Source organism: Lysobacter sp. K5869 (assembly GCF_018847975.1).
In the GTDB taxonomy this organism is placed as follows: Bacteria; Pseudomonadota; Gammaproteobacteria; order Xanthomonadales; family Xanthomonadaceae; genus Lysobacter.
In genome coordinates, this window is record NZ_CP072597.1 from 2,325,158 (window position 1) to 2,440,500 (window position 115,343).

84 protein-coding genes and 1 tRNA gene (2 of these 85 running past the window's edge) are annotated in these 115,343 nt (G+C 69.0%); 61 read left to right on the forward strand and 24 right to left on the reverse strand.

From position 1 onward, the window contains the following. The 12 genes from ruvB to J5226_RS10060 form a co-directional block, all read left to right on the forward strand. A protein-coding gene (gene ruvB, locus J5226_RS10005; RefSeq protein ID WP_215839765.1) for a Holliday junction branch migration DNA helicase RuvB crosses the window boundary here: on the forward strand, positions 1-291 show its final stretch. Its footprint begins 750 nt before the window's first position; the window shows 291 of its 1,041 coding nt (coding positions 751-1,041); its start codon lies beyond the left edge, outside the window; the stop codon is at positions 289-291. 49 nt (positions 292-340) lie between these two features. After that, entirely contained in the window at positions 341-808 is a 468-nt protein-coding gene (gene ybgC / locus J5226_RS10010) for a tol-pal system-associated acyl-CoA thioesterase (protein WP_215839766.1), read from the forward strand. Between the two features lie 175 nt (positions 809-983). Then, a complete protein-coding gene (gene tolQ, locus J5226_RS10015) occupies positions 984-1,766 on the forward strand; it encodes a protein TolQ (protein WP_215839767.1) in 783 nt (260 codons plus the stop codon). Positions 1,767-1,862: 96 nt separating this feature from the next. After that, positions 1,863-2,309, forward strand: a complete 447-nt coding sequence (tolR, locus tag J5226_RS10020; RefSeq protein ID WP_215839768.1) for a protein TolR — start codon at positions 1,863-1,865, stop codon at positions 2,307-2,309. Next, complete coding sequence (locus J5226_RS10025; protein ID WP_215839769.1) at positions 2,306-3,262, forward strand: cell envelope integrity protein TolA; 957 nt, start codon at positions 2,306-2,308, stop codon at positions 3,260-3,262. The genes tolR and J5226_RS10025 overlap by 4 nt, the downstream gene beginning before the upstream one ends. Beyond that, positions 3,262-3,723: a TonB C-terminal domain-containing protein gene (locus J5226_RS10030; RefSeq protein WP_215839770.1), complete on the forward strand. Its 462-nt coding sequence runs from the start codon at positions 3,262-3,264 to the stop codon at positions 3,721-3,723. The genes J5226_RS10025 and J5226_RS10030 overlap by 1 nt, the downstream gene beginning before the upstream one ends. A 238-nt stretch (positions 3,724-3,961) precedes the next feature. Then, positions 3,962-5,281 carry a Tol-Pal system beta propeller repeat protein TolB gene (gene tolB / locus J5226_RS10035; protein ID WP_215839771.1) on the forward strand — a complete coding sequence of 440 codons (1,320 nt, stop codon included), beginning with the start codon at positions 3,962-3,964 and terminating at the stop codon, positions 5,279-5,281. A gap of 113 nt (positions 5,282-5,394) precedes the next feature. Then, on the forward strand, positions 5,395-5,919 hold the full coding sequence (gene pal / locus J5226_RS10040; RefSeq protein ID WP_215839772.1) for a peptidoglycan-associated lipoprotein Pal: 525 nt from the start codon (positions 5,395-5,397) through the stop codon (positions 5,917-5,919). A 46-nt stretch (positions 5,920-5,965) separates the two neighbouring features. Further along, positions 5,966-6,796, forward strand: a complete 831-nt coding sequence (gene ybgF, locus J5226_RS10045; RefSeq protein WP_215839773.1) for a tol-pal system protein YbgF — start codon at positions 5,966-5,968, stop codon at positions 6,794-6,796. Positions 6,797-6,804: 8 nt separating this feature from the next. Continuing rightward, positions 6,805-7,482, forward strand: coding sequence for a 7-carboxy-7-deazaguanine synthase QueE (queE, locus tag J5226_RS10050; protein WP_215839774.1), 678 nt, complete (start codon positions 6,805-6,807; stop codon positions 7,480-7,482). Positions 7,483-7,655: 173 nt separating this feature from the next. Then, a complete protein-coding gene (gene queC, locus J5226_RS10055; RefSeq protein WP_215839775.1) occupies positions 7,656-8,354 on the forward strand; it encodes a 7-cyano-7-deazaguanine synthase QueC in 699 nt (232 codons plus the stop codon). A 79-nt stretch (positions 8,355-8,433) separates the two neighbouring features. Further along, a tRNA-Lys gene (locus tag J5226_RS10060) sits at positions 8,434-8,509 on the forward strand. A 632-nt stretch (positions 8,510-9,141) separates the two neighbouring features. Here J5226_RS10060 and J5226_RS10065 read toward each other — a convergent pair. Beyond that, the gene (locus J5226_RS10065) at positions 9,142-10,944 is read right to left on the reverse strand and encodes a DUF4209 domain-containing protein (RefSeq protein ID WP_215839776.1); all 1,803 of its coding nucleotides are present in this window, start codon (positions 10,942-10,944) and stop codon (positions 9,142-9,144) included. A 412-nt stretch (positions 10,945-11,356) separates the two neighbouring features. On the opposite strand from J5226_RS10065, the gene J5226_RS10070 reads away from it, so the two are divergent. Together J5226_RS10070 and J5226_RS10075 are read left to right on the forward strand one after the other, a co-directional pair. Next, positions 11,357-12,046: a hypothetical protein gene (locus tag J5226_RS10070; RefSeq protein WP_215839777.1), complete on the forward strand. Its 690-nt coding sequence runs from the start codon at positions 11,357-11,359 to the stop codon at positions 12,044-12,046. Positions 12,047-12,707: 661 nt separating this feature from the next. Then, entirely contained in the window at positions 12,708-13,106 is a 399-nt protein-coding gene (locus J5226_RS10075; RefSeq protein WP_215839778.1) for a hypothetical protein, read from the forward strand. Here J5226_RS10075 and J5226_RS10080 read toward each other — a convergent pair. From J5226_RS10080 to J5226_RS10095, 4 genes are all read right to left on the reverse strand, one after another. Beyond that, positions 13,068-13,277 (reverse strand): hypothetical protein, encoded by a 210-nt coding sequence (locus tag J5226_RS10080; RefSeq protein ID WP_215839779.1) that lies wholly within the window; start codon positions 13,275-13,277, stop codon positions 13,068-13,070. The two genes, J5226_RS10075 and J5226_RS10080, sit on opposite strands and share 39 nt — an antisense overlap. A 37-nt stretch (positions 13,278-13,314) precedes the next feature. Further along, complete coding sequence (locus J5226_RS10085) at positions 13,315-17,328, reverse strand: ATP-binding protein (RefSeq protein ID WP_215839780.1); 4,014 nt, start codon at positions 17,326-17,328, stop codon at positions 13,315-13,317. 325 nt (positions 17,329-17,653) lie between these two features. Further along, a complete protein-coding gene (locus tag J5226_RS10090; RefSeq protein WP_215839781.1) occupies positions 17,654-20,233 on the reverse strand; it encodes a hypothetical protein in 2,580 nt (859 codons plus the stop codon). Then, on the reverse strand, positions 20,230-20,586 hold the full coding sequence (locus J5226_RS10095) for a hypothetical protein (RefSeq protein ID WP_215839782.1): 357 nt from the start codon (positions 20,584-20,586) through the stop codon (positions 20,230-20,232). Before J5226_RS10095 ends, J5226_RS10090 begins: the two co-directional genes overlap by 4 nt. Before the next feature lie 964 nt (positions 20,587-21,550). On the opposite strand from J5226_RS10095, the gene J5226_RS10100 reads away from it, so the two are divergent. Further along, entirely contained in the window at positions 21,551-22,537 is a 987-nt protein-coding gene (locus J5226_RS10100; protein WP_215839783.1) for a hypothetical protein, read from the forward strand. Between the two features lie 336 nt (positions 22,538-22,873). Here the strand turns inward: J5226_RS10100 and J5226_RS10105 are convergent, their stop codons facing one another. After that, the gene (locus J5226_RS10105; protein WP_215839784.1) at positions 22,874-23,755 is read right to left on the reverse strand and encodes an alpha/beta hydrolase; all 882 of its coding nucleotides are present in this window, start codon (positions 23,753-23,755) and stop codon (positions 22,874-22,876) included. A 703-nt stretch (positions 23,756-24,458) separates the two neighbouring features. Next, positions 24,459-26,687: a DUF4082 domain-containing protein gene (locus J5226_RS10110; RefSeq protein ID WP_215839785.1), complete on the reverse strand. Its 2,229-nt coding sequence runs from the start codon at positions 26,685-26,687 to the stop codon at positions 24,459-24,461. 551 nt (positions 26,688-27,238) lie between these two features. Here J5226_RS10110 and J5226_RS10115 point away from each other — a divergent pair. Then, positions 27,239-27,724 (forward strand): hypothetical protein, encoded by a 486-nt coding sequence (locus J5226_RS10115; RefSeq protein WP_215839786.1) that lies wholly within the window; start codon positions 27,239-27,241, stop codon positions 27,722-27,724. Positions 27,725-27,853: 129 nt separating this feature from the next. On the opposite strand, the gene J5226_RS10120 is transcribed toward J5226_RS10115, so the two are convergent. Further along, a complete protein-coding gene (locus J5226_RS10120) occupies positions 27,854-28,573 on the reverse strand; it encodes a hypothetical protein (RefSeq protein WP_215839787.1) in 720 nt (239 codons plus the stop codon). 1,334 nt (positions 28,574-29,907) lie between these two features. Between J5226_RS10120 and J5226_RS10125 the strand changes: the two genes are divergently transcribed. From J5226_RS10125 to J5226_RS10155, 7 genes are all read left to right on the forward strand, one after another. Then, on the forward strand, positions 29,908-34,686 hold the full coding sequence (locus J5226_RS10125) for an Ig-like domain-containing protein (RefSeq protein ID WP_215839788.1): 4,779 nt from the start codon (positions 29,908-29,910) through the stop codon (positions 34,684-34,686). Continuing rightward, positions 34,686-38,303, forward strand: a complete 3,618-nt coding sequence (locus tag J5226_RS10130; RefSeq protein ID WP_215839789.1) for a hypothetical protein — start codon at positions 34,686-34,688, stop codon at positions 38,301-38,303. Before J5226_RS10125 ends, J5226_RS10130 begins: the two co-directional genes overlap by 1 nt. Positions 38,304-38,320: 17 nt before the next feature. Further along, positions 38,321-40,336, forward strand: coding sequence for a CshA/CshB family fibrillar adhesin-related protein (locus J5226_RS10135; RefSeq protein ID WP_215839790.1), 2,016 nt, complete (start codon positions 38,321-38,323; stop codon positions 40,334-40,336). A gap of 218 nt (positions 40,337-40,554) precedes the next feature. Continuing rightward, positions 40,555-40,914: a hypothetical protein gene (locus J5226_RS10140; protein ID WP_215839791.1), complete on the forward strand. Its 360-nt coding sequence runs from the start codon at positions 40,555-40,557 to the stop codon at positions 40,912-40,914. A 91-nt stretch (positions 40,915-41,005) separates the two neighbouring features. Then, complete coding sequence (locus J5226_RS10145; protein WP_215839792.1) at positions 41,006-41,281, forward strand: hypothetical protein; 276 nt, start codon at positions 41,006-41,008, stop codon at positions 41,279-41,281. Between the two features lie 330 nt (positions 41,282-41,611). Next, positions 41,612-43,807 carry a reprolysin-like metallopeptidase gene (locus tag J5226_RS10150; protein WP_215839793.1) on the forward strand — a complete coding sequence of 732 codons (2,196 nt, stop codon included), beginning with the start codon at positions 41,612-41,614 and terminating at the stop codon, positions 43,805-43,807. A gap of 361 nt (positions 43,808-44,168) precedes the next feature. Beyond that, on the forward strand, positions 44,169-44,756 hold the full coding sequence (locus J5226_RS10155; protein ID WP_215839794.1) for a DUF4189 domain-containing protein: 588 nt from the start codon (positions 44,169-44,171) through the stop codon (positions 44,754-44,756). Positions 44,757-44,919: 163 nt separating this feature from the next. Here the strand turns inward: J5226_RS10155 and J5226_RS10160 are convergent, their stop codons facing one another. From J5226_RS10160 to J5226_RS10180, 5 genes are all read right to left on the reverse strand, one after another. Beyond that, the gene (locus J5226_RS10160; RefSeq protein WP_215839795.1) at positions 44,920-45,255 is read right to left on the reverse strand and encodes a hypothetical protein; all 336 of its coding nucleotides are present in this window, start codon (positions 45,253-45,255) and stop codon (positions 44,920-44,922) included. 529 nt (positions 45,256-45,784) lie between these two features. Then, on the reverse strand, positions 45,785-46,090 hold the full coding sequence (locus J5226_RS10165) for a hypothetical protein (RefSeq protein WP_215839796.1): 306 nt from the start codon (positions 46,088-46,090) through the stop codon (positions 45,785-45,787). A gap of 502 nt (positions 46,091-46,592) precedes the next feature. Next, positions 46,593-47,723, reverse strand: a complete 1,131-nt coding sequence (locus J5226_RS10170) for an ABC transporter substrate-binding protein (protein WP_215839797.1) — start codon at positions 47,721-47,723, stop codon at positions 46,593-46,595. Beyond that, positions 47,720-49,243 carry a sensor histidine kinase gene (locus tag J5226_RS10175; RefSeq protein ID WP_215839798.1) on the reverse strand — a complete coding sequence of 508 codons (1,524 nt, stop codon included), beginning with the start codon at positions 49,241-49,243 and terminating at the stop codon, positions 47,720-47,722. The genes J5226_RS10170 and J5226_RS10175 overlap by 4 nt, the downstream gene beginning before the upstream one ends. After that, positions 49,236-49,970: a response regulator transcription factor gene (locus tag J5226_RS10180; protein ID WP_215839799.1), complete on the reverse strand. Its 735-nt coding sequence runs from the start codon at positions 49,968-49,970 to the stop codon at positions 49,236-49,238. Before J5226_RS10180 ends, J5226_RS10175 begins: the two co-directional genes overlap by 8 nt. 495 nt (positions 49,971-50,465) lie before the next feature. On the opposite strand from J5226_RS10180, the gene J5226_RS10185 reads away from it, so the two are divergent. The 6 genes from J5226_RS10185 (at position 50,466) to J5226_RS10210 (ending at position 57,520) form a co-directional block, all read left to right on the forward strand. Then, entirely contained in the window at positions 50,466-51,437 is a 972-nt protein-coding gene (locus J5226_RS10185) for a glycoside hydrolase family 6 protein (RefSeq protein ID WP_215839800.1), read from the forward strand. Positions 51,438-51,694: 257 nt separating this feature from the next. Further along, positions 51,695-51,859: a hypothetical protein gene (locus J5226_RS10190; RefSeq protein ID WP_215839801.1), complete on the forward strand. Its 165-nt coding sequence runs from the start codon at positions 51,695-51,697 to the stop codon at positions 51,857-51,859. Between the two features lie 197 nt (positions 51,860-52,056). Further along, complete coding sequence (locus J5226_RS10195; protein ID WP_215839802.1) at positions 52,057-52,575, forward strand: M23 family metallopeptidase; 519 nt, start codon at positions 52,057-52,059, stop codon at positions 52,573-52,575. A 70-nt stretch (positions 52,576-52,645) separates the two neighbouring features. Beyond that, positions 52,646-53,506, forward strand: coding sequence for a PhzF family phenazine biosynthesis protein (locus J5226_RS10200; protein ID WP_215839803.1), 861 nt, complete (start codon positions 52,646-52,648; stop codon positions 53,504-53,506). Positions 53,507-54,064: 558 nt separating this feature from the next. Then, the gene (locus tag J5226_RS10205; protein WP_215839804.1) at positions 54,065-55,564 is read left to right on the forward strand and encodes a collagen-like triple helix repeat-containing protein; all 1,500 of its coding nucleotides are present in this window, start codon (positions 54,065-54,067) and stop codon (positions 55,562-55,564) included. 291 nt (positions 55,565-55,855) lie between these two features. After that, positions 55,856-57,520, forward strand: coding sequence for a POTRA domain-containing protein (locus J5226_RS10210; RefSeq protein WP_215839805.1), 1,665 nt, complete (start codon positions 55,856-55,858; stop codon positions 57,518-57,520). A 256-nt stretch (positions 57,521-57,776) separates the two neighbouring features. On the opposite strand, the gene recQ is transcribed toward J5226_RS10210, so the two are convergent. Together recQ and J5226_RS10220 are read right to left on the reverse strand one after the other, a co-directional pair. Beyond that, positions 57,777-59,600 carry a DNA helicase RecQ gene (gene recQ / locus J5226_RS10215; RefSeq protein WP_215839806.1) on the reverse strand — a complete coding sequence of 608 codons (1,824 nt, stop codon included), beginning with the start codon at positions 59,598-59,600 and terminating at the stop codon, positions 57,777-57,779. A 235-nt stretch (positions 59,601-59,835) separates the two neighbouring features. Beyond that, positions 59,836-60,396 (reverse strand): Dps family protein, encoded by a 561-nt coding sequence (locus J5226_RS10220; RefSeq protein ID WP_215839807.1) that lies wholly within the window; start codon positions 60,394-60,396, stop codon positions 59,836-59,838. Positions 60,397-60,532: 136 nt separating this feature from the next. Between J5226_RS10220 and hrpA the strand changes: the two genes are divergently transcribed. Beyond that, a complete protein-coding gene (gene hrpA, locus J5226_RS10225; RefSeq protein ID WP_215839808.1) occupies positions 60,533-64,597 on the forward strand; it encodes an ATP-dependent RNA helicase HrpA in 4,065 nt (1,354 codons plus the stop codon). A 119-nt stretch (positions 64,598-64,716) separates the two neighbouring features. Here the strand turns inward: hrpA and J5226_RS10230 are convergent, their stop codons facing one another. Beyond that, complete coding sequence (locus J5226_RS10230; protein WP_215839809.1) at positions 64,717-65,199, reverse strand: hypothetical protein; 483 nt, start codon at positions 65,197-65,199, stop codon at positions 64,717-64,719. Between the two features lie 135 nt (positions 65,200-65,334). Further along, positions 65,335-65,853 carry a hypothetical protein gene (locus J5226_RS10235; protein WP_215839810.1) on the reverse strand — a complete coding sequence of 173 codons (519 nt, stop codon included), beginning with the start codon at positions 65,851-65,853 and terminating at the stop codon, positions 65,335-65,337. Positions 65,854-65,936: 83 nt separating this feature from the next. On the opposite strand from J5226_RS10235, the gene J5226_RS10240 reads away from it, so the two are divergent. The 9 genes from J5226_RS10240 to J5226_RS10280 all read left to right on the forward strand — a co-directional run bounded on the left by J5226_RS10240 (position 65,937) and on the right by J5226_RS10280 (position 78,975). After that, positions 65,937-68,111 (forward strand): bifunctional (p)ppGpp synthetase/guanosine-3',5'-bis(diphosphate) 3'-pyrophosphohydrolase, encoded by a 2,175-nt coding sequence (locus J5226_RS10240; protein ID WP_255323048.1) that lies wholly within the window; start codon positions 65,937-65,939, stop codon positions 68,109-68,111. A gap of 142 nt (positions 68,112-68,253) precedes the next feature. After that, entirely contained in the window at positions 68,254-69,879 is a 1,626-nt protein-coding gene (locus tag J5226_RS10245) for a hypothetical protein (protein WP_215839812.1), read from the forward strand. A gap of 237 nt (positions 69,880-70,116) precedes the next feature. Further along, the gene (locus J5226_RS10250) at positions 70,117-71,049 is read left to right on the forward strand and encodes a glycosyltransferase family 2 protein (RefSeq protein ID WP_215839813.1); all 933 of its coding nucleotides are present in this window, start codon (positions 70,117-70,119) and stop codon (positions 71,047-71,049) included. Between the two features lie 300 nt (positions 71,050-71,349). Beyond that, complete coding sequence (gene mrcB / locus J5226_RS10255) at positions 71,350-73,740, forward strand: penicillin-binding protein 1B (RefSeq protein WP_255323103.1); 2,391 nt, start codon at positions 71,350-71,352, stop codon at positions 73,738-73,740. Between the two features lie 3 nt (positions 73,741-73,743). Further along, complete coding sequence (locus J5226_RS10260) at positions 73,744-74,376, forward strand: hypothetical protein (protein WP_215839815.1); 633 nt, start codon at positions 73,744-73,746, stop codon at positions 74,374-74,376. Between the two features lie 7 nt (positions 74,377-74,383). Beyond that, complete coding sequence (locus J5226_RS10265) at positions 74,384-76,513, forward strand: ATP-dependent DNA helicase (RefSeq protein ID WP_215839816.1); 2,130 nt, start codon at positions 74,384-74,386, stop codon at positions 76,511-76,513. Between the two features lie 27 nt (positions 76,514-76,540). Further along, a complete protein-coding gene (locus J5226_RS10270; RefSeq protein WP_215839817.1) occupies positions 76,541-76,948 on the forward strand; it encodes a VOC family protein in 408 nt (135 codons plus the stop codon). Between the two features lie 118 nt (positions 76,949-77,066). Beyond that, positions 77,067-77,801 (forward strand): tRNA (adenosine(37)-N6)-threonylcarbamoyltransferase complex dimerization subunit type 1 TsaB, encoded by a 735-nt coding sequence (tsaB, locus tag J5226_RS10275; protein ID WP_215839818.1) that lies wholly within the window; start codon positions 77,067-77,069, stop codon positions 77,799-77,801. A gap of 25 nt (positions 77,802-77,826) precedes the next feature. After that, a complete protein-coding gene (locus J5226_RS10280; RefSeq protein ID WP_215839819.1) occupies positions 77,827-78,975 on the forward strand; it encodes a hypothetical protein in 1,149 nt (382 codons plus the stop codon). Positions 78,976-79,050: 75 nt separating this feature from the next. Here the strand turns inward: J5226_RS10280 and J5226_RS10285 are convergent, their stop codons facing one another. Together J5226_RS10285 and gshB are read right to left on the reverse strand one after the other, a co-directional pair. Next, positions 79,051-79,935: an energy transducer TonB gene (locus J5226_RS10285; protein ID WP_215839820.1), complete on the reverse strand. Its 885-nt coding sequence runs from the start codon at positions 79,933-79,935 to the stop codon at positions 79,051-79,053. Then, entirely contained in the window at positions 79,932-80,894 is a 963-nt protein-coding gene (gene gshB, locus J5226_RS10290; protein WP_215839821.1) for a glutathione synthase, read from the reverse strand. Before gshB ends, J5226_RS10285 begins: the two co-directional genes overlap by 4 nt. Positions 80,895-81,227: 333 nt before the next feature. Between gshB and pilG the strand changes: the two genes are divergently transcribed. The 14 genes from pilG to J5226_RS10370 all read left to right on the forward strand — a co-directional run bounded on the left by pilG (position 81,228) and on the right by J5226_RS10370 (position 106,258). Beyond that, positions 81,228-81,626, forward strand: a complete 399-nt coding sequence (gene pilG / locus J5226_RS10295; RefSeq protein ID WP_031372856.1) for a twitching motility response regulator PilG — start codon at positions 81,228-81,230, stop codon at positions 81,624-81,626. Positions 81,627-81,643: 17 nt separating this feature from the next. Beyond that, positions 81,644-82,009, forward strand: coding sequence for a response regulator (locus J5226_RS10300; RefSeq protein WP_215839822.1), 366 nt, complete (start codon positions 81,644-81,646; stop codon positions 82,007-82,009). A gap of 10 nt (positions 82,010-82,019) precedes the next feature. After that, positions 82,020-82,559, forward strand: a complete 540-nt coding sequence (locus J5226_RS10305; RefSeq protein WP_215840379.1) for a chemotaxis protein CheW — start codon at positions 82,020-82,022, stop codon at positions 82,557-82,559. A gap of 55 nt (positions 82,560-82,614) precedes the next feature. After that, complete coding sequence (locus J5226_RS10310) at positions 82,615-84,633, forward strand: methyl-accepting chemotaxis protein (RefSeq protein WP_215839823.1); 2,019 nt, start codon at positions 82,615-82,617, stop codon at positions 84,631-84,633. A 175-nt stretch (positions 84,634-84,808) separates the two neighbouring features. Further along, the gene (locus J5226_RS25405) at positions 84,809-91,684 is read left to right on the forward strand and encodes an Hpt domain-containing protein (RefSeq protein ID WP_255323049.1); all 6,876 of its coding nucleotides are present in this window, start codon (positions 84,809-84,811) and stop codon (positions 91,682-91,684) included. Next, on the forward strand, positions 91,677-93,851 hold the full coding sequence (locus tag J5226_RS10330; RefSeq protein ID WP_215839824.1) for a chemotaxis protein CheB: 2,175 nt from the start codon (positions 91,677-91,679) through the stop codon (positions 93,849-93,851). Before J5226_RS25405 ends, J5226_RS10330 begins: the two co-directional genes overlap by 8 nt. A 207-nt stretch (positions 93,852-94,058) precedes the next feature. Further along, complete coding sequence (locus tag J5226_RS10335; protein WP_215839825.1) at positions 94,059-94,652, forward strand: chemotaxis protein CheW; 594 nt, start codon at positions 94,059-94,061, stop codon at positions 94,650-94,652. Between the two features lie 80 nt (positions 94,653-94,732). Then, positions 94,733-95,776, forward strand: coding sequence for a DUF5009 domain-containing protein (locus J5226_RS10340; protein ID WP_255323105.1), 1,044 nt, complete (start codon positions 94,733-94,735; stop codon positions 95,774-95,776). Between the two features lie 702 nt (positions 95,777-96,478). Continuing rightward, positions 96,479-97,618, forward strand: a complete 1,140-nt coding sequence (locus J5226_RS10345; protein ID WP_255323050.1) for a porin — start codon at positions 96,479-96,481, stop codon at positions 97,616-97,618. A 68-nt stretch (positions 97,619-97,686) separates the two neighbouring features. Continuing rightward, positions 97,687-99,834, forward strand: a complete 2,148-nt coding sequence (locus tag J5226_RS10350) for an ATP-binding protein (protein WP_215839826.1) — start codon at positions 97,687-97,689, stop codon at positions 99,832-99,834. 20 nt (positions 99,835-99,854) lie between these two features. Further along, positions 99,855-100,223: a response regulator gene (locus J5226_RS10355; RefSeq protein WP_215839827.1), complete on the forward strand. Its 369-nt coding sequence runs from the start codon at positions 99,855-99,857 to the stop codon at positions 100,221-100,223. Then, positions 100,220-100,681 carry a chemotaxis protein CheX gene (locus J5226_RS10360; RefSeq protein WP_215839828.1) on the forward strand — a complete coding sequence of 154 codons (462 nt, stop codon included), beginning with the start codon at positions 100,220-100,222 and terminating at the stop codon, positions 100,679-100,681. The genes J5226_RS10355 and J5226_RS10360 overlap by 4 nt, the downstream gene beginning before the upstream one ends. Before the next feature lie 155 nt (positions 100,682-100,836). Continuing rightward, positions 100,837-103,770, forward strand: coding sequence for a hypothetical protein (locus J5226_RS10365; protein ID WP_215839829.1), 2,934 nt, complete (start codon positions 100,837-100,839; stop codon positions 103,768-103,770). A gap of 493 nt (positions 103,771-104,263) precedes the next feature. Then, positions 104,264-106,258 carry an ATP-binding protein gene (locus tag J5226_RS10370; protein ID WP_215839830.1) on the forward strand — a complete coding sequence of 665 codons (1,995 nt, stop codon included), beginning with the start codon at positions 104,264-104,266 and terminating at the stop codon, positions 106,256-106,258. A 58-nt stretch (positions 106,259-106,316) separates the two neighbouring features. On the opposite strand, the gene J5226_RS10375 is transcribed toward J5226_RS10370, so the two are convergent. After that, positions 106,317-107,057 (reverse strand): 16S rRNA (uracil(1498)-N(3))-methyltransferase, encoded by a 741-nt coding sequence (locus J5226_RS10375; protein WP_215839831.1) that lies wholly within the window; start codon positions 107,055-107,057, stop codon positions 106,317-106,319. After that, the gene (gene bioA, locus J5226_RS10380; protein ID WP_215840383.1) at positions 107,054-108,448 is read right to left on the reverse strand and encodes an adenosylmethionine--8-amino-7-oxononanoate transaminase; all 1,395 of its coding nucleotides are present in this window, start codon (positions 108,446-108,448) and stop codon (positions 107,054-107,056) included. Before bioA ends, J5226_RS10375 begins: the two co-directional genes overlap by 4 nt. Positions 108,449-108,549: 101 nt before the next feature. Here bioA and nudE point away from each other — a divergent pair, with 101 nt between their 5' ends. The 7 genes from nudE (at position 108,550) to J5226_RS10415 (ending at position 112,826) form a co-directional block, all read left to right on the forward strand. Then, positions 108,550-109,167 (forward strand): ADP compounds hydrolase NudE, encoded by a 618-nt coding sequence (gene nudE / locus J5226_RS10385; RefSeq protein ID WP_215839832.1) that lies wholly within the window; start codon positions 108,550-108,552, stop codon positions 109,165-109,167. Between the two features lie 38 nt (positions 109,168-109,205). Further along, positions 109,206-110,003 carry a 3'(2'),5'-bisphosphate nucleotidase CysQ gene (cysQ, locus tag J5226_RS10390; RefSeq protein WP_255323106.1) on the forward strand — a complete coding sequence of 266 codons (798 nt, stop codon included), beginning with the start codon at positions 109,206-109,208 and terminating at the stop codon, positions 110,001-110,003. Continuing rightward, on the forward strand, positions 109,996-110,838 hold the full coding sequence (gene mazG / locus J5226_RS10395; RefSeq protein ID WP_215839834.1) for a nucleoside triphosphate pyrophosphohydrolase: 843 nt from the start codon (positions 109,996-109,998) through the stop codon (positions 110,836-110,838). Before cysQ ends, mazG begins: the two co-directional genes overlap by 8 nt. 206 nt (positions 110,839-111,044) lie before the next feature. Further along, positions 111,045-111,371, forward strand: coding sequence for a YnfA family protein (locus tag J5226_RS10400; RefSeq protein ID WP_215839835.1), 327 nt, complete (start codon positions 111,045-111,047; stop codon positions 111,369-111,371). A gap of 118 nt (positions 111,372-111,489) precedes the next feature. Beyond that, positions 111,490-111,849, forward strand: a complete 360-nt coding sequence (locus J5226_RS10405) for a hypothetical protein (protein ID WP_215839836.1) — start codon at positions 111,490-111,492, stop codon at positions 111,847-111,849. Positions 111,850-111,895: 46 nt separating this feature from the next. Beyond that, positions 111,896-112,201 carry a DUF962 domain-containing protein gene (locus tag J5226_RS10410; RefSeq protein WP_215839837.1) on the forward strand — a complete coding sequence of 102 codons (306 nt, stop codon included), beginning with the start codon at positions 111,896-111,898 and terminating at the stop codon, positions 112,199-112,201. Positions 112,202-112,253: 52 nt separating this feature from the next. Continuing rightward, on the forward strand, positions 112,254-112,826 hold the full coding sequence (locus J5226_RS10415; RefSeq protein WP_215839838.1) for a hypothetical protein: 573 nt from the start codon (positions 112,254-112,256) through the stop codon (positions 112,824-112,826). 51 nt (positions 112,827-112,877) lie between these two features. On the opposite strand, the gene J5226_RS10420 is transcribed toward J5226_RS10415, so the two are convergent. The 3 genes from J5226_RS10420 to J5226_RS10430 are packed head-to-tail and all read right to left on the reverse strand — an operon-like array spanning position 112,878 to position 114,560. Continuing rightward, positions 112,878-113,543, reverse strand: coding sequence for a hypothetical protein (locus J5226_RS10420; RefSeq protein ID WP_215839839.1), 666 nt, complete (start codon positions 113,541-113,543; stop codon positions 112,878-112,880). After that, complete coding sequence (locus J5226_RS10425; RefSeq protein ID WP_215839840.1) at positions 113,525-114,187, reverse strand: hypothetical protein; 663 nt, start codon at positions 114,185-114,187, stop codon at positions 113,525-113,527. Before J5226_RS10425 ends, J5226_RS10420 begins: the two co-directional genes overlap by 19 nt. A 31-nt stretch (positions 114,188-114,218) precedes the next feature. Continuing rightward, entirely contained in the window at positions 114,219-114,560 is a 342-nt protein-coding gene (locus tag J5226_RS10430) for a DMT family protein (RefSeq protein WP_215839841.1), read from the reverse strand. A gap of 108 nt (positions 114,561-114,668) precedes the next feature. Here J5226_RS10430 and J5226_RS10435 point away from each other — a divergent pair, with 108 nt between their 5' ends. Next, a protein-coding gene (locus J5226_RS10435; protein ID WP_057948657.1) for a response regulator transcription factor crosses the window boundary here: on the forward strand, positions 114,669-115,343 show its 5' portion. The gene runs 36 nt beyond the window's last position; the window shows 675 of its 711 coding nt (coding positions 1-675); its start codon is at positions 114,669-114,671; its stop codon lies off the right edge, out of view.

Sequence of the window (115,343 nt, forward strand, 5' to 3'; positions counted from 1 at the left end):
GCGATGCTCAAGGTCGATCCGGAAGGCTTCGACGACCTCGACCGGCGTTTGCTCAAGACCATCATCGAGTCCTTCGACGGCGGCCCGGTCGGCGTGGAGTCGCTGGCCGCCGCGCTGAGCGAGGAGCGCGGCACGCTCGAGGACGTGATCGAGCCGTTCCTGATCCAGCAGGGCTATCTGATCCGCACCGCGCGCGGCCGCATGGCGACCTCGCGCGCTTACCGCCATTTCGGCCTGGACCCGCGCCAGCGGCCGGGCGAGGGCGCCGGCGAACCGGGAGCGTTGTTCTGATGCCCGTCGCTTCGACGCCGGCCTGCGCCGGCCCGCACGGAGACCGCGCATGAGCGCTCCATCGACCGATTCCGCCGCGAGTTCCGCCGTTGTTCCCGGCTTATTCAGTTGGCCGACACGCGTCTATTGGGAAGATACCGACGCCGGCGGGCTGGTGTACCACGCCCAATATCTGGCCTTCATGGAGCGCGCGCGCAGCGAATGGGTGCGCGCCCTGGGCTACGGCCAGGACGGCCTGCGGCTCGAGCACGGGCTGTTGTTCGTGGTCGCCGGCATGCAGATCGGCTTCCTCAAGCCCGGACGGCTGGACGACGAACTGCGGGTCACCGTGGAATTGGTGCGCTGCCGCCGCGCCAGCCTGATCTTCGTCCAGCGCGTGATGCGCGGCGAAGAGCGGCTGATCGACGCCGAAGTGAAGATCGCCTCGGTCGACGCGCAGCAGCTGCGTCCGTGCCCGATCCCGCCGGCCTTGTATGCGCAGTTGCTGGCGCAGCAAGCGCCGGAGCCGGCCGGCTGAGCCGCGCGCGACGCCGCCCCGCGGGCGCGTTGCGGACGGCTTCACGGACCCGGTAGTAAAACCCGCGCCAAACCCGAGCTTCAGACTACAACCCCACGACATCCTGCGGTCCGTTGACTCCCGACGCGCCGCACGCCCCACACAAGCCCGCGCACCGGGCGACGGAGAACCGAGCATGACGTCATCGCTGATCGCGCAACTGGCCACCACCGTGCAGGCCCTGCCGGAGGAAGCCACCCAAGCGGTGACCCAGGCCGCCGCAGCCGCCGGCCACGCCTCGACGGAGTTCAGCCTGCTGGATCTGGTGATCAAGGCCAGCCTGCCGGTGCAGTTCATCATGCTGCTGCTGGTGATCGCCTCGCTGACCTCCTGGTACATCATCTTCCGCAAGTGGAAAGTGATCCGCCGCGCCAAGGCCGAGGCCGATCATTTCGAGGAACGCTTCTGGTCGGGCGCGGAACTGTCCAAGCTCTACGCCGGCACCACCGAGCGCGCGCGCAACATCGGCGGCCTGGAAGCGATCTTCGAGGCCGGTTTCCGCGAGTTCAACCGCGTGCGCCAGCGCCGCGGCGTCGATGCCCGCGCCCAGATCGAAGGCGCCCAGCGCGCGATGCGCGCGACCGGTTCGCGCGAAATCGACGGTCTGGAGCACAACCTCGAACTGCTCGCCAACATCGGCTCGACCTCGCCCTACATCGGCCTGGTCGGCACCGTGTTCGGCATCATGGTGACCATGCATTCGCTGGTGTCCGCGTCCAAGCAGGTCGGCATCGCCGACGTCGCGCCGGGCATTTCCGAAGCGCTGCTGGCGACCGCGATGGGCCTGTTCGTGGCGATTCCGGCGGTGTGGGCCTACAACCGCTTCGCCACCGGCGTGGAGCGGCTGGCGGTGCGCTACGACGCGTTCTCCGAGGAGTTCTCCTCGATCCTGCAGCGGCAGGCGCACCTGGACGAGTGATGCGGCGCAGCCCCACCGCACCGCACGGCCGGCGCCCGCGTTCGACGCGGCGCCCGCTCAACGCCTGAAACAGGCGCGTCATACGAGGATTCCGCCATGTCCGGCACCGCCATCCGCCGCCCGCGCAAGCGCAAGCTCAAGGCCGACATCAACGTCGTGCCTTACATCGACGTCATGTTGGTGCTGTTGATCATTTTCATGGTCACTGCGCCGTTGTTGACCTTGGGCGTCGATGTCGATCTGCCCAAATCCAACGCCAAGTCCACCCAGGCCAAGAGCGATCCGGTCGTGGTCCAGGTCGACGAGCGCGGCAATTTCTTCCTCACGCTCAAGGCCGGCGACAAGGAAGCGGTGACCGCGCAGGATCTGGCGAGCAAGATCGGCGCCATCGTCAAGCAGAACGACAAAGAGAAGCTGCAGGTCTACATCGCCGGCGACGGCCGCGCCAATTACCAGCCGGTGATGGACGCGATGAACATTCTGCAGAAAGCCGGCGTCGAGAAGGTCAGCCTGATCAGCCAGCCCGAGAAGGGTAAGCAATGACGGAGACCCGCGCCGACAAGGTGCAGGCGCTGATCCTGGTCGTGCTGCTGCACGGCCTGCTGATCGCGGCGCTGATCGTCAGCGCGCTGCTCAACTGGAACAGCGCGGCGGTGTCGGCCGCCGGTTCGCCGGTGGCGACCGAATTGGCCGAGATGAGCGATCTGTCGGCGGCGATGCAGCGCACCCTGCGCAGCAAGGTCGAGCCGATCAAGCAGCCGCAGCCCGAGCCGGTGCCCGAGGATTCCGAACCGCTGCCGCAGCCCATCGCCGAACCCAAGCCGCAGGACGCGGTCTCGCCGCAGCAGCAATCGCCGCAGGATTTCGTCCCGGTGCCCGACACCACCAGCCAGGAGCAGGTGGTGGATACGCCGACGCCGAATCCGGCCGAGGAAAAGATGGTGCAGGAGGCCAAGGCGCGCCAGGAGCAGGTCGATCTGACCGAGCAGAAGCGTCAAGAAGAGGCGCAGCAGAAGCAGCGTCTGGCCGAGCAGCAGGACGCCGAACGCCAGAAGAAGCTCGAGGACATCCGCCGCGAGCGCGCGCGCTTGCAGCGCGAGCAGAACCTGGCCGAGCAGAAGCTGCAGCAGCTCGCCGACCGCCGCGCCACCCAGGCCAGCCAGACCGCCGCGACCAGCGCGCCGGCGCCGGCCGGCAATCAAGGCGCCGATACCGGCTTGCTGGCGCGCTATCAGGCGGCGCTGCAGTCGGCGATCAAGGCCAAGTGGACGCGCCCGGATTCGGTGCCGCTCGGCGCGGCCTGCAAGCTCAACATCCGCCAGTTGCCGGGCGGGCAGGTGATCGCGGTCGAAGTGATCGAGCCCTGCGCTTACGACGAAGCCGGCCGGCGCTCGGTCGAGGCCGCCGTGCTCAAGGCCCAGCCCTTGCCGTACGCTGGGTTCGAGAGCGTGTTCCAGCGCACCCTCAACCTCAATTTCCGCGCCGAGGACCGCTGATGCGCCGCCCGTTCCGCCGCCTCCCGCTCGCCGGCCTCGCCTTGGCCGCGGCCCTGGCCGCCGCGCCCGCCGGCGCGGCCAACACCGAAATCGGCCGCGCCTGCGACAGCCCCGAGCATTGCCTGCCGCAGAACCAGCTGCGTTATTACGAGCTGCTGCGCCAAGCCATCGGCCAACACTGGACCCCGCCGTCCAGCGCCGCCGCCGACAGCGTCTGCACGCTCGAACTCAACCAGAGCCCCGGCGGCGCGGTGACCTCGGTGCGCGCGATCGAGCCCTGCGGCCTCGACGCCGCCGGCCGCGACACCTTGCTGGCCGCGGTCCGCGCCGCCAGCCCGCTGCCGTACCAGGGCTACCAACAAGTGTTCAAACCGCGGCTGCGGCTGGCCGTGCACGTGCCTGAACCGGACGAGCGCGAAGGCCGGGTCAAGCGCTGGTGGCGGCAGGTGCGCGAGCGCTGAGCCCCGCGCGCCTTGCCGGCTCGGGCGGTCCGCCCGGCGGCCGGGCCGCCTGCCCGAGCAGGGCGAAGGCTGCCCGATAGCGTCGTTCGCGGCGCTTTTTGCGCGCCGTTGCCCACCGCACGGGCGCCGATAACACTTCGATACGCAAATTGACGCCGGGTTTTGAGCCCACGTTCACCCAGCAGCGTTAACAATGCCGAACCTGAACAAACCCCCGTTGGATCTTCACGGAGTGCCGATGAAACGACCCTTGCGCTGGCTGGCCACGCTGCTCGCCGTTCTGCTCCCCCTCGCCGCATCGGCCCAGCAGAAGGGGTTGGAGATCGACATCGTCGGCGGCCTGGCCTCGGCCACCCCCATCGCCACCGTGCCCATGCCCTACCAGGGCGGCGGCGCGGCCCCGCCGACCGACATCGCCGAAGTGGTCCGCAACGACCTCAACCGTTCCGGCCAGTTCCGCGGCCTGCCGGTCGAGCAGATGACCGCCAAGCCGAGCCGCGGCAGCGAAATCAGCTTCCCCGACTGGCGCGCGCTCAACCAGGACTACATCGTGGTCGGCCGCGTCCTCGACGCCGGCGCCGGCAGCTACCGGGTCGAGTACGAGCTGTACGACGTGGGCAAGCAGCAGCGCCTGCTCGGCTTCGCCCTGACCGCGCGCGCCAACGCCATGCGCGACGTCGCCCATCAGATCGCCGACGCGGTGTACGAGAAGATCACCGGCGTGCGCGGCGCGTTCTTCACCCGCATCGCCTACGTCACCGCCACCGGCACCGGCCGCGGCAGCAACTACGCGCTGATGGTGGCCGACTCCGACGGCTACAACCCGCAGACCGTGGTGCGCTCGCCCGAGCCGCTGCTGTCGCCGTCGTGGAGCCCGGACGGCAACCGTCTGGCCTATGTGAGCTTCGAGGGCGGCAATTCTTCGATCTACATCCAGAACATCGGCACCGGCAGCCGCGAACTGGTCGCCAAGTTCCGCGGCATCAACGGCGCCCCCGCGTTCTCGCCCGACGGCCGCCGCCTCGCCCTGACCCTGTCGCGCAGCGGCAACCCCGAGATCTACGTGATGGACCTGGGCAGCAAGGCGCTGACCCAGCTGACCAACCATTTCGGCATCGACACCGAGCCGACCTGGTCGGCCGACGGCTCCAAGATCTATTTCACCTCCGACCGCGGCGGCAAGCCGCAGATCTACTCGGTCGCGGCCAGCGGCGGCAGCGCCACCCGGGTGACCTTCCAGGGCAGCTACAACGCCAGCGCCAGCGTGTCCTTCGACGGCAAGAAGATCGCCACCGCCCAGGGCGCCGGCAACACCTACCGGATCGCGGTGATGGATTCCAGCACCGGCGGCGCCCTGTGGAGCACCCTGTCGCCGGGCTCGCTGGACGAATCGCCGAGCTTTGCCCCGAACGCCTCCATGATCATTTATGCTGCGCGCGAAGGACGCCGTGGCGTGCTCTATGCCGTTTCCGCCGATGCCCGGGTGCGCCAGCGCCTGGTGCTCGCCGACGGCGACGTGCGCGAACCGGCCTGGGGGCCCTACCGCCTGCCGCGCTGATGCGCCGGGCAGCCCCCGAGCGCCGGCTTTAGCCGAAAACAGCGCCAGAACAACGCCTGCGACACTCCCCGAACGACTCCTGCCCCACGTTACAAACTGACGAGGAATACCCCATGAACAACGCTGCCCGCATCTTGCTCGTCGCCGTGCTCTGCACCGCGGCCGTCGCCTGCTCGAAGAAGGTCAAGGAAAAGCCGGTCGATCAAGGCACCGGCCCGACCACCACCACCCAGCCGGGCGGCGACACCGGCCCGGTCGCCTCGGGCGCCTACGGCCCGAACGACCTGGACACCGACGCCTGCCTGCGCCAGCGCGTGGTCTACTTCGACCTCGACCAGGATTCGCTGAAGCCGGAATTCCAGGCCATCGTCGGCTGCCACGCCAAGTACCTGCGCGACCGTCCGTCCTCGCGCATGACCCTGGAAGGCAACGCCGACGAGCGCGGCAGCCGCGAGTACAACCTGGGTCTGGGCGAGCGCCGCGGCAATGCCGTGTCGTCGGCCATCCAGGCCAACGGCGGTTCGGGCAGCCAGATCACCGTCGTGTCCTACGGCGAAGAGCGTCCGGTCTGCACCGACTCGAACGAAGATTGCTGGGCCAAGAACCGCCGCGTCGAGATCGTCTACACCGCCAAGTAATCGCGGCCAGACTTTCCCGAGCAACCCAGACGAAGGCTGATCAGCGATGCGGAAGTTCGCAGAGCGTAAGTTCGCACTAGCCTTGGCAGTCGTGGCGGCCCTCGCGGCCGCCACGCCCGCTTTCGCTCAGCGCGCGAGCCTGGCCGACCGGGTCGCGACGCTGGAGCAGCGCGCGTCCGACAACCAGGCCAACATGGACCTGCTCAACCAGGTCAACCAGCTCAAGTCGGAAATGCAGGCCCTGCGCGCGCAGGTCGAGGAATTGCAGCAGCAGAACCGCCAGCTGCAGGAATCGAGCAAGGCCCAGTACCTGGATACCGACAACCGTCTCAACCGGCTCGAAAGCGGCGCGCCCGCCGCCGCCGCGCCGGGGCCGCAAGCGGCCGCCAAGCCTTCGCCGCCGCCCGCGGCGGCGAAGCCCGCGGCGACGGTGAAGGACACCCCGCCCAGCGTGCACGGCGACCCGGGCCTGCTGGCCCAGAGCGGCGACGAACGCGCGGCGTACGACGCCGCCTTCAACGAGCTCAAGGCCGGCCAGTACGTCGAGTCGGCGCGCCTGTTCCAGGATTTCCTGGCCGCGCACCCGAACGGCACCTACACGCCCAACGCGCTGTATTGGCTGGGCGAGAGCTATTACGTCACCCAGAACTATCAGCTCGCGCAGGAGCAGTTCCAGAGCCTGCTCGACCGCTACCCGACCCACGACAAGGCCGCCGGGGCCCTGCTCAAGGTCGGTCTGGCCCAGTTCGGGCTGAAACAGGTCGACGCCGCCGAGCGCACGCTCGCCGACGTGGCCAACCGGTATCCCGGTACCGACGCCGCGCGCACGGCCGCCGATCGCCTCAACGCGATCCAGCTGAGCCGGCTGCGCAACTGAGTCCCGTCATGAACGCCGTTGTCTCCGAGACGGCCGCAGCGCCGTCCGAGCGCCTGCGGCTGACCGAAATCTTCCTGTCGCTGCAGGGCGAATCCGACAGCATCGGCTGGCCCACGGTGTTCGTGCGCCTGACCGGCTGCCCGCTGCGCTGCCAGTACTGCGACACCGCCTACGCCTTCCACGGCGGCGAGTGGTGGACGTTCGAGTCGATCCTGGCCGAGGTCGCCCAATACGGCGCCCGCCACGTCTGCGTGACCGGCGGCGAGCCGCTGGCGCAGAAGCGCTGCATCGAATTGCTCAAGCGCCTGTGCGACGCCGGCTACGAGGTCTCGCTGGAGACCTCCGGCGCGATCGACATCGGCCCGGTCGATCCGCGCGTGTCGCGCGTGCTCGACATCAAGACCCCCGATTCGCAGGAAGCGCACCGCAACCTGTGGAGCAACCTGCCGCTGCTCACCGCGCGCGACCAGATCAAGTTCGTGATCTGCAGCCGCGAGGACTACGAGTGGTCCAAGGCGATCGTCGCCGAGCATGGGCTGAGCGCGATCTGCGCGGTGATGTTCTCGCCGAGCTTCCATCAGGTGCGGCCGCGCGATCTGGCCGATTGGATCGTCGCCGATCGCTTGCCGGTGCGGTTCCAGCTGCAACTGCACAAGATCCTCTGGGACGACGAGCCCGGCCGTTGAGCCGCCGCGCGCGATGGCCGTAGGGCCGCGCGCGCATCGCGTCCCGCGCGAACGCCGGCGATGCCGCGCCGCTCCCCGCACTCGCCGCCCCGCGTCCGCCCGCGGACCGACGGCCAAACCCCGCAAGCCCGCCTGCGGTAGCCTTGCCCGATCATCAAAGTCGAAGAATCGCCATGAAGAAAGCCGTCGTCCTCGTTTCCGGAGGCATGGACTCCGCCGTCGTCGTCGCCATCGCGCGCGAGCAAGGCTTCCTCGTGCACGCGCTGAGCGTGCGCTACGGCCAGCGCCACACCTCCGAACTCGACGCCGCCGCGCGCATCGCCGAATCGATGGGCGCGGCCGCGCACAAGACCGTCAGCGTCGACCTGCGCAGCATCGGCGGCTCGGCACTGACCGACGAGAGCATCCAGGTGCCGCTCGACGACGACGGCCACGCCATCGGCCAGGACGCGGCCAAGGACGCGATCCCGGTCACCTACGTGCCGGCGCGCAACACCATCATGCTGTCGATCGCGCTGGGCTGGGCCGAAGTGCTGGGCGCCAACGACATCTTCTGCGGCGTCAACGCGGTGGACTACTCCGGCTATCCCGACTGCCGCCCCGAATTCGTCGAGGCCTTCGAGCGGCTGGCCAACCTCGCCACCAAGGCCGGCGTCGAGGGCGCGGGCCTGCGCGTGCGGGCGCCGCTGCAGTTCCTGAGCAAGGCCGACATCGTCCGCGAAGGCGTGCGCCTGGGCGTGGACTTCGCCCAGACCGTGTCCTGCTACAAGGCCGACGACGCCGGCCGCGCCTGCGGCCACTGCGACGCCTGCCGCCTGCGCGCCGAGGGCTTCCACGCCGCCGGCGTGCCCGATCCCACCCGCTACGTCTGAACGCGCGCGGGGCGGGGGCCTGACGGCCGGCCCCCTCCTGGGCTAGAATGCCCGGCTCCGGCGCGTCCGGACACGTTTTGGGTCGTTAGCTCAGTCGGTAGAGCATCGGACTTTTAATCCGCTGGTCGATGGTTCGAATCCATCACGACCCACCAGTCTCTTGCGGGCGAACCGCGTCTCTCCCCACGTCCCCTCACGAAAACGCCTCTTTTCTGGCCTTTCGTCCTCGGCCTGTGGACTTGTCAAATATCCACAGCCCCTGATTTGGCGAAAATTTCGCCAAATTTTCTCCGCTTTCTCCCCTCCTGTGGACTGCCGACCAGTGGATTGGTTTTCGGGATCTTACGGATCAATGGGTTACGGCTGGTCTTTTCAACGAGTCTTATCGCGATCAAGGCGGCCTGATGGATTCGAAATGGCGACCAGCCTGATCGTGTGCATCACGAGCGTTCACGGAGAGCCCGCAATTGGCTTTCCGCTTCGCGGGGACGCACTCCCACAACAAGGTAGAACCCTAATTCTGGTAGCAAATCCGTAGTGCCATCGGCCTTGTCTATCTCTAGCACTACATTTTTTTCGGAGTGCGAGGGTCGGTGCGGGTTAATGCTCGGTGCCTCGGAGCCCACGTACCGCAGTCGCGCCGAGCGAAACAAGGAATGGATTTCAGCCACGGTCAAGTCGATGCCTGGCCCAGATTGCGTATCGGGTCGCAGCCCGTCTTTTGAAAACCACATGATCGCCACAGTCGACTCCTAATTGGAGTGTCAGTCTCAAAGGAAGTCACAGCTCAGACCGCTTGATTTAGGCTAGCTAGGTATTCTCTTCCCCACGGAAACATCACTAGCCTCAAGGTCGTCCACCACAAGCGCACAACGCCCACATTCTCGAGTTCCGCATCGTTAAAGAGTCCATGCGCATAGTTGTTTCTGAGCCGATACCCAGAACTCTCCGTCATTAGAGCTCGAAGTTCCAGCACCAGTCTCGATCCGAGAATTTCGGCTGCGTCTTGGCTGATGAGCATATCTCCGAGCGTCCGCTCCTTTTCTATGCCGTCGTCGCCAACGGTCAGTGTATTGCGTCCCGCTCTCTTGAGAAGGTTTCTGACAAAGGGCTCAACTTGCGGGATTAGGTAGGTTCCACACTCGTGCCAATCGGACGTGCAGCCAGCGTAGAGGCCACGCGCCAAGCTGTATTCGTGGCCCTTCGGGGCGGTTGGGGAGAGATATGCCGCTTCCAAGAACAGCTCGAAGGACGGGGGGTGGCTCGCCGTCATTACTTCCAGTGCGTTGGGAGCGATCACTTTGGAAAAAAAGTCCAACCGGTGCTCGAGAAGATAGGCGACCATTCGCCGCGTCACATGCTCCTCGTTGTTGATGTCGAACGCGTCTTCTCTGTCAATAGGATTGCCGCTTCGATCTAGGTGCACTTGGGTGAAAAAGCTTCGGAACACGAACCGTTGCGCGCTCTCAATGGCCTCCTGCCTAATCATTCCGGGGTCGTACCAGTTGCCTAATAAAAACCCTAATTGTAGCAATGCCTCCCAAGCGGTCGGCCCGGTAATCGCGGCGCGTGCAGCTTCCGCAATGTCGGTCACATCAACCGAAAACTCATGCTCGTGCATCTCCGATTCGATGCCCATGCGTAGATCAGAAAGTTCCTGCCACAGCGCTGTGATGTGCTGCCGTGGCGAGCGTGCCTGTCGAAGTAGTTGGATACCTTCCGCTAGCCAATCAGAACGAAGCATGGCGCTACCAGTGCCTCTGGATCGGGTCACAAGCGCTTGGCCAGCAGCGAGATGGCATCGATTCGCGCTGGCCTTGTTCCCGGCCACCTCCCACAGCTTATAGGCTAGGAGGTACGCCCGGGACGCGAGGTCATAATCGCAGTTCTCATCTGTTGCGAACTGGTTCGCTGCCTGCTCTAAGATTGGAGCAACTTCGGCCGAGAAGCTGTAGCGCTGCGCGATGATGTCGCGAGCTAGCGCGTGATAGAGGCCTGGATGCCTCAGCTCCAAGCCACGTCGAATGCCCGAGATGATGAGTTGCTTGTATCGCTCATAGGTGGCTTCATCTCGCTTGGCGTACACCCAGCGCAATCTAGTTCCTCTGATCGCCTCATCCGTGTGAAGAAATCCTTGCTCTCCAAGAAGATGTTGCTCGCAGTGATCGAGGTACGCGTGAACAGCAGTGGACCCAAGTTGCCATTGATTCAATCCACGATCACGACCGGCTGTGACCGCGACGTCAGCTAGTCGAGCTCGAAGCCAGGGATCATTAGCTTGCAGCGCCATCATCGCGAGGCACTCTATATCGTACTGGTCCAATGAATCTAGGCCGTTCTTTTTCTGGACCGATCTAATGCGAAATGGAAAGGACGCTCGCGGTTCCATCACTAGAGTCGCCACGTGACCTAGCAGCGTTAGAACTTCCGCAGCCAAGGTCTCATCGCGCGCCTGCAGTTGCTCAATTTGTGGCATCAGTCGGAAACGTGAATCGATCGAGTACTCCGACCAGTCAAGCTCAAGTACGTATTGCTGCCAATCCATTGCGCTGAGAGTCTCTTCCGATACTGGTCGAGTGAGGATTGCCACAGGGCCTCCATTCGTTGTGGCTTAGGCGATGGGTACTTTCTAGAACTGCTTTTACTCCGCGAGTCGCCAAATTTCGGCTCAGGTAGCAACACTCTCGGACATTACTGCCAGTCGCCTTGGCGGCCGTCCAACAGCCTAAGGCCTTTCGGAGCTTCGTTGCGCCAATGATCGAATGTGGCCTCCTGCATGAGAACAACGCGTCACGACCGGCGCTAACGCGCGCTGAAACGTTCTTAGGGCCGTCGCGCAGAATTCGTCTTGCCGGCTAAGCAGTAAGGGGCGGGGATAGACCCGGCGCGCAGAATCTGTCTGCGGCCTCCGCGGCGCCAGCCACGGCGCGTGCGGGGTGGCAGTGGCCAATACTGAGGGCGGCTGGCATGCTGCGGCATCAAACTGCATGGAGCACCCGACGATGGCCGCGCCGGCAACATCCCCTCCCGAATGGTACGTCATCTGGATGCCCGTCATTGTGGCTGTCGTGACGGTGCTGGGCAGCTTCCTTGGCGCCTACCTGGCCAGCCGCTGGACTCGCAACCGCGAGTTGGAGGCACAGACCAACAAAGCGGCGCACGACAAGGCAGAGAAGGCCAAAAAGGACGCCTCTGACGCGGCCTACCTAGCCGGCTTGGTTGCTGGCGAGTTGGAACGTTTCAGCAGCGCATGCGAAGCCGTGGCATTTGACAACGGTGTGGAGGATCACGAGGGGTACACGCATACGACCAAGCCAACGCCGACGTTCGATCGAAAACAATTCGACGTCGTATGGTCGGTGCTTCCGCCCGTGTTGATGTTCGACGTGTTGCACCTTCCGAACCGCATACACGAGGCCGATCAGCGTATTGAAGGCGCCGCCGAGCACGACGATCCCCCGGACTACCCGGCCTTTTTCGAGCGGCGTAAGTTCGAGTACGCAGGCCTGGGCATCGAAGCCGCTCGGTTCGCGGCGGAACTGCGATCATTCGCCCAAATCGCTCCTCGACCAGCCAATCCCGATTGGGATTCGGTTGAGAAAATGACTGAATTGCGCGCCGCGATCCTAACACGATGGGCGACGCCAACGCCGTTTCCATTCGACCTCCCGCCGCAGCCAACAGCGAGTTGACGAGGCATTCGACAGAGCGGCGGCGTCTGCCTGCGCGGCAGCCGCCGGAGAGGCTGCATTGCCGGGCCATCATGATTCAAGATAGCTCTGGATAACCGTGGATAACTCTGGATAATCAAAAGAGTTGGATTCCGGTTGCCCACGCTCCACCAGTCTCTTGCGGTCCAACCGCGTCTCTTCGCCACACCCCCTCACGAAAGGCCTTATTTCCGACCTTTTCGGCGTCGGCGTGTGGACCTGTCAAATATCCACAGCCTCGAATTTGGCGAGAAATCCGCCGAATCTTCTCCGTTTTCTCCCGTCCTGTGGTCTGCAGACCAGTGGATTGGTTTTCGGGGTCTTACGGATCAATGGGTTAGCCGTGGACTTGTCGAGCGAGTTTTATCGCGATCAACATATCCAGCGGGGTCCGAACTCGCGTCGATAGGCTGGGGAAGTCGAATGCATCGCCCAGGATTTCGTAGGCATCTCAAAGCCGCGAACTGCGGCCTGGCAACCGTGAGGATTTCAAAGGCTGCAGGCCCAGCCCAGAGCTCTCCGACACGAGCATCGTATGTCTTCGATTAGTGCTCGAAACCTCGTCGCACCTCTAGACTCGCGAGAGCGCAAGCTGCTTAGCGTCCGCATGCGGTTTCTACCGCTGCTCCTGGTGATTTCGCTTGTGATCATCGCCCTGATGGCGCTGAAGAGGGTCGCACCCGACTCTTTCCTGGGCGCGTTGATTCCTGAGCACCTAGGGCTATCCCTGCTGTGCTTGATCCCGGTGTACGTTTACGCCGCGGTGCTGCGAATACATCTGGTTAGGGATCTGGCGCGAGGGGTCAAGATCGTCCGCGAAGCGGTACTTGAAAATAAGAAGAAAATCGACAGTGACGACTCGACGAGCTTTCGGATCTTTGTAACCGTAAGTGGGTCTTCCCCGCCGCTGACGTTCCAAGTTCCGGAAGAGGTTCACGACTCGCTCGTGAAAGGGCAGGCGATCCGTATTTCCTATGCGCCCCGGAGCATGGTCGTGCTGGAACTACAGAGCAACGGTTACCACTACCTGCCAGTAGAGTGACGCGAGATGCGCGGTGAATAGCAGGGCGTCGCCTATTGAGCTGGCCTTGCGTGCGGTGGGCTTCGCGACGCCCGGAATCAGAAAGTCAGTAGCGCTCTGGCCGAGCCCGATCTTTTGGCTAGCGCCGGCGCGGGCGAGTTCGATCGTGGTGGCCTGGGGCAGCGTTTTCATCGAGACGTGCTGCCGACACGCGCGGATGAGAGAGGCTCTAATTGCCGTACTTGGCGCGATACAGGCGGTACAGGTAGTCGGCATTGTCGAATCCCGCCTGTGAGCCCGCTTGCGCCAATGTCCTGCACTGGCCACTGCTGATCAGATGGTGGACTTTCTCCAGGCGTTGCTCGCGAAGCCACGTCTGCGGCGGGAGGCCGGTCAAATCCACGACACGCCGCCGCAACTGGCGTTCGGACAGATGGGCCATGTCCGCCCACTGCGATACGCCGAACCGCGCGTCGCCGATCGCTGCCGACGCGATGGCGATGAGGGGATCGGCATCGAGTTTGGCGTTGGCCTCGCGGTGCTTCCTGGTCGTTTCGGCCAACTCCGGCCAGACGCCTTCGAGTACGCCAAGCAACTGCTCGAACGAAAATGGTTTCGCGAGGTAGGCGGCGGCACCGGCTGCAATTCCCGCTTCACGGTCCTCGCGCGAGGACTTGGCCGACATCAGCACGACAGGAACGCCATCGTAGCGCGGCTGGGATCGCAGTTGCCGACAAACTTCCAACCCACTGGCGTCGGGCAGCAGGACATCCGCCAACAGCACCGCGACGGGCATCGTCTCCAGGATCGAAGTGGCCTCGGCGGCGCTGTACGCCCGCAGTATCCGCATCCGCTCGGACAGCCGCTCTTCCAGATAATCCCCGAGTTCGCGGTGATCCTCCAGGAGCAGGAGGCTACGCCCTGGGTTCTCTTGTGGGCGGGCCGCAACAACGCGCTGGGACGCCGACGGCGCGCGCGCAACGGCCTCGCGCGCGGGGTCGGAACGGATTGCGATCTCCTCCAATGCCACATGCGCCGTGCCGGTCGGCAGCTCGATCCACAACCTCGCGCCGCGCCCGGGCTCGCTGTCCGCCCCGATCCTGCCGCCGTGCAACAGCACCAGTTCCCGCGCCAATGCAAGACCGATTCCCAGGCCCTGGTGCTCCGCGGAAAGATCCGTAGCGCCGCGATAAAAACGATCGAACATGCGTTTTGCGACTTGTGCGGACAGGCCGGGCCCCTCGTCGGCGACGCCGATACGCACATACCCGGCGTTCGCGTCATGTCCTACGTCGACATGCACGACGCTACCGCGCGGCGCATGGCGGCAGGCGTTGCTTATGAGGTTGCCGAGGATCGTGGTCAGCAAGGCGGTGTCGGCCATGAGCGACGGCAGGTCCTCCGCGCACGCGATTTCGAATGCCAGTGCATTGCGCTGGGCCAGAGGCAGGAAGGCCGCCATTGTGTCCTTGACGAATTCGCCGGGATCGATCCGGCTGAAATCCAGTTCGATCCGCCTGGCTTCGGCGAGTACGAGCTGCACGAGTTGATCGACGAGCCCATCGAGGCGATCGACCTGTTGCAAGGACTGGTGGATACGCCTGCGCAGGATCGGCGCCGACAACTCGTCGGTCGTTTCGATCTCGCGCAGGCTGACGCCGATCAGCATCAATGGCGTCCGCAGTTCGTGGCCGATGTCGGCGAGCAGTCGCGTGCGGAATGCATCCAGCCCTTCGAGGCGCTCGGTTTGCGTGGCCAGAGTCAGGTTGTTGCGTTCGAGACGGGCGTTAAGGGCGGCCAACTCGGTCAGCGCGGTTTCGGCTTGGGTCTTGGCGATCGACAGCTTGGCGGTTCTGTGTCGAACCTTTCGATCGAGCAACGCCGTCCGCCGCCGCAGATCGCGCAAGCGCCATCGCAGCAGGAGGCCGCCGGCACCCGCCAGCAGGACGACGCAGGCGAACTTGAACCAGACGGTTTCGTACCAGTAGTACGGCACCGAGAACTCAACCACCGTCGGCTCTGGGTACCACACGCCGTCGCCATTGCCAGCGACGACTTCGAACCGGTGGCGACCCGGCGGCAGCGCCATAAAGGATGCCGTACGTACGTGCTCGGCCGTGGTCCATTGCTCGTGCGAAGGCAACAGGCGGTACCGGAACCGAAGTCGCTCCGCGCCGTGCAGATCCGCGGCGCTGTAGGCGATCTGAATCGAACGCACGCCGGCGGGCAGCGGCCGCGCGACGTCGAACGGGCGGCCGCTGCGCAGATCCAGCGTCCTGTCGATGACGGTGCGCGAGCGATTGGGGCGCACAGGCATGCTGGCGGGATCGATCCGCACGACGCCGCGCTGGGTCGGAAACCAGAGGATGCCGTCGGCATCGCGGGCCGCGGCCGGCTGGACGCCGCCATTGCCCTCGAGTTCGGTCAGGCCGTCCGGCAAACCGATGGAGAGCGGCGAGAGCATGGCAGCGCCATCGCGCGCGATGGCGGACAGCGCCTGTTGCGTGATCCGGTGGATACCCTGATTGCTGTTGATCCACAGACTCCCCTGCGCATCCTGCAGGACCGAGTGCGGACTGTTCGACGGCAATCCCTGCGCGCGCCCCAACTGCCTTGCATGGTCCCCTTGCGGGTCGTCCGCATCGATGCCCACCAAGCCGTGGCCTTCGGTGCTGGCCCAAATCGTGCCGGCCGCGTCCTGAAACAATCCGCGCACGGTGACGCCGTCGAGCAGCCTGCGTGCGACCGCGCGCGCCTGGCCATGAGCCATCCGGTAGAGGCCGCGATCGCTGCCGAACCAGAGGCTCCCGTCCGCGGCGTGCAGCACTGCGCCGACCTGCACGGACTCCGTGTCCGGCCAGATCCGGCGCCAACCGTCCGTGTCGCGCCTCCATACACCGTTGCCGGTTCCGATCCAAAGGCGGCGGCGATCATCGAAACTCAGCGAGAGCACCTGTGCGTGCGCCAGTGGCAGCGGCAGGGCGACGGGCTCGAACGTCGTTGCCCCGACAGGCAGGCGACGCAATCCTGGACGATACGTCGCGGTGTAGACCTCGCCATCGGGCGACACCGCGACGGCGTGGGTGTTTTCGCCCGGCAGCCCTTGCGCGGGACCGTAGCGGTCGATGTGTCCGTCGGGTCGAAGCGCATGGATGCCGCCGCCCAGCGCGCCGATCCACAGGCTGCCGTCGGGGGCGACGTCGATCCCGTAGACGTTGTCGCTGCGCAGGCCGTCGCTCTTGTCGATGGTATCGACGCGCGGCGCCGACAGGGCGTACAGGCTGTCGCGCAGCGTGCTGACCCAGGCGATGCCCGCATGGTCGAAGTACACGTCTAGGATCTCGCCCGGACTGCTCAGGACTTGGACGCCATCGCAGAAGAGCTGGCCGCCGCGGGCGATCCACAGGCGGTCGGCGGGATCCTGCCAGCTTCGGGCCAAACCCTGCGCGGGAAAGCCGGCCGGTGCGGGCACCGGCTGCATCGCTCCGCTGCCTTCCTGGATCCGGAAAACGCCGCGATCGCTGCCGACCCAGACATGCCCGGCACGGTCGATCCGCACTTGTACGATCTCGGCCGGTTCGGGCGCAGGGGAACCGAATTGAGCGATCCGACCGTCGAGGCCCACCCGCGCGAGTCTGTACCGAGACGCAATCCAGAGATTGCCGCGCCCGTCGACCTGCGCGATGAATCGATCGCGCCCTAATCGAAGGAAGTCGCCGCCCTTCAACGGCACGGGCCGTTCCTGCTTGTACTGAAGCAGCAAACCCCGTCCCGGGACGATCAGCCAGAACCGATGCGGCGCGGCGCGCAGCGCTGCCGCCACGCCCAATGCCGGGTCGAACGACGCTTCTCGCGCGAACTGGCCATCGCTTCCAGCGCAATCGATGCCGGCCGGCGACGTGACGCAGATTGGGTCGGCATGCAGGAAGCTCGCGTCGACGATCCGCTTGCGTTGCCCATCATCGAACGGAAGCGCTTCGACGACGCTGCCGCGGGCACGCACCACGGTGCCGTCGGCGGACAGCGCGTAGACATACCCGGAATCGTCCTGCTGCAGCGACACGAAGCGGTTGCCGCCGATCTGCGCAGAGCGGGCGGAATCATGGATGTCGAAGTCGCGGCCGTCGAAGCGCGCGAGTCCGTCGTGCGTGGCGATCCAAAGGAAGCCGTCGCCATCGGCGCGCGCGGCGGCGGCGCTGCCGACCGGCAGGCCGTTGGCCGTGGTGAAGTGGCGCACCACCATCGGCAGCGAACCCGCGTGGGCACTGCCAAGCCAAGCCAAGGCAAGAAACGCCCAAGCGCGATGAACGACCATCCGATCACGAACCCTGGAAAAGGCGCGATCCGTTCCATCCCCGTGGTTTTCGGTCGCTCGGTCGCCACTCTATCGCAAAGCGCACTGTGGAATAGAGGATGCGACACGTCGCGCTGCAAAGGTGGTCACATTTCCAGGGCGGTGCGCTTCGCGATGAAACTGCGCGACGCGGCACGCTCGCAACGGCGGAGCCCGGATGCGCGATGTCCGCCGCGGCAGGCGCAACGGACATCGCAAACAGGGCGCGGCGCGGTCAAGGCATCCGCTTCTGCAAGGCCTCCGAAACGTACGGCACGGTGAACAGCACGCGCACCGGGCAGCTGTTGACCAGGTCGATGCTCGGCAAAGACGCGTAGCCGGGCGACGGGAACCCGAAATACTTGAGCTCCATCGCCCACAATGCGCTCGGTTTCAGGAAGTACATCCGCGCGGTATAGGCTTCTCCCGGCGCGAGCGGGTTGAGGTATTCGCCCAGGTTGATCCCCCAGGAAGCGCTGGAACTGCTGGAGGTCTCGTGGGATGCGGAGATGTCCATGCCGACCATGAAGGACATCGTTTCCTCCACCATCGGGATGCCGAGGCCGATGATGCCGAGTATGCCGACCTCCGCGTCCCCTTCGATGTGCGAGGCCACGCCAGCGTAGATCGAGCTGTCGATGAACCAACGGCCGGCGTGAGTGAAGTTGCTCGTATCTTGGTACTCGTCGCGCATGATCGAGGTTTCCGAGAACGAGAACTCCAGATACTCGCTGTTCCTGCCGGGGCCGAAGGAAGGGGATCCGAACCTGTCGACGACCTTGTTGAGATAGTCCCTTCCCGTATAGAAAGAGCGGAAGTCCTCGCCGTTGATGATGAACTCTTCCTGCTGTTGCTCGCTGAGCTTGCCGAAGAGGTCGTACATCGTGTTGTTGATTCGCTGCTCCTGGTAGGACGTAAGGTCTCCGGGCGTGTAGCAATAGGTCGCGTAGTCGGCCGCTATCGCCGTAGGCGGCGAGGTCGCGATCGGGTGAGCCTTCACCACCATCGATCCCGAGATCGCGTTCGACCCGCGCAGTAGCGCGACGGCGAGATCGAACCCGATCCTGCTGATCGGCGTGTTGCAGAACAATGCGCCTTCGGGGCTGATGAACAGTTCCGCGTCGTCGGTCTGCTCCGGCGTTTCCTGTAGCTCCTTGGGCAGGCCCTTGGTCGTGACGGAACACGCGGTGGCCGTATGGATCGTCCTTTCGGTGCTGGTGATGCTGGCGTAGCCGCTGGACAGCGAGATCTCGCTCTGGACTCCGATCGAGGTGATCAGCAGCGTCTCGGAGAATTTGAATCCCGCCGCGCCGGTGATGTTGTTCTCGACCTTGGCCGAGGCGTCGCTGCCGACGAGATACTCGTAGGTGCACAGCAGCCAGTTGATCATTCCCGACGGACTGTCGGCGCCCCAGACCCGCTTCTCCGGGACCGGATACGGGAAGCTGTCCGCCACCATCGACAGGATCAGCGTCTGCTCGTACTCATCCAGCAGGTCGGCCGTGATGTAGTCGGGGACGGCGAAGATTTCGCCCCAGTAGAAGGTCGAGAACATGGGGTGCTGGTTGGCCGCGGTCAGCACGCACTCGACGTGCTTCTGTATCCGGCAGTTCTCGTAGTAGGTCGTCGTGCTGCTGCTCGGCATCGGGACGGGGCAGGGCGATCTCCCGATCTGGATCGGAAGCGGGAGGAACAGCGAACACGGCGCCGTCTGCGACGACACCGAGGGGCTGTGCCCGTCCGGATCGCCCGGCGCGACGATCCAGCACGGCGAGTACATGCCCGGCTTGCCGTGATCCGGGTCCCCGGACGGGCGCGAGTTCAACCGCAACGACGCGGTCCTGGCATGTGCCGAGGCGTCGCTGAACTTGGCCAGCACCGATCCGTCCGGAGCCGTGCACAGCGTCGCCGCGGAAGCGGCCCCTGCCTCCTGAAGCCCGGTGATTTCGATGCCGTGGATGGGCGGGTAGACGGATTCGACCTTCATATAGGAGATCGGATCGAATGCGCCAGCGAGTGGAAGTCCGTAGGACCTGCAGGGGTTGGATGCGTGTCGCGAACGCAGGCAGGTCACCAGCGTGAGGTAGGGGCGCATCGCATCGTAGGGGGTGAGTTGCATCGCACCCTGGTTGATCCAGGCGGCCGTGAGATGCGCGTAGCCACCGGAGGCCAGCGAACCATCGGCATCGAGCGCCGCCCACATTCCACCCGAGTGGTCTTCCACCTGCCAGGGGCTATTCGGAACGAAGGCGGACGGATCCAGCGTCACCCCCAGCAAGCTCGTGCAGGCAGAAGCGTCCTTGTACAGGACGACGCAACCGATGTTGCCGTCCAACTTCTTTCCCATCCCGCCTGGCATGCCGAAGGCCGCGATATTGCTTGCGAACACCCCGTTGGAGATCCCGGCGATGTTGTCGAACCCGATGGTGGCGAGATGGCCGGTGGGTTTTTCCGCGAACGAAATCCTGAGCACGCGGAATACGCCATCCATGCTTTTCCAGAAGATGTAGCCGTATCCGTCCAGCGCCATCGCGGATATCGCGCCGTCGACCAGGAAGTCGCCGCTCATCGAATCCGGCAGCCGCGATTTGATTTGGGCCTCGTGCCACTGGTTGAGGTCGGATAGTTTTCCGGATGTTTCGTACTCGGCGGTGTTTGCGTAGAGAACCATCAATGCGCCGTTCTGATCCGCCGTCGCATACACGGCGTGGCCGTCCACCAATACCGAAGCGCTGGTGATGTCTGCAGTGGTGACGCTGGGTGTCGTGGCGCCGCACTTGATCGGTTGGTTTCTCTTGTCCAGTTTTGCGCTCATTTCCTGTCCTTGCTGGGAGAGTTGCTGGATTGCCTGTTGTCGATGCCGCCGGCTTCGGAAGCGCGCTTTCGCAGCTTCGATGGCCAGCCGTTACGCATTTCCCGGAGTTCGCCGTCGAATGTTTCGAAGACGCGATGGGGCGCTTCCCTTGGGCGCCTCGCGTCCCGGACTTCGATCAGTCGAATCGTTCCCCGGCAGCTGCGAAGCCCATAGACATTGCGGCGCCGTCGCGATGCCTCTTTCCCGAGCAAGGCCCGCTCACCGATCGACGTGCGGACCTCGGCCTCGAAGGTCAGACCGCCGCGACAGCGCACGGCATCGACGCCCCTGTATTCGCCGAGCAGCCTCTCCATCTCGCCGGCCTGCGCTTCGCTGAGTCTCGGGCGGGTACGCGTCTTGCGCCGCCGCAGCCGTACGTGCCGAAGGCGAAGGTATGTGGCGATGGCGCGCGATGGCAGACACGGGGCGGACGCCGATCCGCATGGATCGGTCGTCGATACGTATGCAGCGGACAATGGAGCCGTCCGGATCGGACATTGCGATTCGTATCACATGCAAATGTTGACGAATTCCGCTATGTGCAGTCGCATTTGGCGAGCAGGTCATTGGCTCGGTGGACTGCCCCGTATCGGTGCGAAGCCCCCGCATTCGGGGATCGACTGACGCGAACTCGCCGTGAGCGCCCACCGTGCCGCGTTGGGGAAGGGGATGTCTTCGGCCCCGCTAGTGTCGCGAGCAAGAGGACGTGGACCGATGCGAAGCCGTCGAAGCCGGCCGAGCGGTCCGGTGCGGGACCTTCCGGTCGGGTCGCGCAGAGTCCGGTGTTGTGCCCCCGATCGCGCCCGTGCGGGGCTACGTCGGCGACCGATCCGATGCTTAGTGGCAGTCGAAAAGCCTCGTTTCGGATGCCCGCGTCTGTAAAAGGTCGTCCTTCGTCCCGGCAGGTTTCCTCCCCCGGACGACACGCAGCAGGCAGGCGGGCCACTAAGGGCTTCGCCTTGCGCTGGGAGCCTGCATGGACGGGCCCTGGGGCCGTCTGCGCGAGGAAAGCGCGGGCTGCTGGTGGGAGGTGTTCGGCACCCGAACCAGTGGTATACCCGACTTGGTCGATGGAGCCCTAAGGGCCGGTGATGGTCTGGCTCCGCGCACTGGCATTGCGGCGGATCCTCCGTGGACCGCTCAAGCGGGCGCCATCGTGAACGCAATCGCGGTCCGGTTATCGCGCATCGTCCCGTCCTCGCGGCCAAGCGTCGAGAAACTCTACCGTCCAACATACATTGCGTATAAGTAGAGCCACTTCGCCAGTTGGATTCTCTAATGAATGCAAATGCTGATGTGATTGCATGGTTGCTGGATTCCGACCCCGCTCTCCGCTGGCAGGTGATGCGCGACCTGCTTGAGGCGCCCGATACAGAGTGGCAAGCCGAGCGCGGGAAAATCGAGCGTCAAGGGTGGGGGGCTCGTCTGCTCGCCGCACAGGACTCGGATGGACAGTGGGACGGAGGCGCGTTCGTGCCCGCCGGCTTTACCGAACAGGACTGGAGCGATACCGGCCAGCCGTGGACGGCGACCTGCTGGTCCCTCACCCAGTTGCGCGAGTTCGGACTGGAACCGGAGTGCGCCTGTGCGCGCCGTACCACCCGGCAAGTCGGTATCAATTCGCGTTGGGACCATGTAGGTCAACCGTACTGGGCCGGTGAGGTCGAGGAGTGCATCAACGGCCGTACGGTCGCACAGGGCGCTTATTTTGGCGTAGACGTCGCGCCCATCGTCCAACGGCTGCTTTCGGAACGCCAGCCCGATGGCGGATGGAACTGCGAGCGTGCCAATGGCTCGCGCGTCTCTTCGTTCGATACGACGATCAACGTGCTTGAAGGCCTGCTGGCCTTTGCGTGCTCAAACGAAGATACCGACGCCATCCGCAATGCCCGGCAAGCCGGCGAAGAGTATCTCCTACGCCGTGATCTCTTCCGACGGCTTACGACCGGTGAACCTGCCGACCCCGACTATCTGCTCTTCATCCATCCGTCGCGCTGGCGCTACGACATTCTCCGCGCGCTCGATTACTTCAGAGAGTCGTCGCTCTTCCGCAACGTCGAGCCGGACATCCGATTGGCCGCCGCCATCGATCACGTTCGTTCGCGTCGCCTGAGCGACGGGCGTTGGCCGCTCGATAAACGTCCCCGCGGTCGGGTCTGGTTCGAGATCGACCAGGATCCCGGTCAGCCGTCGCGCTGGATCACCCTTCGCGCGCTGCGCGTCTTGAAGTGGTGGAATTCGTACGATCAAACAGACGGCCGCTAAGAGGGGCTTACCGCGTTTTCGCGAGCTTGCGGAGGGGCGGTCGAGTCCGGCGCCGGCCCGTCGAATGTGTTCGGAGCGCATCGCTATGAACGGAATCTCCCGCTCTCCACCAATGCGGAAGATGCGGGAGACGATTGGCGCCGGTTAGGGTATCCGATCCGCACGGCGATCATGTCTTTGCTGATCGCGTCGCCGAGACGGATGCCGGCATCGAAGCGCTCGGCCACGACGTTGGCGAAACCGTCGATCTCCCGGACTGCCGATCCGGTTCCGAACGCGATCGGGGCCGTTTCGCGGGCCGGGCCGAGTGCCGTCAACCCAGCCCGCGAATGAGCGCTATTTGAGGTGGGCGAGGATTCCGGCGGCGATCGTGTCGAGAAGCGGCTGCGGCAAGTCGTGCCCCATGCCTTCGACGCCCTGCTCTGGGTCTCCAAGCCATCCGGCCCCCGGGATCGCGTCGCGTGTGGCCTTGCCGCCGGATATGTGGATGAGCGCGTCCTCGTTACCGTGGATGACCAGCGTCGGCAGGGTCAGGCCGTTGAGCTCCTTCGTGCGGTCGCCTGCGAGCAGGATTGCGCCGACTTGACGCGCGCCGCCGCCGGGGTGGGCCGGAGCGCCGTTCGAATCCAGCGAGCGCCGATAAGCCGCCTCGGCGAGCGCCCGGCGACGTGGCCCCTCTTCGGCGGCATAAGTATCCGAGCCGATCAGATCGTACAGCGCCGCGATATGACGGATAGCGCCTTCCTCATCGGAGGGCGGCTCCTTGATCAGTTCCGCAATGACGCCGGGCTGCGCATAGCCGACCCAGATATTGCCGGTCGTGCTCATGATCGAGCAGAGACTGCGCGCTCGCGCGGGGTAGTTGATCGCCAGCCTCTGCGCGATCATTCCGCCCATCGAAGCTCCGACGATATGGGCGTTGTCGATCTCAAGGTGATCCAACAACCGGATGGCGTCATCGGCCATATCCACAAGGCGATACCCGTCGGCGGGCGGCTCCCCGGTGCGCCATCGGGTCAGGCCGCTGTCGCGGTTGTCAAAGCGGATGACCCGATGCTTCTCTTTCAGTTTGTCGACGAGTTGCTGCGGCCAATGGATCAGCTGGGAGCTCAGGCCCATGATCAACAGCACGGGCGGGTGCGATGGGTCGCCGTCGACCCGATAGCACAATTTCACGTCTTCGAACTCAACGAACAAGTCTTCGGATGTCACCGTCATGAACTTTCTCCTCCACTGGCGTCGTGGATAGGTACTTATGATCAAGGGGGGGTAGAGCAGTCCAACGTCAATCGGATACAGACAATTGAACGGATCGTCCGATGTGCGGATCGATCGGTCTCGTTCGAGCTGCCCTGAAATCGGCGGCAACGCAGCAACGAGAAAACGTGTCGGCTGCGCAAGCGCTTGTCGACGCGGGTTGCAGACGAGTTCTATCGAACATACCGACCGTTCGGATCCGGTTCCGAGACGACGTAGACGGACTCCCGCTGGGTCACCGAATTTAACGAACGATCACGATGACTCACGGAGCTTGAGCGTCTCTCCCCTCCGAGCTTTGCTTCCCTCCGCAGGAGGCCGACTGGCGTTGACCGAATCGGCGCGAGGGGCGACAGGACGTTGCCGCCGTGGCCGCCGCGCAGGATTCAGTCGCACATGCCTCTGGCATTGCGGCGTTCGCGATCCCCGGGTGCGACCTGCGCCTGCTGGATACAGCTTGCCTTCGAGCGACAAGGCGGTTGGGCCAGCGCTAACCGCTCCCGTCATAAAAATTTTCGAGCCGTGTCGGCTTTCGGTCTCGGATTTCCAACTGTTGATCGATCCCTGCCGCGTCGGCCTACAAGACATCGGCGCGGCGAATCCGGGTCCGCAGCGATGGACCCGTCACTCATCCGCATCCGGGCTCCTGAGATCGCGACGCCGGTTATTGGCACGACGGCAGCGGCGTCCCGTCGTCCCAGGCATTGCGCAACCACTTGATCCCTTCGACGCCGTTGTAGGGCACCGTCGGCGAATGGTTGGCCGGGTTGTCGCCGCCCAGATAACACGCGCTGCCCCACTGCGAGCCGCGCACGAAGCGGGTGTCGCTGACTTCGATGGTCACGCCCGAGCCCAGGCCCGAGTCGTAGGGCGCGAGCGTGTAGCCGCCGCCGGCGAGCCGGCTTTCGCGGATGGTCAGGCTGGAACCGGCGCCGGGGCGGTCGGCCCAGAACACCGCGGCGTTGCCGTAGCCGCCGGTGTTGACCGGGCGCGCGTCGATGTCGCTGTGCAGGATGCTGACGGTGCCGACTTGGCCCGGCGCATAGAACTGCAGCGCGTCGAGGTGGTCGCCGGGGTAGAAGCAGGTCTGGTGGATCAGGCTGTCCTGGATCAGCACCGGCGCGCCGCCGCCGGCGACCAGCAGGTCGTCGCCGTTGTGGTGCAGGTGCGCGCGGATCAGCGTGTAGCCGTTGTCGCCGACGATGAGGCGGCGGCCGCCGTTGTTGCGGGCCGGGCAGGCGTCGGGGCCGAGGTCGACGTCCTTGAGCACGAGATTGCGGTTGGTGCGGTGGTCGACGTAGCTCTTGATCCGGCTGTTGCTGACGGTGACGTTGTCGTGGCGCACGATCAGCGCGCCGGAGATCGACAGTCCGTCGATGGTCTGGCCGTCGCGGCTGGTGGTGTAGTCGCCGACGATCGCGGTCAGCGGCCGTCCCGCGGGCACGCCGGTGCAGTTGCGGTCGGGGAAGGCCGGGAACGGCGCGCAGCTGCGCTCGCTGCCGAGCGGAGGCGTGGTGACCGACACCGATGGCGACGGCGCCGATTCGTTGCCGGCGGCGTCGACCGCGCCGACGCGATAGTCGTAGCGCGTCTGCGGCTGCGCGGTGTCGTGGACGAAGGCGGTCGATTCGGTTTCGCCGAGCGCGACCGGGTCGCCGTTCGCGTAGACGCGATAGCGCAGCTGCGCGCTGGTGTCGTCGCTGCTCGGGTTCCAGCTCAGATGCACGGTGTGGGCGTCGGCGGCGACCGCGCTGAGGCCGGTCGGCACGCTCGGCGCGACGGTGTCGCCGCTCAGCGGCGAGAACAAGGCGTCGACCCAATAGTTGGCCGAGCGCCAGCTCGCATCCGGAAACGCGCTCTGCGCGCCGTAGCGGTAATTGCCGTTGCCGCCGTCGCTGCCGTCGCGCAGCGCGCGCAACGGGCCGCTGGCGTAGTCGGCGTTGGCGAAGTAGTCCAGGTCGGCCGAGTAATGTCCGTTCGGCGCGTAGTAGGACACGAGGTAGGTGGTGTCCGCGGCGATCCGCACCGGCGCGGCGAAGCGCACGCTCTGCCAGCCCGAAGCGGTTTCCCCGGCGAAGGCGGCGCGCGCCAGCAGGACGCCGTCCTTGCTCCACAGGTTGCCGATATGCGCGCCGGTATTGGCGGCCGATTTGTAGAAGCGCACGCCGGTGATCCAGCCCGGCTGGGTGCTGCGGAAGCGCAGGCCGAGTTCGACGCCGTCGGGATCGGGCGCGTCGATCAAGGTCGGCGCGGCCGCGTCGTTCCACAGGCTCAGGTCGCCGGCGGCGAAGGCGCGGAATTCGCGGATGTTGGTCCAGTACGAGCTGTTCTGGGTGCAGTGCAGGCGGCCGACGATGCGCGCGGCGCGCACGTCGCGCGCCGCGCCGCGGAAGGTGTAGACCACGCCGGCGGTTTGCGAGGAGTCGTACAAGTAGGCCGGTTCCACCGCCCAGCCGCTGTCGCGCCAATCGCCGCGGGCGCTGTTGGAGAACTGCAGGCGCAGGTCGGCGCAGAACGCGCCGTCGCCGCTGCTGTTCCAACTGCCGTGGACGATCTCGACCCGGTCGATCGTGCGGCTCGCGTCCCACAGCACGCCCGCGCCGGAGTAGTGGTCGGCGGGCTCGCTCTCGCCGCCGCTCAGGTGCACGTCGACCGCGTCGTCGCCGTCGTTGAGCAGCGGCGCGGCGACGCGCAGGCTGTCGGGTTCGGTTTCGCTGCGGCCGTCGGCGGCCGCGGTCAGGCCGTGCTGCCAACGGTAAGCGGTGCCCGCGGGGGCGACGTTCGGGCCTTGCGCCGCGGCGAGGCCGGGCAGAGCGGCGCAACTCAACAGCAGGCACAGCGAAGCGGCGCGCGCGGGAGCGGGCGCGGCGGCGAAGCCGGAGTGGCTGGACATGGTCGGGTCTCTGGTGGTGATCGCGACAGCGGTCGAGAGAGACACGGCGCGTCGCTTCCTCGGCGCGCCGTGCGATCGGGAAGCGGAGGTCCCTGGATTCCCGAGGCCAACGCTAAGGCCGGCCGGATCGGTAAAAAAATGGCGCCTGTCACCGATTGCGCGTGCGATGACAAACGTCAATGCGGCGGGCTGTGATTGAGGGCGGTGGTTGGCGCGCCGCGGGACGAAGAACGCCGGGCCGCCGGCCAAGATCCCTAAGATTTGGCCGGCCCAACCGGCATCGATCCACTCAAGTACATCGCAATGGCTACCGAGACGTTCCGGACCAACAAAAGGCCGGACCGGCGCCGGCATCGGCACACGCCCGAAAAGCCTCAAGAACGCCGGCTGCCGAGCCTAGCCGGCGATGCCGCACCGAAGCAGCGCCGCGACGCACGCCGGTTCCGCGGCCACGGCCGGCGGCCGCGTTGACTGGCGGCGCGGCGGCCTCAATCATTCCGGTTTCGTGCATGTCGCCGACCGGAGCGACGGACGATCACAGGGGACTATCGATGAAGAACCTGCTCACGGCGGCGGCGCTCGCGCTGGCGTTGACGGCTTGCGGCACCCATTACGCCACCGGCCAGGCCACCGCCACGGTCAAAGAAGGCTGGCACCGCGAGAGCGTCACCCGCTGGGGCGGCGCGCGGGTGTTCGGCTACGGCACCAGCGAGATCGGCTACGACGGGGACGCCGGCAAGCGCAACTACACCTTCGATGCCGGCAGCGAGACGATGCGGGTGTGGTTCTTCGCCAACCGCAACGGCTTCAAGGGCGCGTTCACCCGCAGCGAGGTGGTCGAGCTGCCGGTGACGCTCGAACCCGGCCAGCGTTACGAGTTGCGCGCCGCCGAAAGCGCGAAGACGGTGAAGTTCGCGCTGGTCAACCTCGGCAACGGCCAGACGGTGGCGAGCACGGACGAGGTTCCGCTCAGGCTCGGCCCCTCGCCTTTGCCGGTGCCGGCGGTGCCGGTGATTCTTTATCTGCCCGCGCGGTGAGGCGCGGGCCGCGCCCGGCCGCCGCGGGCCGGGCCGGAAACCCTTCGGCGCTTCGCGCTCGCGGACCGCTTCGTTGCGCGTCGCGCTCCGGGCGGGCTTGCGGCGTTCCGTAGCAAGCCGCAGCGACGCTTAGCGCTGCGGCACCATCTGCCCGACCACCTTGCCGTTCTCATCCAGCATCTTCAGCGAAGGCGTGCCGTCGTCGGCGACCTTCATGGTGATGCGCGGCCGTCCCTGCAGATCGTTCATCGCCAGCACCACGCTGCCGTCGCTGTCGCGCGCCAGGCGCATGCGCCGCGTCGGCTTGCCCTTGCGCTCGAAGTAGTCCTTCTTCTTCGCCTCCTGCTGGTCCTTGGGCAGGTCCTTGATCGAGTCCATGAACTCGATGTCCTCGACGATGGAATGGTTCGGGTAGTCGGTGAACTGCAGCTTGGCCGCGCGGCCTTCCTTGCCGTCCTGCGCGTTCAGCGCCATGGTCTGATCCTGCTCGTAGGCGTCGAACGACAGATGGCCGAAGGAGCGCTTGTCGCCATCCTGGGTCTTCTCGCCGCCGAAGATCAGGCCGCCGTTCTCGCTGCCTTCGTCGTTGAAGAAGATCATGCCGGCGACGCGGCGGTTCGGGTGCGGGTATTCCTTGCCCCGGATGATGATCCCCGGCGCCTTGGCCGCGTTCGACACGATCAGGCGCAAGGTGCCGTCGGGTTCCCTGACGTTGATGCGCTGGACCTCGAGTTCCTCGACCGCCAGCTTCCGGTCGGCGCGGGCGAAGCCGCTCAGCATCGCGGCGACGAAGGCGAGGGTCAGCACGCCGGAATACACGACCAGGAAACGTTGTCCGTTGAACTTCATGCGCGGCGCCTCCGGGCGATGCAGGGTGGTTGAGCGGCCGGCAACCCTACGCGCCGGCGCAGGCGCCGGCAAGGGGCGGGGCGGCGAGCCCAACGCGAGGCTGCGCGCCGTCGCGGCGATACGAAGCTTCGCGGCGAGGTACGCGGTGCCGGGTCTTCATTGGTACTTCGCGTCCGTTCGAGCGGACCGGCCGGTCCGGAGCCGAAAATCGCGATAGGAATACCCTGCGGTCGCCAGAGAAAGAGTTGGCGGTCACGCAGCGGCCTGCGATACCGGGACCTGCGCGGTCGCGGCTGCGGCGCATGGCGGCGCACCGATCGAAGATCGGCAAACGACGCCAAAAAAGAACGGGAGCATGAGGCGCCATGCTCCCGTAACGGGCCCCGTTGGACAGCGCCTACGGAGGAGGGCGATGCCCACCCGTCGCGGGCATCGTGCCGGCATCGCATCGGGGGATGTGTGCGCGGATCGCGTATTCGGCGCTGATGCGCAGGCGTTATGAGCATTCCCTATGCGCGCTCAGCGGTGGAGTCCGCTCGCCTGCGAACGGCTGCGATGGTTCTGGAAGACGCGCCGAGAGCGCCCGCTTGCTTGCGCGCGGCACGCAGATCGGCCGATGCGCAAGATTTGCAGGCTGCTGCTTCGTGCCTCGCTTGCAGACTGTTGAGGTGGTTAGTGGTGTCTTTGCGATGGTTCTTGTTCCAAAAAAAGACGTTTTTTATGCGGTTTACTTATGAGTATTTCGCATAAGTATCGCTGATTGACTGCGTGCATCCGTGTGTTTCAAGCCGCTGGCTTCGCCCTCTGAGCGTATGCGTACTTTGTATGCACTAAATACATGCGCGATTTCCGTAAACATTTGACAAGCCGAGAAATGCGCGCGAAGCGGCGCATGCGAGGGCAATCCGAATCAGCTCAGCGCTGCGATTGCGCCGACGTTTTTTTACCCATCTTTTGCGTGGCCAGTTGAACAGGCGATCCTTGCCATCGATCCCACATGAGTGCTCGGCGCGTGAGTCCGCGCGCTTGACAGATGTGTCTGCGTCGCTATTTTTTCGCCAACTGACGCGAGTTCAGTTACGCCGAAAACTTGAATGACAGGGGCGGAGGCGCAGGCCATGCCGGCGCGCCGATGCAGAGGGCGGTACTTGCAGTTCGCCGCGCCGCTACGCCGTAGCGGGTGTCGGGAAGAGAGAAGCCAAGCGAGTTCGAGCCGCTGCACCGCTAGGGGTGCGCGCGGACGCTGGGGTGTTGCGCTTGTGATCGAAAACGATAGCTGGGACTGCGCGAGAACCGCGCGGTGCGGCCGTGCGCGGGCAAAAGAGGGCGTCGTCATGATTTCGCATGCTGCGAACAAGCCTTTGGGGTGGAGTCGCTGGGGACTGGCCGCGCTGTTGTGCGCGGCCGCCTGCCTGAGCCTGCCGGCCGGCGCCCAGACCACGGTGACCAACACCGCGAGCGTCGCCGCGCCGGCCAACGGCGTCGACCCGACGCCCGGCAACAACAGCGCGTCCGACACGGACACCGTGCTGGCGCCGCAGTTGACCTTGAGCAAGAGCCACACCGGCAACTTCACGGTCGGCGCCAACGGCACGTACACGCTGACGGTGAGCAACACCAGCACCGCCGCCGACGGCGCGCCGACCTCCGGCACGATCGCCATCGTCGATACGCTGCCCAACGGCTTGAGCTTCGTCTCCGCCGCCGGCGCCGGCTGGAGCTGCAGCGCCAGCGGCCAGACCGTCACCTGCACCAGCACCACAGCGATCCCCGTAGGCGGAAGCAGCACGGCGACCTTGACCGTCGCCGTCGGCAACGCCGCCGTCGGCAGCGTGACCAACACCGCGCGCGCCAGCGGCGGCAACGACCCGGGCTGCCCGGCCGCGCCCGGCACGCCGGCGGCGCGCTGCAGCGCCAGCGATCCGACCCAAGTCAACGGCGCGGCCGATCTGTCGATGAGCAAGGCGGTCGACAACGCCAACGCGGCGATCGGCAGCAACGTCACCTTCACCCTGACCGTCGCCAACGCCGGCCCGTCGGATGCGACCAATGTCGTCGTCACCGACCAGTTGCCGGCCGGCTTCACCTTCGTGTCCTCGGCCGGCGCGGGCAGCTACACCGCCGGCACCGGTGTGTGGCAAGCCGGCACCATCGCCGCCGGCGCCAGCGCCACCCGCACCATCGTCGCCACCGTCAACGCCGCCGGGCCTTACGTCAACAACGCCCAGGTCACCAGCGTCGATCAATCCGATCCGGATTCGACGCCGGGCGACGGCAGCGGCGACGACTTCGCCAGCGCCACGGTGACGCCGTCGGTGTCGGCCGACATCGCGGTGGTCAAGACCCTGACCACGCCCGGACCCTACGTCGCCGGGCAGACGGTCTCGTTCAACATCGTGGTGAGCAACAACGGCCCGTCGCCGGCCAGCAACATCGGCGTGGCCGATACGCCGACCGGCGCGACGCTCGGTGCGGTCAGTGGCGCCTGCAGCGCGTTGCCGTGCACGATCGCCAGCCTCGCCGCGGGCGCGTCGGCGACGATCACCGTCGCCGCGACCCTCGCCAGCGACGGCAATTTCTCCAACGCCGCCACCGCGACCTTGCCGGCCGGGCAGACGGACCCGAATCCGAACAACAACACCGGCACCGCCAGCGGCGTCGCCGCGCCGGCCGCCGACGTGGCGGTGCAAAAAACGCTGACCACCGGCGGCGTGATCGTCGCCGGGCAAAGCGTGCAGTACCAGATCGTGGCGACCAACCACGGTCCTTCGGTCGCGACCGGCTTCGTACTCGCCGACACGCCGAGCAACATCGCGATCACCGCGGTCAGCGGCGCCGGCTGTACCGCGTTTCCGTGCACGCTGGGCAGCATCGCGGTCAACGGCACCGCCACGGTCACCGTGACCGCGACGGTCGGCGCCACCGGCGGCGCCTTCAACAACTCCGCCACCGCGACCGCGCCGGCCGGAACCACCGATCCGGTTCCCGGCAACAACACCGACGACGCGCCCGCCACCGCCGGCGCGCGGCCGATCAACGCCAATCCCGATACGCCGCCCGCGGTCAACGGCGGCAGCGGCGGCAATACGCCGAGCGTGGTCGGCAACGACACGCTCGGCGGCCAGCCGGTCACGGTGGGTGCGGGCGGCAATTCGGCGCTGACGCCGGGCACCCGCCCGAACCCCGGTTTGACGATGAATCCGGACGGCACCATCACCGTCGCGCCGGGCACGCCGGCCGGCACCTACACCTTCCCGTACACGATCTGCGAAGTCGCCAATCCCACCAACTGCGCGACCACTCACGCCACGGTGACGGTCGATCCCTCCCAGCTCACCGCCAATCCGGACGATTACACCGGCACGCCGATCAACGGCGCCAGCGGCGGCAACACCCCGTCGGTGATCGGCAACGACACCATCAACGGCCAGCCGGTCACGGTCGGCGGCACCGGCAACGTCGTGCTGACGCCGGGGACGAGCCCGACTCCCGGACTGACGATGAACCCGAACGGGACCATCGCCGTCGCACCGGGCACGCCGGCCGGCAGCTACACCTATCCCTACACGATCTGCGAGCGGCTCAACCCGAGCAACTGCCGCACCACCACCGCCACCGTCGCGGTCGGCGCCGCGCCCATCGTCGCCAATCCCGACGACTACACCGCCACGCCGATCAACGGCGGCAGCGGCGGCACGACGCCGCCGGTGATCGCCAACGACACCCTCAACGGCCAGCCGATCACCGTCGGCGCCGGCGGCAACGCCGCGCTGACGCCGGGGACCCGCCCGAACCCGGGCCTGAGCATGAACCCCGACGGCACCGTCGCGGTCGCGCCGGGCACGCCGGCCGGAACCTACCGCTATCCCTACACCGTGTGCGAAGTGCTCAATCCGAGCAACTGCGCCACCGCCATCGCCACCGTCGTGGTCAACGCGGCGCCGATCGCCGCCGCGCCCGACACCGCGACCACGCCGCAGAACACCCCGGTCACGACACCGGTGCTCGGCAACGACACCCTCAACGGCGCCGCCATCGACCCGAGCAAGGTGACGGTCACGGTGCCGACCGCGCCGGCCCACGGCACGGTCGCCGTCAATCCGGACGGCACCATTGTCTATACGCCGACACCGGGCTACTCCGGCCCCGACACCTACACCTATCAGGTCTGCGAGACGCTCAACCCGAGCAATTGCGCCACCGCGACGGTCGCGGTCACGGTGCAGCCCAACGTGGTGAGCGCGAACGACGACAACGCCAGCACGCCGGCGAACACGCCGCTGACGATTCCGGTACTCGGCAACGACACCGTCACCGGCGCGCCGTTGAACCCGGCCTCGCTGACCTTCCCGACGCCGCCCGCGCACGGCACCGTGACGCTGAACCCAGACGGCAGCGTCGTCTACACGCCGGCGCCGGGCTACCTGGGCACGGACAGCTTCGTCTACCAGGTCTGCGACACCTCGACGCCGACGCCGGTGTGCGACACCGCCACGGTGAACTTGACCGTGACCGGCAGCCCGCCGGTCGCCAACCCCGACAACGAAGATGTCGCCACCGGCCACGCCGGCGATCCGCTGGTGATCGATGTGCTGAACAACGACACCGACCCGGACAACAACATCGACCCGGGTTCTGTGCTGCTGACGGGCGCCGGCGGCGACGGCAAGACCCTGGTGGTGGCGGGCGAGGGCACCTGGACGGTGAACCCGAACGGCACCCTGACCTTCCTGCCGATGCCGGGCTTCATCGGCGAGGCGACCCCGATCCAGTACACCGTCGCCGACACCACCGGCCTGCGTTCCAACCCGACCACGGTGCGCGCCAACATCCTCGGCAGCGTGCGCCTGCGCATCGTCAAGACCGCGCAGCCGCGCGACGTGCGCATCGGCGATCTGGTGCGCTACACGCTGCGGATCGAGAACGTCGGCGACGCCGATGCGGTCGATGCGACCGTGATCGACACGCCGCCGCCGGGCTTCACCTACGTGTCCGGCTCGCTCAGCGTGGCCGACCGCGACGGCGCCGGCCGCCAGACCGGCAACTACCCGATCCGCGTCGACCGGATCGACATCGCGCGCGGCGAGACCGCGACCCTCGCTTACCTGCTGCGGGTCGGCGCCGGCGTGCGCCCGGGCACCCACATCAATCGCGCCGTCGCCCAGGACAACGGCGCGACCGTGTCCAACACCGCCCAGGCCGAAGTCCGCCTGATCGCCGATCCGCTGCTCGACGAGTCGCTGATCCTCGGCACCGTGTTCGACGACCGCGACGGCGACGGCTGGCAGGACCGCGCGACGTTGGACACGGTGCGGGTCCAGGGCGGCTTCGCGCCCGACGCCTACGTGCCGGGCTCGACCACGATCGACCGCGGCGACGGCCCCAAGCCGTTGGCCGACGCCAGCGCGCCGCTGCTGCACGGCATCGAGCTCGGCGCGCTCGCCGGCCGCGCCTCCGACGCCGATCCGGCGCCGGTGGTGGTGATCGCGCAAACCTTGCGCGAGCCGCGCTTCACCGGCGATTTCGTCCTCGCCGGCGGCGACGGCGTGAGCTTGCGCATGCAGGCCGACGGTCGCAACCAAGTGCAGCGCAGCGGCCGCGCGGGCAAGGGACTCGATGCCGCCGCGCCGCGCGTGGAGCGGCGGGTCGTCCCGGTCGAAGGCGGCGTGCGGGTCGAATACGCGATCTACAACGACGGCGTCGACGAACGCGGCATTCCCGGGGTGCGCATCGCTTCGGTCGAAGGCCTGTTGATCGAGACCGATCCGTTCGGCCGCTATCACCTCGAAGGCGTTCCGGGCGGCGCTTGGGAGCGCGGGCGCAACTTCATCCTCAAGGTCGATCCGGCGACCTTGCCGCCGGGCACGGTGCTGACCACCGCGAATCCGCTGCTGCGCCGGATCACTCCGGGCCTGCCGGTGCGCTTCGACTTCGGCGCCAAGCTGCCGCCGCAGGAGGAGCCGCGAACTCAGGCAGCGCCGGAGCCGGCGTCGGGATCCGAACCGAAACCGCCAGCGCAAGCGCAGCGACCGGCGACGCCGGCCGCATCTTCGCTGCGGGACGAACGCGATCCGAGCGCGCCGGCGGTGCGCAGCCAGGAGAGGACGCCGTGATGAGCCTGAAACTGAAGCTGCTCGATTACTCCCTGCTGTGCGCGATCGCCGGCTTGCCGGTACAGGCATGGGCGCAGGACGCCGCGTCTTCGCCCTCGCTCGCCGATGCGTTCGCCGCGGGCGCGGTGGCGCGCGTGGCGGCGGACAACGCCGCCCGCACCGAAATCGCGGCGCCCGCCGCCTCGACCGGCCCCGCGCAAGTCGCCAAAGGCCAGTGGAGCGCGCGCCTGCCGGCCGGCGGCGTGATCTGGGCCACCGAAGATCCCAATCTCGGCCAACCCGAGCTCAACGTCTCCGCGCCGAGTCTGGTGCCGTTCGACGGCCGCCGCGTCGCCAAGCCGGTGCAGTTCTACGTGCAGAACAACTACTCGGCGTTCATCCAGCGCAGCGAAGTGTTGATCTACCGCGCCAGCGACGCCGATCTGGTCGAACCGCTGGCGCGCGTTCCGCTGCCGGCCGGCGCCACCGCCAGCGCCGACTGGGACGGCAGCCTGCCGGCCACGTTCGAGGCGCGCGCCGGCGACGAACTGGTGTACCTCGTGCGCGCTTACGGCGACAACGGCGCGTTCGACGAAACCTTTCCGCGCAAGCTGCAACTGGTGCGCCCGGAGGAAGCCGAACGCGGCGCGCAGCAACTGCGCCGGGCGGTGGAGCAGCGCTACGGCGACGCCTACAGCGCCGAGCAAGCACAGCGGCAGAGCCTGATCGACCAAGCGTTCGGCGAGAACGGCCTGCGCCAGCAGAACATCCGCATCTACGGTTCGCGCATCCGCATTCAGGGCCGCAATCTGCCGGACCGGGCCAGCGTGACCATCAACGGCCAATCGCAGCCGGTGGACCTGGAAGGCAAGCTGGTCGCCGAATATCTGGTGCCGGTGGGGCAGCATCGCTTCGACATCGCCGTCGACGGCAAGGACGGCACGCTGCAGCGCGCGCTCGACGTGGACGTGAGCGGCAAGTACCTGTTCGCGGTGGCGCTGGCCGACGTGACCGTGTCGAAGAACCGCGCGTCCGGTTCGGTTGAGGCGCTGGGCGCGGACGCGGACCGGCTCGACGACAGTTTCCTGGTCGACGGGCGTTTGGCTTTCTATTTGAAGGGTAAGTATCGCGGCAAGTATTTGGTCACCGCCCAGGCGGACACCCAGGAACGCGAGATCAGCGAACTGTTCAACGGCTTCTGGGACGCCGACCCGCAGGACGTGTTCCGCCGCCTCGACCCGAACCTGTACTACCCGGTCTACGGCGACGACTCCACGGTCTACCGCGACGTCGACACCATGGGCCGCTTGTACCTGCGCGTGGACTGGGACAAGAACCAGGCGCTGTGGGGCAACTTCAACACCGGCATCACCGGCACCGAGTACGGGCAGTACTCGCGCGCGCTGTACGGCGGCGCATTCGAGTGGCGCTCGCAGCGCACCACCGGGCTCGGCGAAGCCGGCACCCGCGTGCGCGCGTTCGGTTCCGAAGCGCAGACCGCGCCGGGCCACAGCGAATTCCTCGGCACCGGCGCCAGCCTGTACTACCTCAAGCACACCGACGTGCTGCCGGGTTCGGAGCGACTGGTCATCGAGGTACGCGACGACACCACCGGCCGGGTCGAGAACCGGATCGAACTGCACCGCGGCGCGGACTACACCATCAACGAAATGCAGGGCCGGATCGAACTGTCGCGGCCGCTGCTGATGCGCGGCGACCGCCTCAACCTGCCGCGGCTGACCATCGACACGCCGCTCGACGGCCTCAGTCAGGTGCTGCTGGTCGATTACGAATACGTGCCGCGCGGCTTCGATCCCGACGACGTCACCCTCGGCGTGCGCGGCAAGCATTGGTTCGGCGAGCATCTCGCGGTCGGCGCGACCTATGTCGACGAGAACCGCGCGGGCGAGGACTACACGCTCAAGGGCGCGGACGTGACCTTGCAGGCCGGCCGCGGCACTTACCTCAAGCTCGAACACAGCCGCACCCAGGCCACCAGCGCGCCGGTGTTCTTCTCCAGCAACGGCGGCTTGAGCTTCACCCAGCGCAACGCCGCGCTCGGCGCGCGCGCGGGCAGCGCGCGCGCGATCGAAGCGCGGGCCAACTTCAAGGAACTGGGCTGGACCCGCGACGACTGGTCGGCCGCGGCGTGGTGGCGCAAGGTCGATGCCGGCTATTCGATCAGCCGCTTCGATCAAGGCCTGGACATCGAAGAGCGCGGCGCCGAACTGCTCGGCATGATCGGCCAGCGCTTCCAGTTGTACTCGCGCTACAGCCGCGCCGAACGCGGGCGGGAGTCGTTCACTCAAGCCCAGCTCACCGGCGAATGGCGCATCGACCAGGACAACACGCTCAGCGCGGAATTGCGCCGGGTCGAGGAGGAACGCGCCGGCGGACCTTCGGCCGACGCGGTCGGCACGCTGGCGGCCTTGCGCTATCTGCGCCGCGTCGGCACGAGTTGGGAGTGGTACGGCACCGCGCAGAAGACCGTCGACGACGATCACGGCAAGTACCGCGACAACGATGCGCTGACCCTCGGCGGCAAATACCTGTTCGGCGATCTGTCCAGCGTCGGCGCCGAAGTCACCAGCGGCGACCGCGGCGATGCCGCCCAGATCAACGCCGAGTACCGGCTCACGCCCGACCACAGTTTCTACGCCGCCTACACCCATTCCACCGACCGCAGCGAGTACGACCCGCTGTTCAACCGCCGGCAGACGCCGGGCTGGACGCTCGGCCAGCGCTGGCGCCTGTCGGATCAGGTCAACCTGTTCAACGAAAGCCAGTTCCTCAAGGAGCCCGACGCCTCCGGCATCGCCCACACCTTCGGCATGGATTTCTACCCGGGCGACAACTGGAACCTCGGCTTCACCCTGCAATCGGCGCAGTTGGACAAGAGCGTGGGGCAGGTCGACCGCGACGCGGTCAGCCTCAGCGGCGGCCGCACCACCGCGGACACGCAGTGGCAGAGCAAGCTGGAATGGCGGCGCGACTCCGGCGCCGAGCGGCGCGAGCAATGGGTCAGCACCCATCGCCTGCTGCACAAGTTCAACGAGAGCTTCCGCATTGCCGCGCGCGTCAACTACTCCAAGACCGAGGACAAGCAGCAGGCCGAGGCCGGCGCCAAGTTCATCGAAGCCAATCTAGGTTTCGCCTGGCGGCCGTTCGACAGCGCGGGCTGGGCGCTGCTGGGCAAGTACACCTACCTCTACGACGTGTCCGCACTGGAGCAGGACGGTCCGAACGCGGCGTTCTACGACCAGCGCAGCCAAGTGCTGTCGTTCGAGGGCGTGTACCAGCCCGACCACCGCTGGGAGTACGCGCTCAAGCTGATGCGCCGCGAAGGCGAAGTGCGTTACGGCCGCCTGCAGGGTCAGTGGGCCGACTCGGCCGCGACCTTCGCCGCCGGCCAAGTGCGCTACGAATTCGCCGGCGTGTGGCACGCGCTGGCCGAATACCGCTGGCTCGGCGTCAAGCGTGGCGGCGACAAGCGCGGCGTGCTGCTCGGCGTCGATCGCGACATCGGCGAGAACTTCCGCATCGGCCTGGGCTACAACTTCACCGAATTCAGCGACGACCTCACCGACTTCGATTACGACCACCGCGGAGTGTTCCTCAACGTGGTCGGCAAGTACTGAGGCGAAGGAGAAAACGCATGAAAAGCCGCACAGTTTCTTCTTCCTCGCTGCCGCGACGGCTGCTGATCCTGGCCTTGCTGACGCTGGCGAGTTTTTCGGCGCAGGCGCAGTTCGCCACCGGCGGCTCCGGGCGATTCAAATCGCAGATCTTCTGGTTCGACTGGGGGCAACAGGGCGCGGCCATTCCGGCGGCGGGGACGACGGTCACCAACACGTTCAATACCTCGGCGGGCCAGCAGTTGCGCATGACCTGCTCGATCAGCAATTTGAACGGCGCCATGCACATCAAGCAGCCGGGCGACTATTCCGGCGATGGGTTGGACGATCTGTACAACATCGGCGGAACCGACGCCGCCAATACGATGGACATCGGACTGGCCAACACTGCCGATGGAGCAACGGTGACTTTTACCTTCGCGTGTTCCGCGACGCTGGGAGCGGCGGGCGACCCCAATGCGCCGGATTATCCGCTGTCCGGTCTGGTGTTCGCCGATGCCGAGCAATCTCAGAACCAAGGAACGCAGAACGAATACACCCAAGGCACGGTCACCAGTGCAGGCACTACATGGCGAATGATCGATCGCTTCCGCAACTGCACGACTTCCGATATGCCGGTGATCCGCACCGATAGCGGTGGACAGAGTACGTTGCGATTGAACGGCGCCCCGACCATTTGCCAGTCCGGTCCCATGGGCGTGGCCTTCATGGAAGGAACGACCACGGCGAACGTGGTGTTGAAGGGCGGCGGCAACTCGGCGATCGCGCTGGGCGCGATGGTCGTGTTCACCACCGACTTCGGCGACGCGCCGGCGAGTTACGGCAATCCCACTCATGAGGCGCAGCCTTCGTGGTCGGGCGGCGTGCCCGCGGCCAACGCCACCACCCAGCTCAACAGCATGACGCTGGCCGACTTGGTCCAGCCGACCGCGCGCCTGGGCAGCCTGGTCGATGCCGAACTGGCCCCCCGGCACAACGCCAACGCGGACGGCGACGACAACGACGGCAGCGACGACGAGGACGGATTCACCGCGCCGCTGGGCGTCGTGGTGGCGGTGCCGGGCGATACCTACACTCCGCCGCCTATCGCGTGCAGCGGCGGCGGCACCGTGCGCGGCTGGGTCGATTTCAACCGCGACGGCGATTTCAACGACCCGGGCGAGGTCTCGAACAACGCGCCGGTGTGTCCGGGTGGCGCCAACGGCAGCGGCACGGTGACCTTGAACTGGACGGTGCCCGCCAACGCCAGCCAGGGGCGCAGCTACATGCGCCTGCGCACCGCCTCGGTCGCGGCGCAGATCGCTACGCCGGACGGCGCGGCCGCCGACGGCGAGGTGGAGGATTACCTCATCACCGCCTTGGCTCCGGCCAAGGTCACGCTGATCAAGCAGATCGGCTCGCGCATCGATCCGGCCGATCAATTCACCGTCGGCGTCCTCGACGGAACGACTGTGCTGGGTACCGCGACCACAGCGGGCGCGGCGTTGACCGCCAGCACCGGCGAAGTGGCGGTCGACGTGACGGGGCCTTACACCCTGCGCGACGCTAATGCCGGCGGCTCCGCGATGCTGCGCTACACCCCGAGCCTGGCTTGCGTCGCCAATGCCGGCAGCAGCGGCGCGGTCCCCACGCCGACCGGTCCGACCGGCAGCGGACCCGCCGAATGGAACATCACCTTCAACAATGGCAACGATCTGACCTGCACGATCACCAACACGCCGAATCAGGCCGACCTGACGATCGCCAAGACCAACAACCGCACCGCGAGCGAACACGGTCAGGCATCGCAGTACACGCTGACCGTCACCAACAACGGCCCGGGGACCGCTATCGGCGCGGTGGTGACCGACCCGGTCCAGGCCGGGTTGGACTGCCCGGCCGCGAATCCGGTCACCTGCAACGGCGTCGCGGGCGGCTGCCCGGTCGCAGCGGCGACGATCGGCGATCTGCAGGGCACCGGGGTGACCCTGGGAACCCTGCCGGCCGCCGCCGGAAGCAACTCGGTGTCGTTGCAGTTCACCTGCACGGTGCAGTGAGGCGGCCGATGGCGCGCGCCGTGCGGCAGGGCGCGCCGCCGCCCGATTCGTGGCGGGGCAACATCGACCTGCGGCGGCGTCCGACCCGGCCGGGAGGCTGGGCGCGCGGCTTCGCCGCCGCCTGTCCTGATGGGCGGATTAAAGGCGATTGCTACGTGTATCTGATGTGGATTGCAGGCGCTAAATGAGATTGAAAACTGAGGAGCGAGGGTCCGACCATGAGTCAGCGCGGCTTCCCCGCCTTCTTCGCGTCGCTGCAGTACGAGGATTCGCCGCACTTCTCGCCGGAGCGCGTCGTGGCGCTGCTCGGGCTGAAGCGACGCGAATTGGCCGCGATCTGCCAACTGCGGCCCGATCGTTTCCGCTTGGCGCCCACCTCGCCCGATGTGCAGCGTTCGCTCAGGGAACTGGTGCGGGTGCTCGGCGCCGCCTACGACCGCTTCGAGGACGAGCGCCGCTTGGCCTTCTGGTTCAAGAATTGTCCGATCGCGCCGTGCGAGTTCCGCACGCCGGCGGAGATGTGCGCGCAAGGACGGGCCTGGGAAGTATTGGAGTGCTTGGCCACGCAGCGGTGCTGAGCTCCATGGCGTTGCGCACGCGCGGCGGATGCACGAACGGATGCGGAAGGGCGGTCGGGCCGGAGGGAGGCGAAGCCGCGGGGACGTGCGCATGAGGACCAAGCGTTCTTGCTGCGAACCGCAGGTCCGCTCGCTGTGCAGGCAATGGCTGTTGGCCGTGTACGAAGCCGGCCGGCCGGTGGAGCCGGAGGGCTTCGAGGACTTTTATGCGTGGCTCGCGCGTCTGCATCCCGAATACCTGCATTTCAAGCCTGCCCGCACCGTGGTGAGTTGGGTGAGTTTCTGGTTCGAGCAGGAATGCGGGAGGCTCGAGGTGGAGCGCGTGCGCAGCATGCTGTACGGCCGTGATCAGAGCGAAAATTCATAAGCGTCCGCGCCGATGTTGTGATCGGCGGCGGCCGCAACGCACGAGGGCGGGCGTATATTCCTCCGCAGCCGATTCGATCCGGATCCCAGCGCAACGGCGTCCGCACACGCGGCGGATCCTCGCGGACAATCCCGTCGCGCGCACCGACTTCAGACAGATCGCGACGCGGGCGCATCGCGCGCCCGTCGTCGCGACGGCGCGGTCCCGCGCGCCGGCACGCACCGATACCGCCGCGCGGCCCGCGCATGCGCGCCGCGCCGTATCCGCGCGCGCCGCGCCCGCCGCGTTTCGCCACAGGGGACAGGTGTTCTTCCAACAGGAGAGACCGTCATGTTGAGATCCGCATTGTTCTTAGCTTGTGTGGCCGCGGCAGCGCCGGGGATCGCCGCGCCGCCGTCGCTGTTCCGCGACGCGCCCTCGGCCAAGTCGGGCGTCGCCGCGCGCGAGGTTCGGGTGACGCTCAACCCATCGGCCTTGGCCGATGCGGCCGTCGAGGGCGGGTTGTGGTTCGCCACGCCGGCGGGCCAGCGCGTGTTCGCGCGCAGCGTGCGCCACCAAGTGCTCGCCGACGGCAGTTTCTTGTGGGTCGGCAAAGTGCGCACCCGCGACGGCGAGCGCAGCGTACTGGTGACCCGCGGCCGCGATGCGACGTTCGCCAGCCTGTTCGCCGAAGACGGCACGCCGCTGCGGTTGGAGACGCGCAAAGGCGCCACCTATCTGAGCGTTCCCGCCCCGGGCTTGGACGCGAATCGGCTGGCCACGGCCAAAGGCATCGCCGATCAGGTCGCCGCGGAGCCGCCGCTGATCGGCGCGGCCGACGTGCGCCGCACCCAGCTCGCGTTGGCGAAAGCCGCCGGCCCGGTGGTCGACGTGTTCGTCGGTTTCACCCCGGGGCTGGTGACGCGCTACGGCTCGCAGTCGGCGGCGGTGACCCGGCTGAACTATCTGGTCGCGGTGACCAACCAGGCCTTCGCCGACAGTCAGGTCGATGCCACGTTGCGTCTGGTCGGGACCCAGCTGACCAGCTATTCCGACACCGCGACCAACAGCGATGCACTGGACGCACTCGGCGACCGCAGCGGTACCAGCCCGCTGCAGACGCTGCGCGATGCGCGGCGCAAGTCCGGCGCGGACATGCTGGTGATCGTGCGGCCGTTCCTGACGCCCGAGCACGGCAACTGCGGCTTGGCGACCGTCAACGGCAGCAACCTGGGCCCCTACACCACGGCGTCGGCGAGCGGCGCCAACGCGGCCGTGAGCGATGGGACCGACGACAACAGCGGTTACTACTGCAGCGAGACGACCTTCAGCCACGAGTTGGGCCACAACTGGGGGCTGGTGCACGAGTCGGGCGTCAGCGACAAGCCGGGGCCGTTCCCGTACACGTTCGGTTGGCGCCAAGACCTGCCCGGCGGCGGTTTCCATACCTTGATGGCCTACGGCACGTCGGGCCAATCGTTGGCGCCGTACTATTCCAACCCCGATATCTACCTGTGCAAGGGCCAGCCCTGCGGCGACGCGGGCACCGCCAATCAGGCGCGGGCGCTGCGTTCGACCCTGCGCGTGGCTTCGGCCTTCAATCAGCCGCTGGATCCGTTGATCGACATCGACGGCGACGGGTTCGCCGACCTGATCTATCAGAAGGACGGCGAAATGGATTTCGTGCTGTATCGCGGCACCTACGCGGCCTACGGCGGCCGGCAGACCAAGGGCGCGGGCTTCCGCCTGGTCGCAGCCGGCGATTTCAACGGCGATCATCGCACCGACCTGATCTGGAACAGCGATGCGCATCAGCCGCAGATCTGGACGGCGCAGACCGACTACACCTTCCAGAACTACGCCAAGGCCTACACGTCCTGGGACGTGATCGGCGCGGCGGACATCAGCGGCGACGGCAAGAGCGACATCTTGTTCACCAAGCCCGGGGAAACGCAGCTGCGGGTTTGGGTCATGAATGGAACCAGCACGTCGTCGACCAAGTTCTTCGACATCACCCCGGGCTATCGGCTGGCCGCCGCGCGCGACTTCAACGGCGACGGACTGGTCGACCTGATGTGGACCAACGCCGACCGCCGCCTGCAGTACTGGCAGAACAACGGCAACAACACCTTCGCCGTCGTCGATACCCAACTGCAGTATCCGCAAGGCTGGCGCATCGTCGGCAGCGGCGACTTCAACAACGACAACAAGGCCGACCTGGCGTTCATCGACGACAACGCGCTGCTGCTGTCGGCGGCGACGGTGTGGACCATGGACGGCGGCAACCGGATCGGAACGCAATCGGTCAGCGGCCCGGTGCTCGAATTGCTGCACAGCCCGATCGCGGTAGACCGCTATGGCGGCGCCACCGCCAGCGTGATGTGGACCAGCTTCCTGCGCGATATGTGGATGTCGCTCAACGACGGCACCGGCGAGAACTACACGACCACCAGCGTGCTGGCGTGGCCGGCCAGCACCTCGGGATCGTTCTATCGCAACTATCCCGCGGGATGGACGGTGTTCACCGGCGCGCCGAATACGCCGTGAACGATCTGCCCGCGGTCGCGAGGCCGCGGGCAGCGGCGGCTGCTGCGGTGCAAGTCGCGGGCTGTCCCGGAATGAGCCTGTCGTCCGGCGGGCTTCTCGGGCCGGCTTGTGGCGTTCCGGTTTTGGCGATGGCCGTGTTCGCCGCGCGGACGGTCCCTCATCGAGAGGGGCGAAGCGCATTTCGATTCGACAGGCGGTCGTTGCCCGCATCGGGCCGGCGCAGCCGCCGGCCCGTGTATGCGCTTCCGACAGAAGGCGCGGTCGCTGCTGTCATTTAGCGCATAGTTCGCTTCGCTGAGTCTTGAGGAAGGCGCTGACACATGAAAAACGGCCCGACTGCCGATCGCGCAGGGACGACGATATGAACAAGCTTCTGCTCGCGGCACTGCTTCTTGGGCTTCCATTCGCCGCGCTGGCGCAACCCACGAACCAGTCCGGCGTTCTGCAGTTTCCGGGATGCGCCGCCGGCGTCGCGCCGGGGCAGCCGGGATGCGGCGGCGTCGAGGACGAGGACCCGGCTCCCGCGACTCGGAAGGGGGCCGCCAACGCGCAGCGGAATACGACCGGCGCAGGCGATGGCTGGCTTCCCTATGAAACCGGCGAATGGACGGAAAGCTACGGAGCCTACGCCGACGACGGCAAAGGCGAAAAAGGCACGGGCGGCAGATCCGAGGACAGCCGCAGCGCCGCCGCGGCGAGAAACGAGGCCTTGCGCGATTGCGGCCGGGACGATTGCGAAATCAGGATCGAGGTGCGCAATGGATGCTGGGGCGTGGCCTACGGCAGGAAGGGCGTTTATTACTATCGCACCGGGGTGGATATGAAAGCGGCCGACCCGAAGACGCTGGGGTTGAAAACGGTCGAGCGGGAAGCGTTGAGCGTGTGCAAAAAGGCGGGAGACCTGGACTGTTCCGTCAAGAACACTTCCTGCAGCCTGCCGTCCAGGTGAAGGGAGCTGCGTTCCTGGATCGCGCCGTTTCGGCTGCCAGGAACTCTTTCCGCCGGTGCGCTCGGGATTGTCCATCGCAGCGCCGACGCCATGGCCCGTCTTTCGCGTCCCCTAAATTAGCGGCGACGGCTCGCAACCGAACCGTCGCCGCCCCGCGGCAGCGCTACTGCTCCTTCACGCAAACCGCATACGCCGCGCCCACCACGGTGAACTGCGGATAGACGCCCTGGATGATGAAGCGGAAGTTCCAGCCCTGCAGCGATCCGTTGGCGACGGGGTTGTTGTTGTAGACGAAGAATTTTTCGCCGTAGGTGATCGAATGGCCGCCGCCGGTCGCGACTTCGCCGGGCTCGCACCAGGCGGTGACGTCTTTTTGCACGTAGCTGTTGGTGGTGAAGTTGGCGTAGCGGATCGTGCGCACCAGGGCCGCGTCGGCCGAAGCACAGAATCCGAGGGTCAGGACGCCGGCCATCAAGCCGGCAAACGCGGTGCTCTTCATCGTCTTTCTCCAAAGTGGGATGGGCCGAACGGACCGCCGTTGGAGACATGCGCGTGCCGGCCGCAGCCGAACGCCGCTGCGAGCCGAGCGCGTCGCCGCACATCTCCCAACGAAGGACTCGCGGGAGACGAGGATTTGGGATCACGCGTTTCTTCGACGGGCGCCACGTTTTCGCAAAGATGCGCATCTGGCGCGCGGAGAGTCGCGCCATGGAGATCGGCGCTTCATCGAGAGCGTCCCGGCCTTTCTTCGTGGGCCAGCATTCGGGGTGCGCGTGCGTTTTTCGGCGGGCGCGGAGAGCGGCCGGACCATTCTCGCCGCTGACTTTCGGCTGTGCCGCTTGCTAGCCGAAAACGATAGCGCGACAACCTCTTCGCGTTGGACGCCGTTGAAGACGTCGTCGTCTACGGACCGCCTGACGTCCGTGCGCGACAGGCGAGCGGCGATGCAGTCGCCATCGCGCTAATACCTTGGAAAACCCGAGGCGTTCGCCTCGGGTTTCCGCATGCCGGCATTCGCCTGCGCCGCCTCAGATCGGGTAAGGCAGCGGATTCGTATGGTGGATGTAGATGTTCACCACGCTGATCCGGCAATGGATCTGCAGCGTGAGCGACACTTCGTTGGCGGCCGGGTCCGGCCAAATCTGCGAGCGATAGATGTCGCAGGTCGCTTGCGCGGCGCGGCCGTCGCCGCGCCATGCCGCCATCATCGCCAGATCCCACAGTCCGCGGAAATACTCTCGCGATGCCGGGGTCATTTCCGAGGCCGAAGCGGTGTTCGCGCCGAGCGTGGAGAGCGCGAGCGCGCTCGCGAGGATCAGATTCTTTGCGTTCATCATTTTTACGATCTCCATGAGTGATGCACGGTTTCCATGAATGCGTCCGATAAGAATGCGAGGCGGAAGCCGCCGACGAGGCCTGCCGTGATGCGGCGGGATTTGTCGGCAGCGCAAGCCGTTTCGCGTCTATCGGGACGGCTGCGTGCTCACGAATCCCCCACGCCCACGAAGAGCGATCGCGCGTTTTAAGACGGGTCTGACAAGAAGGTGTGGCTTCAATCACATGCGCGAAAACAAACGCATGCGGCTCGGCGGCGAATGTCGGGTCGCATGGGATGTCTTGTGCGGGGTGGGATCGGTTGCAGTTGAATCGGTGAAAGCGCATCGCGCGATGCGGTGGATCGCTTGCATGCGACAACGTCGAACTGCAGCGGGTTTCACAAATGCGGCGATGGGGCGGGAGACGGCCGACGGTCCGAGCAGCCTCCGCGGTCGCGCGAGCTCCAGACGAGATAGCGAATCGGGCAGAAGCGAAGTTCTAAGTCGCCGAGTCCCGCCTTCAGCGTCGCGAAGCACCGGGCTGCGCCGCGCCCGTACCCAACGCCGCGCCCCAATCGCGCAAGAAGTGCCGGCGCTTGGTCTCGTCCAGATACACCAGCAAGCCCAGCCCCAACGGCACCCGCCGGGGATTCGCGGCGGCGCCGAGCAGGCCGCGATACGCCGCCGGCGGCGGCAGCTCGGGCCGCGCGGGAATCAGATAGGCCTCGCGCGCGAGCAGCGTCTGGCCGCGCGGCGACAGCAGATGATCGAGGAAGCGGCGGGCTTCGTCGGCGTGCGGAGCGTCGCGCGGGATCAGCGCGGTGCGCGCGACCAGCAGCAAGTGATCGCGCGGCAGCACCAGCCGCAGCGGTGCGCCGCGTTCGATGCGCTGCAGCGCGTAGGAGCCGAACACGCCGTAGGCCAGACTCAGTTCGCCTTCGCTGAGGCGGTCGAGCAGGGCGTCCATGCGCTTGTACGGCTGCGCGCGTTGCGCGCCGAGCGCGGCGAGCAGCGGCGCGGCGCCGTTGCCGAGCTGTTTGCTGTCTTGGGTGGCGATGAAGTACGCGACGGCGCTGTCGCGCGGGTCTTGCAGCGCGATGCGGCCGCGCAAAGGCTGGTCGGCGCGGCGCAACAAGCGCAGCAAGGTATCGCGGTCGCGCGGCGCCTGCGCCGGGTCGAGGCGGCCGCTGTGGTAGACCATCGCCACCGGCTCGTAGCCGTAGGCGAAGACCTCGTCGCGCCAACGCGCGGCCGCGGGCAGCGCTTGTCCTTGCGGCGAACGGTGCGCGCGCGCGTAGCCGTCGTTGACCAGCTTCACTTGCAGGTCGGTGCTGGCGCTGAGGATCAGGTCGGCGCGCTCCGGCCCGTTGCCCGCGCGCAGCGCGCGGTCGTACAACTCTTGCGTGTCCAGATGCGAGTAGCGCACTTCCACGCCCGGATGCAGACGTTGGTAATCCAGGATCAGCGCGCGCATCAGCCCGGCGTTGGACGAGCCGTGCAGCACCAGCAAGCCTTGTTTGGGCAGACGCGGCGCGAACACGCTGATGCGCTCGTTCTGTTTCGGCCGGGCCTGCGCCGGCGCCAGATACAGCATGCCCAGCGAGGCGATCAGGAACAGCGCGGCCAATGCGGCGTAGCGCAGAGCCTTCATGCCGCGTCCTTGGGCAGGCGCAGCCGCGCCTCCAGTCCGCCGTAGGCCGATTGCGCCAGCTCGATGCGGCCGCCGTGGCTTTCCACCACGCGCTTGACGATGGCCAGACCGAGGCCGGCGCCCTGCGCGCTGGACCGATCGCCGCGCACGAAGCGCTCGAACGCGAGCTCGCGTTCGCTTTCGTCGATGCCGGGGCCGGCATCGGCGACGCTCAGCGCCAAGCCGGCGTCGTCGCGGTCCAGGCGCACGTGCACCGGCGCGTCGCCGCCGTGCTTGATCGCGTTGTCGATCAGGTTCTTGATCGCCTCGCGCAGCATCAGCGCGTCGCCGAGCAGGCGGCTGTCGGCGGCGGCGCACTCGAAGCGAACGTCCGGGCGCGGTTCGGCCAGCGGCACCGATTCGTGCAGCGCTTGGCGGGCGATGGTCTCCAACTGCAGCGGTTTGAAGTGATGCAGTTCGGCGCGATGGGTGACGTGGGCGTGGCTGAGCAATTGATTGAGCAGGCGGCTCAGCTTGCCCGCGTGGCGGTCGATCTGTTGCAAGCTCTGCCGCCATTGCTGCGGATTGTCCTGATGCAGCGCGAGCTGGGCCTGCCCGCGCAAGGACGCCAGCGGATTGCGCATCTGATGCGCCGCCTCGGCGATGAACGCGCGCAAGGCATCGATGTTGGTCGACAGCCGCGACATGAAGTGGTTCTGCGCGGCGACCACGTGCGATAGCTCGGTCGGCACCGCGCGGTCGATCGGGCGCAGGTCGAACGGCGTGCGCACGCTGAAGTCGTGCTCGATCCGCGCCAAGGGTTGCAGCGCGCGATCCACGGCCAGCCAGGCCAAGACGAGCGTGGCGGCGGTGAACAGCGCGATCCAGCCGGTGACGTGCCAGACGATGTCGTCGGCCACGGCTTGGCGCGCGCGCCGGGTCTGGCCGATCTGCACCAGCGCCGCGCCGGCGCCGTCGCCGCTGGAGGCGCGGCGCAGCACCGCGAAGCGCACGGCTTCGCCGCGGTACTGCGCGTCGAAGAACAGCGGCTGCTCGCCGACCGGCTTGGGCGGACGCGGCAGATCGGCATAGCCGGTGAGGGTGCCGCCGTCGGGCGAGTACACGCGGTAGAACGCGCGGTCCTCGGGCGCGGCCGAGAGCAGTTCCAGCGCGGCGCAGGGGATATTGGCCTCCAACCGTCCATCGACCACGGCCAGACTGTCGGCGATGGTCAGCGCCGAGGCGTTGAGCAGGCGGTCGTAGGACAGATCGGCCGCGCGTCGGCCGTAGTTGCCGGCGCCGAGGAACAACAACAGCATCGCCACCAGCGACAGCACGCCGATCGACAACAGCAGCGTGCGCCGGATCGACGGCGGCGGGCGCGCGGGCGCGGCGGCGTCGTTCGCATCCGCAGCGTTCGTGCGGGCGCCGCTCGCGCGCGTGTCGCCCGCGTGCGGAGCGCCCGCGGACGCCGCGCTGGCGCACGCGGCGTCCGTGCGCGGCTCGCCCGTGCGCGCATGGCCTGTCAGCGCCTCACTCATACGCGCCGTACTCGTGCGCGCCGCCGGCCGGTTGCGCGGGTGCGGGCGCGCAGTCGCGCAAGGTCTCGGCCAGATAGCCGGTGCCGCGCACGGTGACGATGCGCAGGAACTGCTGCGGCAGTTTCTTGCGCAGCCGCGCCACGTACAGCTCGACCGTATTGGAGCCGGCTTCCTCGCTCAGCGCGAACAAACGGTTGGTGATCTCGGCCTTGCTGACCACCTGCCCGAGCCGGCCGACCAGGATTTCCAGCAGGCTGTACTCGCGATTGGGCAGGTCGATGGTGCGGTCCTCGAAACGCAGCCGGCGCGCGGCGTTGTCCATCAGCATCGGGCCGATCCGCACCAGGCTGGAGGCTTGCGCCTGGGCTTGCCGGCGCCGGGTCAGGGCGCGGCAGCGCGCGGCCAGTTCGCGGAAATCGAAGGGCTTGCCGATGTAGTCGTCGGCGCCGACGTCGAGCGCGCTGATGCGGTCTTCGATGTCCGAGCGCTCGGTCAGCATCAGCACCGGCGTGGCGTCGCCGCGCCGGCGCAGTTCGGCCAGCAGGCTCAGGCCGTCCATGCGCGGCAGGCCGATGTCGAGCAGGACCAGATCGTAGCGTTCGTGTTCGAGAAAGCGCAGCGCGCTCAAGCCGTCGGCTTGATGGTCGACCGCGTTGCCGTTGCGGCGCAGGTGCTGCACCACGGAATCGGCGAGATCGAGATTGTCCTCGACCAGCAAAATGCGCATGAAGAACTCCTGGGCGAGCGCGTCGGCGCCGCCGTTTTGCGGTGGAAGAACGGGGCCTGGAGCGCGGCCGCGTCGGCTCGGGCGAGACGGACGGAACGGCGATCCTTGCCTGTTTTCGTGCCGCTTCCGCACCGCGCGACAGGTCGCCGACAGGCCGCCGGCCTAGACTGTTCGCGTGCTCTGGAGGGAGTGTTCGGTCGCGCTGGTTCCCAGGTTTCGCCGGCCGGTCGATAGTCCGCTGGACGCATGCTCCGGGGAGGGAGCATGCGTCCACGACTAACACGCGCATATGCGCCTGTCGATAAGGCGCGCGAGCAAAGTTCGAAAGTGTGAGGCGCTTAAAAGAGCGTCGCGCCGGCGCCGGTCATTTTGCCCGGACGCGGCGTTCGCGAAAAAAGCGGAACTGTTGGCTGTCGTAAGCAAAAGTAAGTAGCGCGCGAAACCATCGCGCCGGCGGCGACGGTTCCCGATCCGCTTCACTGTGCAGGAGGAGACATGCGTCAAAGTATTCGAGCGATTGTGGGCCCGCGCCGCGCCGCGCCGTTGTGGCTGGCGCTGGCGGGGTTGTTGGGTTCGGGCTGCGCGACCGCGGCCAACCAGAGCGGCGGGTTTTACGTCGATCCCGATTCCAACCCGGCGATCTGGGTGCGCGATCACGGCGGCGATGCGCGCGCGGCGAAGGTCCGCGCGTCGATCGCGAGCAAGCCGATGGCGCGCTGGTTCGGCAATTGGAGCGGGCCGATCGGCGGCGCGGTGTCGCGCTTCGTCGAAGCCGCGCGCAGCGCCGACAAGCTGCCGATCCTGGTCGCCTACAACGTTCCCGGGCGCGATTGCGGCGGCCATTCCGGCGGCGGCGCCGGCAGTCCGGAGGCGTACCGCACCTGGATTTCGAGTTTCGCCTCGGGCATCGGCAACGCGCGCGCGGTGGTGGTGATCGAGCCCGACGCGTTGGCGCAACTCGATTGCCTCGCCAGCGATCAGCGCGCGGTGCGCACGGGCCTGCTGCAATACGCCGCACGCGAGTTCAAGCTGCGCGCGCCCAACGCCTCGGTCTATCACGACGGCGGCAACGCCAGCTGGGTGCCCGCCGAGGAAATGGCGCGGCGTCTAAACGCGGCCGGCGCCAGCGAAATCCGCGGTTTCGCCTTGAACGTCTCGAACTACCACACCACGGCCGATTCCAATCGCTACGGCGCGGCGGTGAGCGCGGCGCTGAAGAATCAGTTTGGCTACGCGAAGCCGTTCGTGGTCGATACCAGCCGCAACGGCAACGGCTCCAACGGCGAGTGGTGCAATCCGGCCGGGCGCAAGCTCGGCGTGGTCTCGCAGAAGCCGAGCAGCGGCGCGGAGATGCTGTTGTGGGTCAAGGTGCCGGGCGATTCGGACGGCAATTGCGGCATCGCGCCGAACACGCCGGCCGGTACGTTCTCGCCGGACATCGCCACGCGCTTGATCGACGGGCGCTGATCCGCCTTCCGATCCGCCTTTGAAGGAACGCGCCGGACGACCGGCGCGTTCCGCACCGCGCACTCGCCGCGTTGCGCGCGCACATCCCTTCGTGCGCGCAGCGCCGCGATGCCGCGGCCGCCGGGAGCGGCCGCGCTTTGTTCTCTCCCCGGTCCGCCGCGCGCGTCGCGGCGTGGCGGCGGCGCGCCCGGCGCTCGGGGCCGCGCCGCCGCCGGCCGGACTTTTCCGCGCCGCATCGCGGCGCGCGGAGCCGTCGCATGCCGTGGTTTTGCTTGCGTTCCTGGACGCGTTGCCGGCGCGGGCTGTGGTGCGCGCTGGCGCTGCAGACCGCGCTGGTCAGCGCGGTGGCGGTGTCGTCCGACCGCGACTTGCTGCGCGCCGAACTGTCGCGCGCGCAGCCGCGGATTCCGGCCTCGCGCTGAGCGCGGCCGACGTTTTCCCGTTGCGCACCATGGGCCCGTGCCCCCGGGGCCCGGCGGCCGTTCGCTGGCGGCCGTAGTGCGTTGGCGGGGCGTCGCGTGGCGGCCTCCACTCGTGGATGGAGGCCGCTCCGCGGCGTTTTCTCCGCGCCGGCGCGCCCGCGCCGGCGCTTTCTTCGTTCATCGCAGGAGTCTTCGCCATGGTCCGCTTCTCCGTACGTCTCGCCGCCGCCGCGCTCGCGCTGGCGCTGTCTTGCGGCGCTTTCGCCGCCGCGCCCAAGTTCCAGATGCCGTTCCCGTGCAAGCAGGTCTGGCACGGCAACACCCGCGAGAACCACAGTCCCAAGCTGGCGGTCGACCTGAGCCGCGCCAACGGCGAGGGCGACAAGGTGGTGGCCGCGGCCAAGGGCACGGTCAGCAAGGTGCGCAATATGGGCAACCGCAGCTACGGCAAGTACGTGACGATCGATCACGGCGGCGGCTGGAGCACGCTGTACGCGCATTTGAATTCGTATTCGGTCAAGGTCGGCGACCGGCTCGAACAAGGCCAGGGCCTGGGCACGGTGGGCAACACCGGCGGCTCGTTCGGCGCGCACCTGCATCACGAGCAACTGCTCAACGGCGCGCTGCAGAAGATCAAGTTCGACGGCCGCACGATTCATTACTACGACGGCCGCGACCGCTACACCGACTACAAGAGCGCCAACCGCTGCCCGTGAGCGCGCGGCGCGCGCGTCGATAGGCCGAAAGCCACATCACCGCGCGCGCCGCGGCGGTTACGATCCGGGCATGAGCCTGCGCCGTTATCTGCAATTGGATGTGTTCGCCCACCGCATCGGCGCCGGCAATCCGCTGGCGGTGGTGTTCGATGCGCAAGGGTTGGACGATGCGGCGATGCAGTCGTTCGCGGCCTGGATGCATCTGCCGGAAACGGTGTTCCTGCTGCCGCCGGACGCGGGCGCGGACTATCGCGTGCGCATCTTCACCCCGACCCGCGAACTCGATTTCGCCGGGCACCCCAGCGTCGGCGCGGCCTGGGCCGTGCTCGACGCGCGCCGCGTGGCGGCCGGTTGCGAGGCGATGGTGCAGCAATGCGCGGCCGGCCTGCTGCCGGTGCGGGTGGCGCACGATGCGACCGGGCCGCGGGTGTCGGTGCGCACGCCGGCGGCGAAGCGCTTAGGCGTCGAACCCGACGCCGCGGCCGTGCGCGCGGCGCTGCACGGCTTGCCGCTGGGCGAACTGCGGCCGGCGTTGTGGGACAACGGCGCGCGCTGGTGGCTGGCCGAGGTCGCCGACGCGCGCGCCTTGCGCGAGCTGCGGCCGGATCTGGCGGCGATCGCCGCGCTCGGCGGCGACGCGCTCGGGCTGGCCTTGTTCGCGCCCGGCGACGTGGCCGGCTGCGCGCGGACCGTGCGCGCGTTCTGCCCGGGCGACGGCTTCGCCGAGGATCCGGTCACCGGCAGCGCCAACGCGGCCGTCGCCGCCGCCTTGCTGGCGGACGGACGGTTGCGCGCGGGCGAGAGCTATAGCGCGAGCCAGGGGCGCGAGGTCGGGCGCGACGGACGGGTCGAGCTGCGCGTCGACGAGGACGGGGCGGTCTGGGTCGGCGGCCGGGTGCAGGCGGTGATCCGCGGCAGCGTGGAGTGGTGAGCGCCGGATTTGCCAATTTGGATGTGCATAATGCAAATGGCGGCGTTTACGTAATTGTGGCAACGATCGGCTAAATCGGCCGTTCGCGGCGGTTGGGGCCGGGCGGGAGCCGGAATTGCCTCGTGTCAGTCCCGCCCGCGCCCGGGTTTTCGATGACGGCGCCCGGCGCGTCCGCGGCGTCCGGAAACGGCGACTGAGTCACAATTATCGGTTGCGGTTTTCAGGATGGTGTACCGCGACCCGGCCGTACCGGGTTCGCGTGCCGCCGGCCTGTCCGGGGCGATCCGCATTGCGCGTTTCTGCGCGCCCGGAATGAACGAAAATCACCGTTTCTCACTGAAAACGCCGGCTATCGGAAATCTTCCGCGGCCCCGTCGGCGCGGCCGTTTTCATCACGCGTCCGTAACGATAAACAGGAGCAGCCTGTCCGCGATACACACGAGATTCGCACCTCGAAAGTGTGTTGTCGGCGCTTAGCCGGTGTCGCCCCCGAGACGCAGGCACGGCGGTCTAAACCTCAGGGCACGGAGCAGCGCAAGGCTGCATTCGGAGGACGTGATGGGCACCAAGGGCATTCGTAAGGCGCTTTCGTACAGCCTGCTGGCCGCGTGCATTTTGACGATCACCGTGGCGACGACGGGCTGTTCCGGCTCCGGCGGCGTCAAATCCAGCTTCAATCCGAACCCGGGCAGTCCGGGCGGCCCCGGCGAGCCCGGCGGCCCCAGCGGTCCGGGCGGCCCCGGCGATCCGGGCGGTCCTGGCGGTCCAGGCAATCCGGGGGGGCCAGGCAATCCTGGCGGGCCCGGCAACCCGGGTGGCCCGGGCAATCCCGGCGGACCCGGCAATCCAGGCGGTCCGGGCAATCCGGGCAATCCGGGCGGCCCCGGCAATCCGGGCGGTCCGGGCAGCACCTCGGCCAGCAATGCGGTGGGTTCGATCATCACCACGGCCGGCAATCTGGTGTCCGGCATCGGCAGCGGCGTGAGCTCGCTGGGCGCGCAGATTCCGAATCAGGCGCTGCTGGGCGGCAATAACCCGACCACGCAGGGTCTGGCCAAGGTCGTCGACGATCTCGGCAAGACCGTCAGCGGCCTGGGCAGCGCGACCAGCAGCGGGCTCGGCCAGATCGGCAACATCTCCAACCCGGTCGGCACCACGGTCGGCGGCGTCGACAACCTCGTCGTCAACGTCGGCACCACGGTCGACGATCTGGGCAAGACGGTCGCGACCGTCGGCGCGTTCCAGGGCTCGCCGATCCAGCCGCTGACCAGCGCGGCCGGCGGTTTGGTCTCGGGCGTCGGCGGCGGGGTCAAGACCGTCGGCGGCAAGCTCGGCGGCGTGCTCGAAGGGCAGGCCGGGCAGCAGCTGACCGGCGCGCTCAGCCAGATCGCGACGCCGGTGGCGGGCCTGTTGCAGACCAACGGCGGCAGCGCCGGCGGCAGCGGCGGCAGCAATCTGGTGGCGAACGCTTCGCGCGGCACCGGCGGCTTGGTCACCGGCGTGGCCGCGGCCGGCGCGGGTTTGGGCGGCGCGATCAGCGGCGCACCGGTACCGGGCGGCGCGGCGGGCGTGACCGGCGTGGTCGGCGGCGCGGTGAGCGGGCTCAGCGGCAATCTCGGCACGGTCGGCGCGGGCATCACCGCCGGGCTCGGCAATGCCGGTTCGATCGCCAATCCGGTCGGCGTGACCGCGGCCGGCGCGACCACCGCGGTGGCCGGCGTGGGCGCCACGGTCGGCGGCGTCGGTGCGGGCTTGGCCGGCGCGGGCGCGACGACGCCATTGGCGCCGGTGACCGGCTTGGTCGGCGGCGCGGTGGCCGGGGTCGGCGGCGCGGTGACGCAGGTCGGCACGGGGGCTACGGCGGCGGTGAACGGTCCGCTGCAGCCGGTGACTCAGGGGCTGAGCACGGTCGTCAACGGCGTAGCCGGGGCGACCGGGCTCAACAATCAAAACGGCGGTTTGCTCGGCGGCGCGTTGAACAGCGCCACCGGCGCCACCGGCGACAAGGGCGGTCTGCTCGGCACCGGCTTGCTCGGCAAGAAGGGCGCCAAGCCGTAAGCGTCGGTTGCGTCCGAGTCGGGTTGTGATCCACCGCGCGGGAACGGCCTGGGGCCGTTCCCGCCGCGGCATAACGACGTAGAGTGATTCGCGAGACGTCTTGCGGATGCGCGCCCGGCCTAGGGCGGACGCGCATCCCCTTTGCGGCGCCCCGTCCGCAGCGCGCGACGGCCGGCGCCGGTTGCCGAAGTTCGGTGTCGCCGACGACTTAAGGGGCCGTGCATGGGAACAGGGCTTTGGGGAAAGCGCTATCCACTCGCGCTGGCGGTGTCCGCGTATTTAGCAGCGTTCGTGTTCGCGAGCCCGCCGGCGTCCGCCCAAACCGCCCCGCCGCGATTGCCGAGCACCGGCAATCCGCTGCAGACCTTGCCGCAGGCGCCGCTGCCGAAAGGGCCGCCGAAGGTCGAGACCACGGTCGCGCCGCAGCAGAATCCCGAAATGGCCGCGTTTCTGGCGCTGCAGCTGACGCCGTCGCGGTTCGAGGTGTCCGGCGTCAAGTCGGTGCCGTTCGACGATGTGATCGCCTTGTTCAAGCCGCTGGCCGGCCAGCCGATCACCGTCGCGCAACTGCTCACCGCGGCCGACGCCTGCACCAAGCTGTACCGCAAGCACGGCTACGCGCTGTCGTTCTGCTACGTGCCGACCCAGGACTTCGCCGACGGCGCGGTGCGGGTGGTGGCGGTGGAAGGCTACGTGGCGCAGGTGCGCATCCAGGGCAAGGTCGGCGGGCTGGAGCGCAAGATCCGCGCGATCGCCCAGCGCATCGTCGACGACCGGCCGCTGCGGCAGAAGACCTTCGAGCGTTACTCGCAGATTCTCGGTTTCCTGCCGGGCGCGAAGATCGGCCTCAACGTGCCGGCGCCGACCACGACCGACGGCGCGACCTCGCTCGACGTCACCGTGCAGGCCAAGCGTTACGAGGCGACGTGGGCGCTGGAGTTCAACCATCCCGGCACCCAAGGCCTGATGACGCTCAACCTCAACGCGCTGACGCCGTTGGCCGAGCAATGGAGTCTGGCGGGGCTGTATCCCGACGGCCGCGGCAACGAACGCTTCTACAGCGCCGCGTACCAGCAGATGTTCGGCAGCGACGGGTGGATCGGCCGCGCCGAAGGGTCGCGCTATCGCGGCGTGCCGGTGACGCAGACGCCGCTGCCGGCGTTTCTCGATCACCGCGTCGAGCAGGACCGCTATGCGCTGAGCGCGCGCTATCCGCTGAGGCTGGAGAACGAACGCTCGCTGTTCCTGTCGCTGGGCGCATACGCGGCCGATCAATCCGACCGCTACCTCAACCGCATCAGCGGCGCGACCCTGGAGCAGCGTTCCAAGACCCGGGTGATCCAGGCCGGCGTGGATTTCTCCCAGGCCAAGAAAGACCGCGCGCGCCAGATCAGCCTGCAGATCGGGCGCGGTTTGGATCTGTGGGGCGCCAAGGCCGAGACCTTGACCAACATCGGCGGGCTGATCCTGCCGTCGGCCAGCGACGTCGCCTTCACCCGCTACACCTTGGGCTATGCGCAGAGCCGCGCGTGGAAGGACCAGCGCTACCTCGCGGTGCTGCGCGCGACCGCGCAGTACACCCGCGACCGCTTGCCTTCGTCGGAACAGATCAGCTTCGGCGGCAGCCGCTTCGCCCTGGCCTACGATCCGGGCGAAACCTCGGGCGACCGCGGCTGGGGCGTGGGTTTCGAGTTGAGCCGCAATTTCAAACCGCAGACGCGCTGGCTCAAGGCGGTGTCGCCGTATCTGGCCGTGCAGCACGCACAGGTGTCGCTGAGCGATGGGCGCCGCCCGGCGCCGAACCGGCTCGGAACCGTGGCGCTGGGCGTGCGCTTGTCGGACAACAAGCATTACAGCCTGGATTTCGCCTATGCCAAGCCGACGGCGGATTTGCCGTTGGAGACGGACGATCGCAAGCCGCGGTGGAATTTGAATTTTTCGTATCAGGTGCCGTGAGGGCGCTTGCGGCGTGAGGGCGCGGCGAGCGTGAGCGGCGGGCCGGCCGCTAAGGGCGGGCCGATGCGGGAGCGTGAGCGGCGATTGTGGTGGCGCGGCTGCGGTGTGGGGTTCGCGGTGGGCGTCGTGTCGCGGTCGCAGCTTGCGCAGCTCCTACAGGGGCTTCGGCCGGTTCGTTCCAGACTGTAGGAGCTGCGCGAGCTGCGACCGCGACACCGCGCTTACGACGAAGCTTTCCCGCAACCGCGCGCCGCCGTCATTCGTGATCGAGCAAGTGCTGCAACACCGCCTCGCCGTACCGATCCAGCTTGCTCGCCCCGATCCCCGGAATCTGCGCCAATTCGTCCAGATCGTCCGGCGCCTGCTCGGCGATGGCGCGCAGGGTGCTGTCGTGGAAGATCACGTAGGCCGGCACGTTCTGCTCGCGCGCGGTGGTCGAGCGCCAGTCGCGCAGGGCGTTGAAGCGCGCCAGCGCTTCGGGTTCCAGATCGACGACGACCGCCGCCGCGGCCGCGCCGCGCGATTTCTTGGCGCCGCTGCCGCGCGCGGGCTTGGCGGTTTCGCTGCGGAAGCGCAGGCTGCGTTCGCCGCGCAGGACCGGGCCGGATTCGGCGGTCAGGCGCAGCGCGCCGTGGCGTTCGATGTCGGCCTCCAGCAGGCCGCCGGCGACGAGCTGGCGGAACACGCTGCTCCATTGGCGCGCGTCGAGATCCGAGCCGATGCCGAAGGTGCTGAGGTCTTCGTGGCCGAAGCGGGTGACTTTTTCGGTGGTCTGGCCGCGCAGCACGTCGATGACGTGGCCGGCGCCGAAGCGCTGGCCGGTGCGGTACACGCACGACAGCGCCTTGCGCGCGGCGGTGGTGCCGTCCCAGCTTTGCGGCGGCTCCAGGCAGTTGTCGCAGTTGCCGCAGTCGCCCGGGTGCGGTTCGCCGAACCAGCCGAGCAGGCCCTTGCGCCGGCATTCGGTGGATTCGCAATAGCCCAGCAGCGAATCGAGCTTGCGCAGCTCCACGCGCTTGCGTTCCTCGCCGGCTTCGCCTTGCTGGATCAGCTGGCGCAGGCTCACCACATCGCCGAGGCCGTAGCACAGCCACGCGTCGGCCGGTTCGCCGTCGCGGCCGGCGCGGCCGGTTTCCTGGTAATAGCCTTCGATGGATTTGGGCAGATCGACGTGGGCGACGAAGCGCACATCGGGCTTGTCGATGCCCATGCCGAAGGCGATGGTGGCGACCATGACCACGCCGTCTTCCTGCAGGAAACGGCGCTGATTGGCCGCGCGCGACTCGGCCGGCATGCCGGCGTGGTAGGGCAGGGCGTGGATGCCGGCGGCGACCAGTTGCTCGGCCACGGTTTCCACGCGCCGGCGCGAGAACGCGTAGACGATGCCGCTGTCGCCGCGGTGCGCGGCGAGGAAGTCGAGCAGCTGACGGTTGCCGTTGTCCTTGTGGACCACGCGGTAACGCAGGTTGGGACGGTCGAACGAACTGACGAAGCGGCGCGCGTCTTCCAGGTTGAGCCGCTCGGCGATCTCGCGCTGGGTCGGCGCGTCGGCGGTGGCGGTCAGGGCGATGCGCGGGATGTGCGGCCAGCGCTCGTGCAGGATCGTCAGTTCGCGGTATTCGGGACGGAAATCGTGGCCCCATTGCGAGACGCAGTGGGCTTCGTCGATGGCGAACAGGGCGATCTTGGCGCGGTCGATGAGGTTGAGGCAGCGCGCGGTGAGCAGGCGCTCGGGCGCCACGTACAGCAGGTCGAGCTCGCCGGCCAGCAGTTCGCGCTCGATCCGCGCGGCCTCGTCGGCCGAGAGCGTGGAGTTGAGGTAGGCGGCGCGCACGCCGAGCTGGCGCAGCGCTTCGACCTGATCCTGCATCAGCGCGATCAGCGGCGAGACCACCAGGCCGCAGCCTTCGCGCACCAGCGAGGGGATCTGGTAGCACAGCGACTTGCCGCCGCCGGTGGGCATCAGCACCAGGGCGTCGCCGCCGTCGACCACGTGCTGGACGATCTGCGCCTGTTCGCCGCGGAACGCGGTGTGGCCGAAGACGCGGTGGAGGATTTCGAGTGCGGGGGACGACGACATGCGCCTAGTTTACCGGCGCGGGCGCTCGGGGCGGTCGGAGAAGCCCATGGGCGCGGGTCGGGTTTTTCGTGGCGCGGGCTTCAGCCCGCGGGCGCCGGCGCCGGGATCGCGCCGATCCGGCCGAAAACGCCGGGCCCAAGGCCGCGCCACGAAAAACCCCTCTCCCGGCGGGCGGAAGAGGGGTTTCGGGGGGCATCGGCCCGGGCGGCGCGCGCCGCGCCGGGCGGTTCGCGGCTTACTGCAGCAGCGAACGCAGCATCCACGCATACTTCTCGTGGGTCTGCAGGCGCTGGGTCAGCAGGTCCTCGGTCGGCGCGTCGTCGACGTCGTCGGCCTGGTCGAGTACCTTGCGCGCGGTGCGGCACACCGCTTCGTTGCCGACCACCAGCTGGCGTACCATTTCGCGCCAGTCGGCGGTGTCGGTCAGGCCCGGCTCCTCGGAGATCGAGGACAGGCGCACGAATTCGGCGTACGAGCCCGGGGCGTTGAAGCCCAGGGCGCGGATGCGCTCGGCGATCCCGTCCAGCGCGATCCACTGCTCGTTGTACTGGGTCTCGAACATCACGTGCAGGGTGTTGAACATCGGCCCGGTCACGTTCCAGTGGAAGTTGTGGGTCTTCAGGTACAGGGTGTAGCTGTCGGCCAGGAAGCGCGACAGGCCCTCGGCGATCTTCTTGCGATCGCCCGGCGAGATCCCGATATCGATCGACGGACCGCGCTCGACCGCAGCGGCCGGCGCGGCTTGCGCGGCGGGCTTGCCGGATTTGGTCTTGTCGGACTTGTTGGACTTGGCCATGTGCGACTCCTTGCTGTGCGGGGGTGGCGGACTCGGAGAATCCGGAACGGTTTCCGGACTTTGCGGCGACAATAGGCGCAGTCGCCGCCGAAGTGAAATGGTTTGTTTTTAGCGCTGCGATGCAGACGGTCTATCGATGAGCAATAGCCAACCCAATCAGTCTAAGCACCCCGACGCCAGCGCCGCGTTACGGCAAGCGCGGCGCGCCATCGACGGCGCGCTGAGCCGCGACCGCGGCCGCTTGCACGGGCTGTGGTCGCGCTGGAGCGGCAAGCCCGCCGACGGCGCCGCGCAGGACGCGTTCGCCAAGGCGCTGGCCGCGTCGGTGGCGCAGCGCGACGCGCGCGCGGCGGCGTTGCCGCAGGCGCCGGTGGATCCGGCTTTGCCGATCGCGGCCGAAAGCGAGCGCATCGTCGAACTGATCCGCAAGCATCCGGTGGTGGTGATCGCCGGCGAAACCGGTTCGGGCAAGACCACCCAGTTGCCCAAGCTGTGCCTCGCCGCGGGCCGCGGCGCCGCGGGGTTGATCGGCTGCACCCAGCCGCGCCGCATCGCCGCGCGCGCGGTGGCGCGGCGCGTGGCCGAGGAACTGAGCACCGAACTCGGCGGCGCGGTCGGCTATCAGGTGCGCTTCAACGAGAACGTCGGCGAGCGCACCGCGGTCAAGTTCATGACCGACGGCATTTTGCTGGCGGAAATCCAATCCGACCGCTGGCTGTCGGCCTACGACACCATCCTGATCGACGAGGCGCATGAGCGCAGCCTCAACATCGACTTCCTGCTCGGCTATCTGAAGCAGCTGCTGAAGAAGCGCCCGGACCTCAAGGTCATCGTGACCTCGGCGACTATCGACACCGAGCGCTTCGCCGCGCATTTCGACGGCGCGCCGGTGGTCAGCGTGGAAGGTCGCGGCTATCCGGTGTCGGTGCGCTACCGGCCGCTGGAAGGCGAGGGCGAAGGCGAAAGCGGCGACGGCCGCGCGCGCGAGGCGCGCGGCGGCGAGCGCAGCGTCAACGACGGCATCCTCGCCGCCTGCGACGAAATCACCCGCGAGGATCCGCGCGGCGACGTGCTGGTGTTCCTGTCCGGCGAACGCGAGATCCGCGACGCGCATCAGGCGCTGGAACGGCGCAAGTACCGCGAGACCGAAGTGCTGCCGCTGTACGCGCGGCTGTCGGTGCGCGACCAGGACCGGGTGTTCAACCCCGGCCCCAAGCGCCGCATCGTGCTGGCGACCAACGTCGCCGAAACCTCGCTGACGGTGCCGCGCATCCGCTACGTGGTCGATCCGGGCCTGGCCCGGGTCAAGCGTTACAGCCCGCGCGGCAAGCTCGACCGCCTGCACATCGAACCGGTCAGCCAGGCCAGCGCCGATCAGCGCAAGGGCCGCTGCGGCCGCGTCAGCGAAGGCACGTGCTACCGCCTCTACAGCGAAGCCGATTTCGAATCGCGGCCGCGCTACACCGATCCGGAAATCCGCCGCGCCGCGCTGGCCGGCGTGATCTTGCGCATGCTCTCGCTAGGCCTGGGCGACATCGAGCAGTTCCCGTTCCTGGAGCCGCCCGACAGCCGCGCGATCGCCGACGGCTGGCAGCAGCTGAGCGAACTCGGCGCGGTCGACGAGCAACGCAAGCTCACCGCCACCGGCCGCACCATGGCGCGGCTGCCGGTGGACGTGAAGCTGGCGCGCATGCTGGTCGCCGCCAATCAGCACGGCTGCCTGCGCGAGATGATCGCGATCGCCGCCTTCCTCGGCATCCAGGACCCGCGCGAGCGCCCGTCCGATCAGCGCGCCGCCGCCGACAACGCGCACGCGCTGTTCGCCGACCCGCGTTCGGAATTCGTCGGCATCCTCAAGCTGTGGGACGGCTATCAGCAGGCGCATCAGGAGCTCACCCAGTCCAAGCTGCGCGGCTGGTGCGAGAAGCATTTCCTCGGCTTCCTGCGCATGCGCGAGTGGCGCGAGCTGCACCGCCAGTTGAAGCTGCTGTGCGACGAGCTGGGCTGGCACAGCCGCGAAGCCTCGGCCGAGCCGATGGACGCCGCCGCTTATGCGACCTTGCATCGCGCGCTGATCGCCGGCCTGCCCACGCAGATCGGTTTCCGCGGCGACAAAGGCATCTTCGACGGCCCGCGCGGCCGCAAGTACACCTTGTTCCCCGGTTCGCCGCTGGCCAAGAAGCCGCCGCCGTGGGTGCTGTCGGCGACTCTGCTCGATACCGAGCGCGTGTGGTCGATGACCAACGCCGGGATCGAGCCGGATTGGGCGATCCAGGAACTCGCGCATCTGCTCGCGCGCCGCCATCACGACCCGCGCTGGTCGCGCTCGCAAGGCCGCGTGGTCGGCAGCGAGCAGATCAGCCTGTTCGGCCTGGTGCTGGCGCCCAAGCGCCCGATCCACTACGGCGCGCTGTATCCCGAGGAAAGCCGCGCGATCTTCGCCCGCGACGCCTTGGTGACCGGCGAGATCAACACCCGCGCCGGGTTCCTGCCGCGCAATCTCGCCATGCTGGCGAAGGCGCGCGAAGAAGAAGCCAAGCAGCGCCGCGCGGGTTTGGTCGTGGACGAGGAATGGATGGCGCAGTGGTACCTCGACCGCTTGCCGCCGCAGGTGCACAACGCGCAGGCGCTGGACGCTTGGTACAACAAGCTGGCGGCGAACGAGAAGGCGGCGCTGGAGTGGAGCGCCGACGATCTGATGATCGGCGGCGAGAGCGAGGCCGCGCGGTTCCCGCCGTATCTGCAGCTTGGGCAGGCCAAGCTGGCGGTGCGCTATCGCTTCGAGCCGGGCGCGCCCGACGACGGCATGACCCTGGCGGTGCCGCTGCACCTGCTCAACGCGCTCGACCCGGCGCAGCTGTCGTGGCTGGCGCCGGGCTTCGTCGCCGACAAGGCCGCGGCGCTGATCAAATCGCTGCCCAAGGCGTTGCGGCGCAACTTCGTGCCGGCGCCGGATTTCGCCAAGGCGTTCTACGAGGCGCATCCCAAGCCCGAGGCCGACGATTTCGTCGGCGCGCTGGCGCGGTTCCTGCGCAAGCTCGGCGGGGTGGAACTCGCGGCGACGGATTTCGATCCGTCGTCGATCGAAGCGCATCTGCGCATGAATTTGCGTCTGCTCGAATACCCGGCCGGCGGCGACGGCCGCCGCGGCAAGGGCGAGCCGACGGTGCTGGCCGAATCGCGCGATCTCGACGAGTTGCGCGCGCGCTTCGGCGAACGCGCCGCGCGCGCGTTCGCGGCGCGCGCCGCCGACGGCCTGGGCCAGCGCGGCTTGACCGCGTTCCCCGAGCAGCCGATCCCGATGTCGGTGCCCGGCGCGGCCGGCGTGCCGGCGTTCCCGGCGCTGCACGACGACGGCGACAGCGTGTCGCTGCGCGTGCACGCCGAACGCGAGGCGGCGCTGCGCGCGCATCCGCGCGGGGTGCGCCGGCTGCTGGCGCTGGCGATGGTGGAAAAGCTCAAGCAGGCGCGCAAGCAATTGCCGATCCAGCCCAAGATCGGCCTGCTGTACGCGGCGATCGAATCGGCCGCGCCGCGCCAGGAGCGCGATTCGCTGCTGCGTCAGGCTCAGGCCGGCAACGCGCAGGGCCGCGCCGCGCTCGATCGTCCGCGCGACGGCGACCGGCTGCGCGAGGATCTGGTCGACGGCGCGGTGCAGTCGCTGCTCGGCGAAGACGCCGAACTGGTGCAGGTGCGCGACGCGGCCGCGTTCGAGCAGCGCCGCGACGAGGTCGCGCGCAAGCTGTTCCCCGAAGCGATGGAACGGTTGCGTCAGGCCGAGGCGATCCTGGCGGCGGTGGCCGAGGTGCGCGCGCGCCTGGAATCGCCGCTGATGGGTTGGGCCAGCGGCAACCTCGACGACATGCGCGCGCAGTTGGCGCGGCTGACCCCGCCGGGCTTCCTGCGCGACGTGGCGACCTCGGCGCTGGCCGAGTACCCGCGCTATCTCAAGGCGCTGGCGATCCGCGGCGAACGCGCGCTGCGCGATCCGGTGCGCGATCAGGCGCGCATGCTCGAACTCAAGCCCTTCGTCGACGCGCTGGACGCGGCGACCGCGGCGGGCGAGGGCGGCGATGCGGGCTGGCAGGCGCTGCGCTGGGAGATCGAGGAACTGCGCGTGTCGCTGTTCGCGCAGGAGCTGGGCGTGCGCGGCGGCGTGTCGCCGAAGAAGCTGGCGCAGCGGTTGGCGGCGTTGCGTTGAAGTCGGAAGCGAGCGGGTAGGAGCTAGGAGATAGAAGGTAGGAGATAGAAGGTAGGAGATAGCGGAAAGCCGCTTTCGCTAACTCCTAACTCCTATCCGCTATCTCCTGTTTTCCGGCCTCACTCCACGCGCTTGACCTTAGCCTTCGGAATCTGCCCTTCGGCTTCCAGATACCAGCCGCCCATCATGCCTTCGCGGATCGTCACCTTCGGCGGCGGCAGCGGCTTGCCGAGGAACAGCGAGCCTTCGATCACGCGCCAGCGCTGGCCGTTCTCCAGCTCCAGCACGGTGCCGCTGGACCAGCCGCGGAACTCGCCCTTGAGCTGGCTCGCCACCGGTTCGACCGGGCCTTGCCGGTCGAGCAGGCCGCGGCGTTCGGAACGCACTTGCTTGGCGGTTTCCTCGACCACCGCCTTCTGATCCTGCGACAGCAGCTGATCGAGCAGTTGGATCTGCTGCGGCGACAGGGTGTCCAGGCCGGTGGCCTTGAGCTGCTCGACGCTCAGGCGCTGCTGCAGCGGGACATAGTTGCGCTCGGCGCCGTGCGCGGCGGCGGCGAGGACGAACGACAGGGCAACGGCCAACGGCAACGACACTCGCATGGGAAGAACTCCGGCGCTAACGGCGGAACGCTGAGGAAAGCTCCGCCGCGGGCGCGGCGGAACGCGAAGAAAGACCCCGCCGCGCGCGGCGGAACACGAAGAAAAGCCCCGCCGCGAGCGGCGGGGCCGCGGACATCACTTGACCCGGACCACCTTGGCGCGGGTGTTGTAGCCCTGCACCGACAGATACCAGGCGTTGCCGATGATGCTGGGGGTGATGCGCACCTGCGGCGACTCCAGGCTCACGCCCGGCAGGTCGGCGCTGTCGTCCTGGCGCCATTCCTGGCCGTTGTCCAGGACGAAGGTCTGGCCGCGCGAGAAACCGTCGAAGTGGCCGTTCATGCGCGCCACGATCGGTTCCTTGGCCGGGCTCTTGTCGAAGAAGCCGCGGCGTTCCTGCGCGCTCTCGCCCTTGGCCTTGTCCACCGCCTTGGTGGTCTCGGCGTCGAGGGTGCGGTTGAGCCAGGCGTTCAGATTGGACAGTTCCTGATCGTTGAGCTTGTTGAGGCCGGCGTTCTTGAACTGCTCGGCGCTCATTTGCTGTTCGATCTTCTGTTGCGCCAGCGCGGCCGGCGCGAAGGCGCAGGCGGCCAGGGCGAGCAGCAGCGGGGCGATGGCGAGACGGCGCGGCGCGATGGGGGCGATTGCGGACATTCGTACGGTTCCTCGGCTGTTCCTCGGGACGGATGCTCGCTAGTGTAGACGCTAGCTCCTCCCGCTTCTGCACTCCCCACGCAGTGAACGTTTCCGCCGAACCGCCCGAACCGCCCCTGTCCGACGTCCTGGCCCTGCCCGCGGCGGCGGCCCTGTCCGCGCCGCTGCGCGCCGGATTGCTCGGCGCGGCGAGCGCGCCGCAGGCCGGCGAGGGCGCGCTGGACTCGCCGGCGGTGGTCGCCGCGACCCTGGACGCGCTGGCCCTGCTCGGCGCCGACGGCGACACCGTGGCCGCCGCGCTGCTGCACGCCTACCCGGGCTGGGCCGCCGCGCTGGGGCCGGGCTGGGAGCGCGAACACCCGGTGCTGGCCGCGCTGCTGGACGGCCAGCGCGCCGCCGAGCAGGTCTGGGCGCTGCACGCCGAACCCGGCCGGCGTTCGGGCAGCGAAGGCCTGCGCCGGCTGCTGCTGGCGATCGTGCGCGACCTGCGCGTGGTGCCGATCCTGCTGGCGCGGCAGCTGGCGCGGCTGCGCCACGCCGATCAGCTGGCGCCGCAGACCCGGCGCGAACTGGCCGCGCTGACCCGCGACATCCACGCGCCGCTGGCCAACCGGCTCGGCATCTGGCAGCTCAAGTGGGAACTCGAGGACCTCGCGTTCCGCCACCTGGAGCCGCAGACCTATCAGAAGATCGCGCGCCTGCTCGACGAAAAGCGGGTCGACCGCGAGCGCTACATCGAGAACGTCAAGCGCGTGCTGCGCGAGGCGATGGCCGCGCAGGGCGTCGAGGCCGAGGTCGCCGGCCGGCCCAAGCACATCTACAGCATCTGGAAGAAGATGCAGCGCAAGGACGTGCCGATCGGCGAGCTCTACGACCTGCGCGCGGTGCGCGTGCTGGTCGGCGATCTGGGCGCGTGCTACGCCGCGCTGGGCGTGGTGCACGCGCAGTGGACGCCGATCCCGAGCGAGTTCGACGACTACATCGCCCGGCCCAAGCGCAACGACTACCGCTCGCTGCACACCGCCGTGGTCGGGCCGGAAGGCAAGACCCTGGAAGTGCAGATCCGCACCCACGACATGCACCGCCAGGCCGAACTCGGCGTGGCGGCGCATTGGAAATACAAGGAAGTCGGCAGCCAGAGCGCCGACGCCGCGTTCGACCGCAAGATCGCCTGGATGCGGCGCCTGCTCGACACCAAGACCGACGGCGGCGGCGACGAGGCCTTGGCCGGCGAACTCGACACCGAACTGGTCGAGGACCGCGTCTACGTGCTCACGCCCAAGGGCGAGGTGATCGATCTGCCGGCCGGGGCGACGCCGCTGGATTTCGCCTACCACGTGCACACCGAGGTCGGCCATCGCTGCCGCGGCGCCAAGGTCGACGGCCGCATCGTGCCGCTCGACCACAAGCTGCGCAGCGGCGACCGGGTCGAAATCCTCACCGCCAAGACCGGCGAGCCGCGCCGCGATTGGTTGGTGGCCGCCAACGGCTTCCTCGCCAGCAACCGCTCGCGCGAGAAGGTCCGCACCTGGTTCCACAAGCTCGACCGTTCGCGCAACGAAGCGGCCGGGCGCGAACTGCTGGACAAGGAACTGCGCCGGCTCGGCCTGCTCGGCGCGGAACTGGCGCCGGCGCTGGAACGCTTCACCCTGGCCAGCGACGGCGATCTGTACGTGCAGGTGGCGCTGGGCTATCTCGGCCCGCATCAGGTCGGCCGGGTGCTGCTGGAACACGAACGCGCCGTCGCCGCGCCGGCCGCGCCGCAACCGGCCTCGAGCGTGGTCGCGGTGTCGGCGCGCAAGCCAGCCGGCAAGACCACCGACTTCACCGTCGAAGGCGTCGGCAACCTGCTGGTGCAGCTGGCGCGCTGCTGCCAGCCGCTGCCGGGCGAACCCATCGTCGGCTATTTGACCCGCGGCCGCGGCGTCAGCGTGCACCGTCCGGGCTGCGGCGCGTTCGAGCGTCTGGCCGCGGCCCAGCCGCAGCGGGTGCTGCCGGTGGAGTGGGGGCGCAAGGGGTCCAGCTACGAGGTCGATATCGAAGTGCTGGCGCTGGACCGCAAGTGGCTGCTCAAGGAAGTCACCAACGTCATCGCCCAGGGCAACGCGCACGTGTTGAGCATCCGCAGCGACGTCGAGCGCAACGGCGCCCAGGTGCGGCTGCGCTTCCGCCTGCGCGTGGGCGACTACGGGCAGTTGTCGAACCTGCTCGGCAAGCTGTCGTCGCTGCCGGGCGTGGAGTACGCGCAGCGCAAATGAGCGCGGCCGGCGCCGGCGTCGCGGCGCCAGAGGCCGGCGCGTCCGGCGATGCTCGCCGGCCGCGACGACCGGCCCGAGACGCCCGCCGGGCAAGCGCGAACGCTGTCACGATCGTCATGCGCTCGGCGTTATCCTGTGCGCCGTGAATCCGCGCCCGCCCGCCACGCCCGACCTCGCCGCCGCCCCGCCGGGCGGCGCGCGCATCGAGCCGGCGGCGGGCGATTGGACGCAACTGGATTTCGACGCCGACGCGCGCCGCGAACCTCGCGATGCGCCCGACGACGGCGGCCCGCGCGAGTGGTTGTTGCGCCATTGGCCGCGCGTTCTCGCCGTCCTCGCGGCCGCGGCGGTGCTCGCCGCGCTGACCCTGTGGCGCCAGCCGCTGTCGGAATGGGTGTGGCCGGAAACCCGTTTGCAGCGGCTGCGCGATCAAGCCGCGCGGGCCTTGTCCGAAGGCCGGCTGACCTCGCCCGACGGCCGCGGCGCGCGCGAGCTCTACGAAGCCGCGCTGGCCGTGGACCCCGACCGCGGCGACGCCCGCGACGGCCTGACCCGCACCGGCGAAGTCGCCTTGCAGCAGGCGCGCCAAGCCATCGACGGCAGCCATTTCGAATTCGCCCGGCAACGCATCGACCTCGCCCGCGACCTCGCCGTGCCGCGCGCCAAGGTCGAACCGCTGGCGCAGTTGCTGCGCCAGCGCGAGGCCGCCCATGCCGGCCTGGACCGCATGGTCGCCGCCGCCGCGACCGCGCGCGAGCAAGGCCGCCTGGACGGCGCGCCCGACGCCGCGCTGCCGCTTTACCTGCGCGTGCTGGAGCTGCAGCCGCAGCGCAACGATGCGCTGGAAGGCCGCGACGACACCCTCGCCGATCTGCTGCAGCAAGCGCGACAGGCGCTGGAGCGCGGCGAACTGGTGCGCGGCGCGCAGGACATCGCCCGCGCCCAGGAGGCCGACCCCGGCCATGCCGATCTGCCCGACAGCCTGACCTTGCTCGAATCGCGGTTGGAGCGGCGCCGCGGCGAAGCCGCGCAGGCGCTGCGGCGGCAGCGGCTGGAGGCGGCGGTGGAGGCGTATCGCGAGGTGCTCGCGGTGCGCGCCGACGATGCCGCCGCGCGCGAAGGCCTGATCGCCGCGGCCGCGGCGTACGCCGCGCGCAGCGAACGTCTGGCCGCGGATTTCCGCTTCGCCGACGCCGAACAGGAACTGGCCCTGGCGCGCGACATCGCCCCGGCCGCGCCGGCCGTGGCGACCGCGCGCCAGCACCTCGACCGCGCGCGCGAATCGCGCAAGCGCTTCGACCGCGAAGGTCCGGCGCACCGGCGCCAATCGTTGCAACGGCTGCTGGCCGAGGCTGCCGCCGCCGAACAGCGCGGCGATCTGCTGACCCCGCCGGGCGACAGCGCCTACGACAAACTGCGCGCGGCGCAGGCGATCGCCCCGGCCGACCCGGCCGTGCGCGCCGCCGGCGCGCGCCTGCTGCCGGCGGCCAAGCGCTGCTTCGAGCGCGAACTCGGCGGCAACCGGCTCTCGCGCGCCGGCGAATGCCTCGACGCGCGGCGCGCGCTGGAGGGCGGCGGCGGCGCGGTGCGCGAGGCCTCGGCGCGGCTGGCCCAGCGCTGGATCGGGGTCGGCAGCGAGCGCCTGGGCGCGGGCGAACTGCGCGCCGCGCGCGCGGCGCTGCAGGCCGCGCGCGGGCTCGACGCCAACGCGCCGGGACTGAGCGAACTGGCCGCGCGGGTGCAGGCGGCCGGGGCGGCGAGCAACTGAGCGCCGGCGCGGCGGCCGGTGCCGAACGCATCGGGCCGCGCTCTCGCGCGAGCGCCGATCGACGCCGAAGCCGTCGTGCCGCGCGCCCGGAACCTCTTCGGAGCGGCGGCCCGCGTTCGCCATTGCGCCGCGGTTCCGCAACCCGGCCCCGGGCCTGGGCGATAATGCCGCCCATGCCCCATCGCCCCGTCTTCCGTTTCCCGACCCCGCGCGTCCGCGCCGCGGAGCCGCGCTGACATGAGCGCTCCCGCCCCGACCGCCGGCGCCGACGTGTGCGCGGCGATCGTCACCTATCACCCGCAGATCGACTTGCTGCGCGAAGTCGTCGCCGCGGTGCGCCCGCAGGTCGGCCGCGTGCTGATCTTCGACAACGCCAGCCCCGGCGCCGACGTCGCCGCGTTCTTCGACGAACTGCGCGCGCAGGGCGCGCAGGTGCTGCGCAGCGAGCGCAACGTCGGCCTGGGCAGCGCGATCAACGCCGCCGCGCGGCTGGCGCGCGAGGCCGGGTTCGCGCAGATCCTGCTGATGGACCAAGACAGTCTGGTCGGCGCCGACATGGTCGCGGTGCTGCAGCGCTGGCTGCGCGAACTGCGGGCGCAAGGCCCGGTCGCCGCGGTCGGCCCGCAGTTCCGCGACCAGCGCACCGGCGCGGTCGCGCCGTTCGTGCGCATCGCCTTCCCGATGAACCGCAAGCTGTTCGGCGGGCCGGGGCAGGCGGTGGACTGCGATTTCCTGATCACCTCCGGCACCTTGCTGCCGCTGGACGCGCTCGACGCGGTCGGCGGCATGGACGAGGGCTTGTTCATCGACAACGTCGACATCGAGTGGAGCTCGCGCGCCAAGTACCGCGGCTACAAGCTCTACGGCATCTGCGACGCGCACATGCAGCACCGCATCGGCGATCTGGTGCCGATCACGCGCTTGCTGCCCACGTACAAGCACGTGGTGCACAGCCCGACCCGGCTGTACTACATGATGCGCAACCGCGTGCTGCTGTACCGCCGCGCCGAAGTGCCGGGGCGCTGGGCGGCGCAGGATCTGCCGCGGCTGGTGCTGAAGTTCGTCGGCACGGCGGTGTTCCTCGCGCCGCGGCTCGGGTATCTGCGGGCGATGCTGAGCGGGCTGCGCGACGGGATCGCGGGGCGGATGGGGCCGATGCCGCAGCGGTGAGGGGCTTGCATCGCGGTTGAGTTTTCGCGGTCGCAGCTCGCGCAGCTCCTACCGTCGGATACGAACCATCCGAAGCCCCTGTAGGAGCTGCGCGAACTGCGACCGCGACAACCCAACCACGACGAACCCCTCGGCCCCGCCACCGCCCCCAGGTTTTGCCGATCCCGGCCTTTGGCCTGAACCAATACCCAATCGCGGTGTCCAACCGCGGTCCCCCCACCCCCGGCACCGCGGACGCGCCCTCCGGACGCCTGCGCTAGACTTGCCCGCGACTCAACGCACAGCATCTCCGTGGCCCGAATCGATTACGACGAAGACGAGCACGACGACAACGACGGGCAGGGCGCGCGGCCGGGCTGGCGTCGCCGGCTGGTGACCTGGACCCTGGCCGCCGGCGGCCTCGGCCTGGGCTTCCTGATCCCGTACACGCTCTATCTCAACCACGAAGTCGGCGAGCGCTTCGGCCAGTTGCAATGGCAGATCCCGACCCGCGTCTACGCGCGCCCGCTCGAAGTCGCGCCGGGCGCGGCGCTGGACGCGGCCACGCTCAAGACCGAACTCGACGCGGCCTCCTACCGCGAGGACGGCGGCGCGCGCCCGGGCACCTACGCCCGCGACGGCGGCCGCTTCACCATCGCCAGCCGCGGCTTCAACGATGTCGACGGCACGGTGCAGCCGCGCCGGATCGAAGTCGTGGTCTCCGGCGGCCGCATCGCCAGCGTGCGCGACCTGACCAGCAAGAAGGCGCTGCGCGCCGCGCGCCTGGACCCGGCGCGCATCGCCACGCTGTACGGCCAGAAGCAGGAAGAGCGCCGGCTGGTGCGGATCGAAGAGGTGCCGGAGCTGCTGGTCACCGGCCTGCAGGCGGTCGAGGACCGCGACTTCAACCACCACTTCGGCATCGATCTGTCGGGCATGGCCCGCGCCGCGTTCAAGAACGTCGCCGCCGGCCGCGCCAAGCAAGGCGCCAGCACCCTGACCCAGCAGCTCGCGCGCAGCGGCCTGCTCGGCATCGGCCAGGAACAGACGCTGACCCGCAAGGGCAAGGAAATCATCTACGCCCTGCTGATCGAGGCGCGCTACGACAAGCGCACGATCCTGGAGGCGTACTTCAATCAGGTGTATCTGGGCCAGCGCGGCTCGCAGGCCATCCACGGCGTCGCCGCGGCCTCGGAGTTCTGGTTCGGCCGCGATCTGCGCGATCTCAACACCGAGCAGATCGCGCTGTTGATCGGCATCGTGCGCGGCCCGTCGTACTACGACCCGCGGCGCAACGGCGAGCGCGCGCTGTCGCGGCGCAATTTCGTGCTCGGCGAAATGCACGAGACCGGGCTGATCGGCGAAGAGGAATACCAGCGCGCGATCAAGACCCCGCTGGAGATCACCCAGAACCCGGGCAACATCGCCGCCAACCGTTTCCCGGCCTACGTCGATCTGATCCGCCGCCAGCTCGCCCGCGACTATCCGGCCGACGCGCTGGCCGGCGCCGGCCTGAGCGTGATGAGCGGCATGTCGCCGTCGGCGCAGGCGCAGGCCGAAGGCGCGGTGGCGCGCACGCTCAAGGGTCTGGACAACAAGCGCCGCCCGCCGCTGCAGGCCGGCCTGGTGGTGACCGACGTGCACAACGGCGAAGTCGTCGCCGTGGTCGGCAGCCGCGAGTTCACCCAGCCGGGCTTCAATCGCGCGGTGGAAGCGCAGCGTCCGGTCGGTTCGCTGCTCAAGCCGTTCGTGTATTTGCTGGCGTTGGCGCGGCCGAGCGAATTCAATCTGTCGACCTGGATCGACGACTCGCCGGTGGCGGTCAAGCTCGGCCGCGGCCGCACCTGGAATCCGGGCAACTCCGACGGGCGCAGCCACGGCTTGGTGCGCATGGTCGACGCGCTGGCGATGTCCTACAACCAGGCCACCGTGCGCGTGGGCATGCAGGTCTCGCCCGACGCCATCGTCGAGCTCACCCAAAAGCTGGCCGGCATCCAGGCGCCGAACAATCCTTCGCTGATCCTCGGCGCGGTCGATCAAAGCCCTTACGCGATGGCCCAGCTGTACCAGTTCCTCGCCTCCGGCGGCGAAGTGCAGCCGCTGCACGCGGTGCGCGGCGTGCTCGACGCGCAGGGCAAGGCGGTCAAGCGCTACGACAAGGAACCCGCGCCGGCGCAGGAAGGCGACGCGATCGCCGCGCGCCTAATCACCATCGCCCTGCAGCAGGCCGTCACCAACGGCACCGGCCGCCAGCTCGTCGCCGACGGCCTGGGCAAGCTGGCGCCGGCCGGCAAGACCGGCACCAGCAACGACGGCCGCGACAGCTGGTTCGCCGGCTGGACCGGCGACCATCTGGCGGTGATCTGGGTCGGCAACGATCAGAACCAGACCACCGGCCTGTACGGCGCCACCGGCGCGATGCGGGTGTGGTCGGCGATCTTCTCGCGCCTGCCCACCGCGCCGCTGCAAGTCACCGACAAGGGATTGGACTGGCAGCCGGTGATCGGCAGCAACAGCACCGACGCGGCCTGCGCCGGCGCGCGCCGGTTCCCGTTCGTGGCCGGCTTCGCGCCGCAATACGCGCCGTGCCCGGCGCCGCAGCCGGAAGCCGAGGAATCCAGCGGCGGCTGGCGCGAATGGTTCGGCATCGGCAAGGACAAGGACGAGTCTGCGCGCGAGCCGGCGCCCACTCCCCCGTCTCCGGAGCAGTAATCGATGATCCGTATTCCGTTGCGCGCCGCTCGCCGCGGCGCCGCTCCCGCGGCTCTGACCGCCGCCCTCCTGGCCGCGCTCGCCACGGCCTGTTCGGTCGCGCCGCCGCAGCCGTCGCAGCTGGCCGAAGCCAACTTCAACGGCGAAGCCGCGGTCGCGCAGGTGCGCGCCGCCGCCAGCGGCGCCGCCGCGCGCGAGCTGGACGTGCAGCCGCTGCGCGATCCGCAGGTCGAAGACTTGCGGCAAAAGGCCGAGGCGCTGGAAAAATCGCGCAAGTACGCCGAGGCCGCGGCCGCGCTGGATCAGGCGCTGCAGATCAACGCCGACGACCCGGCGCTGCTGCAGGAACGCGCCGAGGCCGCGCTGCTGCTGCACCGCCTGGACGACGCCGAGCGCTACGCGCTCAAGGCCTTCGACGGCGGCTCGCAAGTCGGCCCGCTGTGCCGCCGGCATTGGGCGGCGATCGCCCAGGCGCGCCAGGGCAAGCTCGACGGCGTCAACGCGGCGATGAAGCTGGCCAAGCGCCAGGACCATTACGACGCCCTGGTGCCGCAGCGCGACGGCTTGATCAAATCGCGCAAGCAGGCGCAGGACAAGATCGCCGTCTGCACCGTCGCCGCGCCGAACAGGTACTGACGCTTCCATGGAACCCAGTCGCCTCGGCGTCGCCAGTCGGGCCGCGCTGAGCGACGGCGGCGAGATCGCGCGCAAGCTCGAAACCTTCGCGCCGCGGTCGGCGCAGCAAGACCTGACCGCGGCCATCGCCGATGCGTTCGAAAGCCGCGACACGCTGCTGGCCGAGGCCGGCACCGGCACCGGCAAGACCTTCGCCTATCTGGTGCCGGCGCTGCTGTCGGGGCTGAAGACCATCGTCTCCACCGGCACCCGCGCGCTGCAGGATCAGCTCTATCACCGCGACTTGCCGCGCGTGCGCGACGCGCTCGGCGTGGGCTTGAAGACCGCGCTGCTGAAGGGCCGCGCGAACTACCTGTGCCGCTATCGCATGGAACAGGCCAAGGGCGAGCCGAAGTTCTCCTCGCGCGAGGTGGCCGCGCAGTTCCAGCGCATCGTCGCGTGGTCCGGGCGCACCCGCCTGGGCGATCTGGCCGAACTCGAAGCGTTGCCGGAAGAATCGCCGCTGCTGCCGATGGTCACCTCCACCGCGGAGAACTGCCTGGGCAGCGAATGCCCGTTCTACGCCGATTGCTTCGTGGTGCAGGCGCGCCAGCGCGCGCAGGCGGCCGACGTGGTGGTGGTCAATCATCATTTGCTGCTGGCCGACCTGGCGTTGAAGCAGGAAGGCTTCGGCGAAATCCTGCCCGGTGCGCAGGCCTTCGTGATCGACGAAGCGCACCAGTTGCCCGAGCTGGCCGCGCAGTTCTTCGGCGAGGCGATCAGCGCGCGGCCGCTGGTCGAGCTGGCGCGCGACGCGCTGGCCGAATGCAAGAGCGTGACCGGCGCGCTGGCGAGCCTGCAGGTGCCGGCGCGCGATCTGGAGCATTCGGTGCGCGTGCTGCGCACCGCGATGGACGAACTGCCGATCCGCGGCACCCGCCGCCGCGCCGGCGAAGTGCCGGCGGTGGAGGACGCGTTCGACAACCTCGAAGCCGCGCTGCTCAATCTGCGCGACGCGCTGGAGCCGCTGCGCGGCGCCGCACCGGGCTTCGACAGTTGCCATGCGCGCGCCGAGGAGTTCATCGAACGCCTGCGCCGTTGGCGCGGCGCGCCGGTGCCGCGTCCGGCGCCGGAACCCGAGGAAGACGACGATTTTTCGCCGCCGCGGCGCGAAGAGATTCCGGCCGAGGCCGAGAACCAGGACGCGTTCGCCGCCGCGCAAGAAGCGCAAACCGAAGGCGAGGGCACGCCGCCGGAAGGCCGCGACGGCAGCGTGCTGTGGTACGAGCTGACCGCGCGCGGTTTCCGCCTCAGCCGCACCCCGCTCGACGTGGCCGGGCCGCTCGCCGCGCATCGCGAACGCTCGCGCGCAGCCTGGGTGTTCACCTCGGCCACGCTCACCGTCGGCGGCCATTTCCATCATTACTCGCGCAAGCTCGGCTTGTTCGAGCCCAAGACCTTGCTCGCGCCGAGCCCGTTCGACTGGCCGCATCAGGCGCTGATGTACCTGCCGCAGGGGCTGCCCGATCCGGTCGTGCGCCATTACAACGAGAGCATGGTCGAACGCCTGCGCCCGGTGCTGGAAGCCTCGGGCGGCCGAGCGTTCGTACTGTTCGCCTCGCACCGCGCGCTGCGCGAGACCGCCGAACTGCTCAAGGACGGCCCGTGGCCGCTGTTCGTCCAGGGCGAGGCGCCGCGGCACGTGCTGCTGGAGCGCTTCCGCGCCTCCGGCAACGGCGTGCTGCTGGGCGCGGCCAGCTTCCGCGAGGGCGTGGACGTGGCCGGCGAGGCGCTGAGCGTGGTGGTGATCGACAAACTACCGTTCGCCGCGCCCGACGATCCGGTGTTCGAGGCGCGCCTGGAGGCGATCCGCCGCCGCGGCGGCAACCCGTTCCGCGACGAACAGCTGCCGCAGGCGGTGATCGCGCTCAAGCAGGGCGCCGGCCGCCTGATCCGCAGCGAACGCGACCGCGGCGTGCTGGTGCTGTGCGACCCGCGCCTGCACAGCAAGAGCTACGGCCGCACCTTCCTCGACTCGCTGCCGCCGCTGCCGCGCAGCCGCCGCATCGAGGACGTGGCCGACTTCTTCGCCGGCCGGCCCTTGGCCCTAGAATCGGCCTCGTCCGCGCGCGACGGCGAGGACTACTACTACCGCTGAACGCGGTCGACGTTGACGAGGTGGGCCATGAGCGAGCAAGCACCGGCGCGCAAGCCGCGCGTACACGGATTGGGCGGAGTATTCTTCAAGGCGCGCGATCCGGCCGCGCTGTCGCAGTGGTACCAGCGCCATCTGGACCTGGACGTGCAGGGCTGGGGCGGGGCGCTGCTGCGCTGGCGCCGCGCCGACGACGGCAGCGAGGCCTGCACCGTGTGGGCGCCGTTCGGCGAGGACAGCGAGTACTTCAAGCCCAGCGACAAGCCCTACATGCTGAACCTGCGCGTGGACGATCTGCAGGCGACCCTGCAGGGACTGCGCGAGGAAGGCTGCACGGTGCTGGACCGTTACGAGGAATCCGAGCAGGGCAAGTTCGGCTATGCGCTGGATCCGGAAGGCGGGTTGCTGGAGTTGTGGGAGCCGGCGCCGGGGTATTGAGGTCGCTGAGTCCTACCGTCATTCCCGCGAACGCGGGAACGACGGTAGGAACGAACGCAAGCCACCGCCACCCGGTCCGATCACGCCATCCCCGCCCATCCGCGCGATAATCGCCCCGATGAAACTCCTGGCCTTTGAAACCTCGACCGAAGCCTGCTCGGTCGCCCTGTGGCTCGACGGCGAAGTGCTGGAGCGCTTCGAGCTGGCGCCGCGCCGCCACGCCGAACTGTCGCTGCCCTGGGCCGAGCAACTGCTGGCCGAGGCCGGCGTGAAGCGCCGCGAACTCGACGCCGTGGCCCTGGGCCGCGGCCCGGGCGCGTTCACCGGCGTGCGTCTGGCCATCGCCTTGGCTCAGGGCGTGGCCCTGGCCCTGGATGTGCCGGCGATCCCGGTCTCGACCCTGGCCGTGCTGGCGCTGCGCGCGCGGCCGCTCGCCGCCGGCGCCGGTCCGCAACGCGTGCTCAGCGCGATCGACGCGCGCATGGGCGAGGTCTATACCGCCGCTTATGAACTGCGCGACGGCGAAGCGTTCGCGCTCGACCAGGAAGCCGTGCTCGCGCCCGACGCCGCGCAGTTGCCCGATGCCGGCGACGGCGCGCTCGATAACGGCTGGCTCGGCGTCGGCACCGGCTTCGCCGCCGCCGACGGCGCGCTGCGTCAGCGCCTGGGCGCGCGCTTCGCCGCCATCGACGCCGACGCGCTGCCGCACGCCGCCGACCTCGCGCGATTGGCCGCGGCCGCCTACGCGCGCGGCGAAACCGTCGCGCCCGAACGGATCGAACCGGCGTACCTGCGCAACAACGTCGCCCTCACCATCGCCGAGCAAGCCGCGCTGCGCGCACGCTCCTCCTAGCCGCATCCGCACTCAAGGACGCACCATGAAATCGCTGAGCCGCCTCGCGCTGTGCTGCGGCCTGTTGCTGGCGCTGCCGCTGTGCGCGCAGGCCGAGGTCTGGCGCGGCACCATCGGCACGCTGCCGATAGCGCTGAAGCTGGACGATGAAAAAGGCCCGGACGTCTACGGCCAGTATTTCTACTTCAAGCACCTGCGCGACCTGGAACTGGAAGGCAAGCGCGACGAGCGCGGCGTCCTGCATCTGCAAGTGCGCAGCCGCGACGAGGAGGCCGCGACCGAGCGCTGGGAGCTGAGCGAAAAAGCCGGCGCGCTGGAAGGGCAGTGGACCTCGGGCAAGCGCAGCTTGCCGATCCGTCTGCAGCGCGTGGACCTCAAGGCCTTGCGCGCCGGCCGCGACGGCGAACGCTATCGCCGCGCCGGCGACGACGTCTCTGCGTTCGACGCGCTGCGCATCGGCGAACTCGCTCTGGAGAAATCCAAGACCCAGCAGTTCCAGGGCCACAGCCTGCAATGGTGGCGCGAGCCGCGCAGCGGCGCGGAGTTGTTCACCGTCGAATCCGGCATCGAGGCGCCGGCGCGCGCCCGCGTCAACGGCCTCCTCAAGCAGCGGCTGTGGCGCACTGCCATCGACGCGCTGCAATGCACGTCCGCGCCGAACAGCGATTTCGATCTGACCGTCACCCCGCGCCTGCTCGACCGCCGCTTCCTCAGCCTCAGCCTGATGACCAGCTACTACTGCGGCGGCGCGCATCCGGACTTCGGCGATTCGCCCTTGACCATCGACGTGCGCAGCGGCCGCGAACTGGCGCTGGAAGACATCCTCTGGCTCGGCAAGGGCGAGCCCCCGCGCAGCGCGGGCAACGGCGATTACGAAAGCCCCGGCTACAAGCGCTTGAACGAATACCGCGAATCGACCCTGGTGCCGTGGACGGTCAAGACCTTGACCCGCCTACACCCGGACGAGATGGCGCCACCGGCAAAAGAAGACGAAGGCTGCAACTACGCCGACCCCGGCGTGTGGGGCACGTCGATCTGGTACCTCACCGCGGAAGGGCTCTACCTCGGCCCGTACTTCGCTCGCGTCGCGCGCGCCTGCGAGTACCCGGACTGGTCGCTGGTGCCGTGGACGCTGGTCGAACGCAATCCCGGCCCGGCGCTGCAAGCGAAGTGACGGCGACGACGTTTCGCTCGCGGCGCGGCCGCGGGCGAAGCGCGCCGGCTCGTCCGCCGCTCAGCCGATCGCCGCTTATTCGTCCACCAACGAACCGCCCGGCAGGAAATTCCAGGTCCGCGTCACGTGCAGGATGTCCGGGTTCTCTTCGGTCTTCGGCAGCGGCGGATACGGTTCGGCCAGCTTGGCGATGCGCAAGGCCGAATCGTCGAGCAGGGCGATGCCGCTGCTGCGCACGATGTCGGCGCGTTCGACGCTGCCGTTGCGGCGCACCGCGACGCTGATGACCACTTGCCCGGCGAGCTTGCGCCGGCGCGCTTCGTCGGGGTAGTTGAGGTTGCCGACGCGTTCGACCCGGTCGACCCACTCGCGCAGGTAGCCGGCCCAGGCGTATTCGGTGGTGCTGGCGGAGACGAACTTGCGGGTCGGGCGCTTGGCGTAGCGCTCCGAGCGCATGTGGATCTCGGCCGCGAGCCGCGCCATCTCGATGTCGTGTTCGATCTTGCGCTGGCCGGCCGGCAGCGGGCGTTCGGTCGGGGTCTGGGTGATGCGTTCGCGCGGCGCCACGGTTTCGCCGCGGGTGCTGCTGACCACGCGCGCGGTCGGCTGCGGTTGCGCGGCCGGCGACTGCGCGCGCAGCGCCATCTGCGCCACGCCGGCCTCGGCCTGCGGCGAGGGGCCGGACTGGTTGTCGCGCGGGCGCGTGCTCTTGTCGTGCTCGCCGCCGCCCTGGTTGTTGGCTTGGGCGAGGAAGTCGGCTTGCTTGGGCGTCAGCGCGGTCTGGGTCTGGGTCAGGATCACGTCCAGGGTCGGCACCACCGGCGCGGCTTTCTCCAGGGTGTAGCCGACGCCGAGCAGCAAGATGCCGTGGACCAGCACCGACAGCACCATGGTCGCGCTGAAGCGCTGCGGCTCGGCCAGCCCGCCGCCGGGCAGGTGCGGAACGCCGACCGCGCTCATGCGGCGCGCGCGGCCGGCCGGCGGGCTTCGATCGCGTCGAACAGCAGGCCGGCGATGTTGAGGCCGAACTGCTCGTCGAGTTCGCGGATGCAGGTCGGGCTGGTGACGTTGAGTTCGGTCATGTAGTCGCCGATCACGTCCAGGCCGACGAACAGCATGCCGCGCTCGCGCATCTCCGGGCCGACCTGCTCGGCGATCCAGCGGTCGCGGTCGCTGAGCGGGCGGCCTTCGCCGCGGCCGCCGACGGCGAGGTTGCCGCGGAACTCGTCGCCCTGCGGAATCCGCGCCAGCGCGTAATCGACCGGCACGCCGTCGACCAGCAGCACGCGCTTGTCGCCGTCCTTGATGTCCGGCAGGTACTTCTGCGCCATCACCAGATGCTTGCCGCCGTCGCCGAGGGTTTCCAGGATCACGTTGAGGTTGGGCTCGCCGGCGGCGGCGCGGAAGATCGAACGCCCGCCCATGCCGTCGAGCGGCTTGAGCACGGCCTCGCCGTGGCGCTGGACGAAGGCCTTGAGCTCGGCGGCGTCGCGGCTGACCAGGGTGTCGATGCAGCACTGCGGGAACAGCAGCGCGGCGAGCTTCTCGTTGTAGTCGCGCAGCCCCTGCGGATCGTTGACCACGAACGCGCCGGCGCGCTGGGCGACCGAGAGGATCTGGGTGTCGTGCAGGTACTCGGCGTCGACCGGCGGGTCCTTGCGCATGAGGATCACGTGCGCACTACCGAGTTCGATTTGTGACCAATTTCCCAATTCGTACCAACCGGCTTTGTCGTCCTGCACGCGCAGCGACGCCACCTTGGCCAGGGCGCGACCGCCGTCCAGGCTCAATCCGCCGGGCGCCACGTACCAAAGGCGGTGGCCGCGGCGCTGGCCTTCCAGCAACATGGCGAAGGTAGAGTCCTTGGCGATCTTGATCGACCCGATCGGGTCCATCACGACGACGATGTCCAACGGCATGGCAACGGAATCCTCAAAGATTGACGGGATGGTAGCAGGCAGGTCGCCTGTATCTGTCATGATGTAGGGGTCGCAAACGGCCGCGCAGCGTCCATTTGCGACACGCAGCGATCAGGTCGCCCGCCTTGCGCGGAAGGGGACGATGGCCTAGCCGAGGGAAGCGGCGTTCGGCGAAGCGTGACTGCCGGGCGGTTTGTCCTGTGATCTGTGTAGCGTGCGTATTCAGTTTCCGGGCGCGAAATGCGTGCTTGACAGCCTGCGTGCGGCTTGAAATAAAGACGGCTTCGCGACGCCCCGGGGATTTCAAGGCGTTTGCAATGGGGGATACAAAGAATGCTCGACGAGGTTCGTAGCGGCAGCCTCGATGGTCTCAGGGTCATGGTGATCGACGATTCCAAGACCATCCGTCGAACCGCCGAGACGCTGTTGAAACGCGAAGGATGCGAGGTGGTCACGGCCATCGACGGATTCGAGGCGTTGGCGAAGATCGCCGACCAACAGCCGCAAATCATTTTCGTGGATATCATGATGCCGCGTCTGGACGGCTATCAGACGTGCGCGCTCATCAAGAACAATCAATTGTTCAAGGGCACGCCGGTCATCATGCTGTCCTCCAAGGATGGGTTGTTCGACAAGGCGCGGGGCCGCATCGTCGGTTCCGAGCAATACCTGACCAAGCCATTCACGCGCGAGGAACTCCTCGACGCGATCCGCAAGCACGTACACGCCTGACCGGGGGGTAGGGCACCATGGCACGCATCCTGCTTATCGAGGACTCGCCGACGGACACCGCGGTGTTGACCCAGCTGCTGCAACGCAACGGTCACGAGGTGTTCGCCGCGGGCAGTGCCGAGGACGGGATCGAAGCGGCCAAGCGCGAGATGCCCGACCTGGTGATGATGGACGTGGTGCTGCCCGGCATGAACGGTTTTCAGGCCACCCGCGCGCTGAGCCGGGACGAGCAGACCAAGCGGATCCCGGTGCTGATCGTCAGCACCAAGGGCATGGAAACCGATCGCGCCTGGGGCATGCGCCAGGGCGCGCGCGACTACATCGTCAAACCCCCGCGCGAGGACGACCTGATCGCGCGGATCAAAGAATTGCTGGATAAGTGACCCGATGATTTTGAAGATGCCGTTCGATGTGCTGAGCGATTACGAGCGCCGTTCGCTGGCGCACGTGGCCGGTCTGCCCGAACAGCTCGACGCGCCCGGCCTGTGGCGCGGCGTCGGCTACCGCATCGGCGCGCGCCGGCTCGCCTCGACCTTCGCCGAGGTGGTGGAAATCCTCTCGCTGCCCCAGGTCACCCAGGTGCCCGGGGCGCAGCCGTGGATGCTCGGCGTGGCCAACGTGCGCGGCAACCTGCTGCCCATCGTCGACCTCAAGCAGTTCCTGGAAGGCGAGCGCACCGTGCTGCACGAAGGCCAGCGCATCCTGCTGGTGCGCCAGCCCGGCGGCGACGTCGCCGTGCTGATCGACGAGCTCTACGGCCAGCGCAGCTTCCACGAGCACAACCTGCTCGCCCTGGACGACGCCGACGCGCTGACCTCCGGCCGCTACGCCCACTTCGTCGAGCGCGTTTACCGCGTGGACGATCAGGCCTGGGGCGTGTTCAACCTCGACCGGTTGGCCCGCACCCCCGAATTCCGACAAGCAGCGGCCTGACGCAGCCGCTTCCTCCAACAAGACCGCACGCACGTACACCCGAGGTTCCCGAACCATGAGCACTGTGATGGACAACGCCGGCAAGAGCCGCATGCTGGGCGCCAATACCTGGCTGATCGTGCTGGGCATATCGGTGTTGGTGTTCGGCCTCAATACCGGCTACGCGACGTGGCAGGCCGCGCGCCTGGGCGGCGCCAGCTCGGCGGCCTCGCGCTTGCAGGTGAACTCGCAGAAGCTCGCGGTGCAGGCGCGCGAAGCGGTCGGCGGCAACAAGGACGCGTTCGCCGCGTTCAAGACCACCAAGGCCGCGATCGACGAGGACGTCAAGTCGCTCAACGACAACTACGGCGGCTCCACCGGCGTGGCCAGCCCGATCGAAACCGCGACCAAGACCTGGGAGCCGATGGGCAAGAGCGCCGATCAGGTGCTGGCCTCGGAGAAGGCGGTGCTGGCGCTGGCGACCAACGCCGACAGCTTCTCCGGCCGCGTGCCGCAGCTGCAGGCGCGCCTGGACGAACTGGTGCGCGCGATGTCGGCCTCCGGCTCGCCGTCCTCGCAGGTCTACATCGCTCTGCGCCAGGTGGTGCTGTCGGCGACGATGGCCCGCCGCATCACCGAAATCCGCGCCGGCGGCAGCGGCGCCGGCATGGCCGGCGAAGCGCTCGGCCGCGACGCGATCGTGTTCGGCAACATCCTCACCGGCCTGCGCAAGGGCGACTCCTCGTTCGGCGTCAACGCGCTCGGCAACGGCGGCGCGCTGGCCGCGCTGGGCCAGGCCGAGGCGCTGTGGCTGGAAATGAAGAAGGACCTGGACGCCATCTCCGGCAGCTCCAAGGACCTGTTCCAGGCCCAGGCGGCGGCCGAATCGATCACCGGCGGTTCGGACAAGATGCTCGCCGACAGCCAGTCGCTGTTCTCTGCGCTGACTTCGTTCGGCTCGATGAGCGACACCAGCATCCTCGGCAACATCTGGGTCTCGATCATCTCGGGCCTGGGCGCGCTGGTCGCCATCGCCGGCTTGCTGTTCTCGCTGAACTACGCCCAGCAGCGCCGCTACCAGACCACCAAGGAACTCAACGACCGCAACCAGGAGGCGATCATGCGCCTGCTGGACGAAATGGGTTCGCTCGCGGAAGGCGACCTGACGGTGAAGGCCACCGTCACCGAGGACATGACCGGCGCGATCGCCGACTCCATTAACTTCGCGGTCGAACAGCTGCGCAGCCTGGTGCAGACGATCACCGACACCTCGGTGCAGGTCGCCTCCAGCGCGCAGGAAACCCAGGCCACCGCGATGCATCTGGCCGAAGCGGCGGAGCATCAGGCGCAAGAGATCAACTCGGCCTCCGACCGCATCAGCGAAATCGCGGCCTCGATCGATCAGGTGTCGAAGAACTCGGCCGAATCGGCCGACGTGGCGCAGCGCTCGGTGCAGATCGCGACCAAGGGCGCGGGCGTGGTGCGGCAGACGATTCAAGGCATGGACTCGATCCGCGATCAGATCCAGGAGACCTCGAAGCGAATCAAGCGCCTGGGCGAAAGCTCGCAGGAAATCGGCTCGATCGTGGAACTGATCAACGACATTTCCGAACAGACCAACATCCTGGCGCTCAACGCGGCGATTCAGGCCGCGTCCGCCGGCGAAGCGGGCCGCGGGTTCGCGGTGGTGGCCGACGAAGTGCAGCGACTGGCGGAACGCGCGTCCAACGCAACCAAGCGAATCGAGACGCTGGTCCAGACAATTCAGTCCGACACCAACGAAGCTGTGAGCTCGATGGAACAGACGACCTCCGAAGTGGTCGCCGGCGCGCGACTGGCCGAGGACGCCGGTACCGCGCTGGGCGAGATCGAAAAGGTGTCGTCGGACTTGTCGAACCTGATTCAGGGCATTTCCAGCGCCGCGCAGCAGCAGTCCAGCGCGGCCTCGAACATCACCCAGACGATGAACACGATTCAGCAGATCACCTCGCAGACTTCGCAAGGCGCCAACCAGACCGCCGCGTCGATTGGAAACCTCGCGCAGTTGGCGGCGGACCTGCGCCGTTCGGTGGCCGACTTCAAGCTGCCGGCCTAAGCGCGGGCAAGGAGCCGCTCGAAGCGCGGGCGCGGCAGTGCAGGGCGGCAGCGGCAAGCGGCTCCGGAACAGACATACGGAATAGGGTTGTACCGAGGATGAAGCGTCCGACACATCGCTGGCTGAGCCACGCCCCGCGCCTCCGACGCGGCCGCGCCGACGGGCGGAGCGCGCCATGACCGCCCTGCGCGAAGCGATCGACACCACCACGCTGGGCTGGATCAAGCCCGAGCTGGACGAAACCCTGCGCCAGGCGCGCCAGGAGATCGAGGCGTTCGCCGAAGATCCCGCCGACGCCGCGCGCATGCGCGTGTGCGCGAACCATCTGCATCAGGTGCACGGCACCCTGCGCATGGTCGAGCTGTACGCCCCGGCGATGGTCGCCGAGGAAATGGAACGGCTGGCGCTGGCCCTGCAGCAGGGCAGCGTGCACGACCGCGACGAAGCCTGCGCGGCGCTGATGCGCGGCGTGGTGCTGCTGCCGGATTACCTGGAACGCCTGCAAGGCGGCCACCGCGACATCCCGATCGTGCTGCTGCCGCTGCTCAACGAGCTGCGCGCCACGCGCGGCGAGTCCGGGCTCAACGAAAGCGTGCTGTTCGCGCCCAACCTCGACCGTCCGCTGCCGGCGCATCTGCCGCCGCCGCTGCCGGTCGGCGCGGCCGGCGGCCGCAACGCCAGCGCGCCGCATCTGGCCTCGCTGCGCGAAGCGCTGGGCGCGTGGCCGGAAGACGGCGCGCCGGGCAAGGTCGCGCAACTGGCCGCGGCCATCGACGGCCTGCTCGCCGAAGCCGTGCTGGAACCGGTGCGGCGCATGCTGTGGGTGGCTTCGGCCGTGGCCCACGCGGTGCGCGACGGCGCGTTGCCGCCGACCCGCGCGCTGCGCCAGGCCTTCGGCGGAGTCGAACGCGAAGCGCGGCAGATGCTGTCCGACGACGGCTTCAGCGCGCCGCGCGGCGAACCCGCGGCCGAGCCGACCCGTCAGCTGCTCTATCACGTCGCCCACAGCGACGGCCGCCATCCGGCCCTGGACGATCTGCGCCAGACCTTCGAACTCGCCGCGCACCTGCCCAGCGAGTCCGAACTCGAACACGCCCGCGGCAGCCTCAGCGGCCGCAACCGCGCGCTGCTCGACACCGTCGCCGCGGCGATCAAGGAAGACCTGCTGCGGGTCAAGGACGCGCTCGACCTGCACCTGCGCACCAACCAGACCGACCCGGGCGAACTGCGCCCGCAGGTCGAGGCCCTGGCCCGGGTCAGCGACACCCTCGGCATGATGGGCCTGGGCATGGCCCGCACCGTCGTGCTGCAGCAGCGCGACGCGATGAACGACATCGTCGACGGCCGCCGCGCCGCCGACGAAGGCACCCTGCTCGACGTGGCCGGCGCGCTGCTGTACGTGGACGCCTCGCTCGACGATCAGGTCAGCCGCCTCGGCCTGGCCGACGAAAAGGGCGACGAAGACTTGCTCGCCGGCGAGGCGCGCAAGGTGCTCGACGTGGTCGCGCGCGAAGCCATCGCCAACTTCGGCGACGCCCGCCAGTCCTTCGTCGCCTTCGTCGAGACCAAGTGGGATCACGAAGAACTCAGCGAAGTGCCGCGCGTCCTCGACGAAGTCGCCGGCGCCCTGCGCATGATCGAGCTGCCGCTGGCCGCCGATTACCTCACCGGGGTCAAGCGCTACACCGAAGTCGAACTGATCGGCCGCCGCCGCGTGCCCAGCGGCCAGCAGCTCGACACCCTGGCCGACGCGCTGGCCAGCCTGGAGTACTACCTCGAAGCGCTGCGCGAGCAGCGCCCGAACCGCGACGACATCCTCGACATCGCCCGCCAGAGCCTGGAAGCGCTGCGTTATTGGCCGCTGCCGGACGTGGTCCGGATCGAGCCGGTCGCCGCGGTGCCGGCGGAGGCCGCGCCGATCGCGCCCGCGGCCGAAGCGCCGGCCAGCCCCGCGCCCGCCGCCGAGCTCTCGCCGCCGCAGATTCCGGTCGCGCCGGAATGGGGCTTGGCCGAAATCGAAGCGCCGCAGCGCGCCGACGGCGAACCGCTGTCGCTCGACGCCGAACACGGCGCCGCCCAATACGCCTCCGCGTTCGATGCCGACCCCGCGCAAGCGCCGGCCGCCGAACCGGCCGACCTCACCGAACGCGTCTCCGGCGGTCTGGTCAACACCGCGCTGGTCGAAGCGGTGCCGTCGGCGCCGCCGTCGTTCCTGATCCCGTCCGGAGGCGCCCGTGGCGGCTTCGAACAGGTCGACGACATCGACGACGAAGTGCGCGAGATCTTCCTGGAGGAATTCGAGGAAGAGATCGGCAACCTCGAACAACTGCTGCCGGCCTGGCGCGAAGCGCCGGACGATCTGGCCCGCGTGCAGCCGGTGCGCCGCGTCTTCCACACCCTCAAGGGCAGCGGCCGCCTGGTCGGCGCCAAGACCTTGGGCGAGTTCAGCTGGAAGATCGAAAACCTGCTCAACCGCGTGCGCGAGCACGGCCGCGTCGCCAGCCCGGAAGTGCTGGATCTGGTCGACCACGCCTACCGCGCGCTGCCGGGCTTCTACGCCGCGCTGCGCAACGAGGCGCCGCTGAGCGTCGACATCGCCGGCATGGAAGCGCACGCCGATCTGCTCGCCAGCGGCGAAGAAGCCTTCTATCGGCCGCCGGCCGCCGCGCCGGCGATCGAGCCCGCGGCCGAGGAAATCGCCGCGCCGAAGCCCGCCGTGGACGGCCCGTACGTGCCGGCCTCGGTCGATCCGGTGCTGCTGGAGATCCTGGACGGCGAAGTCGCCGGCCATCTGGTCACCATCGAATCCTGGCTCGACGCCTCGCGCACCCGGCCGCAGCCGGCCAACGACGCGCTGCAGCGCTCGATCCACACCATGAACGGCGCGTTCGCGATGACCGAAGTGCCGGTCATCACCGACGTCACCGGTCCGACCGAAGCCTACGTCAAGCGCCTGCTCGCCAGCGGCGCGCCGGCCAGCGCCGAGGGCGTGGCCGCGATGGGCGCGGTCGCCGCGGCGATCCGCACCACGATCGAAGCGCTGAAGTCGGCCAGCCCGCACGTGCCGATGTTCGTCGGCCTGCCCGAGCGCATCGCCGCGCTGCGCGACAGCCTGCCGGACGCGCGCGCGCCGATGCCGATGGACGACCTCGACCTCGCCGACGCGGCGGACGAGAGCGCCGCGCCGATCAGCGCCAACGATCTGAGCGCGTTCCAGGGCGAAGGCCCGGGCACCGCCGAGGTCCCGGCCGGCCGCACCGACGGCCGCCGCACCTCCGAGTTCACCATCGATTTCGCCTCCTTCGCCGGTTCGCTGGCGCAGAGCGATCAGACCCGCGCCGAGCGCGAAGCGGCGCAGAAGGCCGCGGCCGAACGCGCCGAAGCCGAGCGCGCCGAAGCCGAAGCCCAGCGCGTGGCGGCCGAACAGCTCGAAGCCGCGCGCGCGGCCGCCGAGCAGGCCGAAGCCGAGCGAGCGGCGGCGGAGCGGGCCGAAGCGGAGCGTTTGGAGGCCGAACGCATCGCCGCCGAGAAGGCCGAAGCGGAGCGTTTGGAAGCCGAACGCGTCGCCGCCGAGAAGGCCGAAGCGGAGCGTCTGGAGGCCGAACGCGTCGCCGCGGAGAAGGCCGAAGCGGAGCGTCTGGAAGCCGAACGCGTCGCCGCCGAGAAGGCCGAAGCGGAGCGTCTGGAAGCCGAGCGCATCGCCGCCGAGAAGGCCGAAGCGGAGCGTCTGGAAGCCGAACGCGTCGCCGCGGAGAAGGCCGAAGCGGAGCGTCTGGAAGCCGAACGTATCGCCGCAGAACAGGCCGAGGCCAAACGTCTCGAAGCCGAGCGCGTGGCCGCCGAGCAAGCCGAAGTCGAACGCCTCGCCGCGCTGCAAGCCGAAGCCGAACGGGCCGAAGCCGAACGCGTCGAGACTGAGCGCCTCGCCGCCGAACAAGCCGAAGCCGAACGCGCCGCCGCCGAGCGCGCCGCCGCGGACAAGGCCGAAGCCGAGCGCTTGGAGGCCGAGCGCCTCGCCGAGGAAGAGCGTCAGGAATACGCCCGCTTGGAGGCGCAGTACGCCGCCGAGGCCGAAGCCGCGCGTCTGGCCGCCGAACAGGCGCAGTCCGAGCGTCTGGAAGCCGAGCGCGTCGCCGCCGAACAGGCCGAAGCCGAGCGTCTGGAAGCCGAGCGTCTGGAAGCCGAACGCGTCGCCGCCGAACGGGCCGAAGCCGAACGCCTGGAAGCCGAACGCGTCGCCGCCGAACAGGCCGAAGCCGAACGTCTCGAAGCCGAACGCGTCGCCGCGGAACAGGCCGAAGCCGAACGCCTGGAAGCCGAACGCGTCGCCGCCGAACAGGCCGAAGCCGAACGTCTCGAAGCCGAACGCGTCGCCGCGGAACAGGCCGAAGCCGAACGTCTGGAAGCCGAACGCGTCGCCGCGCAGCAGGCCGAAGCCGAGCGTCTGGAATACGAACGCCTCGAAGCCGAGTACGCCGCCGAGCGTCTGGCCCGCGAACACACCGAAGAACCGGCCAACCTCGACGGCGTGCGCGTGGACGCGCAGCCGGCCGATGCCGCCGCCAACGACGAAGCCGAACCCGCCGTGGCCGGCGCCGCCGCGATCGGCGTGTCCGCCGCGCTGGCGGCCGCGTTCTTCAAGGCCGCCAACGCCGATCCGGATCCGGAAGAAGCGCTGGACCTGAGCGAGCTCGATCCCGAACTGGTCGACATCTTCGTCGAAGAAGGCGGCGACCTGCTCGACCACTCCGACGGCCTGCTCGCGCAACTGCGCGAGACCCCGGGCGAGCGCGAGTTGCTGGTCGGCCTGCAGCGCGATCTGCACACGCTCAAGGGCGGCGCGCGCATGGCCGGCATCATGGCCGTGGGCGAACTCGGCCACGTCATGGAATCGCTGCTGGAAGCCGTGGTCGACCACCGCACCGAACTGGGCCGCGACAGCGTCGCCCTGCTCGAACGCGGCTTCGACCGCCTGCACGCGATGGTCACCCGGGTCGGCCAGCGCAAGGCGATCGCCATGCCGAACGCGCTGATCGCGATGTTCGACGCGCGTTCGCGCGGCGAACTCACGATCGACGTCGCCGATGCGGCCGCCGCCACGCCGGCCGTCGCGCCGGCGCAGCGCGCCGCCGAGGAGGTCGAACTCGACGAGAACGGCCTCAAGCCGCTGTCCGCGCCGATCATCGAACAGTCCCTGGCCGACGACGACGACATCGGCGTGCGCGCGCCGCAGGAACAGGTGCGCATCCGCGCCGACCTGCTCGACCGCCTCGTCAATTACGCCGGCGAAGTCGCGATCTACCGCGCCCGCCTGGAGCAGCAGCTCGGCGCGTTCCGCGGCGCGATCGCGGAAATGGCGCAGACCAACCTGCGCATGCGCGACCAGCTGCGCCGCCTGGAAATCGAAACCGAAGCGCAGATCATCGCGCGCTACCAGCGCGAGGGCGATGCCGGCCAGCACACCTTCGACCCGCTGGAGCTCGACCGCTTCTCGACCCTGCAACAGCTCTCGCGCGCGCTGGCCGAATCGGCCGCCGACCAGAACAGCCTGCAGATCACCCTCGACGATCTGACCCGCCAGTACGAAACCCTGCTGCTGCAGCAGTCGCGCGTGAGCTCGGAGCTGCAGGAAGGCCTCATGCGCACGCGCATGGTGCCGTTCGATACGCTGCTGCCGCGCCTGCGCCGCGTCGTGCGTCAGGCCTCCAGCGAATTGGGCAAGCAAGTCGCGCTGAAGCTGGAAGGCACCCAGGGCGAACTCGACCGCAACGTGCTCGAGCGCATGACCGCGCCGCTGGAACACATGCTGCGCAACGCGGTCGCGCACGGCCTGGAAATTCCGGCCAAGCGCCGCGCCGCCGGCAAGGGCGACGAAGGCACGGTGCGCATCGCGGTGCGCCGCGAAGGTTCGGAAGTGGTGCTGGAAGTCGCCGACGACGGCGCCGGCCTGGACCGCGCGGCGATCCGCCGCCGCGGCGAAGAGCGCGGGCTGGTCCGCAGCGACGCGGTGCTGTCCGACTCCGACCTGGACATGCTGATCCTGGAGCCCGGCTTCTCCACCGCCGACGAGGTCAGCCGTCTGGCCGGCCGCGGCGTCGGCATGGACGTGGTCGCCAGCGAAGTGCGCCAGCTCGGCGGCGCGCTCGATATCCAATCCACGCCCGGCCAGGGCGTGCGCTTCACCCTGCGCCTGCCGCAGACGCTCGCGGTCACCCAAGCGGTGTTCGTGCGCATCGCCGACACCACCTTCGCCGTGCCGATCGCCTCGGTGCGCGGCGTCGGCCGGCTCTCGCGCGACCTGCTCGACCAGGGCGACGTGGCCTACCGCTACGGCGGCGAGGACTACTTCGTCCACGACCTCGGCGTGCTGGTCGGCCACGCGCCGGCCAAGGCCGAAGGCCAGCTGCAGATGCCCTTGCTGCTGATCCGCTCGGGCGACCTGCGCGCGGCGGTGTCGGTGGATCAGGTCATCGGCAACCGCGAAATCGTGGTCAAGCCGGTCGGTCCGCAGATCGCTTCGGTGCCGGGCATCTTCGGCGCGACCATCATGGGCGACGGCCGCGTGGTGGTGATCCTCGACGTCGCTCCGCTGGTGCGCCGCCGCACCGCGCAGCTGCTGGACTTCGCCCAGAACGCGCCGCCGCCGATGGCGCCGCCGGAAGCGCGCAAGGTGCCGCTGGTGATGGTGGTCGACGACTCGGTCACCATGCGCAAGGTCACCGGCCGCGTGCTGGAGCGCCACAACTTCGAAGTGGCGACGGCGAAGGACGGCATCGACGCGCTGGAGCGCATGGCCGAGCGCGTGCCCGACCTGATGCTGCTCGACATCGAGATGCCGCGCATGGACGGCTACGAATTGGCCACCCAGATGAAGGCCGATCCGATCCTGCGCCATGTGCCGATCGTGATGATCACCTCGCGCAGCGGCGAGAAACACCGCCAACGCGCGTTCGAGATCGGCGTCGAACGCTATCTCGGCAAGCCTTACCAGGAGCCGGAATTGATCCGCAACGTTTTCGAATTGCTGGGAATCGCGCGTCCCCATGTCTGACGGCGATCGTCGTGTAGTGTTGTTGGCGCGCGCGGGCGTGGCCTGCGAGCGCCTGCGCGAAGCGCTGGCCGAGGCCGGCGCGCAGTTGGTCCTGCAAGGCGATCCGACCGTGCTCGATCCCAAGGAGCTGGACGCGGCCGATCCCGACGTGGTCGTGGTCGTGCTCGATCCGGCCTCCGAGGACGCGCTGGACCGGTTCGAGAATCTGCTGCTCGATCCGTCGATCGAAGTGATCTTCGAGGAGGCCGAACTGGCCGTCTCGCGCGAGGGCTGGGACGCGGCGCGCTGGGCGCGCCACCTCAGCGCCAAGCTGCATCGCCACGACGACGTGCTGCCGCCAGGCCGCGAGCCCGAGCCGGACGCGCCGCCGGCGCTGCAGGCCGAAGGTTTCCACAAGCCGACGCAAGAAGGCTCACCGCTGGCGCAGGAGCCGGCCGAAGCGCCGGCCGGCGACAACGTGCTGGCGTTCGTGCGCCCGGCCGCGGCGTCCGCCGAGGCGGTCGTGATCGAATCGATCGTCGCCGAACCGGTCGCCGACGAAGACGCCGCGGCGGACGAAGCGCCCGCCGCCGAATACACCCTGGATTTCGCCGACGACGGCCGGTCGCCGACGCAAAGCGGCGCCGGCTTGATCGACTTCGACGACGCCGGCGACCGCGCCCGCGCGGACGGCCTCGACGCCGACGACGCCGGCTTGGACTCGATCGATTTGGATTCCACCGGCCTGGAGCCGGCCGCCGCCGAACCGGCGCGTCCGGCCTTCGACGCCGCCGACTTCGGCGAGATCGAGGAAATCGAAGCGGTCGAAGCGCTGCCCGCGTACGACGACGCCGAAGAACCGCCGCCGGCGCCCGCCGCGCACGCCAGCTTCGATCCGGTTTCGGCCGAAGCGCCGGCCGATCCGCTGTCGTTCGGCGGCGAATCGCTGGCCGAACTCGACCGCGTCGCGCCGACCGGCTCGGCCGGCGACCGCGTGCTGACCCAGCCGCCGCCGATGCCCGAGGAAGCGCGCGAATTCTTCGCCCGCCAAGCCCTGGGCGATGCGCCGCCGGCCGAAAAGCAAGGCGGCGACGATTTCGATTTCTCCAATCTGAGCCTGGAAATCGAGGATTACTCGACCCAGGTGCCGGCGCCCGCGCCGCACGCTTACGACGCCGGCGAGCACGACTGGCAGGCGCAGGGCGGCGACGCCGAACTGCCGCCGCTCGACGAGGCCGGCCTGGGCGACCTGGAAATGTGGCGCGCGCCGCAGCCGGGTCAGGTGCAGGAACTGGTCGACCTCGACGCCGCCTTCGCCGCGCCCGATCCCGACGCGCCGCTGGAGTTCGACGGCCACGTCGCGCCGGCCGCCCCGGCGCCGGCCGCCCCGGCGCCGGCCGCGCCCGGCTTCGACGCGAGCAAGTTCGAGACCACGCTGGATTTCGCCAGCGACGACATCGCTCCGTCGCGGCCGAGCGCGCCCGCGAGCGCGACGCCGTCGGTGCCGGATTGGTCGTTCGCCGACGAAACCAGTTTGGTCGAGGCCGCCACCGGCCAGAGCGGCGCGCACGCGCCGCCGGCGCCGCGCCACGATCTGGACGAAATCGAGCGCCGCATCTCTGCGCTGGAACTGGTCGACGACACGCCGCCGGAACCCGGCCGCAGCGGCGCCGTGCTGGTGCTCGCCGGCATCGGCGGTCCCGACGCGGTGCGCCAACTGCTCGGCGCGCTGCCGGACAACTTCGACCGCCCGGTGCTGGTGCAACAGCGCCTGGACGGCGGCCGCTACGACAAGCTGGTCGCGCAGATGCAGCGCGCCACGCCGGTGCTGGTGAAGCTGGCCGAAGCCGGCACCCGCACCATCGACGGGGTGATCTACATCCTGCCGGCGGGCGTGGGCATCGAGCTGACCGAGCAGGGCATCCAGTTCGCCGAGGGCGCCGACGTGCTGGCCGCGTTGCCGGCCGGCGACAGCGCGGTGCTGTTGTTCAGCGGCGCCGACGCGGCGCAGGTCGACGAGGCGATGGGCTTGGCCGCGCACGGCGCGCTGGTCGCGGGACAGGCGCCGGACGGCTGCTACGACGCCGCCGCCGCCAGCGCCGCGATCTCGCGCGGCGCGCTCAGCGGCCAGCCGGCCGATCTGGCCGCGCGCCTCGCCGCGCGCTGGTCGCGGCAGAGTCCGGTCTGAGTCGCGACGCGCGCGGCGCGGGCTCTGCCTTCGTCGCGCGCGGATCGTCCGACGCGCGTGCGCCGCGATGCGCGGCCAGGGCGTAGCGCGAGCGATCGCGCGAGGGATCCAACGGCGGCGCGCATGCGCGCCGCCGCAACCGTTCACCGGCTCCGCGTCGCGGAGTCCAGTCATGAGATGAGCCGCGGCCGCGGCGAGGAAAGCGCGATGTCCAATTCGATCCCCGACAACGAGACCGCACCGGTCGACGGCGCGCAGGACGAAACCGGCGGCGTTTCCGGCTCCGGCGACGATTTCGCGGGCGGCGGTTCCAGCGACGGCGCGCCCGACGGCGCCACCGCCAACGACATCCGCGGCGTCTTGATCCAAGTGGCCGGCGCGCGCTTGCTGCTGCCCAACGCCACCATCGCCGAGGTGCTGTCCTACGCGCCGCCGGCGCCGATCGCCAACGCCCCGCGCTGGCTGCTCGGCCAGATCCGCTGGCGCGGCTGGAACCTGCCGATGATCGCGTTCGGCGAACTCTCGGGGCTGGCGCGCGAACCCGGCGGCCTCGGCAGCAAGGTGGTCGTGCTCAAGGCGCTCAGCGCCGCCTCGCGCCTGCCGTACTTCGCCATGCTGACCCAGGGCTTCCCGCGTCTGGTCACCGTGTCCGCGTCCGGCCTGTACCTGCAGAGCCGCGAGGACGAAGTCATGCCGCTGGGCGTGCAGGCGCGGGTGCGCCTCAACGACGACGCCGCGCTGCTGCCGGATCTGGAAGCGGTCGAAGCGATGATCGGCGAAGCGCTCGCGCAAGCCGCGTGAGCGCGGCGGCCGCCGCCGAGTCCGCGCCGGCACGATCCGCGCCGTCGCGGCCCGCCGCCGCGCCCAAGCGCTACGCCTCGATCGACGCGCTGCGCGGGCTGACCGTCGCGGCGATGCTGCTGGTCAACGATCCCGGCGACTGGGGCCACGTCTACGCGCCGCTGCTGCACTCGGAGTGGAACGGCTTCACCCCGACCGATCTGGTCTTCCCGATGTTCTTGTTCATCGTCGGCGCGTCGATCGCGCTGGCGATGATGCCGCGGCTGGAAGCCGGCGTTCCCGCGCGGACCTTGCTGCGCCCGGCGCTGTGGCGCGCGCTGCGCATCGTCGGCCTGGGCCTGTTCCTGCATCTGATCGCGATGTGGGCGGTCGACCGCGAGTACCTGCGCCTGCCCGGGGTGCTGCAACGCATCGGCGTGTGCTTCGCCGCGGCCGCGTGCATCGCGCTGTATCTGCGCCAGCGCGCGCAATGGGCGTTGTTCGGCGCGCTGCTGATCGGCTACTTCGCGCTGCTCGCCGCCGGCGACAGCTACGAGCCGTTCGCCAACATCGCCAGCCGCGTCGATTTTTCGATCTTCGGCGCGCACGTCTATCAGATCGATCCGGCCAGCGGCCGCGGCCACGATCCCGAAGGTCTGGTGTCCACGCTCGGCGCCTTGGCGACGACGCTGCTCGGCTTGCGCGCGGGCGACTGGCTGCGCCGCGGCGACGCGCGCGCGCTGCTGATCGCGGGCGCGGCGGGGCTGCTCGCCGGCTGGGCCGTGAGCGGCGTCCAGCCGATCAACAAGAACCTGTGGACCCCGGCCTACGTGCTGTGGGCCGGCGGCTGGTCGTGCTGGATCCTGGCGCTGTGCCATGCGCTGATCGACCGCAAAGGCTGGCCGCCGCTGGGCCGCGCGTTCGGCGTCAACGCCATCGCCGCGTACGGCGGCTCGGCGGTGCTGCTGCTGGTGCTGATGGGCCTGGGCTGGCTGGAGCCGCTCTATCGGCACGCTTTCGCCGACTGGATGACGCCGCGTTTCGGCCCCTACGTGCCGTCGCTGGCGTTCGCGCTGGCCTTCGTCGCGCTGTGGTGGCTGGTGGTGAAGGCGCTCGACGCGCGGCGGATCTACTTCAAGATTTGAACGCCGCCACCGCCGCGTCGGCGTGCGCGCGTCGGCGCCTGTGGAGCGCGCCGCCCTTATTCGTGCCTCGCTGATACGCAAGGCGTGCAAACGTCCGCGCTCAAAATGAACGGCGAGTGATGTGTGTCACGTTTCATTGACCGTATCGCCAAATCCATCGCATTTTTCCGGCCGAAATGCGGGTCGACCGCCTTTAAGTGCCCGGCGGCCACAGCGTCGGTGCCGAAGCGACCGGCCGCAGCGGTAGACGCGCGTGCCATGCGCGCAGCGCGCGGATCGCGACCCTCGCGATAGCGCATTGATCCCATGCCGATTCTCCCGCCGTTCCGGCCCGGCATCGCCTGTGTCGCCGGTCTTCGGCGTTGAGCGCGCGCCGATGCGCACGGTTTGCGCAAACCATGCCGAACGCGTCAGCACAAAACGCTGCGCGTCTGCGTCCGCCTGCGATTTCAGCGTTTTTCCCGCTGGACAAGCCGATTTCGCCTCGTTATCGAAAGCGCCACGAACGGTCGGTCGCCGCCAACGAAGCGGTGCCGGCCCGGGGCAAGGGGAGGGGAGAGGCACGGCGCCCGCGTCCGCATGACCGGGCCGCATGCCGGCCGCTCGAGCGAAAGCGCCGCGCCGGCATCGCGCCGGCGCGGCGCCGACGCTGTGTCCTTCCCGACGCGCGAGGCGATTCATCACGGCCGGTAAGGGGGCTGCATGCGGTTCAAGCGAGTGTGGTGCGGAACGATGTCGTTGCTGGCCGTGGCGCCGGTCTGGGCCGCGGATGCGCCCTACAGCCTGTTGGGCGATTGGCCGGTCAAGCTCGTCGGCGCGTCGGGCATCGAAGCCGGGCTCAAGGGCAATCTGAGCTACGACGCGGCGGACTTCGACGACGCCGCGTTCGCCGACGACGACGCGTGGCGCCGGCAGGAGCTCAACGCCTACGTGCGCAAGCCGGGCGTGTTCGAGCTGACCCTGGGCTACGACTTCCGCAACAAGGTCTGGCTCGACAACTTCGCGCGCATCTCCGGCGCCGCCGGCGACCTGCGCATCGGCCAGTTCAAGACGCCGGTGGGCTACGAGGAAAGCGTGGTCGGCACGACCGCCACGACCTTCATGGAGCGCGCGTTGCCGGTCACCGCGTTCTACGCCGGCCGCCGTCTCGGCGTGGACTGGACGTACGAGAAAACCCCGAACTGGTATTTCAACCTCGGCGTGCAAGCCGGCGGCGATCTGCTCGGCGACAACCGTGGCCGCACGCTCGGCGGACGGGTCGTGTTCAATCCGATCAAGGACGACGCGCAGGTGTTGCACCTCGGGCTGTCGGCGTCCGACGAGAAACGCGACGACGACAGCCTGCGCGTGCAGGTGCGGCCGGAAGCGTTCCTGACCTCGCGGCGGTTGGTCGACACCGGCGCGCTCAAGCGGGTCGAACGCATCGACCGGCTCGGCCTGGAAGCGATCTGGCAGCGCGGGCCGTTGCTGCTGCAGAGCGAATACCTGCGCATCGGCGCGAGCCGCGAGGGCGCGCCGGACTACCGCGGCGACGGCTATTACCTCGCCGCCTCGTGGGTGCTGACCGGCGAGAAGCGCGCCTACAAGAGCGCGGCCTTCGGCAACCTCAAGCCGGCGCGCGAGTGGGGCGCGGTCGAACTGGCCGTGCGCTACTCGCATGTGGATCTGGACGATCCCGGCAGCGCGCTCGGCGGCCGCCAGAGCGACTGGACCGTCGGCGCCAACTGGTACCTCGGCCAGCATTTCAAGCTGCAGCTCGACTACGTGCGCGCCGACGCCCGCCGGCGCGGCGTTCGGCTGGATCCGAACATCGCCGAGATGCGCGCGCAAATCCATTTCTGAGCGAACACGGCGGCCGCGTCGCACCGACGCGGCCGCCGCGTCCGCCGTGGCAACGGGGGGATACGCCAATGCGAGCGGAAAGCGGAAACATCTGGAAACGCCACTTCACCCTGATCCTCGCGGTCGGGTTGTTCCTGGTCATCGCCGGCGGCCTGATCGCGCTGTCGCGCCTGCACGCCGCCACCATCGCCCAGGGCGCGGTGGCGCGCGACGTCGCCGGCCGCGAGCGCAGCTCCTCGCAGATCGTGCTGCGCGCGCTGCTGGAGATGGACGCCGACGCGCGCGAAGGCAGGCCGGCGTCGAAGGAGTCGCGCGAAACGCTGGACACCCACGCCAAGCGCGTGAGCGACGCCATCGCGATGTTCGCCCGCGGCGGCCGCGCCGATCCCGCGCAGACGCTGGACTTCGACCCGCGCCGGGAGACGGCGACGATGGCCGACACGGGCGCGCAGATCGCCAAGCTGTGGGCGCCGTACCAACAGCGCATCCAGGCCGCGCTCGCGCCCGCCAGCGCGGACCCTGCGGCGCTGCGCGAAGCGATCGCCTACGGCCGCGGCAACAACGAGCGCCTGTTCCAACTGCTCAACGACTTCGTCGCCGAAACCCAGCAGATGACCGAAGGCGCGACCCGCCGGCTGACCTTGGTTCAGAACGTCGGCGCGCTGCTGATCTTCTTCAACTTCCTGTTCACCGCCCTGGTCGCGTTCCGCCGTCTGATCGCCGGCGACCGCGTGGTGGCCAAATCGCACAAGCAGACCGACGACATCCTGGCGACGGTGAAGGAAGGCCTGTTCCTGGTGACCGGCGACTTCGTCATCGGCGCGCAGATGTCGCACTCGCTGCCGCAGATCCTGCAGCGCCCGGTCGAGCCGGGCATGAACCTGATCGAGCTGATGCGGCCGATGGTGAACGCGGCGACGCTGGAAGCCACCCGCGATTACCTCGGCTTGTTGTTCGGCAAACGGGTCAAGGAAAACCTCGTCGCCAGCCTCAATCCGCTGTCGGAAGTGCCGATCGCCGGCGGCAGCGACGGGCGCGGGCAAGCGCTGCCGCGCTATCTCAACTTCCAGTTCAACCGCGTGCAGGAAGGCGAGGGCACCGTGCACTTGCTGGTGACGGTGTCGGACGCGACCGAGCGCGTGCGCCTGACCCAGGAGGTCGCCGCCGCCAAGACCCGCACCCGCGAGGAAATGGAAAGCCTGCTGCGCGTGCTCAGCCGCGATTCGGCCGAGGTGCGCTTCTTCCTGCACCGCATCGGCGTGGTGCTGGAACGCATCAACGACGATCTGCGCCAGGCCGCCGGCCGCCGCGGCGGCACCGACTATCTCGAGCTGGTCAACGCGATCTTCCGCGACGTGCATTCGCTCAAGAGCGAGGCGGCGGCGTTGAACCTGGAAATGCTCGAAGCGCTGGCGCACAACTTCGAGGTCGACCTGATCGGCCTGCGCGACCGCGGCGAAGTCGAAGGCGCCGACATGGTCAAGATGACCGTGCACCTGGACGATATGTTCGAGTGCGCGACGACCATCCGCGAGTTCCTCGACCGCATCGGCGGCGGCAACGAGTCCGCGCGCGCGCCGGCCCAGGCGACGCCGGCGCAGCGTCTGGTCGAAGGCTGGAGCGGGCTGGCCGAGCGCATCGCCCGCGACCAGGGCAAGCGGGTCGCGCTGCAGCTGCAGCTCGACGCGCTCGACCGCGCGCCGGCGGAAACCCTCAACGCGATGCGCGCGATCGGCTTGCAGCTGCTGCGCAACGCGGTGTCGCACGGGATCGAGCCGGCGGCCGAGCGCGAATCGCTGGGCAAGCCGGGCGCGGGCGCGATCTCGGTCCGCAGCAGCGATGCCGGCAGCCGCCAGATCGAACTGAGCGTGCGCGACGACGGCCGCGGCATCGACGTGGCGCGGGTGCGCGCCGCGCTGGCCGCCAGCGGCCGCTACGCGCCGGAACAACTCGATGCGCTGAGCGACCGCGACGCGATCATGAAGATCTTCGAGCCCGGCGTGTCCACCGCGAGCGGCGCCAGCGACCGCGACGCCGGCCACGGCGTCGGCATGGATCTGGTGATGAAGCAGGTGCGGGCGATGGCCGGGACCATTTCCTTGTCGACCAAGGTCGGCGCCTACACCGAATTCCGCATCCGCCTGCCGATGGCCGAGGCCAAGCCGGCCGCGCCGGCGACGGCCGCCGACGGCGGCGATTTCCAACTCACCTTCTGACGCCGGCCGCGAGGGCTCCGATGAAACTGCTGATCGTCGACGACTCCAACGTGATCCGCCAACGCATCGCGCGGTTGGCGAGCGACGCGCGCCTGCCCAACGTCGAGATCGTCGGGCAAGCGCGCAACGGCGCCGAGGCGCTGAACCTGTTCGTGCGCCACCGCCCCGACGTGGTGACGATGGACCTGACCATGCCCGAGCTGGGCGGCGTGGAATGCACCGAACAGATCGCCGCCATCGACGACAACGTCAACATCCTGGTGGTGTCGGCGCTGAGCGACAAATCCACCGCGATCACCGCGCTCAAGAAGGGCGCGCGCGGCTTCCTCTACAAACCCTTCACCGACGACCAACTGGTCCAGGCCTTGCTGGAGATGCTGCCCCCATGAGCGACCTCAACGAAGCCGAGATCAAGGTCTTCATCGACGCGGTCACCAACTACTTCAACCAGCTCACCCAGGAGCCGGCGAACGTGCGCGGCGCGTTCCTCGACGATCACGGCGGCGGCGTGCCGGTGTTCGACTACAGCGGGCAGATCGCGGTCAGCGGGCAGTTCCGCGGCACCATCACGGTGTCGGCGCCGCGGGCGATGATCCGGCACCTGCTGCTGGCGCTCAACGAAAGCGATCAATCCGACGCCAACCTGCGCGACACCGTCGGCGAATTGGCCAACACCCTGGCCGGCAACGCGCGCAAGCACTTCGGCGGCGAGATGGAGATCTCGGTGCCGCGCACCGCCGCCGGCGCCATCGGCAGCGCCGGCTCGCGCAAGCGGCCCTACGTGATCATGGTGAGTTGGAAAACCTACAGCGCATCGCTGGTGGTGGATATCGAGCGGCTGGAATAAGCCGCCCCAGTTCGCGAAGGCGGCTCCGTCCGGGCGCCGGCGGCGGCGGAGTTCCCCCCCTGATATGCGCCGCCGTACCGGATTGTGCCGCGCGGTCGGAGCCCGCCTTCGCGATTCGCGCGCCGTCGCGTCGGCGCGCGCAGGAGGAAAAGGCCATGTCGGAAAACCCAAATCCATCGCGCCCGCGCGTGCGGCCCGTGCTGTCGGCGTTCGCGGTCGCCGCGTCGGGCGTCGCCCTGGCCGCCGCGGCGGCGACGTTCGCTATGACCGACGCGGCCACCGTTGCGGCGAAGACCGGCTGGCTGCGTTATGGCCTATGGTTCGCCACGGCGGCGGGGCTGCTGCTGGCGTTCGGCGCGATCGCCGCGCTGTGGCTGCGGTTGCGCCGCTGGCGCGAGGACGGGATCGAACAGGCGCAGTGGCGCGAGCGCTGCGAGGATCTGCTGCGCGCCTTTCCCGAAGGCGTGTGCCTGATCGACGCCGACTTCATCGTGCGCGAGCCGGTCTCGCCGTCGCTGTACGGGGTGTTGCAGCGCAAGCTGTGGCCCGGGATGGATTTGCTCGAAGCGCTGCGGCCGATGTTCGGCGCGGAGACCGCCGACGCCTTGCGCGCGCATCTGCGCCAGTGTTTCGCCGCGCGTCCCGGCGCGCGGCCGGCGACGCGCAATCCGCTGGCCGAGGTGGCGCTGCCGGGGCCGCCGTCGCGGCAGTCGCCGTTGGGCTTTCGTTTCGAGCCGGTGCGCCAGGGCGGACGCGTGGCCTATCTGCTGGTGATCGTCGCCGACATCGGCGAGCGCCTGCGCGTGGAACGCGAGTTGGCCGGCGCGCGATTGCGTTTGCGTACCCAGCTCGACGGCCTGCTGCGCGCCTGCGCTCACGGCGGTCCGCGCTTGCGCGCTTGCCTGAGCGTGGCCGAGGCCGCGCTGGAGCGCGCGCGCACGCGTCTGGCGCGTTTGCGCAGCGCGCCCGACGCGCGCGACCGCGCCGCGTCGTTGCGTTGCCTGTTGGAAGAGGCGCGCGCGATCAAGAACGATGCGGCCGCGATCGAGCTGGAACTGTTGGAGACGCCGGCGCATCACTTGGAACTGGAGGTGGCGGAGGCGGCGGGGAAGGGCGCCGCCGCGGACGAGGGCTTGCGGTTGGCGGCGCATCTGGACGTATTGGCGGAGCGCATCGCGACGGTGCGCGGTTTCCTCGCGGGGTTGGATGCGCGCGACGCGGCGGCGCGCGGCGATGGGCGGGGGCGTTCGGATGCGCCGATGCCGGCTGGGGCATCGGCTTCCGCGGCGGGTTCGACCGCTTCCGCACCTGCGCTTCCACCTGCGCCTGCGCTTGCATCTGCGGGCGTGTCCGCGCCCGCACTCGCACCGGCAGCCGTCTCCGCATCCCCGTCGCCGCGGCCCAAGCCCGAGTCGGAGCGCGAGTCGTTCGAGTCTTTGGTCGTCAGACTCAGGCAACGGTTCGACGAAGCCGCGCTGGGCGGCCCCACGGCATCGTCCGGGAGCGTGGCTTCTGGCGCGGAGCAGGCGGTCGCGGCCGCGTCGGTGACCACGAAAACGACAAGCGCGGCAGATGCGGCTCGGGTCGAGGCACCGGCAGCGCTCGCGCGGTCCGCGCCGTCCGTGCCGTCTGAGTCATCCGCATCATCCACGCCGTCAGTGCCGTCAGTGCCGTCAGTGCCGAAGCCGCCGCTCGGTGCGCCGAGATCCGTCGCGCCCGCGCCATCCTCTATCGCGGACGTCCCCTTTTCCGCCGCATCGAGACAGACTTCGTCGGCGTCGGCGTCGGCGTCGGCGTCGGCGTCGGCGTCGGCGTCGGCGTCGACTCCCGCTTCCGCGACTACGCCGAACCCACCGCCCAGCGTCGCGGCGGGGACCGTGAACTCCTGTCCGCCCACCGCGACGTATCGAGCCGCCTCGACGCCGGCATCGACATCGCCCGCCGCACCCGCATCCCCATCCGCATCAGCGCCCGCCCCCGCCCAGGCTCCCGCACCCGCCACGCAGACTGTCGCCCGATCCCCCTCGCCGCCAGCCGCGCCGGCCTTGGTGTCGCAACGCAAGATCGAAACGCCGTCGCCGGTTTCGATGGCGCCGCCCCCGGCGCAGCCGATCCGGTCGACGTCTATGCAGGCGCCGATCGTTCCGCCGTTGCCGCAGCCAGCGGCGCGGCCGGTGCCCGCGCCGGCGTCTTCGGCCGCGTCGGTGCCGGGGGCGTGGAACCCGCTCACGGTCAAGCAAGAATCGGACGACGCCTCCAGGCCGGCGCAGACGCGAGGCTCGACGGCGGCCGCGGATGCGCGTGCGCGGGAAATGCCTGAATCCGGGCGTTCGCCAAGCCGCGATGCCGCGACCGCGCCGGCGCCGTCCCAAGCCGCGATCGTCGAAGCCTCGATCCTGACCCCGTCGCACCGCCTGAGCCTCGACGCCCGCGACGCCGACATCGCCGCCGCGCGCGGCCACGACCCCGATCCGCTCGCGCTGATCCCGCTGCTGGCCTTGTCCGGCGACGGACCCGCCGCGCTGCCGCCCGACAAGGCGGCCTTCGTCGATTGGGCCGCGCTCGCACGCCGGCTCGCGGGCGAGCAGGGCAAGGCGGTGCGGGTGGAAGCCTTGCTCGATCCGTTCGCGCGGCTGCCGGCGGCGCAAGCGGCGTTGGTGCGCGACATCGGCATGGAACTGGTCGCCAACGCGGTGCTGCACGGGATCGAGACGATGTCGATGCGCCGCCGCGTCGGCAAGGATCCGGTCGGCGCGGTGCGTCTGACGCTGAGCCGCGACGAACGCGAGGGCTGGTCGTTCTGCGCGCGCGACGACGGCCGCGGCGTCAACTTGGTGCGGGTGCGCGCGGCCTTGGTCCGCGACTGCGGCTACACGCCGCTGCAGGCCGGGCAATTGAACGAACGCGAGGCGCTCATGAAAGTGTTCGATCCCGGCGTCACCACCGCACCGTATGCGGGCGACGCCCGCGGCCGCGGCGCGGGCTTGCCGGACGTGGTCGAGCGCTTGCGCGGGTTGCGCGCGCGGGTGTCGCTGCTGACTGTGCCGGGACGTTCGGCGGAAGTGCGGATCGCGTGGCCGGCCGATTGAATCCGTCGGCGGCGCGAGCGCGTCCGACGCGCGAAGCCGTGCCGGGTCAGCGAACTTGCGCGGCGTCGCCGACGAGCTTTCGCTCGCTCGCATTTGCGCCCCGCCGGCATGCAAAAGCCATTCAACGGCAGGACGTTTCGGATTCCCTGGGTTCTGTGGCGCGTTGAAAACACGCTTCATTTGAGCAAAACAAGTGGAGAGAACCTGACTGAAAAGCGGACGCAGGCCGCGATGCCCTCGGGCCGCGCCACGTCCGTGCCCGGGCGCCGGAGCGCTTGTCCCCTGCGATGGCCGCTAGCGGCGCGAAGCCGCGGCCGGGCTGCGCGCGGACGCAACGGCCGCGGCGCCCCGGCGCATGTCCGCGAACGACTAAATGCGACGAAGTAGCGGATATGTCTCCCTGCGTTCGGCCGGCCAGCGCGGACGTCCGTGCAAGGAGAAAAAGGGGAGGACTATGTTCGGGCAAGGGATTGGGACGGGCCGGCGCTGCCGCGTGTCGGCGGCGTTCGGGCTGTCGTTGCTCGGCGCGATGCTCGTCGCGGCGATGGCGGGCGCGTTGTCGGCGTGGCGGTTGGCCGAGGTGTGGCATCCGGGCGCGGTGCGCGATTATCTGGCGACGGGCCTGTTCGCCGGGGTCGCGGCGTCGGCGGCGGTGGCGTGGTGGGTGCTGGTGCCGGCCCGGCGCCTGCGCGAAGAGGAGCGCGAACGGGCGCGGTGGCGGGAACGCTGCGAGGATCTGCTGCGCGCCATGCCCGACGGTCTGTGTTTGATCGGCCCGGACTTCGTCGTCTGCGAGCCCGTATCGCCGTCCTTGGCGCAGGTCTTGCCCGGCGGACTGCGGCCCGGCGCGAATCTGCTCGAAGCGCTCGAACCCTTGCTCGACGCGGAGACCTTGACCGCGTTGCGCGTCTATCTGCGGCAACGGCTGCGCGCGGGGCCCGCGCCCGACCCGCGCGGGGCGGCGCCCAATCCGCTGGCGGAGGCGATGCTGCTGCGGCAGCCCGAGCGGCGTCCGCCGTTGAGTTTCCGTTTCGAACCGGTGATGCGCAGCGGCACCGTGGCCTACTTGCTGGTGATCGTCAGCGACGTCAGCCAGCGCTTGCGCGAGGCGCGCGAATCCGACGAAGCGCGCCAGCGCTCGCAAGCGCAGGCCGAAAGCCTGCTGCGGATCATCGGCGGCGATCTGGGGCCGGTGCGCGCGTGCGTGCGCTTCGCCGAGCGCGCGCTGCAACGGGTCAACGAGCGCTTGCCGCGGATGCTCGCCGCCGACGGCATCGACGAGCGCTCGGTCATCCGCCACTACCTGCTCGACCAAGTGCGCGCGATGGCCGCGGCGGCGGAAGAGATCGGGCTGGACCTGCTGCAAGGGCCGGCGCGGGCGTTGGAGGCCGGGTTGATGGCCGGCGCGGCGCGGCCGCAACAGGATCCGCAGACGGCCGCGAGCCTGGGCGCGCTCGCCGGCGGCGTGGGCGAACGGCTGGTGCTGCTGCGCGAATGTTTGAAGGTCCTGGAACGCGATCGCGGGCGGCTCGAGTCCGTTGCGGCGAGCGAAGCGGACGGCCTCGCCGACCGGCTGGTCGAGGCCTATGTCTACGGCGAGTCGTTCGCGCAGGCGCAAGACGCCGACGCGCCGGCGGCGACCCACGGCGATGCCCCGCCGGCGCCCGCGGCGCAAGCGCGGCCGTCGCCGGATCCGGCTTCGCCCGAGGCGCCCGCGTCGGCGTCGGCGGTCGCGGCCCCCGCCGCCGATGCCGGAGACGAACGCTCCGCGGCCGCGGCCGCGCCGTTGTGGATCGTGGTGCGCCCCGGCGCCGCATCGGCGCACGCGGCGGCGCACGGCGAATCGGGCGCGCTCGCCTATCCGGTCGCCTGCGCGCTCGCGCAGAGCGCGGGCGGCGCGGCGCGTCCGCCGACGGAGCGTTCGGTCTTATGGGAATGGTCGTCGCTGGCCCGGCGCTTGGCCGGCGCTTACGACAAGGCTGCGATGCTGGACGTCGAACTGGAGCCGTTCGCGCGGCTGTCGCCGGCGGAGGCGACGATGTTGAGCGAGGTCGGCAAGGAACTGATCGCCAACGCGGTGCTGCACGGGATCGAGCCGGTGGCGACGCGGCGGCGGCGGGGCAAGACCTCGACCGGATCGGTGCGCCTGCGCCTGAGTCACGACGAAGAGGAAGGCTGGCGCTTTTGCGTGCGCGACGACGGCGGCGGACTCGAATCGGGCGCCTTGCGGTTGGCGCTGCTGCGCGAGGGCCGCTACCGCGCCGAAGACATCTTGCGCATGGACGAGCGCGAGGTGCTGTTGAAGGCGTTCGAGCCGGGCGTGACCCGCTCGGGACCGATCGCGGCCGGGATCGACGGCCGCAACCTGGGCATGGGCATGGGGCTGCCGATCGTGGCCGAACGCGTGAGCGGCCTGGGCGCGGAGTTGTCGTTCTCCAGCGTGCTGGGGCAATCGACCGAACTGCGGATCGTCTGGCCTTCGGCATAGCGCGAACCGCGGCGACGCGGCTCGGCGCGTCGCCGCGCCGCCGCATCGCCACGTCGCTTCAAGCCAGATCGCCGAACCGCGCCTGCAACGCCGCGATCGCCGCCAAGCCCGCGGTCTCGGTGCGCAGAATGCGCGGGCCCAGCCGCAGCCCTTGGAAGCCGGCCGCGCGCAGCTGCTCGCGGTCCGACGGTGACCAGCCGCCTTCCGGGCCGATGGCCAGCAGCACCGGCGCGGCCGCGTCGATCCGCAGAGTCGAGAACCCGAGTTCGCCTTCCGGGTCGAGGGTCAAGCGCAAGCCGCCCGGCGGCAACGCCGATAAGGCAGCGGCCAGCGCCAGCGGTGCGGCGACGTCGGGCACCGCCGCGCGGCCGCTTTGTTCGCAGGCCGAGGCGACCACGCTGCGCCAATGCGCCAGACGCTTGTCGGCGCGCGCCGCGTCGAGCTTGACCTCGCTGCGCTGCGACCACAGCGGATGGAACGCGCTCGCGCCCAGTTCGGTGGCCTTCTGCAGGATCAGGTCCATCTTCTCGCCGCGCGCCACGCCTTGCAGCAGCACCAGCCGCAGCGGCGATTCGCGCGCGACTTCCTGCGCCGATTCGATGGCCACGCGCACTTCGCGCTTGCCGATGGCGCTGATAACGCCGTGGTAATCGCGCCCGTCGCCGTTGAACAAGACGCAGGCGTCGCCGACTTCGTGGCGCAGCACCCGCGCCAGATGCGTCGCCGGGCCTTCGGGCAAGACCACCTCGCGGCCCGGGGCCAGATCGGCGTTTTCCACGTGCACGCGGGTCAGTCTCATGCGTCGGCCTCCGCGATCGCGCTGTCGATGGCTTCGCGCGTGGTCCGCGCGAGCAGTTGCAAGGCGTCTTCGTCGACGCAGTACGGCGGCATCCAGTACAAGATGTCGCCGAGCGGGCGCAGCAGCACGCCGCGCTGCAGCGCGGCGCGATAGGCGCGCAAGCCGATGCGCGCGGCCGGGTCGAACGGCGTGCGCTTGTCGCCGCCGCGGGTCAGCTCGAACGCGACGATCATGCCCGCTTGCCGCACCTCGGCCACGTGCGCGTGCTCGCGCAGCGGCGCGGCCAGTTCGGCCATGCGCGCGCTGGTGCCGCGGTTGCGTTCGATCACGCCGTCCTGCTCGAAGATCGACAGGCTCGCCAACGCCGCCGCGCAGGCCAGCGGGTTGCCGGTGTAGCTGTGCGAATGCAGGAAGGCGCGTTCGCGCGAATCGTCGAGGAAGCCGTCGTAGATCGATTGCGTGGCCAGCACCGCCGCCAGCGGCAGCGCGCCGCCGGTCAGGCCCTTGGACAGGCACAGCAGGTCGGGCATCACTCCGGCCTGTTCGCTGGCGAACATCGTGCCGGTGCGGCCGAAGCCGACCGCGATCTCGTCGGCGATCAGGAACACGCCGTGCTCGTCGCAGATCTCTCGCGCCAGCCGCAGGTACTCGGGGTCGTGCATGCGCATGCCACCGGCGCACTGCACGCGCGGCTCCAGGATCATCGCGCAGACCTGTCCGGCATGGCGTTCGAGCAGATCGCGCAAAGCCCGCGCGGCCTGCTGCGCGCGCTCGGCCGGGGTCTGGCCGGGTTCGCACTCGTAGGCGTCGGGCGAGGGCGCGAACAGCGACTCGATCAGCAGCGGCGCGTAGATGCGCCGGTACAGCGGAATATCGCCCACGGCCAGCGCGCCGAGGGTTTCGCCGTGGTAGCCGTTCTCCAGGGCGACGAACTTGGTGCGGCCTTCGACGCCGCGGTTGCGGAACCAGTGGAACGCCATCTTCAGCGCCACCTCGACCCCGGCCGAGCCGTTGTCGGCGTAGAACACCTTGGTCAGCGGCGCGCGCCCGCTCTGGCGCGGGGCGATGGCGAGCAGGCGCTCGGCCAGTTCCACCGCCGGCGGGTGCGAGACGCCGGCCAGGATCACGTGCTCCAGGGTCCGCGCCTGTTCGCCGATGGCCGCGGCGATGCGCGGCTCGGCATGGCCGAAAATGTTGGTCCACCAACTGGAAATCGCGTCCAGGTAGCGGCGGCCGTCGTGGCCGATCAGCCAGGGGCCGCGGCCGCTGGCGATGGGCAGCAAGGGCAGGGTGTGCGGGTGTTCGCGCATTTGCGTGCACGGGTGCCACAGCACGTTCAAGTCGCGTTCGCGCCAGGCGTCCGCCGCAGCGTTGCCGGGCTCTGCTAGCATCTGGGGGTCGTGAGTGATCTCTCGCATTCCCCCATTATCGTGCCTTTCCGCCTTCCGCTCATCGCGCCCCGGCGCGCGCCGCTCAGGTCCGGAGCCGCGCCGTGAGCCGGCGCCTGCCGATCGTCCACAACGTCGTCGAGCACGACGCCTCCGGCTATCGGATGGAATCGCTCGACCTGGAGTTCTCCAACGGCGAGCGCCGCCGCTACGAGCGCCTGCTCGGCCGCCCGCGCGCGGCCGGCCCCGGCGCGGTGATCGTGGTGCCGATGCTCGACGACGAGACCGTGCTGCTGGTGCGCGAGTACGCCGCCGGCGTGCACCGCTACGAGCTGGGGCTGGTCAAGGGCCGGATCGACGCCGGCGAGGACGCGATCGAGGCCGCGGACCGCGAGCTCAAGGAAGAAGCCGGCTACGGTGCGCGCTCGCTGACCGTGCTGCGCTCGCTGAGTCTGGCGCCCACCTACATGATCCATCAGGCCTATCTGGTGCTGGCGCGCGATCTCTACCCCGAGCGCCTGCCCGGCGACGAGCCGGAAGAGCTCGAAGTGATTCCGTGGAAGCTCGACCGCCTGCACGAGCTGATCCTGCGCGAGGACTTCTCCGAAGGCCGCACCATCGCCGCGCTGTTCATCGCCCGCGAATGGCTGCGCCACGGCGAGCCGGCGCCGCCGCCGGCCGAAGACGCCGACCCCGCCGGCGGCGCGGAGATCGCGCCGTGAGCGCGCCGGCCGCGTCCGCGTTCGTCGCCGACGGCGCCCTGGTCGAAGGCGCCGTCGCCATCGCCCGCGCCGCCGCCGCGGCGATCCTTAAGGTCTACGACGGCGAGTTCGCGGTCGAGCGCAAGGCCGACGCCTCGCCGGTCACCGCCGCCGATCTGGCCGCGCACCATCTGATCCTCGACGGGCTCGCGCGGTTGACCCCGGACATCCCGGTGCTGTCGGAAGAGTCCGCCGACGAAGTCGGCACCGCGCAACGCCGCGCCTGGGACCGCTTGTGGCTGGTCGATCCGCTCGACGGCACCCGCGAGTTCGTCAAGCGCAACGGCGAGTTCTCGGTCAATCTGGCCTTGATCGAACGCGGCGAGCCGGTGTTCGGGCTGGTGCTGGCGCCGGTCGGCGGCGCGCTGTGGCACGGCGCGCGCGGCGGCCACGCCTATCGCCGCGACGGCGACGCCGAGCGCCGCGTGCGCGTGCAGGTGCCGCCGGCGCAGCCGATGCGGGTGGCCGCGAGCCGTTCGCACCACAGCCAGCGCAGCGACGATTTCCTCGCCCGCGCCCATCGCGAAGCCCCCGGCGGCATCGCCATGGTCAGCCTGGGCTCGTCCCTGAAATTCTGCCGCATCGCCGAAGGCTCGCTGGATCTGTATCCGCGCTTCGGCCCGACCAGCGAGTGGGACACCGCCGCCGGCCAATGCGTGCTCGAGGCCGCCGGCGGCGCGTTGCTGGATCCGCGCGGGCGGCCGTTCCGTTACAACCAGCGCGAACATCTGCTCAACGGCGACTTCATCGCCCTGGGCGATGCGTCGCTGCCGTGGAGGACTTGGCGAGATGGCTGAAGTGCTGAACCTGCCGCCGGGCATCGCCGGCCTGCTGGAAATCATGGCCCGGCTGCGCGACCGCGAGCGCGGCTGCCCGTGGGACATCGAGCAGACTTTCGCCACCATCGCCCCGTACACCATCGAGGAAGCCTACGAGGTCGCCGACGCGATCGACCGCGGCGATCTCGACGCGCTCAAGGACGAACTCGGCGATCTGCTGCTGCAAGTGGTGTTCCATGCGCGCATGGCGCAGGAGCAGAACGCGTTCGCGTTCGAGGACGTGGTCGCCGCGATCAACGACAAGATGGTGCGCCGGCATCCGCACGTGTTCGGCGAGGCCAGCGTCGAGGACGTCGACGCGCAGACCGTGGCCTGGGAAGAGCAGAAGCGCCGCGAGCGCCAGGCGGCCGGCGAAACCGACACCTCGGCCTTGGCCGGCCTCTCGCGCGGCCTGCCGGAATGGCAGCGCGCGGTGAAGCTGCAAAAGCGCGCCGCCACGGTCGGCTTCGATTGGCCGGCGCCGACGCCGGTGATCGCCAAGCTGCACGAGGAAATCGAGGAAGTGCGGGTCGAATTCGACGCGGTCGCCGCCGCGCCCGACGACGCGGCCGCGCGCGACCGGTTGGAGGAAGAGATCGGCGACGTGCTGTTCGTCTGCGCCAATCTCGCCCGCCACGCCAAGGTCGACGTCGGCGCCGCGCTGCGCCGCGCCAACCTCAAGTTCGAGCGCCGCTTCCGCGCGATGGAACTGCAGGCCGCGCAGGACGGCATGGCCTTGCCGGAGCTGTCGCTGGAGCGGCAGGACGAGTACTGGGAAAAGGCCAAGCGGGCCGAGCGCGAAAACGGCAAGTGAGCCGGCGCGCAGGGGCGGCGGCGTGGGTCGCGAGTCTCGCGCCTGACGTGTCTTGCGCCGGTGCGAAGGGGTTTGCGTCGGCTTAGCGATTCTTTCGCGATCCGAACGGCTCGGCTGCGTGTTCGCGGCGGCGCCCTCGGGCACGGGCCGCTCGCTGCGCTCATCGCCGCCCCTCGCCAACCGCGCGCCCGCTACGGAGCGACCGCATGCTCAAGACCTTGCTGCTGTTCCTGATCACCGCCGTGGCCGAAATCGTCGGCTGCTATCTGCCGTACCTGTGGCTGCGCAAAGGCGGCAGCGTCTGGCTGTTGCTGCCCGCGGCCGCCAGCCTCGCCCTGTTCGCGTGGCTGCTGACCTTGCATCCCACCGCCTCGGGCCGCGTGTACGCCGCGTACGGCGGCGTCTATGTCACCGTGGCGATCTTCTGGCTGTGGTGGGCGGACGCGGTGAAACCCAGCCGCTGGGACCTGTTCGGCGCCGCGCTGTGCCTGGCCGGCATGGCGGTGATCATGTTCGCGCCGCGCTCGGCTTGAGCGCGCGACGCGCCCCGGCCTCGCCGTTAGCGTCCCAAACTGCACGCCGCGCGCCGGCTTGAACCGGCCGCCGCGCGGGCGCAGGATCGGCGTCGCCCTCCGCCCCGGACCCGACCGCATGCTGTGCTACCGCCACGCTCCCGAACCAGCGCTCGGCGTGTGCCGCTACTGCGGCCGCGGCTTGTGCATGCAGTGCGTGCGCGACCCCGCGACGGGGCTGGCCTGCAGCGAGGAGTGCGAGCAGCGCTTGATCCGCTACGACGTCATGCTGATCAACGCCGAAACCGGCTATCGCACGGCCCGGCGCGGAAATGTCGTCTCGGCGCTGTTTCCGGCCCTGCTCGGCGCGCTACTGTTGTACTTCGGCCTCACCGAATTCAGCGATTTTCACGCGGTGGCCGCGATGGGCGCGCTGTTGATCGCATTCGGCGCGGCGATCGGCTGGCGCCAGCGCCGTCTGGCGCGGCAATGGAAGTGAGGCCCGCGCGGGCCGACCCGCGCGAACGCGCATGGAGGAAACCGACATGTCCGACCGCTTCGCCAATTTCCGCGAGTTCTATCCGTTCTACCTGAGCGAGCACAGCAACCGCACCAGCCGCCGGCTGCATTTTGTCGGCAGTTGCGGCGTGCTGGCGCTGGTCGCGCTGGCGATCGCGCAAGGGCGGCCGTGGCTGTTGCTGGGCGCCTTGGTGTGCGGCTACGGCTTCGCCTGGGTCGGGCATTTCTTCTTCGAGAAGAACCGGCCGGCGACCTTCAAGCACCCGTTCTATTCCTTCGCCGGCGATTGGGTGATGTTCAAGGACATCCTGACCGGCAAGATCAAGTTCTGACGGCGGCGCGCGGCGGTCGCGCCGCGGGCCCGATGCAAGGATGCCCTGCCCAATGAAATTCGCTGTGTTCGCCGTACTGAGCCTCGCTTGTGCCGCCGCGAGCGCGGCCGCGCCCACCGCGCCCGACTTGCCGCTGCGCGCCTCGGCGTGGCTGGAGCAGGCGATGGACAGCAAGACCTGTCCGCTGGTGGATGTGTGGGTGGGCGGCACCGGCAGGATCGGCTCGGGCCGGCGCGCGGCGACGGTGTGGTTGGCGCGCGAGGACGAGGCCGGCGATCCGTCCGCGTGGCCGGCGTTGTATCTCTCCGTCGGCGGCCGCCCGTTGGCGCTGCGTCGCGAAGACGGCGCCGGCGATGTCGAAACCCGAACCCTGCGCGAACGCCGCGGCGCGCTGTTGCGCTGGTCGGCGCCGGCCGAGCGGGTGTCGGCGCGCCTGCAATTGCAGGCGCCGCGTTTGTACGTCGAGAACGGCGAGGGGTGGGATGCGGTGCCGCCGGCGCGGGCCGAGCAGGCGCGCCAGGGCGAGGATTCGACCCGAACGGTGTGGAAAGGCCGGCTGAGCCTGGAGCTGCGCGGCGGCGCGTGGGAACGCGAGGTCGAAGTGGTGTCGACCTGCGGACCGTAGCGCCGCGGCCGGTCCCGCGCCACGCGCCACGCGCGTCGTGCCGCGCCGCGATCAGCGCCGCGGCAGATGCAGCGCGATCTCCCGCAGCGCCTGCGCGGCCGCGCGTGGGTGGGGATCTTGCGCGGCCGCCGCGCGCCACTCGGGCCAGCGGTCGCAGGGCGCCATGAGGCTGCGCAGCCACCTGCCGTTGTCGAGGCCGCCGGGCAGATCGGGATCGTCGGCGGGCGCGGGCAGGCTGGCGTCGAGCCCGTCGAGGAAAAAGCGCCGGCCGCGGCGGCGGAAATGCAGGCCGACGCGCCCGTCGAGCAGCGCGGCGCCCTGGTCCGCGCCGTCGAACCGGAACCATTCGATCTTCGCCGCCGGCGCGCGCGCGGCCACCCAGGCCAGCGCCTGCGCCAACGGCAGGCCGGGCCACAAGGCGACGCTCGCGCCGAGGTAGCGCCCGCGCAGGTAGAACGGCTTGACCGTCAGCGGCCGCCAGCCGCCGCGATGGCGCAGCGCGACCTCGCGTTCGAGTTGTTCGGCCGCGCCGGGCTCCAGCCCGGCGCGTTGCCAGCCGTGGGCGAGGGCGGTGTCCAGGTCCCAGCCCGGATCGAGCCCGAACGCTTCGGTCGAGACCAGCCGGCCGTGGTCGAGGAACTCGGCGACCAGTTCGCGCAGGCTCAGCGCGATACGCAAAGGCGCCGTCGCCGCGGCGGTCACGGCTTCGGCAGCCACGCCGCGATCCGCTCCACCGCCCGCAGCGCCTCGCGCCGCGGCCGGCCCTTGGGATTGAGCGCGGCCCGCGCGGTCCATTCGGCGACGCTGTCGCAGGTCTCCGAGTACCCGCTCACGCTCGCGCAGTCGATTTCGTCCAGCGGCTCCCAGCCGTCGCCGCTGCCGACGATGCGCGGGACGATCGAGGTCACCCGAAAGCGTCCACCTTTGCGCGAGAAATTGATCTTGACCCGCTCGTCGACGCGCAGCGCGCCGGACTCGGCGTTGCAGCTCTCGAACCACTCCACGCCCGGCCCCGCGCCGAGCAGGGCCAGCCAACGCAGGATCGTGGCCAGCGGCGGCCCGGGCACCAGGCCCAGTTCGCTGCCGAGGTAGCGGCCGCGCAGATAGGTCGAGGCGAGGTTCGCCGGCACGACCCCGCCGCGGTGGCGCAGCCACACGTCGCGTTCGATCTGCACATAGGCGGCCGGCCGCATCCTCGAATACCGGAAGCCGCCGGCGACGACGGCCTCCAGCGGCTGCTCGGGGTCGAACCCGAACGCGGCGGTCGAACGCAGATGGCCGTGCCGCAGGTACTCCTCGACCACGGCGTGCAGGCTCAGATCGATGCGCAGCGGGGGAGCGTTGGGGTCTGGGTAGGTCATGGTCGGCCGAATCCTTGGCGGAGCGGTGGGGTCAATCCAGGAAGATCAGCCAGGCCGCGACCACGATCAGCCCGAACCCGGCCCAGTGGTTCCACTTCAGCGGCTGGCCCAGGTACCAGATCGAGAAACCGGCGAACACCAGCAGGGTGATGACCTCCTGCATGCCCTTGAGCTGCGGCGCCGAATAGACCGCGCTGCCCATGCGGTTGGCCGGCACCTGCAGGCAGTACTCGAACAGGGCGATGCCCCAGCTGACCGCGATGGCCACCGTCAGCGGCGCCGACTTGTACTTCAGATGCCCGTACCAGGCGAAGGTCATGAAGATGTTGGAGCCCAGCAGGAGCAGGATCGGGTAGAGGCGGTCGGCGAGCATGCAAGGGCCACAGAGGCGGAATGTGATGGTTCTACAGTATCGCCTTCACGAACCGTCCACCTTGTGGAGGGCAATCTTCACAAAACTGAAGGACAGTGGAGAGGCTGCATGCAGGGTACTAGAGACGGGGGCTTGGTCCTCATCGTCGAAGACAACCGCAATATCTCCGAGATGGTGGGCGAGTACCTGGAAAGCCGCGGCTTCGAGGTCGATTACGCCGCCGACGGTCTGGACGGCTACCGGCTGGCGACGGAGAACAGTTACGACGTGGTCGTGCTGGATCTGATGCTGCCGCGCATGGACGGCATCGAGGTCTGCAAGAAGCTGCGCGAGGAGGCCCGCAAGTCCACGCCGGTGCTGATGCTTACCGCGCGCGACACCCTCGACGAGAAGCTCACCGGCCTGAGCGCCGGCGCCGACGACTACCTGACCAAGCCCTTCGCGATTCAGGAACTGGAAGCGCGGCTGCGCGCCCTGATCCGGCGCGAGCGCCGCCAGGTCGGCGGCGAGGTGCTCAAGGTCGCCGATCTGGTGCTCGACCCGGCCAGCCTGCGGGTCACCCGCGGCGGCAGCGAGCTGCAGCTCTCGCCGATCGGCCTGCGCCTGCTGACCATCCTGATGCGCGAATCGCCGCGCGTGGTCAGCCGGCAGGAGATCGAGCGCGAGATCTGGGGCAACGGCCTGCCCGATTCGGACACCTTGCGCAGCCATCTCTACAACCTGCGCAAGACCATCGACAAACCGTTCGACAAGCAATTGCTGCATACCGTGCAGAGCGCCGGT

Bases quoted from the DNA above. Each gene is read 5' to 3' on its own strand.
- J5226_RS10070 (WP_215839777.1), top strand. From the start codon at position 11,357: ATGGCCGCGCCGGCAACATCCCCTCCCGAATGGTACGTCATCTGGATG.
- pilG (WP_031372856.1), top strand. From the start codon at position 81,228: ATGCTCGACGAGGTTCGTAGCGGCAGCCTCGATGGTCTCAGGGTCATG.
- J5226_RS10285 (WP_215839820.1), bottom strand. From the start codon at position 79,935: ATGAGCGCGGTCGGCGTTCCGCACCTGCCCGGCGGCGGGCTGGCCGAG.
- J5226_RS10400 (WP_215839835.1), top strand. From the start codon at position 111,045: ATGCTCAAGACCTTGCTGCTGTTCCTGATCACCGCCGTGGCCGAAATC.
- pal (WP_215839772.1), top strand. From the start codon at position 5,395: ATGAACAACGCTGCCCGCATCTTGCTCGTCGCCGTGCTCTGCACCGCG.
- J5226_RS10100 (WP_215839783.1), top strand. From the start codon at position 21,551: ATGAATGCAAATGCTGATGTGATTGCATGGTTGCTGGATTCCGACCCC.
- J5226_RS10110 (WP_215839785.1), bottom strand. From the start codon at position 26,687: ATGTCCAGCCACTCCGGCTTCGCCGCCGCGCCCGCTCCCGCGCGCGCC.
- J5226_RS10150 (WP_215839793.1), top strand. From the start codon at position 41,612: ATGTTGAGATCCGCATTGTTCTTAGCTTGTGTGGCCGCGGCAGCGCCG.
- J5226_RS10120 (WP_215839787.1), bottom strand. From the start codon at position 28,573: ATGAAGTTCAACGGACAACGTTTCCTGGTCGTGTATTCCGGCGTGCTG.
- tolR (WP_215839768.1), top strand. From the start codon at position 1,863: ATGTCCGGCACCGCCATCCGCCGCCCGCGCAAGCGCAAGCTCAAGGCC.
- J5226_RS10425 (WP_215839840.1), bottom strand. From the start codon at position 114,187: ATGACCTACCCAGACCCCAACGCTCCCCCGCTGCGCATCGATCTGAGC.
- J5226_RS10415 (WP_215839838.1), top strand. From the start codon at position 112,254: ATGAAATTCGCTGTGTTCGCCGTACTGAGCCTCGCTTGTGCCGCCGCG.
- J5226_RS10105 (WP_215839784.1), bottom strand. From the start codon at position 23,755: ATGACGGTGACATCCGAAGACTTGTTCGTTGAGTTCGAAGACGTGAAA.
- J5226_RS10135 (WP_215839790.1), top strand. From the start codon at position 38,321: ATGAAAAGCCGCACAGTTTCTTCTTCCTCGCTGCCGCGACGGCTGCTG.
- J5226_RS10375 (WP_215839831.1), bottom strand. From the start codon at position 107,057: ATGAGACTGACCCGCGTGCACGTGGAAAACGCCGATCTGGCCCCGGGC.
- J5226_RS10330 (WP_215839824.1), top strand. From the start codon at position 91,677: ATGTCTGACGGCGATCGTCGTGTAGTGTTGTTGGCGCGCGCGGGCGTG.
- J5226_RS10170 (WP_215839797.1), bottom strand. From the start codon at position 47,723: ATGAAGGCTCTGCGCTACGCCGCATTGGCCGCGCTGTTCCTGATCGCC.
- tsaB (WP_215839818.1), top strand. From the start codon at position 77,067: ATGAAACTCCTGGCCTTTGAAACCTCGACCGAAGCCTGCTCGGTCGCC.
- J5226_RS10265 (WP_215839816.1), top strand. From the start codon at position 74,384: ATGGAACCCAGTCGCCTCGGCGTCGCCAGTCGGGCCGCGCTGAGCGAC.
- J5226_RS10190 (WP_215839801.1), top strand. From the start codon at position 51,695: ATGCCGTGGTTTTGCTTGCGTTCCTGGACGCGTTGCCGGCGCGGGCTG.
- J5226_RS10280 (WP_215839819.1), top strand. From the start codon at position 77,827: ATGAAATCGCTGAGCCGCCTCGCGCTGTGCTGCGGCCTGTTGCTGGCG.
- J5226_RS10360 (WP_215839828.1), top strand. From the start codon at position 100,220: ATGAGCGACCTCAACGAAGCCGAGATCAAGGTCTTCATCGACGCGGTC.
- J5226_RS10345 (WP_255323050.1), top strand. From the start codon at position 96,479: ATGCGGTTCAAGCGAGTGTGGTGCGGAACGATGTCGTTGCTGGCCGTG.
- gshB (WP_215839821.1), bottom strand. From the start codon at position 80,894: ATGCCGTTGGACATCGTCGTCGTGATGGACCCGATCGGGTCGATCAAG.
- tolB (WP_215839771.1), top strand. From the start codon at position 3,962: ATGAAACGACCCTTGCGCTGGCTGGCCACGCTGCTCGCCGTTCTGCTC.
- recQ (WP_215839806.1), bottom strand. From the start codon at position 59,600: ATGTCGTCGTCCCCCGCACTCGAAATCCTCCACCGCGTCTTCGGCCAC.
- J5226_RS10025 (WP_215839769.1), top strand. From the start codon at position 2,306: ATGACGGAGACCCGCGCCGACAAGGTGCAGGCGCTGATCCTGGTCGTG.
- J5226_RS10300 (WP_215839822.1), top strand. From the start codon at position 81,644: ATGGCACGCATCCTGCTTATCGAGGACTCGCCGACGGACACCGCGGTG.
- hrpA (WP_215839808.1), top strand. From the start codon at position 60,533: ATGAGCAATAGCCAACCCAATCAGTCTAAGCACCCCGACGCCAGCGCC.
- J5226_RS10080 (WP_215839779.1), bottom strand. From the start codon at position 13,277: ATGAAAACGCTGCCCCAGGCCACCACGATCGAACTCGCCCGCGCCGGC.
- tolQ (WP_215839767.1), top strand. From the start codon at position 984: ATGACGTCATCGCTGATCGCGCAACTGGCCACCACCGTGCAGGCCCTG.
- J5226_RS10125 (WP_215839788.1), top strand. From the start codon at position 29,908: ATGATTTCGCATGCTGCGAACAAGCCTTTGGGGTGGAGTCGCTGGGGA.
- J5226_RS10185 (WP_215839800.1), top strand. From the start codon at position 50,466: ATGCGTCAAAGTATTCGAGCGATTGTGGGCCCGCGCCGCGCCGCGCCG.
- J5226_RS10145 (WP_215839792.1), top strand. From the start codon at position 41,006: ATGAGGACCAAGCGTTCTTGCTGCGAACCGCAGGTCCGCTCGCTGTGC.
- ybgC (WP_215839766.1), top strand. From the start codon at position 341: ATGAGCGCTCCATCGACCGATTCCGCCGCGAGTTCCGCCGTTGTTCCC.
- J5226_RS10365 (WP_215839829.1), top strand. From the start codon at position 100,837: ATGTCGGAAAACCCAAATCCATCGCGCCCGCGCGTGCGGCCCGTGCTG.
- J5226_RS10175 (WP_215839798.1), bottom strand. From the start codon at position 49,243: ATGAGTGAGGCGCTGACAGGCCATGCGCGCACGGGCGAGCCGCGCACG.
- J5226_RS10095 (WP_215839782.1), bottom strand. From the start codon at position 20,586: ATGGAGAGGCTGCTCGGCGAATACAGGGGCGTCGATGCCGTGCGCTGT.
- J5226_RS10335 (WP_215839825.1), top strand. From the start codon at position 94,059: ATGTCCAATTCGATCCCCGACAACGAGACCGCACCGGTCGACGGCGCG.
- J5226_RS10410 (WP_215839837.1), top strand. From the start codon at position 111,896: ATGTCCGACCGCTTCGCCAATTTCCGCGAGTTCTATCCGTTCTACCTG.
- J5226_RS10180 (WP_215839799.1), bottom strand. From the start codon at position 49,970: ATGCGCATTTTGCTGGTCGAGGACAATCTCGATCTCGCCGATTCCGTG.
- J5226_RS10270 (WP_215839817.1), top strand. From the start codon at position 76,541: ATGAGCGAGCAAGCACCGGCGCGCAAGCCGCGCGTACACGGATTGGGC.
- J5226_RS10165 (WP_215839796.1), bottom strand. From the start codon at position 46,090: ATGAACGCAAAGAATCTGATCCTCGCGAGCGCGCTCGCGCTCTCCACG.
- J5226_RS25405 (WP_255323049.1), top strand. From the start codon at position 84,809: ATGACCGCCCTGCGCGAAGCGATCGACACCACCACGCTGGGCTGGATC.
- J5226_RS10355 (WP_215839827.1), top strand. From the start codon at position 99,855: ATGAAACTGCTGATCGTCGACGACTCCAACGTGATCCGCCAACGCATC.
- J5226_RS10130 (WP_215839789.1), top strand. From the start codon at position 34,686: ATGAGCCTGAAACTGAAGCTGCTCGATTACTCCCTGCTGTGCGCGATC.
- J5226_RS10195 (WP_215839802.1), top strand. From the start codon at position 52,057: ATGGTCCGCTTCTCCGTACGTCTCGCCGCCGCCGCGCTCGCGCTGGCG.
- queE (WP_215839774.1), top strand. From the start codon at position 6,805: ATGAACGCCGTTGTCTCCGAGACGGCCGCAGCGCCGTCCGAGCGCCTG.
- J5226_RS10235 (WP_215839810.1), bottom strand. From the start codon at position 65,853: ATGTCCGCAATCGCCCCCATCGCGCCGCGCCGTCTCGCCATCGCCCCG.
- J5226_RS10030 (WP_215839770.1), top strand. From the start codon at position 3,262: ATGCGCCGCCCGTTCCGCCGCCTCCCGCTCGCCGGCCTCGCCTTGGCC.
- ybgF (WP_215839773.1), top strand. From the start codon at position 5,966: ATGCGGAAGTTCGCAGAGCGTAAGTTCGCACTAGCCTTGGCAGTCGTG.
- J5226_RS10085 (WP_215839780.1), bottom strand. From the start codon at position 17,328: ATGGTGGTGCGCCACTTCACCACGGCCAACGGCCTGCCGGTCGGCAGC.
- J5226_RS10250 (WP_215839813.1), top strand. From the start codon at position 70,117: ATGAGCGCTCCCGCCCCGACCGCCGGCGCCGACGTGTGCGCGGCGATC.
- mazG (WP_215839834.1), top strand. From the start codon at position 109,996: ATGGCTGAAGTGCTGAACCTGCCGCCGGGCATCGCCGGCCTGCTGGAA.
- bioA (WP_215840383.1), bottom strand. From the start codon at position 108,448: ATGCTAGCAGAGCCCGGCAACGCTGCGGCGGACGCCTGGCGCGAACGC.
- J5226_RS10155 (WP_215839794.1), top strand. From the start codon at position 44,169: ATGAACAAGCTTCTGCTCGCGGCACTGCTTCTTGGGCTTCCATTCGCC.
- J5226_RS10230 (WP_215839809.1), bottom strand. From the start codon at position 65,199: ATGCGAGTGTCGTTGCCGTTGGCCGTTGCCCTGTCGTTCGTCCTCGCC.
- J5226_RS10160 (WP_215839795.1), bottom strand. From the start codon at position 45,255: ATGAAGAGCACCGCGTTTGCCGGCTTGATGGCCGGCGTCCTGACCCTC.
- J5226_RS10140 (WP_215839791.1), top strand. From the start codon at position 40,555: ATGAGTCAGCGCGGCTTCCCCGCCTTCTTCGCGTCGCTGCAGTACGAG.
- J5226_RS10430 (WP_215839841.1), bottom strand. From the start codon at position 114,560: ATGCTCGCCGACCGCCTCTACCCGATCCTGCTCCTGCTGGGCTCCAAC.
- J5226_RS10350 (WP_215839826.1), top strand. From the start codon at position 97,687: ATGCGAGCGGAAAGCGGAAACATCTGGAAACGCCACTTCACCCTGATC.
- J5226_RS10260 (WP_215839815.1), top strand. From the start codon at position 73,744: ATGATCCGTATTCCGTTGCGCGCCGCTCGCCGCGGCGCCGCTCCCGCG.
- J5226_RS10310 (WP_215839823.1), top strand. From the start codon at position 82,615: ATGAGCACTGTGATGGACAACGCCGGCAAGAGCCGCATGCTGGGCGCC.
- J5226_RS10220 (WP_215839807.1), bottom strand. From the start codon at position 60,396: ATGGCCAAGTCCAACAAGTCCGACAAGACCAAATCCGGCAAGCCCGCC.
- J5226_RS10205 (WP_215839804.1), top strand. From the start codon at position 54,065: ATGGGCACCAAGGGCATTCGTAAGGCGCTTTCGTACAGCCTGCTGGCC.
- J5226_RS10405 (WP_215839836.1), top strand. From the start codon at position 111,490: ATGCTGTGCTACCGCCACGCTCCCGAACCAGCGCTCGGCGTGTGCCGC.
- J5226_RS10115 (WP_215839786.1), top strand. From the start codon at position 27,239: ATGAAGAACCTGCTCACGGCGGCGGCGCTCGCGCTGGCGTTGACGGCT.
- queC (WP_215839775.1), top strand. From the start codon at position 7,656: ATGAAGAAAGCCGTCGTCCTCGTTTCCGGAGGCATGGACTCCGCCGTC.
- J5226_RS10090 (WP_215839781.1), bottom strand. From the start codon at position 20,233: ATGAGCGCAAAACTGGACAAGAGAAACCAACCGATCAAGTGCGGCGCC.
- J5226_RS10200 (WP_215839803.1), top strand. From the start codon at position 52,646: ATGAGCCTGCGCCGTTATCTGCAATTGGATGTGTTCGCCCACCGCATC.